The 115343-nt window shown below is 59.8% G+C and carries 109 protein-coding genes, 2 tRNA genes, 3 pseudogenes and 1 riboswitch (1 of these 115 running past the window's edge); of the genes and pseudogenes, 51 read left to right on the top strand and 63 right to left on the bottom strand.

The window, feature by feature from the left end:
* Positions 1-302: 302 nt before the first annotated feature.
* The 19 genes and pseudogenes from ASD32_RS00840 to ASD32_RS00925 all read right to left on the bottom strand — a co-directional run bounded on the left by ASD32_RS00840 (position 303) and on the right by ASD32_RS00925 (position 14101).
* Positions 303-1283 carry a flagellin gene (locus ASD32_RS00840; RefSeq protein ID WP_060636015.1) on the bottom strand — a complete coding sequence of 327 codons (981 nt, stop codon included), beginning with the start codon at positions 1281-1283 and terminating at the stop codon, positions 303-305.
* A 338-nt stretch (positions 1284-1621) separates the two neighbouring features.
* A pseudogene (locus tag ASD32_RS30510) lies at positions 1622-1718 on the bottom strand (flagellin); the annotation flags it as partial.
* A gap of 1 nt (position 1719) precedes the next feature.
* A pseudogene (locus ASD32_RS00845) lies at positions 1720-2586 on the bottom strand (flagellin); the annotation flags it as partial.
* A gap of 271 nt (positions 2587-2857) precedes the next feature.
* On the bottom strand, positions 2858-2954 hold a 97-nt coding region (locus ASD32_RS30515; RefSeq protein WP_280139397.1), incomplete at its 5' end, for a flagellin.
* Positions 2955-2957: 3 nt separating this feature from the next.
* Positions 2958-3818, bottom strand: a pseudogene (locus tag ASD32_RS00850) (flagellin); the annotation flags it as partial.
* 320 nt (positions 3819-4138) lie between these two features.
* Positions 4139-4876, bottom strand: coding sequence for a flagellar type III secretion system pore protein FliP (gene fliP, locus ASD32_RS00855; protein ID WP_060636016.1), 738 nt, complete (start codon positions 4874-4876; stop codon positions 4139-4141).
* Positions 4877-4883: 7 nt separating this feature from the next.
* Positions 4884-5429: a flagellar basal body-associated FliL family protein gene (locus tag ASD32_RS00860; RefSeq protein WP_060636017.1), complete on the bottom strand. Its 546-nt coding sequence runs from the start codon at positions 5427-5429 to the stop codon at positions 4884-4886.
* A 105-nt stretch (positions 5430-5534) separates the two neighbouring features.
* Positions 5535-6245, bottom strand: coding sequence for a flagellar basal body L-ring protein FlgH (gene flgH / locus ASD32_RS00865; protein ID WP_060636018.1), 711 nt, complete (start codon positions 6243-6245; stop codon positions 5535-5537).
* On the bottom strand, positions 6242-6736 hold the full coding sequence (locus ASD32_RS00870) for a MotE family protein (RefSeq protein ID WP_244490070.1): 495 nt from the start codon (positions 6734-6736) through the stop codon (positions 6242-6244). The genes flgH and ASD32_RS00870 overlap by 4 nt, the downstream gene beginning before the upstream one ends.
* A gap of 47 nt (positions 6737-6783) precedes the next feature.
* Positions 6784-7848, bottom strand: coding sequence for a flagellar basal body P-ring protein FlgI (locus tag ASD32_RS00875; RefSeq protein ID WP_244490071.1), 1065 nt, complete (start codon positions 7846-7848; stop codon positions 6784-6786).
* 47 nt (positions 7849-7895) lie between these two features.
* On the bottom strand, positions 7896-8417 hold the full coding sequence (flgA, locus tag ASD32_RS00880) for a flagellar basal body P-ring formation chaperone FlgA (protein WP_060636241.1): 522 nt from the start codon (positions 8415-8417) through the stop codon (positions 7896-7898).
* A 17-nt stretch (positions 8418-8434) separates the two neighbouring features.
* Entirely contained in the window at positions 8435-9223 is a 789-nt protein-coding gene (gene flgG, locus ASD32_RS00885; protein ID WP_060636020.1) for a flagellar basal-body rod protein FlgG, read from the bottom strand.
* Between the two features lie 12 nt (positions 9224-9235).
* A complete protein-coding gene (locus tag ASD32_RS00890; protein WP_060636021.1) occupies positions 9236-9571 on the bottom strand; it encodes a flagellar hook-basal body complex protein FliE in 336 nt (111 codons plus the stop codon).
* A complete protein-coding gene (gene flgC / locus ASD32_RS00895) occupies positions 9571-9990 on the bottom strand; it encodes a flagellar basal body rod protein FlgC (protein WP_060636022.1) in 420 nt (139 codons plus the stop codon). The genes ASD32_RS00890 and flgC overlap by 1 nt, the downstream gene beginning before the upstream one ends.
* A gap of 5 nt (positions 9991-9995) precedes the next feature.
* Positions 9996-10376 carry a flagellar basal body rod protein FlgB gene (flgB, locus tag ASD32_RS00900; RefSeq protein ID WP_060636242.1) on the bottom strand — a complete coding sequence of 127 codons (381 nt, stop codon included), beginning with the start codon at positions 10374-10376 and terminating at the stop codon, positions 9996-9998.
* Positions 10377-10578: 202 nt separating this feature from the next.
* A complete protein-coding gene (locus ASD32_RS00910; RefSeq protein ID WP_060636024.1) occupies positions 10579-11118 on the bottom strand; it encodes a hypothetical protein in 540 nt (179 codons plus the stop codon).
* Between the two features lie 3 nt (positions 11119-11121).
* Entirely contained in the window at positions 11122-12516 is a 1395-nt protein-coding gene (fliI, locus tag ASD32_RS00915; protein WP_060636025.1) for a flagellar protein export ATPase FliI, read from the bottom strand.
* A 78-nt stretch (positions 12517-12594) separates the two neighbouring features.
* Positions 12595-13320, bottom strand: a complete 726-nt coding sequence (flgF, locus tag ASD32_RS00920) for a flagellar basal-body rod protein FlgF (protein ID WP_060636026.1) — start codon at positions 13318-13320, stop codon at positions 12595-12597.
* 1 nt (position 13321) lies between these two features.
* On the bottom strand, positions 13322-14101 hold the full coding sequence (locus tag ASD32_RS00925) for a DUF1217 domain-containing protein (RefSeq protein WP_060636243.1): 780 nt from the start codon (positions 14099-14101) through the stop codon (positions 13322-13324).
* A gap of 184 nt (positions 14102-14285) precedes the next feature.
* On the opposite strand from ASD32_RS00925, the gene motA reads away from it, so the two are divergent.
* The 6 genes from motA to ASD32_RS00955 all read left to right on the top strand — a co-directional run bounded on the left by motA (position 14286) and on the right by ASD32_RS00955 (position 19595).
* Entirely contained in the window at positions 14286-15164 is an 879-nt protein-coding gene (gene motA / locus ASD32_RS00930) for a flagellar motor stator protein MotA (protein ID WP_060636027.1), read from the top strand.
* A gap of 4 nt (positions 15165-15168) precedes the next feature.
* On the top strand, positions 15169-16116 hold the full coding sequence (locus tag ASD32_RS00935) for a FliM/FliN family flagellar motor switch protein (protein WP_060636244.1): 948 nt from the start codon (positions 15169-15171) through the stop codon (positions 16114-16116).
* 60 nt (positions 16117-16176) lie between these two features.
* The gene (fliN, locus tag ASD32_RS00940) at positions 16177-16797 is read left to right on the top strand and encodes a flagellar motor switch protein FliN (protein WP_060636028.1); all 621 of its coding nucleotides are present in this window, start codon (positions 16177-16179) and stop codon (positions 16795-16797) included.
* A gap of 28 nt (positions 16798-16825) precedes the next feature.
* On the top strand, positions 16826-17857 hold the full coding sequence (gene fliG / locus ASD32_RS00945) for a flagellar motor switch protein FliG (RefSeq protein ID WP_060636029.1): 1032 nt from the start codon (positions 16826-16828) through the stop codon (positions 17855-17857).
* Between the two features lie 215 nt (positions 17858-18072).
* Positions 18073-19149: a flagellar biosynthesis protein FlhB gene (flhB, locus tag ASD32_RS00950; protein WP_060636030.1), complete on the top strand. Its 1077-nt coding sequence runs from the start codon at positions 18073-18075 to the stop codon at positions 19147-19149.
* 5 nt (positions 19150-19154) lie between these two features.
* Complete coding sequence (locus tag ASD32_RS00955; RefSeq protein WP_060636031.1) at positions 19155-19595, top strand: hypothetical protein; 441 nt, start codon at positions 19155-19157, stop codon at positions 19593-19595.
* A 48-nt stretch (positions 19596-19643) separates the two neighbouring features.
* On the opposite strand, the gene ASD32_RS00960 is transcribed toward ASD32_RS00955, so the two are convergent.
* The 22 genes from ASD32_RS00960 to ASD32_RS01065 all read right to left on the bottom strand — a co-directional run bounded on the left by ASD32_RS00960 (position 19644) and on the right by ASD32_RS01065 (position 42238).
* Positions 19644-20390, bottom strand: a complete 747-nt coding sequence (locus ASD32_RS00960) for a helix-turn-helix transcriptional regulator (protein WP_060636032.1) — start codon at positions 20388-20390, stop codon at positions 19644-19646.
* A gap of 10 nt (positions 20391-20400) precedes the next feature.
* The gene (locus tag ASD32_RS00965; protein ID WP_156382991.1) at positions 20401-21090 is read right to left on the bottom strand and encodes a helix-turn-helix transcriptional regulator; all 690 of its coding nucleotides are present in this window, start codon (positions 21088-21090) and stop codon (positions 20401-20403) included.
* A 965-nt stretch (positions 21091-22055) separates the two neighbouring features.
* Entirely contained in the window at positions 22056-23744 is a 1689-nt protein-coding gene (gene fliF / locus ASD32_RS00970; protein ID WP_060636034.1) for a flagellar basal-body MS-ring/collar protein FliF, read from the bottom strand.
* 290 nt (positions 23745-24034) lie between these two features.
* Complete coding sequence (locus tag ASD32_RS00975; RefSeq protein WP_060636035.1) at positions 24035-24640, bottom strand: general stress protein; 606 nt, start codon at positions 24638-24640, stop codon at positions 24035-24037.
* Positions 24641-24686: 46 nt separating this feature from the next.
* Complete coding sequence (locus ASD32_RS00980; RefSeq protein ID WP_060636036.1) at positions 24687-25007, bottom strand: PepSY domain-containing protein; 321 nt, start codon at positions 25005-25007, stop codon at positions 24687-24689.
* Between the two features lie 378 nt (positions 25008-25385).
* Entirely contained in the window at positions 25386-25754 is a 369-nt protein-coding gene (locus tag ASD32_RS00985; RefSeq protein WP_244490058.1) for a hypothetical protein, read from the bottom strand.
* 130 nt (positions 25755-25884) lie between these two features.
* On the bottom strand, positions 25885-26439 hold the full coding sequence (gene cheD, locus ASD32_RS00990) for a chemoreceptor glutamine deamidase CheD (RefSeq protein ID WP_060636037.1): 555 nt from the start codon (positions 26437-26439) through the stop codon (positions 25885-25887).
* Positions 26436-26825, bottom strand: a complete 390-nt coding sequence (locus ASD32_RS00995) for a response regulator (protein WP_037105534.1) — start codon at positions 26823-26825, stop codon at positions 26436-26438. The genes cheD and ASD32_RS00995 overlap by 4 nt, the downstream gene beginning before the upstream one ends.
* Positions 26826-27881: a protein-glutamate O-methylesterase CheB gene (gene cheB / locus ASD32_RS01000; RefSeq protein WP_082546578.1), complete on the bottom strand. Its 1056-nt coding sequence runs from the start codon at positions 27879-27881 to the stop codon at positions 26826-26828.
* A complete protein-coding gene (gene cheR / locus ASD32_RS01005) occupies positions 27878-28786 on the bottom strand; it encodes a protein-glutamate O-methyltransferase CheR (RefSeq protein ID WP_060636038.1) in 909 nt (302 codons plus the stop codon). The genes cheB and cheR overlap by 4 nt, the downstream gene beginning before the upstream one ends.
* The gene (locus tag ASD32_RS01010; RefSeq protein ID WP_060636039.1) at positions 28783-29250 is read right to left on the bottom strand and encodes a chemotaxis protein CheW; all 468 of its coding nucleotides are present in this window, start codon (positions 29248-29250) and stop codon (positions 28783-28785) included. The genes cheR and ASD32_RS01010 overlap by 4 nt, the downstream gene beginning before the upstream one ends.
* Positions 29251-29254: 4 nt before the next feature.
* Positions 29255-31528, bottom strand: a complete 2274-nt coding sequence (locus ASD32_RS01015; protein ID WP_060636040.1) for a chemotaxis protein CheA — start codon at positions 31526-31528, stop codon at positions 29255-29257.
* A 16-nt stretch (positions 31529-31544) separates the two neighbouring features.
* The gene (gene cheY1, locus ASD32_RS01020; protein ID WP_056329642.1) at positions 31545-31910 is read right to left on the bottom strand and encodes a chemotaxis response regulator CheY1; all 366 of its coding nucleotides are present in this window, start codon (positions 31908-31910) and stop codon (positions 31545-31547) included.
* A gap of 3 nt (positions 31911-31913) precedes the next feature.
* The gene (locus tag ASD32_RS01025; protein ID WP_060636041.1) at positions 31914-32207 is read right to left on the bottom strand and encodes an STAS domain-containing protein; all 294 of its coding nucleotides are present in this window, start codon (positions 32205-32207) and stop codon (positions 31914-31916) included.
* A gap of 163 nt (positions 32208-32370) precedes the next feature.
* Positions 32371-34005 carry a globin-coupled sensor protein gene (locus ASD32_RS01030; RefSeq protein ID WP_060636042.1) on the bottom strand — a complete coding sequence of 545 codons (1635 nt, stop codon included), beginning with the start codon at positions 34003-34005 and terminating at the stop codon, positions 32371-32373.
* 889 nt (positions 34006-34894) lie between these two features.
* Positions 34895-36292, bottom strand: a complete 1398-nt coding sequence (locus ASD32_RS01035; RefSeq protein WP_060636043.1) for an FGGY-family carbohydrate kinase — start codon at positions 36290-36292, stop codon at positions 34895-34897.
* 4 nt (positions 36293-36296) lie between these two features.
* Entirely contained in the window at positions 36297-36611 is a 315-nt protein-coding gene (locus ASD32_RS01040) for an L-rhamnose mutarotase (RefSeq protein WP_060636044.1), read from the bottom strand.
* 8 nt (positions 36612-36619) lie between these two features.
* Positions 36620-37621 (bottom strand): ABC transporter permease, encoded by a 1002-nt coding sequence (locus ASD32_RS01045; protein WP_060636045.1) that lies wholly within the window; start codon positions 37619-37621, stop codon positions 36620-36622.
* Entirely contained in the window at positions 37621-38601 is a 981-nt protein-coding gene (locus tag ASD32_RS01050; RefSeq protein WP_060636046.1) for an ABC transporter permease, read from the bottom strand. The genes ASD32_RS01045 and ASD32_RS01050 overlap by 1 nt, the downstream gene beginning before the upstream one ends.
* Positions 38598-40094 carry a sugar ABC transporter ATP-binding protein gene (locus ASD32_RS01055; protein ID WP_060636047.1) on the bottom strand — a complete coding sequence of 499 codons (1497 nt, stop codon included), beginning with the start codon at positions 40092-40094 and terminating at the stop codon, positions 38598-38600. The genes ASD32_RS01050 and ASD32_RS01055 overlap by 4 nt, the downstream gene beginning before the upstream one ends.
* 220 nt (positions 40095-40314) lie before the next feature.
* On the bottom strand, positions 40315-41304 hold the full coding sequence (rhaS, locus tag ASD32_RS01060) for a rhamnose ABC transporter substrate-binding protein (protein ID WP_060636048.1): 990 nt from the start codon (positions 41302-41304) through the stop codon (positions 40315-40317).
* A gap of 121 nt (positions 41305-41425) precedes the next feature.
* Positions 41426-42238, bottom strand: a complete 813-nt coding sequence (locus tag ASD32_RS01065; protein ID WP_060636049.1) for a DeoR/GlpR family DNA-binding transcription regulator — start codon at positions 42236-42238, stop codon at positions 41426-41428.
* Positions 42239-42451: 213 nt separating this feature from the next.
* On the opposite strand from ASD32_RS01065, the gene ASD32_RS01070 reads away from it, so the two are divergent.
* A complete protein-coding gene (locus ASD32_RS01070; RefSeq protein WP_060636050.1) occupies positions 42452-44551 on the top strand; it encodes a bifunctional rhamnulose-1-phosphate aldolase/short-chain dehydrogenase in 2100 nt (699 codons plus the stop codon).
* Between the two features lie 17 nt (positions 44552-44568).
* Here the strand turns inward: ASD32_RS01070 and ASD32_RS28790 are convergent, their stop codons facing one another.
* On the bottom strand, positions 44569-44727 hold the full coding sequence (locus ASD32_RS28790) for a YqaE/Pmp3 family membrane protein (protein WP_082546579.1): 159 nt from the start codon (positions 44725-44727) through the stop codon (positions 44569-44571).
* A 77-nt stretch (positions 44728-44804) separates the two neighbouring features.
* Between ASD32_RS28790 and rhaI the strand changes: the two genes are divergently transcribed.
* The 5 genes from rhaI (at position 44805) to ASD32_RS01095 (ending at position 47897) form a co-directional block, all read left to right on the top strand.
* Positions 44805-46100: an L-rhamnose catabolism isomerase gene (gene rhaI, locus ASD32_RS01075; RefSeq protein WP_060636051.1), complete on the top strand. Its 1296-nt coding sequence runs from the start codon at positions 44805-44807 to the stop codon at positions 46098-46100.
* 198 nt (positions 46101-46298) lie between these two features.
* The gene (locus ASD32_RS01080; protein WP_060636052.1) at positions 46299-46553 is read left to right on the top strand and encodes a GlsB/YeaQ/YmgE family stress response membrane protein; all 255 of its coding nucleotides are present in this window, start codon (positions 46299-46301) and stop codon (positions 46551-46553) included.
* Between the two features lie 95 nt (positions 46554-46648).
* Complete coding sequence (locus ASD32_RS01085) at positions 46649-46837, top strand: hypothetical protein (RefSeq protein WP_060636053.1); 189 nt, start codon at positions 46649-46651, stop codon at positions 46835-46837.
* Between the two features lie 72 nt (positions 46838-46909).
* Positions 46910-47371, top strand: coding sequence for a YbaK/EbsC family protein (locus ASD32_RS01090; protein ID WP_060636054.1), 462 nt, complete (start codon positions 46910-46912; stop codon positions 47369-47371).
* A gap of 136 nt (positions 47372-47507) precedes the next feature.
* Positions 47508-47897 (top strand): DUF930 domain-containing protein, encoded by a 390-nt coding sequence (locus ASD32_RS01095; protein ID WP_060636055.1) that lies wholly within the window; start codon positions 47508-47510, stop codon positions 47895-47897.
* A gap of 1126 nt (positions 47898-49023) precedes the next feature.
* On the opposite strand, the gene ASD32_RS01100 is transcribed toward ASD32_RS01095, so the two are convergent.
* A complete protein-coding gene (locus ASD32_RS01100) occupies positions 49024-49215 on the bottom strand; it encodes a DUF2735 domain-containing protein (protein WP_060636056.1) in 192 nt (63 codons plus the stop codon).
* A 238-nt stretch (positions 49216-49453) separates the two neighbouring features.
* A complete protein-coding gene (locus tag ASD32_RS29330) occupies positions 49454-49597 on the bottom strand; it encodes a hypothetical protein (protein ID WP_156382993.1) in 144 nt (47 codons plus the stop codon).
* Positions 49598-49711: 114 nt separating this feature from the next.
* On the opposite strand from ASD32_RS29330, the gene ASD32_RS01105 reads away from it, so the two are divergent.
* Both ASD32_RS01105 and ASD32_RS01110 read left to right on the top strand, forming a co-directional pair.
* Positions 49712-50752 carry a glutamine synthetase beta-grasp domain-containing protein gene (locus ASD32_RS01105; protein WP_060636057.1) on the top strand — a complete coding sequence of 347 codons (1041 nt, stop codon included), beginning with the start codon at positions 49712-49714 and terminating at the stop codon, positions 50750-50752.
* A gap of 322 nt (positions 50753-51074) precedes the next feature.
* The gene (locus ASD32_RS01110; RefSeq protein WP_244490072.1) at positions 51075-52205 is read left to right on the top strand and encodes an adenylate/guanylate cyclase domain-containing protein; all 1131 of its coding nucleotides are present in this window, start codon (positions 51075-51077) and stop codon (positions 52203-52205) included.
* A gap of 3 nt (positions 52206-52208) precedes the next feature.
* Here the strand turns inward: ASD32_RS01110 and ASD32_RS01115 are convergent, their stop codons facing one another.
* From ASD32_RS01115 to ASD32_RS01125, 3 genes are all read right to left on the bottom strand, one after another.
* Positions 52209-53513 (bottom strand): O-antigen ligase, encoded by a 1305-nt coding sequence (locus tag ASD32_RS01115; RefSeq protein ID WP_060636059.1) that lies wholly within the window; start codon positions 53511-53513, stop codon positions 52209-52211.
* A 10-nt stretch (positions 53514-53523) separates the two neighbouring features.
* Complete coding sequence (locus tag ASD32_RS01120; RefSeq protein WP_082546580.1) at positions 53524-54798, bottom strand: polysaccharide biosynthesis/export family protein; 1275 nt, start codon at positions 54796-54798, stop codon at positions 53524-53526.
* Between the two features lie 73 nt (positions 54799-54871).
* Positions 54872-55552, bottom strand: coding sequence for a sugar transferase (locus ASD32_RS01125; RefSeq protein WP_060636060.1), 681 nt, complete (start codon positions 55550-55552; stop codon positions 54872-54874).
* A gap of 804 nt (positions 55553-56356) precedes the next feature.
* Here ASD32_RS01125 and ASD32_RS01130 point away from each other — a divergent pair.
* Complete coding sequence (locus ASD32_RS01130; protein ID WP_060636061.1) at positions 56357-56644, top strand: exopolysaccharide production repressor protein; 288 nt, start codon at positions 56357-56359, stop codon at positions 56642-56644.
* Positions 56645-56793: 149 nt separating this feature from the next.
* Positions 56794-57807, top strand: coding sequence for a glycosyltransferase (locus ASD32_RS01135; protein ID WP_060636062.1), 1014 nt, complete (start codon positions 56794-56796; stop codon positions 57805-57807).
* Positions 57808-57846: 39 nt separating this feature from the next.
* Here the strand turns inward: ASD32_RS01135 and ASD32_RS01140 are convergent, their stop codons facing one another.
* Together ASD32_RS01140 and ASD32_RS01145 are read right to left on the bottom strand one after the other, a co-directional pair.
* Positions 57847-58797: a polysaccharide pyruvyl transferase family protein gene (locus ASD32_RS01140; RefSeq protein ID WP_060636063.1), complete on the bottom strand. Its 951-nt coding sequence runs from the start codon at positions 58795-58797 to the stop codon at positions 57847-57849.
* A 100-nt stretch (positions 58798-58897) separates the two neighbouring features.
* Complete coding sequence (locus tag ASD32_RS01145; RefSeq protein ID WP_060636064.1) at positions 58898-59857, bottom strand: glycosyltransferase family 2 protein; 960 nt, start codon at positions 59855-59857, stop codon at positions 58898-58900.
* 121 nt (positions 59858-59978) lie between these two features.
* On the opposite strand from ASD32_RS01145, the gene ASD32_RS01150 reads away from it, so the two are divergent.
* The 9 genes from ASD32_RS01150 to ASD32_RS01190 all read left to right on the top strand — a co-directional run bounded on the left by ASD32_RS01150 (position 59979) and on the right by ASD32_RS01190 (position 71383).
* Positions 59979-61436 (top strand): lipopolysaccharide biosynthesis protein, encoded by a 1458-nt coding sequence (locus ASD32_RS01150; protein WP_060636065.1) that lies wholly within the window; start codon positions 59979-59981, stop codon positions 61434-61436.
* Positions 61437-61901: 465 nt separating this feature from the next.
* The gene (locus tag ASD32_RS01155; RefSeq protein ID WP_156382994.1) at positions 61902-63014 is read left to right on the top strand and encodes an acyltransferase; all 1113 of its coding nucleotides are present in this window, start codon (positions 61902-61904) and stop codon (positions 63012-63014) included.
* On the top strand, positions 63011-63793 hold the full coding sequence (locus ASD32_RS01160) for a glycoside hydrolase family 16 protein (RefSeq protein WP_060636067.1): 783 nt from the start codon (positions 63011-63013) through the stop codon (positions 63791-63793). The genes ASD32_RS01155 and ASD32_RS01160 overlap by 4 nt, the downstream gene beginning before the upstream one ends.
* Positions 63794-63881: 88 nt before the next feature.
* A complete protein-coding gene (locus tag ASD32_RS01165) occupies positions 63882-65081 on the top strand; it encodes a hypothetical protein (protein ID WP_060636068.1) in 1200 nt (399 codons plus the stop codon).
* Complete coding sequence (locus ASD32_RS01170; protein ID WP_060636069.1) at positions 65078-66076, top strand: glycosyltransferase family 2 protein; 999 nt, start codon at positions 65078-65080, stop codon at positions 66074-66076. Before ASD32_RS01165 ends, ASD32_RS01170 begins: the two co-directional genes overlap by 4 nt.
* An 8-nt stretch (positions 66077-66084) precedes the next feature.
* The gene (locus tag ASD32_RS01175; RefSeq protein WP_156382995.1) at positions 66085-67008 is read left to right on the top strand and encodes a glycosyltransferase family 2 protein; all 924 of its coding nucleotides are present in this window, start codon (positions 66085-66087) and stop codon (positions 67006-67008) included.
* Positions 67008-68027, top strand: a complete 1020-nt coding sequence (locus tag ASD32_RS01180) for a glycosyltransferase family 2 protein (protein ID WP_060636071.1) — start codon at positions 67008-67010, stop codon at positions 68025-68027. The genes ASD32_RS01175 and ASD32_RS01180 overlap by 1 nt, the downstream gene beginning before the upstream one ends.
* 4 nt (positions 68028-68031) lie before the next feature.
* Positions 68032-68937 carry a UTP--glucose-1-phosphate uridylyltransferase gene (locus ASD32_RS01185; RefSeq protein WP_060636072.1) on the top strand — a complete coding sequence of 302 codons (906 nt, stop codon included), beginning with the start codon at positions 68032-68034 and terminating at the stop codon, positions 68935-68937.
* Positions 68938-69046: 109 nt separating this feature from the next.
* Positions 69047-71383, top strand: a complete 2337-nt coding sequence (locus ASD32_RS01190) for a polysaccharide biosynthesis tyrosine autokinase (protein WP_060636073.1) — start codon at positions 69047-69049, stop codon at positions 71381-71383.
* Between the two features lie 53 nt (positions 71384-71436).
* Here ASD32_RS01190 and ASD32_RS01195 read toward each other — a convergent pair whose 3' ends face one another.
* The 7 genes from ASD32_RS01195 to ASD32_RS01225 form a co-directional block, all read right to left on the bottom strand.
* A complete protein-coding gene (locus ASD32_RS01195; RefSeq protein WP_156382996.1) occupies positions 71437-71661 on the bottom strand; it encodes a hypothetical protein in 225 nt (74 codons plus the stop codon).
* A 114-nt stretch (positions 71662-71775) separates the two neighbouring features.
* Complete coding sequence (locus ASD32_RS01200; RefSeq protein ID WP_082546581.1) at positions 71776-72765, bottom strand: beta-ketoacyl-ACP synthase III; 990 nt, start codon at positions 72763-72765, stop codon at positions 71776-71778.
* Positions 72762-74027 (bottom strand): adenosylmethionine--8-amino-7-oxononanoate transaminase, encoded by a 1266-nt coding sequence (locus tag ASD32_RS01205; RefSeq protein WP_060636076.1) that lies wholly within the window; start codon positions 74025-74027, stop codon positions 72762-72764. The genes ASD32_RS01200 and ASD32_RS01205 overlap by 4 nt, the downstream gene beginning before the upstream one ends.
* On the bottom strand, positions 74024-74659 hold the full coding sequence (bioD, locus tag ASD32_RS01210; protein ID WP_060636077.1) for a dethiobiotin synthase: 636 nt from the start codon (positions 74657-74659) through the stop codon (positions 74024-74026). Before bioD ends, ASD32_RS01205 begins: the two co-directional genes overlap by 4 nt.
* Positions 74656-75801: an 8-amino-7-oxononanoate synthase gene (locus tag ASD32_RS01215; RefSeq protein WP_060636078.1), complete on the bottom strand. Its 1146-nt coding sequence runs from the start codon at positions 75799-75801 to the stop codon at positions 74656-74658. Before ASD32_RS01215 ends, bioD begins: the two co-directional genes overlap by 4 nt.
* Complete coding sequence (bioB, locus tag ASD32_RS01220) at positions 75798-76766, bottom strand: biotin synthase BioB (protein ID WP_060636247.1); 969 nt, start codon at positions 76764-76766, stop codon at positions 75798-75800. The genes ASD32_RS01215 and bioB overlap by 4 nt, the downstream gene beginning before the upstream one ends.
* A 223-nt stretch (positions 76767-76989) precedes the next feature.
* Positions 76990-77658 carry a GntR family transcriptional regulator gene (locus ASD32_RS01225; protein ID WP_060636079.1) on the bottom strand — a complete coding sequence of 223 codons (669 nt, stop codon included), beginning with the start codon at positions 77656-77658 and terminating at the stop codon, positions 76990-76992.
* Between the two features lie 152 nt (positions 77659-77810).
* Positions 77811-77949: riboswitch (TPP riboswitch) on the top strand.
* 87 nt (positions 77950-78036) lie between these two features.
* On the opposite strand from ASD32_RS01225, the gene thiC reads away from it, so the two are divergent.
* The 7 genes from thiC (at position 78037) to ASD32_RS01260 (ending at position 85194) form a co-directional block, all read left to right on the top strand.
* Positions 78037-79872 (top strand): phosphomethylpyrimidine synthase ThiC, encoded by a 1836-nt coding sequence (thiC, locus tag ASD32_RS01230; protein ID WP_060636080.1) that lies wholly within the window; start codon positions 78037-78039, stop codon positions 79870-79872.
* Positions 79873-79874: 2 nt separating this feature from the next.
* Positions 79875-80924 carry a glycine oxidase ThiO gene (thiO, locus tag ASD32_RS01235; protein WP_082546583.1) on the top strand — a complete coding sequence of 350 codons (1050 nt, stop codon included), beginning with the start codon at positions 79875-79877 and terminating at the stop codon, positions 80922-80924.
* The gene (gene thiS, locus ASD32_RS01240) at positions 80921-81118 is read left to right on the top strand and encodes a sulfur carrier protein ThiS (protein ID WP_060636081.1); all 198 of its coding nucleotides are present in this window, start codon (positions 80921-80923) and stop codon (positions 81116-81118) included. Before thiO ends, thiS begins: the two co-directional genes overlap by 4 nt.
* 1 nt (position 81119) lies before the next feature.
* Complete coding sequence (locus ASD32_RS01245) at positions 81120-81893, top strand: thiazole synthase (protein WP_060636082.1); 774 nt, start codon at positions 81120-81122, stop codon at positions 81891-81893.
* The gene (locus tag ASD32_RS01250) at positions 81890-82495 is read left to right on the top strand and encodes a thiamine phosphate synthase (RefSeq protein ID WP_060636083.1); all 606 of its coding nucleotides are present in this window, start codon (positions 81890-81892) and stop codon (positions 82493-82495) included. The genes ASD32_RS01245 and ASD32_RS01250 overlap by 4 nt, the downstream gene beginning before the upstream one ends.
* 10 nt (positions 82496-82505) lie before the next feature.
* Positions 82506-83234: a hydroxymethylpyrimidine/phosphomethylpyrimidine kinase gene (locus ASD32_RS01255; RefSeq protein ID WP_060636084.1), complete on the top strand. Its 729-nt coding sequence runs from the start codon at positions 82506-82508 to the stop codon at positions 83232-83234.
* Positions 83235-83364: 130 nt separating this feature from the next.
* A complete protein-coding gene (locus ASD32_RS01260; RefSeq protein ID WP_244490059.1) occupies positions 83365-85194 on the top strand; it encodes an ABC transporter ATP-binding protein/permease in 1830 nt (609 codons plus the stop codon).
* 66 nt (positions 85195-85260) lie between these two features.
* On the opposite strand, the gene ASD32_RS01265 is transcribed toward ASD32_RS01260, so the two are convergent.
* The 3 genes from ASD32_RS01265 to ASD32_RS01275 form a co-directional block, all read right to left on the bottom strand.
* Entirely contained in the window at positions 85261-85794 is a 534-nt protein-coding gene (locus ASD32_RS01265) for a DUF992 domain-containing protein (protein WP_060636249.1), read from the bottom strand.
* A 302-nt stretch (positions 85795-86096) separates the two neighbouring features.
* On the bottom strand, positions 86097-87197 hold the full coding sequence (locus ASD32_RS01270; protein ID WP_244490060.1) for a polysaccharide pyruvyl transferase family protein: 1101 nt from the start codon (positions 87195-87197) through the stop codon (positions 86097-86099).
* Between the two features lie 143 nt (positions 87198-87340).
* Positions 87341-87415: transfer RNA gene (locus ASD32_RS01275), tRNA-Thr, on the bottom strand.
* A 263-nt stretch (positions 87416-87678) separates the two neighbouring features.
* Between ASD32_RS01275 and ASD32_RS01280 the strand changes: the two genes are divergently transcribed.
* The 18 genes from ASD32_RS01280 to ASD32_RS01370 all read left to right on the top strand — a co-directional run bounded on the left by ASD32_RS01280 (position 87679) and on the right by ASD32_RS01370 (position 108904).
* Positions 87679-87867 (top strand): hypothetical protein, encoded by a 189-nt coding sequence (locus tag ASD32_RS01280; RefSeq protein ID WP_060636251.1) that lies wholly within the window; start codon positions 87679-87681, stop codon positions 87865-87867.
* Between the two features lie 262 nt (positions 87868-88129).
* On the top strand, positions 88130-89422 hold the full coding sequence (murA, locus tag ASD32_RS01285; protein ID WP_060636085.1) for a UDP-N-acetylglucosamine 1-carboxyvinyltransferase: 1293 nt from the start codon (positions 88130-88132) through the stop codon (positions 89420-89422).
* 106 nt (positions 89423-89528) lie between these two features.
* Positions 89529-89969: a DUF2948 family protein gene (locus tag ASD32_RS01290; protein WP_060636252.1), complete on the top strand. Its 441-nt coding sequence runs from the start codon at positions 89529-89531 to the stop codon at positions 89967-89969.
* A 66-nt stretch (positions 89970-90035) separates the two neighbouring features.
* The gene (hisD, locus tag ASD32_RS01295) at positions 90036-91340 is read left to right on the top strand and encodes a histidinol dehydrogenase (protein ID WP_060636086.1); all 1305 of its coding nucleotides are present in this window, start codon (positions 90036-90038) and stop codon (positions 91338-91340) included.
* Positions 91337-91807: a UPF0262 family protein gene (locus ASD32_RS01300; RefSeq protein ID WP_060636087.1), complete on the top strand. Its 471-nt coding sequence runs from the start codon at positions 91337-91339 to the stop codon at positions 91805-91807. The genes hisD and ASD32_RS01300 overlap by 4 nt, the downstream gene beginning before the upstream one ends.
* 68 nt (positions 91808-91875) lie before the next feature.
* The gene (locus ASD32_RS01305; RefSeq protein WP_244490073.1) at positions 91876-92292 is read left to right on the top strand and encodes a low molecular weight phosphatase family protein; all 417 of its coding nucleotides are present in this window, start codon (positions 91876-91878) and stop codon (positions 92290-92292) included.
* A gap of 144 nt (positions 92293-92436) precedes the next feature.
* Positions 92437-92655 (top strand): translation initiation factor IF-1, encoded by a 219-nt coding sequence (infA, locus tag ASD32_RS01310; protein ID WP_037105236.1) that lies wholly within the window; start codon positions 92437-92439, stop codon positions 92653-92655.
* 47 nt (positions 92656-92702) lie between these two features.
* On the top strand, positions 92703-93323 hold the full coding sequence (locus tag ASD32_RS01315; RefSeq protein ID WP_060636089.1) for a Maf-like protein: 621 nt from the start codon (positions 92703-92705) through the stop codon (positions 93321-93323).
* Positions 93324-93328: 5 nt separating this feature from the next.
* The gene (gene yacG / locus ASD32_RS01320; RefSeq protein WP_060636090.1) at positions 93329-93535 is read left to right on the top strand and encodes a DNA gyrase inhibitor YacG; all 207 of its coding nucleotides are present in this window, start codon (positions 93329-93331) and stop codon (positions 93533-93535) included.
* Between the two features lie 188 nt (positions 93536-93723).
* Positions 93724-93799: transfer RNA gene (locus tag ASD32_RS01325), tRNA-Phe, on the top strand.
* 259 nt (positions 93800-94058) lie between these two features.
* The gene (locus ASD32_RS01330) at positions 94059-94646 is read left to right on the top strand and encodes an alpha-ketoglutarate-dependent dioxygenase AlkB (RefSeq protein ID WP_060636091.1); all 588 of its coding nucleotides are present in this window, start codon (positions 94059-94061) and stop codon (positions 94644-94646) included.
* 193 nt (positions 94647-94839) lie between these two features.
* On the top strand, positions 94840-95022 hold the full coding sequence (locus ASD32_RS01335; RefSeq protein ID WP_060636092.1) for a hypothetical protein: 183 nt from the start codon (positions 94840-94842) through the stop codon (positions 95020-95022).
* A 168-nt stretch (positions 95023-95190) separates the two neighbouring features.
* Entirely contained in the window at positions 95191-95451 is a 261-nt protein-coding gene (locus tag ASD32_RS01340; RefSeq protein WP_060636093.1) for a hypothetical protein, read from the top strand.
* 568 nt (positions 95452-96019) lie between these two features.
* On the top strand, positions 96020-103603 hold the full coding sequence (locus ASD32_RS01350) for a type I polyketide synthase (protein WP_060636095.1): 7584 nt from the start codon (positions 96020-96022) through the stop codon (positions 103601-103603).
* The gene (locus tag ASD32_RS01355) at positions 103600-105015 is read left to right on the top strand and encodes an aminotransferase class I/II-fold pyridoxal phosphate-dependent enzyme (RefSeq protein WP_060636096.1); all 1416 of its coding nucleotides are present in this window, start codon (positions 103600-103602) and stop codon (positions 105013-105015) included. Before ASD32_RS01350 ends, ASD32_RS01355 begins: the two co-directional genes overlap by 4 nt.
* A 53-nt stretch (positions 105016-105068) precedes the next feature.
* A complete protein-coding gene (locus ASD32_RS01360; RefSeq protein ID WP_060636097.1) occupies positions 105069-105869 on the top strand; it encodes an SDR family oxidoreductase in 801 nt (266 codons plus the stop codon).
* A 124-nt stretch (positions 105870-105993) separates the two neighbouring features.
* Positions 105994-107574: an LTA synthase family protein gene (locus ASD32_RS01365; protein WP_060636253.1), complete on the top strand. Its 1581-nt coding sequence runs from the start codon at positions 105994-105996 to the stop codon at positions 107572-107574.
* A gap of 31 nt (positions 107575-107605) precedes the next feature.
* Entirely contained in the window at positions 107606-108904 is a 1299-nt protein-coding gene (locus ASD32_RS01370; protein ID WP_082546601.1) for a capsular biosynthesis protein, read from the top strand.
* Between the two features lie 37 nt (positions 108905-108941).
* Here ASD32_RS01370 and ASD32_RS01375 read toward each other — a convergent pair whose 3' ends face one another.
* Positions 108942-109616 carry a hypothetical protein gene (locus ASD32_RS01375; protein WP_060636099.1) on the bottom strand — a complete coding sequence of 225 codons (675 nt, stop codon included), beginning with the start codon at positions 109614-109616 and terminating at the stop codon, positions 108942-108944.
* Positions 109617-109667: 51 nt separating this feature from the next.
* Positions 109668-110996: a glycosyltransferase family 1 protein gene (locus tag ASD32_RS01380; protein ID WP_244490061.1), complete on the bottom strand. Its 1329-nt coding sequence runs from the start codon at positions 110994-110996 to the stop codon at positions 109668-109670.
* A 1474-nt stretch (positions 110997-112470) separates the two neighbouring features.
* On the opposite strand from ASD32_RS01380, the gene ASD32_RS01385 reads away from it, so the two are divergent.
* Positions 112471-113475, top strand: a complete 1005-nt coding sequence (locus ASD32_RS01385; protein WP_060636100.1) for a porin — start codon at positions 112471-112473, stop codon at positions 113473-113475.
* Positions 113476-113632: 157 nt separating this feature from the next.
* On the opposite strand, the gene ASD32_RS01390 is transcribed toward ASD32_RS01385, so the two are convergent.
* Entirely contained in the window at positions 113633-114349 is a 717-nt protein-coding gene (locus tag ASD32_RS01390) for a hypothetical protein (RefSeq protein ID WP_060636101.1), read from the bottom strand.
* 13 nt (positions 114350-114362) lie between these two features.
* Positions 114363-115343: the 3' portion of a glycosyltransferase family 1 protein gene (locus tag ASD32_RS01395; RefSeq protein ID WP_060636102.1), read on the bottom strand. It continues 189 nt past the right edge of the window; 981 of the gene's 1170 nt are visible here — the last part of the coding sequence; the start codon falls outside the window, past its right edge — the gene reads right to left on this strand; the stop codon is at positions 114363-114365.

Here is a 115343-nt window from a genome sequence, read left to right on the forward strand (position 1 = left end):
GGCTGGCAACCCGGATGAGGATGGTTGCGATTGAAGACTATCCGGTCAAACTTGTGCGAAAATGTAGGTCACGGGATATATCCGGGTCTGGCGGGAAAGTCCGCCGTGATATCGGCCTTAAGGACAAGACCGGTCAACCGGAATAAGGTGTTGGACCGCGCCTGGGCAATGAGCGCGGTCCAACCGTTTCCACCTGCCGATGACCGCGGCTTGGCGGAAAAGTCTTCGCGGCCCCGAAAAAGGGAGCAGCGATGGGACATGCGCGAACCGGTTTCGTGCCCGCCGGTCCGGCGCATCTGCGCTTACTGCTGGAACAGGCGCAGGATGTTTTCAGAGTTGGTATTGGCGATCGACAGGGCCTGGACGCCGAGCTGCTGCTGCGTCTGAAGCGCCTTGAGGCGGGTCGATTCCTCGTTCATGTCCGCATCCACCAGGCGGCCGACGCCCTTGTCGATCACGTCCATCAGATTGGCGACGAAGTTTTCCTGCATGTCGATGCGGCTGGTGATGGCGCCGAGCGTTGAGGCGGCATCGGTCAGGCTGCTCAGCATGGCGTCAACGGCGCTGATCATGCCGTCAATGTCATTGTCGCTCGTGGCTGTGGTCAGGGTCACCAGCTTCGAGTTCGTTGGCGCGGTGCCGCCTTCAGCGAGGAGGAGATGGTAGGTCGCGTTTGCAGTGCCGGTGGCGGATGCCGTGCCGACCGGCTGGGACACCTTGACGGCCTTGGTCAACTGGCCGAGCGAGGCGTTCTTGGTATCGATCAGGATCGATGCAGCCGTGTTGTAGTCCAGGGTCGAAACGGACACGTTGCCGCTGGTCGAACGGTTAAAGGAGGCCACGACCGATTTGGTGCCGGCCGGCGTGGTGCTGTCATTGTAGAGCCAGTTCTCGCCCGAGAAGGAGGCGGATTCTGCGGCGGATGCCAGCTGGTTCTTCAGCTCGCTCAGTTCCTTGTTGATCTTGGTCTTGTCGACACCCGGTTCGCGCGCGGCGACCAGCTTGGCCTTGATCTCGGAGACGACATCGATGGCCGAGCTCATACCGGCATAGGACGTATCGATCTTTGCCGCACCCAGTCCGAGTGCATCCTGCACCGTTGAAAGGGCCGCATTGTCCGAACGCATGGTGGTCGCGATAGACCAGTAGGCGGCGTTGTCCGCTGCCGTTTCGACGCGGTAGCCGGAGGAAATGCGGTTTTGCACTTCTTCCATATTTGAATTGATGGAACGCAAAGTTTGAAGGGCGGCCATAGCCGCCGAATTGGTCAAAATGCTGGTCATTTGGTCATTGCCCCAGTTTGATTTTAAACGGAACATTCCGGGTGATGACCGGCAGCGACGGGACCAGCGTCATGCAAACTGCCCTATGTTTAGCCCAAGGACAGCCTATCGCTCTTAACGAACACTTAACAACGGTATGGTTAACAAATCCTTAAGTGCGTTAGCAAGTGCGTAATAAAAATGAACGAAAATAAATCTTCGTTGCGCGATCGTTAATGGCGGCTGGACCAGACCTGCGCACATGAAAAAACCGCGCCCTTTGCGGGGCGCGGTCCTTGGAATAAACGGCTGACTGATGAAGAAACCGGCCAGCCGCGAACGCGTCCTGCCTGTTCCGATTAACGGAAGAGCGAGAGGATGGTTTCCGAGTTGGAGTTGGCGATCGAGAGCGCCTGGATGCCGAGCTGCTGCTGTGTCTGCAGAGCCTTGAGGCGGNTTCTTCGTTCATGTCGGCATCAACGAGGCGGCCGACACCCTTGTCGATCACGTCCATCAGGTCGGCCATGAAGTCGTCCTGCATCGAGATGCGCTTGTTGGTCGCACCGAGTGTTGCTGCAGCGTCCGTGGCATCGCCCAGGATCTTGTCAACAACGCTGATCATGGCTTCGACGTCAGCGTCGCTGGTATCTGCGGCCAGCTTGATTTCCGAGCCAACATTGCTGACCGTCGAATCGGCATCGATCAGGTAGAAGTTCTGAGCAGCGGACGACGGAGGCGACTTCTGCAGCAGGGTCGCATCGAAGGTTTTGGTCAAAAGGCCGTTTGCTGCGGTTTTGGTGTCGATCAGAACCGATGTCGCAGCATCGAACTTCAGAACGCCGACTGCAACGTTGCCAGAAGAGTCACGCGTGAACGAGCCGACCATTTCCTTGGTGCCAATAGCAGTCGCTGAGTCGTTATAGAGCCAGTTTTCACCGGAGAAGGAAGCCGACTGAGCTGTCGAGGACAGCTGGTTCTTCAGTTCCGTCAGTTCCTTGTTGATCTTCAGCTTGTCAACGCCCGGCTCGCGCGAAGCAACCAGCTTGGCCTTGATTTCGGAGATGACTTCGATCGCTGAATTCAAACCGGTGTAAGCCGTGTCCGTCTTGGCGGCACCGAGACCGAGAGCGTCCTGAACGGTGGAGAGAGCCTTGTTGTCCGACTTCATGGTCGTTGCGATCGACCAGTAGGCGGCGTTGTCGGCAGCGGTTTCGACGCGCAGGCCGGAAGAGACGCGGCCCTGGGTCATTTCCATGCCGGAATTGATCGAACGCAGGGTCGAGAGTGCTGCCATTGCAGCCGAATTGGTGAGAATGCTCGTCATAGGAATACTGCCCCTTTTGAACAGATGAAATGGAAGGGACATTCCGGTCGGTACCGGGAAACAGCGGCCAGCTTCATGCCTGTTAACCTGTTAATTTCCTTGGTTAACCCGCCGTTTCGATGGGCATAGAAAACACCAACATAGTTAAGGAAAAACTAAAGGCCGCAAAGTTTTTCAAACATAAAAAAACCGCACCTCTTTCGAGATGCGGTTTCGATAGGTCGCGGTACCCGCCGTTTGGGGGGGATGGCGGGCCCGCGCCGTTTTTCGATTAACGGAACAGCGACAGGATGTTCTGCGAGTCCGAGTTGGCGATCGAGAGCGCCTGGATGCCGAGCTGCTGCTGTGTCTGCAGAGCCTTGAGGCGGNNNCTCTTCGTTCATGTCGGCATCGACGAGGCGGCCGACACCCTTGTCGATCACGTCCATGAGGTCGGCCATGAAGTCGTCCTGCATCGAGATGCGCTTGTTGGTCGCGCCTAGCGTTGCGGCCGAGTCTGTCAGGTTCGTCAACATCTTGTCGACGGCACTGATCATGCCTTCGATGTTGTCATCGGAGGTGGATGCCGTCAATTCGATGACCGAACCCGTAGCACCCGATGCGCCAGCAGTGCTGACCAGGCGGTAAGTCGCGGAGGCAGTCGATGCACCGCTCGGCTGGGTGACGGTGATGTCCTTCGTCAGCTGACCCTTGGAAGCGTCCTTGGTGTCAATCAGAACCGATGTCGAAGCATCGAACTTCAGGACGCCGACGGCAACGTTGCCTGCTGCGTCACGTGTGAACGAACCGACCATTTCCTTGGTGCCAACGGCAGTCGCTGTGTCGTTGTAGAGCCAGTTTTCACCGGAGAAGGATGCAGACGTCGCCGTCGAAACCAGCTGGTTCTTGAGTTCTGTCAGTTCCTTGTTGATCTTCAGCTTGTCAACGCCCGGCTCGCGGGCAGCAACCAGCTTGGACTTGATTTCAGAAACGACGTCGATCGCTGCGTTCAAACCGGTGTAAGCCGTGTCCGTCTTGGCAGCGCCGAGACCGAGAGCGTCCTGAACCGTGGAAAGCGCCTTGTTGTCGGACTTCATGGTCGTTGCGATCGACCAGTAAGCAGCATTGTCAGAGGCGTCGCCAACCTTCAGGCCGGACGAAATGCGGCCCTGGGTCGTTTCCATGTCCGAGCTGATGGAGCGCAGCGTGGAGAGTGCTGCCATTGCAGAAGAGTTTGTCAGGATGCTTGTCATTGGGGTTGTCCCTCTAGATACAAAATACAAGATTGGGGACATACCGGACTAAAATACTTACCGGTGATAACGGCTCGGCATCATGCCACTCGGCTCCTGTTGGTCAGGAAGTCCAAATCCGTTATGTGAGGGTAATGTCGCAGGCAAACATTGCGATATGTTTAAATGGCCCGCAGACAGACGTGCGAAGTCCCATGCCGGCACTAACGGCACGGATCGTGCGCAAATTTAAATTAAATATACAAATCAATGACTTATGAGTTTTTGGCCGTACGCATTCCGCTCTAAAAAGAGACGGAACGTTAACCATGCCAACCGGTTCAGTTGAACGATCGTACCAGGCTGCCGACCAGGAGGTTCCAGCCGTCGATGAGGACGAAGAACAGGATCTTGAACGGCAGCGAGATCGAGGTGGGCGGCAGCATCATCATCCCCATCGCCATGGTGATGGTGGCGACGATCAGGTCGATCACCAGGAACGGCAGCATGATCAAAAAGCCGATCTCGAACCCGCGCCTGATCTCCGAAATCATGAACGCCGGCACGACGGCGCGCAGATCGACCCTGTCGCCAACGACGACCGTCTGTCCCTTTTCCTGGGCGATATCGATGAACAGCTGCAGATCCTTGTCGCGCGTGTTGGCGAGCATGAATTCGCGGAACGGCTCGGCGATACGCGTCATCGCCTCGGTTTCGTTGATCTGGTTCTGCAGGAGAGGATTGACGCCATTCTGCCAGGCACGGTCAAACGTCGGAGCCATGACGTAGAAGGTCATGAACAGCGCAAGGCTGACCATGATCATGTTGGAGGGTGTCGTCGCCAGCCCCATGCCGGTGCGCAGGATCGCAAACGCGATGACGAAGCGTGGAAAGCTCGTCACCATGATGAGAATGCCGGGAGCGACCGACAGGACGGTCAGAAGCCCGAAGGTGCGGATGATCCAGGATGCCACCGAGCCGTCGATAGGCGTGTTGAGGATATCGGCGGGAAAGCCTTGCGCTCCCGCGATACCCGACATCGCCAGCATGGCGGCTATGAATGCGATAGTCCGGATCATGAGCGAATCATTGAATTACAAATGTCCTGAAGATGACATTGGTTACGCGCCCTTCCGAGCGAAGGTCAACCCGTTCTTCGATGTCATCCTTGAGATACTGAAATCCGCGCGGTCCCTGGATCTGCTGCAGCGACACCGTTTTGAGATAGGCGGCAATGTCCTGATGGATCTGCTCGGCCATTGCAACATCGGGCGCGCCCTTGAAAAGCAGAGCAACTTCAAGCCGGATCCAGTTTTCGGTGGGATAGGCAAGATTGGTGGTGATCGCATCCAGCTGGACGACGCCATTGGCTTCGGTTGCGATTTTCGGCAGTCCTTCGTCTTTTTTGCTGGCTTCGCCCTCCGGTTTCTCCCCGGCTTTCTTCAAAGCGATCGCGGCCTTGGCGTCGTCGACGAGCTTGGCTTCCTCGGTGCTGAGCGGCTTGGGCGCCAGCATGCCGCCGATCAGCCAACCGCCGCCGCCGGCGATCAATGTCAGGACCGCGAGCGCCGCGATCAGGATGACCGGCGATGACTTCTTCGGGCCGGCATGGGCGAGATCGGCATCTTCCATCGTCAAAATCCATCAAGAGTGGGCGGCAAGCCGCGCCGCGCGTCCTGCATGACGCGCTGTGGCCGCCGGGATAATTTACATTTGCCGCACAGCGTTGCCGGGCCGTCAGATCGGCGAAACGATGTCCATGACCTGCTGACCCCATGGCGGCTGCTGGACTTCGGTCAACCGGCCGCGTCCGCCGTAGGAAATACGAGCTTCGGCGATCTTCTCGTAGGAGATCATGTTCTTCGCATCGACGTCGTAGGGCCGGACGATGCCGGCGACGTTGAGAATGCGGATTTCGTGGTTGACCCGCACTTCCTGGGACCCGCTGATCAGCAAGTTGCCGTTTTCGAGCACGCCGGTGACGACGGCCGCGACAAGCAGGACAAGCTTTTCGGAGCGCTCCGTCGTGCCCTCACCCTTGGATTTGGTGTTGGAACCATAGTCCAGCCCGCCATTCCAGCCGAAGTCGCTCGTCTGGGATTTACCATTGGCACCGATTTTGAAACCACTGTCATTGGTGCGGCTTCGATCCGTCTTGTTGTCGAAGGATGCCTTGTCGTCGATCCGGATATCGACCGTCAGGATATCGCCGACCTTCAATGCACGCGCGTCCTTGAACAGGGCGGACTGGTTGTCGCTCCAGAGCGAATAGCCGTTCATGACCTGGCGCGGCTCTTTCGGATACATCGCCATCTGCGGCGTCTGGGCATATTGCAGGCCGCTGCCGATCGGGCTCATGGCCGGAGCGCGGCCAATTTCGCTGATGGCCTGGTTCTGGCATCCCGACAGCAGGCTTACGGCGAGAAGAACCGGAATTGGATATCTCATGACGGTTCCTTCGATGTGTCCGGGTCTGTGGCGCTGGAAATGACGTTGGTGACGACCGCCGCCTTCTCATTGCTCATTTCACTGAGGATAAGGCTCGACTGGCGTGGCGGAAGCTGCATGAGGATGGCGGCTGCGACGCCGGGATTGACAAGCTCGAGCTTGCTCGCCGCCGCATCCGCCTTCATGGTCTTGTAGATGCCCACAAGCCCGATCTGGGCCTGCTTGAGAAAATCGTTACGGCGTTTCAGCCAGTCTTCGTATTCGGAGCGGCGCTTTTCAAGCGTCGCAATGCGTTCGTCGATATCGAACTGCAGCTTCTCGAGGTCCTTCTTCTGCAACAGATAGCGCTGGTCGCGCGCGGCATCGGCAATATTGGTGCAGAACTGCTGGATCTCGTCGCCATTGGCCGGGATGCCAACGGCCGGGGCGGCAACTTCCTGCGCAAAGGCGCCGGGAATGACCAGCATCGTGCAGCCGGCGGCGATCAGCATCAGACGGCGGCGAAGGCCACTCGAAGGGGAGGAAAGACGATATGTCATCATTGCAGGACAAGCTCCGCCTGAAGGGCACCGGCTGTCTTGATGCCCTGGAGAATGGAAATGATGCCGTCCGGTTTTACCCCGATACTGTTGAGGCCGGCCACGAGCGAACGCAGATTGGAACCGTTAAGGATTGCGACAGTGCCGCCATCCTCTGAGGCCTGGATGGTCGTATTCGGTTCGATCTCGGTGCGGCCGCGCGAAAACGGCTCAGGCTGCACCACGGTCGGCGTTTCCGTCACCTGGACCGTCAACGTCCCGTAACTGACGGCGACCTGATTGATCCGCACGTCCTGACCGATAACGATCGTGCCGGTTCGCTCGTTGATGACGACGCGCGCCGGCACATCGGTCTCGACGACGAGGTTTTCGATATCGGCCATCAGCCGGGAAAGATCGGCCATCTTCGGCTTGTCGATCACCACCGCTTGGGAATCACGGGCCTCGGCGATATTGCCGCCGAACTGGGTCTTGCCGTATCGGTTGATGGCCGCAGCCATGCCGACCGCCGTCGAAAAGTCCGGATTTCGCAGCTGCAGAACCAGATTGAACCCGTCCTTGAACTTGGCCGGCAGTTCGCGCTCGATGATCGCGCCATTGGGAACGCGGCCGGATGTGGTGATCCCTTGCGTGACGGAGGCGGCGTCGCCCTGTGCGCTGAAACCGGTAACGACGACCGACCCCTGCGCTACCGCATAGATCTGCCCGTCGGCTCCTGAAAGCGACGTCATGACCAGCGTACCGCCGCGCAGAGAGGTGGAATCGCCCAGCGAGCCGACGGTAACGTCGATGCGGCTGCCGGGGCTGGCAAACGGCGGCAGGTTGGCCGTCACGAGGACAGCGGCGATATTCTTCGAGCGGGATTCGTTATCCTGCGTCGAGATGCCGAGATTCTGCAGCATGGCGCGCAGCGACTGCGCGGTAAACGGCGCGGAGCGCAGGCTATCGCCGGTGCCCTGCAGGCCGACCACCAGACCGTAGCCGATCAGCTGGTTTTCGCGGCCCGACTGCAGCGAGGCGATGTCCTTGATGCGCGAGGCGGCCTGCGCCGGCGCGATCGTCATCGAAAGAACGGCTGCAACTGCCAGGCACCATTTGCCGAAACGAAAGATCATTTTGCCACCACGTGAATTGTACCGTCGTCCATCACCGTTCCGGAGACGATGATGCCGGAATCGGTGTTGCGCACCCGGATCAAGTCGCCGACTGCGGCATTCTCCAGCGGGGCGCCGCCGGCAGTGATCGTCAGGGGGCCGTTGGAAAAGACAATCCGGACGGCCTTGCCGCGTTCCACCGCATAGGGTTCGCGCAGGGCCGAGACCAGAATGACGCGCCCCTGAAGCAGGGTCCGGCTCGTTACCTTGCCGGTGACCTGGTCGGTCGAGACGGCATAATCGCCGGTCAGAGCGGGATTGGTCACCTCGACCTCTTCCAGCCTGTGGGCATCGATGATTTCGCCCGGATAGATCGTCTGGGTCGGAATGACGGCCATGCGTTTTTCGGCCAGAGCAGGATGCGAAGACAGCAGCCCGGCAGAGATTACCCCGGTCACGGCCAGCGCCCGCAGCAGGCGGTCTGCGCGGGTCGTGGCGGCTTTGAGAAGCGGCACATTGGCAGTCCGGCGAAACGTCATGTTTGCCATTCCCTCTTTTATCTCAGGTTCTTGCTGACCGTCGCAGCCATTTCGTCGGCGGCCTGGATGATCTTGGAGTTCATTTCATAGGCGCGCTGGGCCGAGATCAGATCGGTGATTTCCTTGACCGGATCGACATTCGACGCTTCGAGATATTTCTGCTTGATCTGGGCGTAGCCCGGGTCGGCCGGCGTCCCGATGACGGGCTCGCCGGATGCCGGCGTCTGCTTGAAGAGATTGTCGCCCTGCGGCTCAAGGCCCGCCTCGTTGACGAAGTTGGCGATCGTCAGCTGGCCAAGCACGGTCGGAATGGTGTCATTGCCGACGCGGACCGAGACCTCGCCGGATGCGCTGACAGTAATTTCGCTGGCATTCGGCGGTACGGTAATCTCCGGCACGACCGTATATCCGTCGATGGTTACGATCTGGCCGTCGGCATTGGTGTTGAACGCACCGGCGCGGGTATAGGCCGTTTCGCCATCCGGGGTCTCGATCTGGAACCAGCCGCGTCCGACCAGCGCCATGTCCAGATTGTTGCCGGTGCTGATCAGGCTGCCTTGCAGATGCAGATTGCGCACGGCGGAGGTCTGAACGCCGAGGCCGATAATGGCGCCTTCGGGAACAATCGCCTGGTTGGCGCGATTTGGTACGCCCTGGGCGCGCTCGGTCTGGTAGAGAAGGTCGGAGAATTCCGCCCGCGCGCGCTTGTAGCCGGTGGTATTGATGTTCGCGATATTGTTCGCGATCACTTCCAGGTTCAACTGCTGGGCGTTCATGCCTGTCGCGGCGATCGAAAGAGCCTTCATTGTATTTTTCCTTTAGATCGGCATGCGTGCGATTTCGAGATAGGCGCTGACGACCTTGTCCCGGATGGCGATGGCGGTTTGCAGCGACTGTTCGGCATTCATGACGGAATCGATGACTTCGCGGGTATTGGCCTCGCCGCGGATACCCTGGATCGAATTGACTTCGGACTGTCTCAGGCCGTTGGTCATCTCTGTCGCCATATTGCCCATGACTTCGGCAAAGCTCTGCGTCTTGCCCGCCGTGGCAGCGCCGCCGAGAATGCTCTGCGCCGACGAGGCGCCGGATGTCGAGGTCACATCCTTGACGGTCGAGATGGCTGCGCTGATGGTTTTGATTGCGTCGATCATTATTGCGATGCCCTGAGAAGGTCGATTGTTGCGGAGATCAGGTCGCGTGCCTGCTTCGTGGTCTGGAGATTGGCCTCATAGGAACGGTTTGCTTCCCGCATGTCGGCCATTTCGATCAGCACGTTGACGTTCGGCATCTTGACCATGCCCTTGTCATCGGCGGCCGGATTGCCCGGATCGAATTCGACGGAGAAGTCGGAATCGTCGGTCCCCAGACGCTGAACCTCAACGGTGGAGGCACCGCTGGCGCGGTCGATTTCCGCAGCGAAACTGACCGTCTTGCGGCGGTATGGGTCGAGGCCTGGCGCATCGCCCGACGAGCGCGCATTGGCGATGTTTTCCGAAACGATGCGCAGGCGCGTCGATTCCGCTTCGAGGCCGGATGCCGAGACTTTGAGAGCTGAGACCAGAGGATCCATTGAGATTATTTCCGTACCGTCATGAGCATCATCCGGTGAAACGCCTTGACGAGCCCCGTATTGAGCTCGTAGTCGCGCTTGACTTCACCGGTCTTCATCAATTCCTTTTCCAGCCGGACGCTGTTGCCCGATTGCTGGACCTCGACATCATCCAGCATGCTGGTTTCCGTCACCTGCGCGGCACTGCTGCCATCGGTAAAATGCGCCGGGTTGGTGGAGGCCATCTGGAAGCCGGTTTGCTGCAGCACGCTTTCGAACGGCTTGACGTCCTTGGCGGCATAATGCGGCGTGTTGGCATTGGCGATGTTGCCGGCGACGACGTTCTGGCGGACTGCCAGCCATTGCGCCTGCCGGGACGCGAGATCGAAAAGCTGTATAGGTTGCATCATGCGACTCCATGCTTGTTGCTGGAGAACCTATGGACGCAATCTTGCGTGGGACTGAATTGGATGGCGTATCGGAAGCGCTGGAAATGCAGGCCTTGCGCGGTGATGCTTTTTGGCACCGCCATTGGCGGGAGGCCGCAAACGGCGGCGAGTGCCGTCATTTGCGCGGGTTCTTGCCCGCGACGGATCAAAGGCCGCCCGATCAGTCAGCCTGATAGATGTCGCCCTTGGAGGTGATCATCACCCAGCGTCCGTCGCGCTGTTCCAATGTCGCGAGGCGGCTGTTGTCCGGCAAGGTCGAGCCGATGCGGACAATATACATGCCGCTGCTGTCTTCGATCAGCGCGCGGCCATTGGCGACATGCATCAGCCTGAAAGCACTGGAAGAGGGAAAAGGCTGCTCCAGATCGTCCTGGACGCCAGGCTTCTTGGCGGCATCGGCATTGGGAACCGTGGCTGTGGTCAACTGATCGACGGCCGATTGCGTCGCTTCGTCGCGCTCCATCATCGCCGTCGGCGATGCGGAACCGCCGGGGCCTTCACGGCCTGGAATGTCGCGGGTATTGCCCTGCCAGAGCGTCGGCATCGAGAATTTGTCCTGGTGCAGGAAGGCATACCAGGGGAAAAATGTTGCGATCGCGGCCAGGGCCACGCCGGTTGCACCCAGCGCCTTGTCGATCAGGGGCGTACGCTCGCCGCGCTTGCGCTGCGGGACGATTTCATCGGCGTCATAATCGGTCATGGCTCATCCCCTCCGCATGTTTGCGGCCTGACCGGCGTTGGCTGCCGCCTTCAGCGCATTGGCAAGGTCGGTGAACGCATCGAAGGCCGGGCGTTCGCCGGGTGTCTGTTTCAAGATGTCGTAGATGACGGGAACCTGCTTGATCGCCATGTCGAGATCCGGATCGCTGCCGGGCCTGTAACCGCCGATCAGCCGGAGATCGCGGGTTTCCTCAAAGCGGTGGATCAGCGATTTCAGGCGGCCGACCAGCTTTTCCTGATCCGGCGTCCAGGCTTTTCGCGCCAGACGCGATACCGAGGCCAAGGGATTGACCGGCGGATAACGGCCTTCCTCGGCAAGGCTGCGGTCCATGACGATGTGGCCATCGAGAATACCGCGCGTGGAGTCGGCGATCGGATCGTTGTGATTGTCGCCATCGACGAGAATGGAGATGATCGCGGTGATCGTCCCTGCCCCTTCGGCACCAGGGCCTGCGCGTTCCAACAGTCGTGGAAGCTCTGTAAAGACCGAAGCGGGATAGCCGCGCGCGATCGGCGGCTCGCCCGAGGCGGTTGCGACCTCACGGATGGCGTGGGCGAACCGGGTGACGCTGTCGACGATCAAAAGCACGTTGTCGCCCTGATCGCGGTAATGTTCTGCAATCGTGACGGCGGTCAGCGGCGCCATCTTGCGCAGCATCGGGCTTTCATCGCTGGTCGCGACCACGGCAACCGACTTGGACAGGTTTTCCCCCAGCGTGTCTTCGATGAATTCGCGCACTTCACGGCCACGTTCGCCGACCAGCGCGATGACGACCTTGTCGAAGGCATCGGCGCTCGCAAGCATGGACAGCAAGGTGGATTTGCCGACGCCGGAGCCGGCGAAGACGCCGAGACGCTGGCCAAGGCAGAGCGGCGAAAAGATGTCGATGGCCCGCACCCCGGTGCGAAAGCCGTGCTCGACGCGCTTGCGGGTCATCGAGGGCGGTGCAGTGTTGGAGATCGGCCGGCGGATATCGCCCTGCAGCAGCGGACCGCGTCCATCGATCGGCTCGCCCAGCGAATTGATGGTGCGGCCGCACCAGCTTTCGGTCGGCGCGATCCGGAAAGCGCCCTTGCGGATGACCGTGTCGTGAATGCCGATCGGATCGCCCGGTTCGATCGGGCAGACGACGACGATGTCCTGCTCGACCTTGACGACTTCTCCGAGATGAACGCCGGTCGAACTCTTATGCGCCACGAACTCGCCCAGGCGGACATGCCGGGAAAGGCCGGTGACCGTGTAATATCCCGCCGAAATCGACTGGACATGGCCGCCGGGTGCGATCGAGAATTCCGGATTGGAATATCGCCCGACGAGGCCGCCAAGAGCGGCCAGCGACGTCGAGGAATTGCTGATCTGGAGTTTATCGTTCTGCATGCCGGTTCCTGCCGTCTGCCCGCGAAACCGGTAAAATGCGCCGGGGCGTGGCCTTGGTCCTGTCGAAAATCAAGTGGGTTATTTGCTGCCGCCGAGCGTCTTGATCGCTTCGCTCATCGACGTTTCGCTATCGCGCATCAGGGCCGAGATATTCTCGAAGGCGCGCGACACCATGATCAGCTGCGACATTTCCTGAACCGGGTTGACGTTGGATTCCTCGACATAGCCCTGCATCACGCCGACATCGAAGCGATCGATGACTGGTTCCGGCTCTCGGCTGGGAATGACGGCGCTGTTGTCGTAGCGCGAAAAGCCGTTGCTGAAATTGGCCTCGTAGAGGCCGAGCACGGCAACCTGGGTTCCAACCTGCTGGATGGCACCATCGGCGCCGACCTTGATCTCGGAGGCTTGCGAATTGAGCTGGATCGGCGCACCGCCCGCATCCAGCACCGGATATCCACGCAGCGTAACGAGATCGCCGGTTTCCGTCAGGGTGAAGCGCCCGTCACGGGTGAGCGCCTGGCCGCCGGGTGTCTCGATCTGGAACCAGGCGTCGCCCTTGATGGCGAAATCCAGCTGGTTGCCGGTCTGGCTGAGACCGCCATTGTTGGTATTGAGAAATTCCTTGCCCTCCGACACGAACGAAACCTTGGTCGGCCGCGTATCGCCCAGCACCTGGTTGAATTTCACTTCCGTCGAGCGGAAACCGACGGTGCTGGAATTGGCGACATTGTCGGCCAGCGTGTTCATGCGTTTTTCAAGCGCCATCTGCGAGGAGACGGCCACGTACATACCGGTTTGCATTTCAGCGTCCCCCGAGTTTCAGTGTGTTGATGGACAGGAGGAGATCGGAGGAAATGCCGTAGCCGCTGGATGAGCCGAAGACGGCCAGAGGGTCGTAAGGGTCTGACGAATTGTTGAGTTCCCAAAGCGCGGTAAAGCGCTCGAGAAGCTTCGACAGCTTGGCCGGATCCTTGAAATCCTTGATGTCGATTGCCTTTTCGATTGCCGCTGCCTGCTTGTCGATATCGGCTGCGGCGAATTCGTCCGGCATCTGCAAAAGCGTGCGGGTGACCTGCGCCAGCGCATCGTCGGCCAGCAAGCCGAAGGCGCCGGTGATCGAGGGCGCCGTGCGTTCGAAATAGAGCGCCAGGCGCACGCCGGCATTGTCCTCGCCGGCGGTCTGCTCCAGCGTCTGGCGGGCATACTTGTCGGCGACGCCTTTCTGGGCCTTGTCGAAAGATGTGGCGGCCGTGCCGTTACGGGCAAAATTCAGCGATTCCACCAGGTCCGAATAGCGGCTGTCGGTCAGCTGCTTGGCAAAGGAATCGTCCTTGTCGATGCCTTCGGTCAGGACCTTGCGCATGAAGGCCTTGGCATAGCCCATGTCTTCGAGGCCATGTGCCTTGATGGCGTAGTTATAAAGCCGCGTATCGGAAAAGAAGTCGTCGACCGTTTTGACGTTGCCGATATTGGCGAGATAATATTCGGTTTCGCGCGCCACATCCGGCTGCTTAGACACCCGCTCCAGCGACTTTGTCAGGTTGCCTGCGATCATCTGGTAGCTGGTGTAAGTCGTCGTCACGACGTTTCCCCGTTCATCCAATGGAAATGACGCATCGCGCGCCGATTGAACGGAAACCTGACGGCTGTTGCTTGCGCGAACCTGTTTGCCTGCAAGACCGGCGAATGTGGCCAACAGCCAGCCTCACGCAAGGCTGGCGGCCTAACGATACCCTCGAAAATCCACCATTGCGGCAGGTATCGAAATGAACATCATCATCGGGCTCCTCTTGACATTGGGCTGTATCCTTGGCGGCTTCATTGCCATGGGCGGCCACATGGAGGTCCTGAACCAGCCCTTCGAGCTTGTCATCATCGGCGGCGCGGGGATCGGCGGCTATATCATGGCCAATTCGATGAAGGTTCTGAAGGATACCGGCAAGGCGCTCGGCGAGGCCTTCACCCATAAGATTCCGAAGGAGCGCAATTATCTCGACACGCTGGGCGTTCTCTACAGCCTGATGCGCGACCTGCGCACCAAGTCGCGCAACGAGATCGAAAGCCATATCGACAATCCCGATGAATCCTCGATCTTCCAGTCGGCCCCGACGGTCCTGAAGAACAAGGAACTGACAGCGTTCATCTGCGATTACGTCCGCCTCATCATCATCGGCAATGCCCGTTCCCACGAGATCGAGGCGCTGATGGACGAGGAGATCAACACGATCACCCACGACAAGATGAAGCCCTATCATGCGCTGACGACCATGAGCGACGCCTTCCCGGCCATCGGTATCGTCGCCGCCGTTCTCGGCGTCATCAAGGCCATGGGCGCCATCTCGGAATCGCCGGAAGTGCTCGGTGGCAAGATCGCCGCCGCCCTTGTCGGCACCATGCTCGGCATCTTCCTCTCCTACTGTATCGCCAGCCCGGTGATCGCCAATATTAAGGCCGTCCGCGACAAGCAGAACCGCCTCTACATCATCGTCAAGCAGACGCTGCTTGCCTATATGAACGGCTCGGTTCCCCAGGTTGCGCTCGAATACGGCCGCAAGACTATCTCGGCCTATGAGCGTCCGTCGATCGACGCGGTCGAGCAGGAAATGATGAACCCCGGTGGCGGCGGCGAAAGCAAGGCGGCCTGATCCGATGACCTCACCGACCAACAACAACGTCTACACGTTCGACCGCAAGCTTCTCGCTCGCATGACCGGAGCGCTTGGCGACAACAAGACGATCGGCAAGCTGTGCAGCGATCTTGGCCATGTGTTTGCCGAATTCCTGCCCGACATCTTCCAGAACGAGACCGGGCTGGATATCGACATCGGCTATGCCGGCTTCGATACCGGCCTGAAGAGCGAATTGATCGCCAATCTCGGCAATGGTGTTGCGCTGTGCGATACGTCGCTGCGCAACTGGTGCCCCGATTTCGTCATCAGCTGCGACAGCCCTGTCATCATCACGCTGATGGAAATCCTTTTGGGTGCGCCGTCCAATGCCATCGAGGAGCCGAAGCCGCGGTCGCTGTCGAATATCGAGCTCGACGTGGCCACGATGATCTTCGAAAAGATCGCCGATGTGTTGAAATCCGCAGTGAGCGTGGCCGGCAGTTTCGAGCCTGTCGTCGGGCGTCCCTACAATGCCAGCCAGCGCCCGGCGCCGGACCCGGATGTGGCCGATGTCTACGCCGCCTGCATCAATGTGACGATGGGTCTGGGCCCGGTGCTCTCGACCTTCTCGATCATCGTGCCGCAGCAGACGCTTTTGAAGACCGCCGTCGTGTTTCCGAAGGGCATGGGCCAGGGCCGCAAGGCCAAGGGGGCCTGGGGCGAACAGCTTGAGCAGCAGGTCCGCCGCTCGACGGTCAGCCTTGAAGCGCGCATCAAGCTGCAGAGCCTGACGCTGGACAGCATCAGCCGCCTTCAGCCCGGCGATGTCATTCCGTTTCTCGATACCAAGGATGTGCGCGTCGAGATCAACGCCAACGGCCGCGACCTCTATATCTGCGAATTCGGGCGGTCCGGCGCAAAATACACCGTGCGGGTCAAGGATACGCACGGTTCGGAGAGCGACATTCTCCACCACCTGATGAGTTAAAAAGTCCCTGCCTTACCCGGCAACATGGTTGGGGCAAGTTTCAACTGGAATAGTTTGCACATGGCACCGAAGAAAGCACCAATAGAAGACCAGGCGATCTTGAGCGGCGGCGATGCCGAGCTTGATCAGGCCATCGACGATCTGCGTGGCGTCCTGCAAAGCGATGCCACGGGGACAGTGCCAGCAACCGATTTCGGCATGGATTTTGCGGCAACCTCGGCAGCCGGGGAGATTTCGGATTTCGGCAGCTCCTTTTCAGCCGAAAACGATCTGAGCAGCTTCGGCGGCGACTTTAGCGCCAGTAGCTTTGCCGACCTTGACCAGGCGTCTGCGGCACCTGCCTTCGACGCCGGTTCGTTCGGGGCAAAAGCATTCGGCGGCGACGCGTTCGAGGACCAGCCCGCCGGTGAACCCGGCAGCGGCATGACGGCCAATCTCGATCTGATCATGGATATCCCGATCGATGTCCAGATCGTTCTCGGCACCAGCCGCATGCAGGTCTCCGGCCTGATGAACTTGACGGAAGGTGCAACGATCGCGCTCGACCGCCGGATCGGCGAGCCGGTGGAGATCGTCGTCAACGGCCGGGTGATCGGCCGTGGCGAAATCACCGTTCTCGACGAAGATGAAACGCGTTTCGGTGTGAAACTCATCGAAATCAAGGGTACCAGTAAAGTTTGAACCCGGTTAGGGTCATAAGGATCAATCCATGATGGATTTCGACAATTTCGAGGCTTCGGCGCCCACAAGGCCCCTCACCCAAATGGACAAGGCGGCTGCGGTTCTCCTTGCGATGGGCAAGCCGATTGCCGGCAAGTTGTTGAAATTCTTCACGCAGAGCGAATTGCAGGGCATTATCGCCTCGGCTCAGTCGCTCCGCTCCATTCCCCCGCACGAGCTGGAAATCCTGGTGAACGAGTTCGAGGACCTGTTCACCGAAGGTGCCGGCCTGATGGACAATGCCAAGGCTATCGAAGGCATTCTCGAAGAGGGCCTGACGCCGGACGAGGTTGACGGCCTGCTTGGCCGCCGCACCGCCTTTGCCGCCTATGAGGCCAATATCTGGGACCGGCTGCAGGATTCCGACCCGATTTTCGTCGCCCAGAGCCTGGGCAAGGAACATGCGCAGACGATCGCCTATGTGCTGTCGATGATGCCATCGACCTTTGGCGCCAAGGTCCTGCTGCAGTTACCGGAAAGCAACCGCGCCGACATCATCAACCGCGCCGTCAACATGAAAAGCGTCAGCCCCAAGGCCGCGCAGATCATCGAGGCCCGCGTGGTCGAGATGATGCGCGAGATGGATGCGGAGAAGAACTCGGTCGGCTCGATCAAGATCGCCGAGGTCATGAACGAACTGGAAAAGACCCAGGTCGAGACGCTGCTTGCCTCGCTGGAATCGATCAGCACCGAATCGGTCAAGAAGGTCCGCCCGAAGATCTTCCTGTTCGACGACGTTCTCTACATGCCGCAGCGCAGCCGCGTTCAGCTGTTCAACGACGTCTCGGGCGACATCATCACCATGGCGCTGCGCGGGTCCGGCATGGAACTGCGCGAATCGGTTCTTGCCTCGATCGGCGCGCGTCAGCGCCGCATGATCGAATCGGATCTTGCTGCCGGCGATGTCGGCATCAATCCGCGCGATATTGCCATTGCCCGCCGCTCGATCACCCAGGAAGCCATCCGGCTTGCCGCAAGCGGCCAGATCGAACTGAAAGAAAAAGAAGCCGTAGCCGCCTGACGGCGCACTCTCCTCTCTTCACCGCCAAAGTCTATGTGAAGCCCTTCAATCCATCCCGGTTGAGGGGCTTTTTGGCATGGGCTCTGCTTCAACGCCCTAGTTTCTGTGAAGCGTTGTGTTCCCGCGCATATCTTCCTTGCATGCCCTCCTGCCCCGGCTCACAACAGGTCTGACAGCAATCATTGCTGCCGCCAGATGCAAGAGGCCTTCATCCGATGTCGGACGATCAGGACAAAGACAGCAAAACCGAATCGCCGACCGAGAAGAAAATGACCGACGCCATGGAGAAGGGCAACACGCCCTTTTCGCGCGAGGTCACCATGTTCGCCTCGGTCGTCGCCATCTATATTTTTGTGGTTTTCTTCCTGCCGACTGGCTTTGCCACGGTTGCTGAATCGCTGAAGGATATTTTCGAACAACCGGAGGCCTGGCGCATCAACACATCGACCGATGTGGTCGCGCTGATATCGCACCTCTTCTGGAAGGCCGGCACGCTGCTCATTCCGTTTTTCGTGCTGCTGATCGTCTTCGGGATCGGATCGTCCATCCTGCAGAACCTGCCAAGCCCGGTGCTGGACCGGGTCGCGCCGAAAATGAACCGGATTTCGCCGGTCGGCGGGTTCAAGCGCATCTACGGCATCCAGGGCATCGTCGAGTTCGCCAAGGCCTTTGCCAAGGTGGCCGTCGTGTCGCTGATCATCGTGCTGGTGCTCTGGAACGATTATTACGCCACGCTTGATTCGATGTTTTCAGACCCTTTGACGATCTTTGCGACGATGTCGAAGGACTTCAACCAGATCATGATCGTCATCCTGATCGCGACGGCCGTCATTGCCATCGCCGATTTTTTCTGGACGCGGCACCATTGGTATACCGAGCTGATGATGACGAAGCAGGAGGTCAAGGAAGAACTCAAACAGTCCCAGGGCGACCCGATCATTCGCGCAAGATTGCGTTCCATTGCCCGTGACAGGGCCCGCAGGCGCATGATTACTGCGGTTCCGCGCGCCACGCTCGTGATTGCGAACCCGACGCACTATGCCGTTGCGCTGCGTTATGTGCGCGAAGAAGGCGATGCGCCGGTGGTCGTTGCCAAGGGGCAGGACCTTGTCGCGCTGAAGATTCGCGAGATGGCGGAGCAAAACGGCATTCCCGTTTTCGAAGACCCGCCGCTTGCACGCTCAATGTTTGCGCAAGTCTCGGTGGATAGTGTGATTCCACCGGTGTTTTACAAGGCAGTCGCCGAACTCATTCACCGGATCTATGCAACGCAGCCGAAACGGATGACGTGATCCCAATGAAAAAATGCGAATATTCGGACCAACGCGAAAAAATAGTAGCTGATGCGATCCGCCCTGTTGCGACGGAATTGCGGCTGATCGATGCCGCCGACTTTATCGCAATGCTGCGCTTTGAATCGCATGGGAGCCTCGCGGACCTGGTATCGTCGGCCGCAGAACTCTATTTTCTTCCCGGTACGGTGAATTTCGGCATCGGTGGCAACTATTCCCTGGACTGGGGGACGGAGCCGGAAATCACGCTCGATCTCGAATTGAAGCCTGATGGCGTTACCGTCTATGCGCAGCTGGCACTCGGCAAGGACTCAGCTGGCCTTGAGATCAACCATATCGCGTTTCAAAGCCCGTCCAGCGATCCCGACGAGAATACGGCGTTCCTGGCGGAAAGCCTCAACGCAGCGAAATTTGTCAAATCCTACCCGGCAAGCCTTGCAGGTTAATCCTGCGGCCATTTGCCGATCCGGGCCATGACGGCCCAACACTCCCAATCAGCTGATATAACCGAGACGAATGGCCTTGGCGATCGCCTGGATTCTGTTGACCGAATCCAGCTTGGTTGTCGCGGCCCCGAGATAGGCGTTGACCGTATGAACCGACAGCCCCATCTTCTCGGCGATTTCCTCGCTGATGTAGCCGTCGCCGGCCATCTGCAGGCAGCCGATCTCGCGGTCGCTCAAGGATTCCGACGGCAGCATGCGCCGTTCGTCGGCGGCCAGAAGATCGGTCATGACCTGGCAGCTGCGCCCATGCAGATCGATGATCACCTCGCTCGCCACATCGATATAGCTGCCCATGAAGACAACGTAGCCATTGCCCTGGGCACCGAGCCGGACCGGCAGGGCCATGCCGGAATAGGGCAGGATGCGGGCGGAAAGTCGCTGGGTGAAGCGGGCAAAATCCGGCGTTTCCGCCGCCTGGTGCTCGCCGGTGCCGTTCCACAGAAGCGGAAGCAGGGACGCATCGAGATGCGCCAGCATCTCGCCACCATAGGCCGACACCAGCTCATGGGCCGCAGCCTCGCTGCCCGCACCCCAATTGTCGAGGACGCAGCTGAGCTTGCGGGTTGCCGGAAGGCCGTTTCCGTTCAGCCGCAGCACGGCGAAATTCTTGGCGTTGACCTGCTTTTGCATCGTCTGCAACCGCGCCACGAGCGTTGCTGCCTTTGACGCCCGCGCCTGCAGCCTGCCGGTCTTTGGATCGTCGCCTGGGCGCGGATGCGGGAGGAAATAGGTCATGACCGGCCTCCTAGACGAGATTGTTGCGAACGGCGTAGGCAATGGCTTCGGAGCGTGTCTTCGTCGCCGTCTTGCGCATCACGCTGGTGATGTAATTGTTGATCGTGTTGCGCGAGATCCCGAGGATGACGGCGATTTCGTCGCTGGTCTTGCCTTCGGCGATCCAGAACAGGCATTCGAGCTCGCGTTCCGTCAGCTCGAAATCACGATCGGTGCGCGCGCCGCGTTCGGTGGTGAAGCTGGCAAAATAACCGGTGAGCAGGCCGACATCCCGCAGGCTTTCCTGCGACAGGATCACATCCTGCGGGAAGAGCAGCATCAAGGACAGCCGGGCACGCCCGACATTGAAGGTGATGGCGCAATATTCGCGGCTGATGCCACGGCTGATGTCGATATCGTCGGGCAGGCTCATGAACACCGGCTGCATCACCGACAGGCACTTCTCCATCTCGTTGGTCTTGGAGTGGAGCTGCGACATCACCTTGCCGAGCCGCTTGACGACATCGAACGGCCAGTCCGAACATACGACGAAATCCAGACCTTCATCCTGGGAGAGATCATAACGCGCCAGCAGATAGTGGGTGGCTCCGACATAATCCGTCAGGGCCGCAAGCCCCTTGCTCAGATTGCCGCGCTCGGCAAATTCGCCCAGCCTGCGAATGAGCTGCTCCTTGGAAGGAGCCCGCCCGGCGCCGCGCATAACCGATCCTGGCAATGACCAAGCCGTAACGTCTTTCTGTAGAGCATCCATGACATTACCCCCGTGATGGATTCGTCCGTGCTCATCAAGCGCTTTCACCGCCGCCGGCAACCGTGTCGAAGCGTCCGCATTCTTCAACACACGCGAATCAGTACGCGAATCACTACATAAAATGTACATCGCCCCCTACAAAAAACTACTGCCCCCTTATCGGGATTTACTTTTTCGAGTTTCCGTGAATCGATTCGTTCGCAAACAGGCGAAAAACGGGATACTTGTGACCATACAGAAAATTCTGTTCAATTATATTATTGTTATTGCTTATTTTTCTTTGATTTTATGGAGCGGGAAAGGACCTTTTCTCCGGAAACAAACAGCATAAGGTGTTCAATAATGTGCTAAAATAGCCAAACAAATCACCGCCGATTGAATCGGTGCCTTTTGTCAAGTTTTTCCTTTTGTTATTTGTTTCAGGCGCTGTTGCGAAAATACACCAACGAAATGCACCGTTTAAATTTGAGAACAAAACATAAACTAAAGCAATGCCGAAAATAAATGCCTTATAATATTTTAATCAAACTGAATTACTACTAACGCAGGGAATCAATACCTGAGCAGGTGCACGCAAAACGCCAGACAAGCGCGCTTTTCCCCAGAGAAAAATTAACGGTTTGTTAAATATAACGAATCGCGAAGCGCCGGGTTACATCGCCGGAGCCGCACCCGATTCTTGCAACCTTGCACACGCGGGATGGCAATACAGCAAAAGACGCTGCCTCTAGCTTTTTGGGAAGGAATGCTCTTGCGGGCTGCCGAGGGTGTGCAGAGAGGCGAAAGACACCCGTTTGTTCCCCGTCCCGATAAAATTTTCTCGGTGAACCGACGAAATACGTTTGGCCGCCGATCGTCTCAACGGAAAAACCCGCCGGGTGGGCGGGTTTTGCTGTCGTGGCTGGGATGCATTCTCAGGCTGCTTTGTCGGCGACCCATTTGCGCAGGATCTTGGCAGCGCGCTCTTCGCTGATTTCGACCATGCGGGCGAGCCTGCGTTCAGGGCCTTCCTTGACGCGCCGGTTGAAGCCGCCCTCGCTGTCGTCGCCGAGGCTGAGCAGGTCGTCGGTGCTGTCGAAGCCGAAGTCGGAACCGAAGCCTTCCATCAAGGCGCCGCCAGCACCGCCATTTGCGGCAGGCGAGAAGTCGGGCAGTTCAAGGCCGACCGGTTCATTGTCATTGAGCGCCACACCCGGGCCGCCGAGGCCGAGCGACCGGGCCAGAGGACGCATGCCCATCCACACCACCAGGAAGGCAACCACGATGAAAGCGAGCGCATTGATGATGCCGCCGAGATTGCGCGTGAGCGTTTCCATGATGCCGGGGCCAGCGACCGCTTCATCGAGGAGCTGCGTGTTGACGAAATCCATGGCCGTCAGCGTGATCATGTCGCCGCGTGCAGGATCAAGCCCAACGGCCGAGGCGACGATCTTTTGCATTTCCTGGATATAGGCGTCGATCTTTGGCTGGTCGGCGCCTTCGCCGATCATGGCGGCGATGCGGCCGCGATTGACCACGACGGCGACCGAGAGTTTTTCGAGCGTATAGCTGTTCTTGACGGTGGCGACGGTCTTCGAGTTGATCTCGTAGTTGGTCTGCTCTTCCTTCTTTTCGGTCTGGTCGTTTGACTGAGGGCCTGCAGCCCCGCCTGTTGGCGCTGCCTGCGGCACATTCTGCTGGACCGTGGCCGCATTATCGGCCTGCTGCTGGCTGGATTTCTGCTCTTCCTTGGTCACGCGGGTCGAGCGCTCGACGCGCGATTCCGGATCGAAGACTGTTTCCTGGATCTGCTGGGTATCGGTGTTCAGCTTGGCGGTGACGCTGGAGCGGAAATTGTCGATGCCGAGGAAAGGTGTCAGGGCCTTGTCGATATTGTTTTCGACTTCCTTCTGGACGTTCTGGATGATGCCGAGCGACTGGTTCATGGCGCTGTTGGCGGGGTCGTCGCCGGAGGCCAGGAGCTGGCCGGTGGAATCGAGGATCGTCACGTCGTCGATGCCAAGCCCCGGAACGGACGACGCCACCAGATGGCGGATCGAGGCTGCGGCATTGCGGCCGATATTGGCGCTGGCGCGGATCATCACCGATGCCGTTGGGTTCTGCTCGGCTTTTCTGAAGCTGCCGCGATCGGCCATGACGATGTGGACGCGGGCAGCGGAAATTCCGGAAATCTGCTGGATGGTGCGGGCGATCTCGCCTTCAAGAGCACGGACGCGGGTGACTTCCTGCATGAAGGAGGTGAGGCCGAGCGAACCGACATTGTCGAACAGTTCGTAGCCGGCATTGGCACTGTTGGGCAGGCCGCGCTCGGCGAGATAGAGCCTTGCCTTGCCGGTCATTCCAACGGGAACCTGGATGCTTGCGCCGTCGGTGCCGGTTTCAAAGTTGATGTTGGCTTCGGCAAGAGCAACACTGACCTGATTGAGGTCGTTGCTTTCAAGGCCGACATAGAGCGTTTCAAAGGAGGGCTTGTTGACGTAGAGCCCGGCAGCGAGAACGATCGCAACCGCAACGACACCGGCTGAGATCAGCGCGATAATCTTGCCTTGCCCCAGACCGGCCAGGTTCTTCGTGACCGATGAAAGTTGATCCAACAGATTCATTCTGTTTCCGCACCCAGTGGCGCATGTTCCGTTCAGACAACATCGCCTGGGGAGTGAACATGAGCAGATCCAAACATTCGGGTTTCTGACGGATTTGACACATGCGCTTCGTCACATCACGCGCAAATCGACCAGTCCCGATTGGCACACTAGAAAACGAAACTTGCGCGAACTTGTCTTGAAGCTGTCCTCCCTTGACCTGCTGGCCCTGTTTCCGGCTTTACGGACCACGCAAAAAACGGGGCCATCTTTCGACGGCCCCGTTGGATATTCCGGTATTTATCAGCGAATTAGAGAGTGCGGTCCGTATAACGGGCGCGGTCCGCATCGATTTCAGCCTGGGAATAGGGCTTGGACGTGTCATCGAAGCTCGTCCAGCCCTGACCTTCATAGGCAGTGCGGCGCGCGGGAACATCCACCCAGTTCGAGCGCTTCAGGATCGCTTCCGCTTCTGCAGCGCGCGATTCGTCCACCTTGGCCGTCACCAGCGTGCCGCCACGGCGCACACCTTCTGCATAGACATGCGCATCGCGCTCATCGACGCCGGAATCCGTCAGCGCACCGATGATGCCGCCAGCGGCACCACCGACCACGGCACCGGCAACTGCGCCAGCTGCCGTTGCAGCAAGCCAGCCTGCGGCGACGACGGGGCCAACGCCCGGGATCGCCATGATGCCAAGGCCGGTCAAGAGGCCACCGACACCACCGACGGCGGCACCAATGCCGGCGCCTGTGCCTGCGTCTTCGGCGACATCATTGTCACCCTTGTGGCGGCCATCGGCGTTGTTGGAAACAATGCTGATATCGCTATCGGAAATGCCGGCAGCCTTCAGCTGATCAACAGCGGCAGTGGCATCGGAATAATCATCGAACAGTCCGGTTACGGTCTTTGTCATGGTGTTTCTCCGTGTGTTTATATGTGGTTTTTATGGGTTGCGGCGCTTACTTGGCGACGATATTGCCCTGGTAATCCAGGGAGACCATCACTGGCTTGCCGTCCTTGGTGGCCTTCGCCTGCCAGACGCCCTTGTCATCAAGCTTCAGCTCGGTAACGTCTGCATAACCGCCTTCAACGATACGGTCCTTGGCCTGGCCTTCGGTAAAGCTGTTGGCGCCTTCAACCGGTGCCGTCGTGTTCTGCTCGGAAGGCGTTGCAACTGCCGGCGTATCGCCATCGGGATTGGCTGGCGGTGTTGCTGTCTGAGCGAAAACAGACGATGCAGACAGAGCGACGATCGCCGATGCGATGATAAACTTGTTCATTTGGTTCTCCTTGGGATGCTGAAGTGATCCTCGGCCAGACAACCATCCAAGGACCATTAAGTTCCCTCGTCTTTTGACAATTTGGCAGAAAAAACTCTAATGATTCCGCTACATTAGTGATCTGCGGCGCAAATCTTCCTGACGAATTCTACGCCCGTCCGGGACCTCGGAAACCGGCCGCGATTGCCTGAAATGCCGGGCCAGGCGCTACGATGGACGCCGCTGTAAGGCTTGGAAGATCGGGGGTTTGGAGCGTAGCGAGCACAGAGTGCCGGTGGCGCAAAAACGGCCGGAGTTGAGACCGGCTAAAAAACAAAACCGCCGCTCACGACGTCTGTCGAGGCGGCGGTCACATGCAGCAGAGAAATTATTCTCTCTCTAAAAAGCCTCGAAATCTCCGGCGGCTTCGGTCAGCGGCTGGGAGTGGCCATGACGGAGCATGCCGTTGCCGAGCGATTTCTGCATATCGGCAAGCTTGACCAGATTGAGCGCCGTCGTCACATCGACCAGCCAGGATTGCGGGATGGCCGCCGTGACCGTGTCGATAAACTCCGCCAGGCCGCGTGTCTTCTGGACGGCCAGGTCGATGCCCTGCAGGACCTTGATCCGGTCCGGCGATTCCAGCACGGCCTCGCCATGGATATCGCTGAGCATCGGTTCGATCCGCTCGATGAGGTAAGCCACATCATAGAGTTCCGAGACGATGCGCATCATCACATCCGGAAGCGCCTCATCGACGTGAGGCATATGGCTCTTCATTTCAGTCAGCATTACACGCCCTCACGCTGGCAACAAACTCCGTCCGGGCCCACCGGACAGCACCGCTCAACACCTCGCCAAAGCCCATTCCGGTCTCTTCCGGAAGGCGGCTGAGGCGCTAGAAAAACTCGATCGCATTATCCACCGGCTTCGGCACCGGTCTTGGACGCTGTTCCTGAGCCACGGCCTTCTGCGCTTCCACGCCCGTCAGCGCATATTGCCGGGCACGGCCGCTCAGCGGCCAATATTCGAGCTTGCGCCCATGATCGCCGCCGGTGCTTTCGCCAACCACCTGGATGCCCTCGTCCATCAGGAACTGGCGGGCAAACAGCGCATTCTGCTCGCCGACATTGGAAAAACGCGCGATCGTCTTGGCACCGCCAAAGATTTTCGCCTCCAGCCGATCGCGGCGGGCCCCCTTCTTCAGGAGCCCGTTGATCAACAATTCCATCAGATGCACGCCATAGCGCGTCGCATCGCCGCCAGACGAAATCGCATCCGCCGAACCCGGCAGGAGGAAATGGTTCATGCCACCGACGCCCGCGACCGGATCGCGCATGCAGGCAGCCACGCAGGAACCGAGGATGGTTGAAAGCACCACATCGGGATCGCTGACCACCTTCCATTCGCCCTGGATGACATGCACACGCCTGGTCGCAGCCTCGTTGATCATTTCAATGCCCCAAATACGGCTTCGATTGCAGCTTTCATCTTTTCGATGGTGAAAGGCTTGGCGAGCACGTTGTTGGCTCCGAGCGCCGCAGCCTTGGTCACCAATGCACGGTCGCCCTGGGCCGTCAGCATGATGAAGGCGGCTTTCTTGGTGGCCGGATTGTTGCGCACGGCAGCAAGCAGGCCAAGGCCATCCATCTTGGGCATGTTGAAATCGGAAATCACCAGGTGATGCGGCTGCGCCGCCATGATCTTGGCCCCCTGCTCGCCATCACCGGCAACGGTAATCTGCTTGAAACCAAGCTGTTGCAGGGCATCGCCCAGCAAGAGGCGGCTGGTGACCTGATCATCGACGATCAGAACTTTGATTTTTTCCGCTAGGGACATTTATTCGCTTCCTTCTCTTCGGGCGGCAGTGCTTTTCAGGACTTCTTCCCCGATTGAGCCGAGGGGGAGTTGTGTTTCGACGGCACCCAGTTCGTAGGCAACCCTCGGCATTCCATAGACGACGCAGGTCTTTTCATTCTGACCGAATGTGCGGGCACCTGCGTGGCGCATTTTCAAGAGACCGGATGCGCCATCGCGGCCCATCCCGGTGAGGATCACACCGACGGCATTGCGGCCGGCAAGTTCGGCCACGGAATCAAACAGCACATCGACGGACGGGCGATGGCCGTTGACCGGTTCGCGGTCGAGCAGGCGGCAGCTGGGCGACGCCGGGTTCACCACCTGCAGATGGCGCTCGCCCCCTGGCGCCAGATAGATCTTGCCGATCTCCAGCCGCGCCCCATCCGTTGCTTCCGCGACCGTTGGCGCGCAGATGCGGTTGAGGCGCTCGGCAAAGCTCTTGGTGAAAGTGTGCGGCATATGCTGCGTGATCACCGTCGGCGGGCAATTGGCCGGGAATTTCTGCAAGACAGCGATCAGGGCCTCGACGCCGCCGGTGGACGATCCGATCGCGATGATCTTGCGGCCTGCCCGGTAATCGGAAGCCGTATTGGCATTGGCAGCGCTGGGGGCCGCGACCTTGTTGCTGGAGATAATGAACTTGCGCTGCGAGCGGGCGGCCGCCTTCACCTTTTCGGCGAGATCGCGGAACGGATGGGGATCTCCGGGCAGCGGCTTGCCGACGCAATCGAAAGCACCGATTTCCAGCGCCGCCAGCGAGGCTTCCGCGCCCTTGTGCGTCAGCGTCGAAACCATGATCACCGGCATGGGGCGCAGGCGCATGATCTTTTCGAGGAAATCCAGCCCGTTCATGTTGGGCATCTCGATATCGAGCGTGATGACGTCGGGATCGAGATCCTTGATCGCCTGGCGCGCCTGCATGGCGTCGGCCGCCTGGCCGATAACCTTGACTTCGGGGTCGCTGCTCAAAATGGCCGTGATCAGCCCGCGCATCGTGGCTGAATCGTCAACGACAAGAACGCGCGCAACACTCACGAGCGGCCTCCCTGTGGCTTGCCGGTATAGCGATAGGTGGTGATGCCGATATTGTCGAAGACCGTTTTGGCATCGCCCGAGACGCGTTCGGAATGGCCGATATAGAGATGGCCCTTGGGGTTGAGCATGCCGGCAAAGCGCGACCAGATCTTCATCTGGGTCGGCTCGTCGAAATAGATGACGACGTTGCGGCAGAAGATCACGTCGAACTGGCCCTTGAACGGCCACTGCGCCATCAGGTTGAGTTCATTGAAAGTGATGAGCCGCTTCACCCGGTCGTCGACCTGCCATTTCTGGCGGCCGTTGACGGCGGATTCGATGAACCATTGCTTGCGCATCGCCGGGCTGACGGTTTCAAGCGCAGTCGCGTCATAGGAGCCGGCCCTTGCCAGCGCCAGGATCTTCGGGTCGATATCGGTGGCAAGGATGCGGAAATCGTAATCGGCCGCATTCGGCAGCATCGACAGGACCGTGAGCGCGATCGAATAGGGCTCCTGACCGTCCGAGCAGGCCGCAGACCAGATGCGCACCCGGCCGCCATTTTTGGCGCGCGCGATAAGTTCCGGCAGGACGTCGGTTTTCAGGTGTTCGAAATGATGGTTCTCGCGGAAGAAGCGGGTGAAATTCGTCGTCAGATGCGAGAGCATATCGCGGCGTTCGGCGGCACCGGCCGGCGAGGAGACCAGCTGGCAATATTCGCGAAAGCCCTTCAGGCCGATGTTGCGGATATGCTTGGAAAGCCTGGAGTAGACGAGCGAAGCCTTGGATTCGTTGAGATAGATGCCGGCATCTGCATAAATCATGGCAGCGATCTCCACGAGGTCGCGGCGGGTCAGCGGATATTCTCCGCTTGCCAGGCACTCGTCCGGAGGCAGCTTGCTGTCAAAGGCGGCTGGCATGCTCATGCAGCTTCACTTTCGGTATGAGGAAACACGGCTTCCAGTTCGATCAGGCAGATCATCCGCCCTTCGATCGCCAGGATGCCGCGGGCAAATGTCCGCTCGAATTCGGACGTCATATCCGGCGTCGGCTGGATATCCTCGTCCTTGATCGTCAGGATGTCGGAGACCGCCTCGACGAGGAGGCCGACGACCCTGTTCTTGACCTGCGTCACGATAATGACATGGCGCACCGTTGGCTCGGCCGGCTTCATGCCGAGGCGCGCTGACAGATCGATGATCGGCAGCACCGCGCCGCGCAGGTTGATGACGCCTAAAACATATTGTGGCGCATGCGGCATCGGCGTCGCCGGCGTCCAGCCGCGGATTTCCCGCACGGACATGACGTTGACGCAGAATTCCTGGTTTCCGATACGGAACGCGATCAGCTCGCGCCTGCCATTGGAAAGATTTGTGGCCAGATACGTCATAGTCCTACCCTGCGGCGGCCAGCGATGATTCGAGTTGCAGGGACTGGCCGCGCGAGGCTGCAACGACAGCATCGACATCCAGGATGAGAGCGACGCGGCCATCACCGAGAATGGTGGCAGCGGCAATGCCCGGCACGTGGGTATAGTTGGCCTCCAGGCTCTTGATGACGACCTGACGCTGGCCCTGGATGGCATCGACCATCAGGGCACGCTGGCCGCCGCCTTCGGATTCCACCAGAAGCGCCACGCCTTCGACCGGATTGGCCTGGGTTGCGCGGAAATTGAGGATGCGGCCGACATCGACCAGCGGGCAGAACGAGTTGCGGATCGAGATCAGCCGCTGCGTCGCACCGAAGGAATGGATCGCTGCCGCATCCGGCTGCAGGGTTTCGACGATAGCCGTCAACGGCACGACCAGCGTCTGGCCGGCCACGGTGACGACCATGCCGTCAAGGACGGCCAGTGTCAGCGGCAGGCTCATGGTGAAGACGGAACCATGGCCGGGCTTCGACGAGATGTTGATGCGGCCGCCGAGCGCCTGGATCGAGCGCTTGACCACGTCCATGCCGACGCCGCGTCCGGAAAGGTCAGAGACCTTGTCGGCGGTGGAGAAGCCGGCGTGGAAGATCAGGTTGTCGATTTCCTCGTCCGACAGGTTGGCATCGGCGGCGATCAGGTCGTTGTCGATCGCCTTCTGGCGGACCTTCTCGCGGTTGATGCCGGCGCCGTCGTCGGACAGTTCGATGACGATGCGGCCCGAGCGATGCTTGGCGGTGAGCTTGACCGTGCCTTCGGCATTCTTGCCGGCGGCAATGCGCTTTTCCGGCATTTCGAGGCCATGATCGACCGCGTTGCGGATCATGTGGGTCAAAGGCTCGGCCAGCTTGTCGATGACCGTCTTGTCGACTTCGGTGTTTTCACCTTCAGTGACGAGGCGGACAGACTTGCCGGTAATATCTGCGATTTCGCGGACCGTTCGGGCCATGCGCTGGAACACCGGCTTGACCGGCTGCGCGCGGATCGCCATGACCGAATCCTGGATCTCGCGGGTCAGCTGCTGCAGCTCTTCCAGACCCATGTTGATCGAGGAGACGCCATTCGAATCGTTCTCGATGACGCTCTGCGACAGCATGGCCTGGTTGATGACGAGCTCGCCGACGAGATTGATCAGCCGGTCCACACGATCGAGATCGACGCGAATGGTCGGGGCGGCGGCGGATGCGGCCTGCTGGGCATTGTTCTGGGCAGCCGCTGCGGCGGCACCCTTGTCACCGGCTGCAGTGCGCGACGCGGTCGCGGCCATCTGGACGACGTTGGATGCGGCTTCGGCGGCGGCGACAGCCTGCTGCACGGCGGCGATCTGCTCTTCTTCCTCGACCACGCCAAGCGGCGCATCAGGCTCGTCATCGAGCGCGGAGAGATCGAACGGAACCGGCTGCATCGGCAGTTCGTCACCGCTATCGTCTGCGGCGGCGCCGGTGTCGAGCGCAGTGACCTCGAGGTCGCAGTCCCATTCGGCAAATTCGAACACCGAACGCACGGCGTCTTCGCCCTTGTCGGTCTTGATCGACGCCTTCCAGGAGAAATAGGCGGTTTCCGGATCCATCTGGTCGAGCGATGGCAGGCTGTCCATGTTGCAATGGATGCTCATTTCGCCCAGGCGCGAGAGATCGCGCAGGAGCAGCGTCGCCTCATTGCCCTTGGTATAGAGTTCCGACTTCGGCTTGAAGACGATCTCATAGGACGGAAGATCGGCCGGTTCCTCGTCGTCACCGAAATCATCGAAGGAGAAGGCGACGGGAACGAAACCTTCGTCATTGACGGCTGGTGCGGCGGCGGCGGCAACCGGAGCTGCCTTCGGGACCGCTGCAACCGGAACGGCGGCAGGCGGCGCCTCGCCCTTGGCCAAAGCTTCCAGCTCGCGGATCAGCTGCGCCGAGCGTGCCTGATCGACACTGCCGCCGTCGCGCGCGACATTGGTCAGGTCGGCCAGCACATCGGCCGATTTCAGCATGACCTTCAGAACATCCTGGTTGGGTTCCAGCTTGTTGGAACGAACGCAATCAAGCGTGGTCTCGAACACGTGCGCGAAAGAGACCAGATCATCCAGCCCGAACGCTCCGGCACCACCCTTGATGGAGTGGACCGCACGGAAAACCGCATTCACCGTTTCCGGATCGCGGTCGCCGTCATTGAGCCTCAGGAGACCGGATTCCAGTTCAGCGAGCTGCTCCTCGCATTCCTGAAAGAAAATCTCTTTGATTTCGTTCATATCCATGGGGGAAATCCTGGCGTTAGGCGGTTACGCGCTCGATGGCATCGATCAGCTTGGTCGGATCGAACGGCTTGACGATCCAGCCGGTTGCGCCTGCCTGGCGTGCACGGTTCTTCTTTTCCGCGTCGCTTTCGGTCGTCAGGACCAGGATCGGGATTGCCCGGAATTTCTCGTTTCTGCGCACTCCCTCGATGAAGCCGAAGCCATCGAGACGCGGCATATTGATGTCGGTGACGATGACATCCGGATTGGCATCTTCCAGAACTTCCAGCCCCTCGATGCCGTCTTCCGCCTGGATCGTTTCGAAACCGGCATTGTTCAGCGTCACGAGAAGCATGTTCCGGATGGTTCTGGAATCATCGACGGTGAGAACTTTCTTTTTCATGTCTCAAATCTCCTTTGCCATCAGGTGGTCGATATTGACCCCGATGAGCTGTGTCGTTTTCGTAAATGCGTCCGACACCTTGGCGAAGGTGAAAGACTGATTATCCTCTTCCCAGCTTTTTGCCCCGGCCATCAGGACCTGAACGCAGAGCGCGCCGACACGCTCGACCGCAGATGCGTCGATCGCGACCGGGTTGCCGCGCAGAGCCATCAGCTTGCCGTGCAGAGCGCTGGCCTCGTTCAGATCGAGAACCGGCGCGAGGCTCAAACTTTTCCGGGCGGCTTTCTTGGCTGCCATCTCTACTTTCCTTGTCTGGCTGAGAGTAATTTACACGGATGGTTCGGCTGGCTTTCGGCGCGGCGATGCAATCGCATGCGCTGCCCCTCGAGGCCCGTCTGCCCTGGCCCCGCCTGCCCTTGCCCTACCTGCCCTGGCAATATGTGTTTATGCCGGCTCTGCATCAGCGCGCCCACCCGGCAAGGCGGCCCTGAAGGCCGTGGATGTCATCGGCGCCGTCGCTGCTCTCATCCACAGCGCTACCCGGCCGGCCGGCTGGCGCCGGAATGGCGGGTGCCTGATAGGAGGGTGCGAAAGCGGTCTTGGGCGCCTGGCGCTGGACATGGAACTGCCGGATCGTCTGGCCGAGTTCGAGAATGACGCTGTGCAGGTCGGCGCAAGTTTCCCTGGCACCGGCGGCCTGATCGGCACTGTCGCCGATTTCAGCGCCGATCCGGCCGAGACCGGCGGTCGCGGACTGCAGACCTGTGACCTGTCCGGCCGTTTCCTCGGCAATGCCGGCGATGGCATCGTTGATGCCGCGCACCTGCTCGACAATATTGCTGATGGCATCCTGCGTGCGGCCAACGCGTTCGACGCCCGCCTCGACCTGGGATTTGGTGCTGGAGACCAGCTGCTTGATTTCCCGCGCGGCGTCGCCCGAGCGCTGCGCCAAAGCGCGGACTTCCTGGGCGACGACGGCGAAGCCGCGGCCGCTTTCGCCGGCGCGCGCCGCCTCGATGCCGGCATTCAGCGCGAGAAGATTGGTCTGGAAGGCAATTTCATCGATAACGCCGATGATCTGGCCAATTTTTTCGGCGGACGCTTCGATATCGGCCATGGCGGATATGGCTTGTCCCGCAATCTCGCCGCTCTTTTCGGCCGACTGGCGGGTCGCAGCGACGCTCTTTTCGGCGGCCCGCGTCTGGCCAGCATTGTGCCGGACCCGGTCGACGATGGCACCGAGCGACATGACAGTCTCGCCAAGCACTTCGGACTGGTCCTTGGCGCGCTGGGCAAACTGTGCGGTCTGGCCGGTAAGATCGCGCGAGGAGGTTTCCATCGCCGTGGCGCGGTCGGAAAGGCCGATGAACTCGTTCTGGATGACATCGAGTGCGCCGTTCAATTCCATGGCCAGCGGCTGATAGGCCGCAGGCACGTCGCTGGCGGTACGGACGGAGAGATCACCCCGGCCAAGCGCCTGGGTGACGCCGCCAAACAGGGCAAGCGCCTCGGCCTCGCCCGCCTTGCGCTGTTCGGCAAGCTGGCGCTGGTGGCTGTGGCGCTGTTCGTTGAAGCGCAGGGAAACGGAAATTTCGGTATCGACAAAAACAGTGCGAACCAGAGCGGCGACGAGGTCGGTCAGCTCCTTCCTGTTTGCCTTGCCGAGCGACAGCATCGCTTTCGGCCAGAACTGCTCGATCATCGCACCAATCAGGCGCTCAAGCACCACGGCATGACCGGCGATCTGCCAGCGCGGGTCGAGACCCATCTTGCTCTCGGTATCCGACAGAACCTTGACACGCTCGGCGTAGAGACTGTCGAACCGGGCGTCGGTCAGCACGCTCCAATGCGAGGCCTGCAGGTCGTGCAGCCGGTCGATCTGGCGGTCACTGGTGAAATGGCGGGCGGCGTCGGGGAAGGTCTGCAGGCGCTGGAACAGGTCGCGCAATGCCAGCTCGACCTCTGCACCCAACGACTGGCGATGCTTGCGCAGAACTGCGGTCTGGTCTTCATCGAGCCCGGCAAAACGCAAGCGCTCCAGCAGACTGCCTGCCTGAGCCCTTCTCGTCTGATCTGGCGATGTTTCCTGCCTCACGCTTTTCCCCGGTCCGGTATTCGCTTCTGGAAACCCCATGGCTCTCAGAAATATTCTGTAGAAAATCAAACTCTTGCAGCATGTCCGCGCACCGATAAGCGCACGGCGCATCCACTCGCCAACGGATGGTTTCCCAACGGATGGTTTCAAGGGGCGTTGCCCAAGCGTGCCGCCTTGCAAGACACACATGGCAAAGGCCGCAATGCCGCCTCGCCACGGCGATCGGCCGCTACGTTCCCAAGAAATATCCGGTGAAAGTGCATACCGGATCAGAACCGGTTCGTCGGTACGGCGTCATGCCTTGCGGGGAAGTAGATTTTCCCACTCCAACGTGTACGACCATGTTTATGGTTAATTCCTTGCTTGAAGGTTAACGGTTGATCGTCCGTATCTTCTTTCAATAAGATTGCGCGCATATTGCCTCGACCCGGCGCAACCTCCTATAAAATGGGGGTTTGCGGCGGATCGAGAAACAACAGGTTTTCAATGGTAAAACTTGAGAGTTGATCTTGGCAGACCCCGCCATTAACTACTGCCTATTCTGACCGGCGTAAGCCATGCGCAAGCATAGCCGGACTAAGTGAAGCGGCATCATGATGATGACGTAGAAGGAACGGGCAATGATTGTTCTGGGACTAAGCGCTACGCTTATCGCCACCCTTACACTGGCAGCGGTCTCCATCCTCCTCAATATCGAGCATGACCGTAAGTCATTGAACGCCCGGATTTTCTAGGAAATAGTTGAACCGCACTTGCGCTGGCAAGCATTGACGCCTGCAAGCGGCGCATGTTTGCGAGATCCGGCAGCGGCGGGAAAGCCAGGTATTTATATGCCACTGCGGCAAGATGATCCGGAGGCGCGGTTTACGGAGACTGTTGCCGGCGATCTTCAATGCGGAACGGACGGCGCAAGCTTGGACGACAAAGCGTGAACGAGCTCTGCCCAGCGGGCCGCATAGGCCGCATAAGCTTGCGAAACCTCACCCTCGAATTCCACCGTATGCGCCTGCGCCCGGCTGCCGTCGGCAAGGCATGCGGCGCCCAGGCTGGTGCCGGTGGCGCTCTGGCTGCCGATCAGCACCGGACGCCTAGTTGCGGCTTTCAGCATGCGCAGATAGCTTGAATTGACCGCAAACGGCCCCTCGACGACGATCTCGCCTTCGGCGCCGATCAGGTCCAGTGAACTCGCCGTCATCATCGCCAGGTGGAAGGAGACGACGGCAAGCCGTTGCGGGCCCGTGAGGGAGGCCTCGTCACAGGTCCAGCGCGCGCCTGCATGCGGGAATGGCCCGGAGCCTTCCGGCACCGAGGGCAACAGCATCCACTGCGCGGCGGCAACCTGCGCCTCCATCTCTTCGGATACCTCGACCGTTGCATCGGGGATAAGGGTCGAGAATGCCCGTCCGCCCATGAAACGGGCGGAGGGAACGGGATCGCCGAGCGCATTGACATTGATCAGCGTGTCGCGCGCCTCGTCGAGCGCCACCTTGCGCGCGCCCATCGCCATCATCACCACCCAGGTGCCGGTGGACACGACCGAGAAGGGTGCCGCCCGCGTCAGCACATGCGGCAAAAGCGAGGAGTTGGAATCGTGGATACCGCAATAGACCGGCAGCCCCTCCGGCAGGCTGGCATCCCGTGCGGCCTGCGGCGTCAAGCCGCCGAGAATATCGCTGGCGCGGCGCACCGGCGCAAACAGCGGACGCCAGCCACGGGCATCGACCATGGTAGAAAAATCTGCGGTATAGGGGTTCCACAGATCGGTATGGCAGCCGAGCGAGGTCAGTTCCGTCGAGCGAACCCCGGTCAGGCGGTAGGACCAGTATTGCGCATAGGTGAGGATACTGGCGACCTTAGCGAAACGGTCGGGATAGGTCTGTTCCTGCCAGTAGATCTGGGCGCCGATATTCAACCCCATCGGCAATCTGGCGGCACCGGTTTCGGCAAAGGGCGGACGCACCTTTTCATAAGCGTCCGCCAGCGTGTCGGGGCCGGTGAATTCATAGTCGAGCAGCGGCAGGGCAAGATCGCCGTTCTTGTCGAGCAGGACGGCGGTTGCCCCATGGGTGGTGACCGAGATCGCATCGAACGGTGTCTCTTCGTACAGCGCAGCGAGGCTCTGAGTGATGAAGCGGTACAGACGCTCGACGTCGAAATGCGGGTAGAGGCCTTCGGAGACGACGCTGTTTGCGGTCTTGCGCACGGCCGTTTCCTCGAACCGGTCGAGATCGACCAAAGCGACCTTGGCATTCGTCTTGCCGATATCGATGACAGCGATGGTTTTCATGGCATTACTTCATGTGAAAGACGGTTGTCAGCGGCACGGCGACAGGCTCGTTACCGGCCTTCACCTCCATGATATCAGCCATATGGGCCCACCATTTCTGCATCACCGGATGGTTCGGCAGATCGGCCATGGTGTGGTCATCGCGCCGCCAGAGAACGCCGAACAGAAGGCCGGTTTCCTCGTCGAGATGGATTGAATAATCGGAAACACCGGCATCGGTCAGAAGTGCTGCCAGTTCCGGCCAGATCGCATCATGGCGGGCCTTGTATTCCCCGGCCATGCCCGGATTGAGCCGCATGCGGAACGCATATTTTTCCATGGGTATCCTCAATGCGCCCGGCGGCGGGCGCGCGACCACAGAATCGGCAATGCGATGACGGAAATCAACAGCACGCCGATGAAGATTGACATGACGATACCCGGCACGTTCAGGAGCCCGAAGCCGAAGGTGACCATGCCCATGATGAAGGCGGCCAGCACCACGCCCGGAATGGTGCCGGAGCCGCCAAGGATGCTGACGCCGCCAAGCACCACCATCGTCACCACTTCCAGCTCGACGCCGAGCGCAATCGACGGGCGGGTGGAGCCGAGGCGCGAGGTCAGGCAGATCGAGGCGATGCCCGCCATCAGGCCCGTGAGCAAAAACAGGATGAACTTGACCCGGCCGACCCGGACGCCGGAAAACAGCGCTGCCGTCTGGTTGTTGCCGATGGCATAGACGGCGCGGCCGAAATTGGTCTTGTGCAGCAGTACGCTGTAGATGATGGCGAAGAACACGAACAGCGCGAATTCGAACGAGAACACCCACCAGACATAGCCCTGGCCGAAATAGGCAAAGCTCGCCGGATAGCCCGTATAGGCCTTATCCCCGAGGATGATGAAGGACAGGCCGCGAAACAGGCTCATCGTGCCAATCGTGACGACGATCGAGGGCAGGCCAAGCCCCGTGATCAAAAGGCCGTTGACCGCGCCGCAGACGAGACCGGTGCCAAGGCCGACGACGACCAGCATCGGCGTATCGGCGCCCATGGTGACGGCAAGCCCCATGGCTGTCGACGACAGGGCGATGATCGAGGCAACGGAAAGGTCGATCTCGCCGGAAATGATCACCAGCGCCATGGCAAAGGCGATCAGCGCCTTTTCAGTGAAATTGAACGTCGCGTCGGAGAGGTTCCAAGGATCGAGGAAATAAGGCGAGGCAAACGAGTTGATGGCAAAGATCAGGATCGCCACGACCAGCAGCAGGCTTTCCCAGCTTTTCAGCGCACGGCTGCCCCGGCTCTGCAGCCGGTCCGGAATGATCCTCGGTGAAAGATGCGTTTCCGCCATCAGACCGCCTCCGCTTTCTTCAAAATGACACGGCCCTTGCGCTTCTCGGTCCGGGCATTGACCGCGACCGCGATGATGATCACCGTTCCGGAAATCGCCAGCTGGGCAAAGGGCGAGATATTGATGACCGGCAGCGCATTCTTGATAACGCCGAGAAACAGGCTGCCGAGCACGGCACCGCCGACGGAACCGATGCCACCGGCAATCGAAATGCCGCCGATGACGCAGGCCGCGATGATATCGAGTTCGAAGCCGGCGGCGATATCGACATAGGCGACCGCATAGCGCGACACCCAGAGATAGCCGGAAAGCCCGGCAAGACCGCCCGACAGGCAATAGGCGAGGAACCGAGTGCGGCCGACATCGATGCCGGTATAGACGGCGGCATGCGGATTGCCACCGACGGCAAAGAAGGCACGGCCGACCGGCGTGCGCGTCATCAGGATATAGACGGCGGCGATGGCCAGAACCGAGAGCCAGGACAGGACCGGAAAGCCGATGAGCGGCGCGCGCGGCAGGGCCTTGAACGCATCGCTCATCTGATGGGCGTTGATCCAGGCGCCTTTGCTCAAGAGAAAGATCGTGCCCCGGAAAATGGTCAGCGTGCCGAGCGTCACGACGATCGGCGGAATGTCGAGCTTCCAGACCAGCAGGCCGTTGATCGAGCCGAGTGCGGCGCCGAGCGCCACCACGGCGAGGATGACCAGCGGGATCGGGATGCCCGGAAAGGCGGCATTGACCATTGCGGCGACCATGCCTGACAACGCCAGATTGGCGGCCATCGACAGATCGATGCAGCGCGTCAGGATGACCGCCATCTGGCCGAGCGCCAGGATGATGAGGATCGAGGTGTCATTATAGACGCGCGCCAGATTGGCGGGGGCCACGAAACCCGGGAAGCGCAGCGCGATCAGGAAGACCAGAGCGATGATAGCGATGACCAGAAGGATTTCACGGTTCTTCAGCAGCTTTGCCATTATGCGGCCTCCCCGATGCCGGCGGCGGCCCGGACCAGCTTTTCCGCCGTCAGCTCGGTGCGTTCGAAACGCCCGGCGATGCGGCCTTCGCGCATGACGATGACGCGGTCGGCCATGCCCATGATTTCGGGAATTTCGGAGGAGACCATTATGACGCTCAACCCCTGCCCTGCCAGTTCGCTCATGAAGGCATGCACCGCAGCCTTGGAGCCGATATCGATGCCCTTGGTCGGCTCATCCAGAATGATCACCTTCGGCTGCGTCGCCAGCCATTTGGCGATGACCACCTTCTGCTGGTTGCCGCCCGACAGCGTGCCGACATCCTGATCGAGCGAGGCGGCGCGCAGGTCGAGGCGCTGCGTATATTCGCGCGCCAGGGCAAATTCATTGGCAAGCTTGAGGAAGCCGGAGCGGGATGTTTTCTGCAGCGAGGGCAGCGTGACGTTCTGGAAGATCGGCAGGCCGATAATGGCGCCCTGACGGCCGCGCTCTTCCGGCACATAGACGATACCGGCCTCGATCGCTTCGGCGGGAGAGCGGATGACGAGGACGTCGCCATTCAACTTGATCGCCCCGGCTGATGGCCTTGTGATGCCGATCAGCGACTGCATGAATTCGGAACGGCCGGCACCGATCAGGCCGTAGAAGCCGAGGATTTCGCCGCGCCGCAGTTCGAAATTGATGTCTTCAAATTCGGTCGGATGGCGATAGCCCGAAACCGTCAGGACCGGCTCGCCGATGGCAACATCGACCTTGGGGAAGACCTGGCCGACATCGCGGCCGATCATCATCTTCACCAGTTGATCCTGGTTCACATCGGCAATCAGGCCCTCGCCAACCATGCCGCCATCGCGAAACACGGTATAGCGGTCGGCGATGCGGAAGATCTCATCGAACTTGTGGCTGATGAACAGGATCGCCTTGCCATCCGCCTTCAGCCGGTCGATCAGCTCATAGAGCTCGTGGATTTCCTTGTGCGACAGGGCCGCCGTCGGCTCATCCATGATGACAACGCTGGCATCGATCGACAGGGCGCGGGCAATCGCCACCATATGCTTGTTGGCGATGCCCAAATCGCGCAACCGGATGGTCGGATCGATGTTTGCGCCGACGCGGGCGAGCAGGTCGCGGGCATTATTGTTGAGTTTCGTCCAGTCGATCAGGCCGAAACGGCCGCGTGGTGCGTGGCCGAGAAAGATGTTTTCAGCGACCGACAATTCGTCAAACAGCACCGTTTCCTGATGGATGGCGGTGACCCCGGCATGGGCCGCAGACAGGGCGGTGGGAAAATGGGTTTCCGTGCCAGCGACACGGATCGTGCCGCCGTCCGGCTGGTAGATGCCGGTGAGGATCTTGACGAGGGTCGATTTGCCCGCACCATTTTCGCCGATCAGCGCCGTGACCGAACCGGGATACAGAGCGAGCGAGACCCCAGACAGCGCTTTCACGCCCGGAAAGGACTTGGATATGCCCTCAAGAGCAACGGCGGGCTTCATCCGCGATGTGGTCGTTTCCTGCAGCAAGAGGCAATCCACCGTTTGGGTTTGATTGGAATAGCGGGGGCTCGGCGACCTCCCTCTTCTCCCCAGCGGGGAGAAGGTGACCCGAAGGGTCGGATGAGGGGGCCAGCGGCATCGTCAGCATATGCCGCACCACCCCCTCATCGCCTCGTTTCACTCGGCACTTCTCCCCGCTGGGGAGAAGAGAACCTTCAACTCAGAAGATCTTTGCGAACTCTTCGACGTTCTTGGCGTCATAGACGAACGGGTCGGCCATGGCGCCTTCGTTGTTGTCGTCGAGCTTGACGGTGCCCATGCGGCCCATCTTCAGTTCGGCGCCCGGCTTGGCTTCAGCGCCGCCGATCAGGTCATAGGCAATCATGGTGGCGGAATAGCCGAGGTCGATCGGGTTCCAGATGGCGAAGGACTTCGACGAGCCGGCCTTGACGTGACCGGCCATTTCCGAGGGAAGGCCGAGACCGGTGACGTTGATCTGGCCGACCTTGCCGGCGTCTTCGACAGCTTGCGCTGCGGCAACGATGCCCACGGAAGTCGGCGCGATGATCGCCTTCAGGTTCGGGTAGGACTGGATCAGGCCCTGCGTCTCGCGGTAGGACTTGTCGGCAAGGTCGTCGCCATAGACGGTGGCTACGACGTTGATGCCCTTGTAGTTGCCCTGGACCTTCTTCATTTCCTCGATCCAGACATTCTGGTTGGTCGAGGTGGCGGTTGCCGAGAGAACGGCGACATCGCCGCCATCCGGCAGCTGGTCGGCGGCAAGCTTGATGATCATGTTGCCGATCAGCGGGCTGGACGACGGGTTGAGATGCATCAGGCGGCCGTCCTTGGCGACGCCCGAATCCCAGGAAATCACCTTGATGCCGCGGTCCATCGCCTTTTTCAGGGCCGGAACCAGCGCGTCCGTATCGTTGGCGGAGACAGCGATCGCATCGACCTTCTGGGCGATCAGCGAATTGATGACTTCGATCTGGCCTTCGGCCGTCGTCGTCGTCGGGCCGGTGTAGATCACCTCGACATCGCCGAGTTCCTTGGCGGCTTCCTGCGCGCCCTTGTTGGCGGCTTCAAAGAAGCCGATGCCGAGCGCCTTGACAACCAGCGCAATCTTCTTGTTTTCCGCATGCGCGGCGTTTGCCATCAGTGCCAGCGAAACCGCTGTCGTGACCATCAATGCCTTCAGAATTTTCATGACGTTCTCCTCCCAGAAGCCGCGCGGTCACAATGATCGCGTTCGTTCGGCTGTATGCTCTCAAACTCTGCCTATGGGCGTGGAGCCATAGGCGCTTCCCACTCCCCTCCTCCCGCCGGCCTCACGCCGACGAGGAAGCATTCTCTTCAACGATGCCTGACCGCGTATTGGCGATCACCAGACCAACGCCGGCATCTTCGAGCATCTGGACATGCCGGTCCTCGATGCCCTGATCCGTGATCACCGTGGTGATGCGCTTCAGCCCGCACAGAATGAGGCTGGAGCGTTTGTGAAACTTCGACGAGTCGATCAAAACGACGAGTTCATCAGCCTGGTCGATCAGCTTCTGTTCGGCCTGGATCAGCAATGGATCGCCCTCCATCAGCCCGAGCGGACCCAGCCCCTGCGCGCCCATGAACATGCGGCGCGCATAGAAATTGCGGGTCACGTCATTGTCGAAGGGGCTGAGGATGATGTTCTGTTCGCGGTAGATCGTGCCGCCGGATAGCATCACGGTGTTCTTCGAGTGCTTGAGCAGATGCTCGGCGATCGGGAACGAATTGGTGAACACCTGCATGCGGCGATTGGCGAGAAAATGCACCATCTGGAATGTCGTGGTGCCGCCATTGATGATGATCGGCTCGCCATCCTGGCAGAGCGCCACCGCCTCCTTTGCGATCGCCTGCTTCTGGCGGGCATGCAAGCCTTCATTGACGCTGAACGGACGCCCGGCAAGACCGACGAACTGCGGGGGATTGATGGCTTCCGCGCCGCCGCGCACCCGGCGCAGGCGCTTTTGCACATGCAGCGCCGCGATATCCCTGCGGATCGTCGCTTCAGAACTATCGGTCAGATCGACCAGTTCAGGCACGGTGATGACCGGCTTGTCCTGGACCGCTGACAGAATGATCCTGTGTCGCTCTTTCTCGTGCATCCGGCTCCTCCAATCGTTTCCATGCTTCCATCACGACCGCGCAATGTCAATCACAAACAATCATATTTTTTCATTGTGCAGTGCAATATGACTGGTTTTGATCGTTTCTGATTGACATCTCGCCGATCTTTGTGTGATCTGATCGCAACGAATGCGCTCTTTGTCCCGAAAAATCGACCGGGCCGGCGCAGAATTGACCGGGAGGAATGATCGATGCTCGACAAGCAACAAGGCTCGCGCCTTGCCAATCTGTGGGACGACGCCAAGGCAGACGCGATGAGCGAAGCCGAGCGGCTGCTCTACCGCTCCAACCTGCTCGGTTCCGACAAGCGCATCACCAATTACGGCGGCGGCAATACGTCCGCCAAGGTCATGGAAAAGGATCCGCTCGGCGGCGGCATGGTCGAGGTGCTCTGGGTCAAGGGTTCCGGCGGCGACGTCGGCACGATCAAGATGGACGGCTTTTCGACACTCTATATGGAGAAGCTCGAAGCGCTGAAGGGCCTTTATCGTGGGCTCGAACATGAAGACGAAATGGTCGGCTACCTCCCCCATTGCACCTTCAACCTCAATCCGCGCGCAGCTTCGATCGATACGCCCTTACATGCCTATGTGCCGCGCAAGCATGTCGATCACATGCATCCGGACGCGATCATCGCCATTGCCGCCTCCAGCAATAGCCGCGAACTGACGCAGACAATCTTCGGCGGCGATATCGGCTGGCTGCCCTGGAAGCGTCCCGGCTTCGAGCTCGGCCTCTGGCTGTCGAAATTCTGCGCGGAAAATCCGAACGCACGCGGACTGATCCTGGAAAGCCACGGTCTCTTCACCTGGGGCGATACGGCGAAGGAAGCCTACGAGACCACGGTCGAGATCATCAACAAGGCGATTGCCTGGTTTGAAACGGAAAACGCCGCTCCGGCCTTTGGCGGTGCGGTCAAGCCGGTTCTGCCTGCCGCTGAGCGCCACGCCGTTGCGCAAAAGCTGATGCCGGTCATTCGCGGCATGATTAGCGCGGACGAGCGCAAGCTCGGGCATTTCGACGACAGCGCGGCCGTCCTCGATTTCGTCACGTCAAAGAACCTCGAACCGCTGGCGGCACTCGGCACATCCTGCCCCGACCATTTCCTGCGCACCAAGATCCGCCCGCTGGTGATCGATTTCGATCCGGCCAACCCGGATATCGACACGACACTCGCCGGCCTTGAGGCCGCAATCGCCGAATACCGCGCCGGTTATGCCGCCTATTACGAGCGCTGCAAGCGCGCCAACAGCCCGGCGATGCGCGACCCCAACGCGGTCGTCTATCTGATCCCCGGCGTCGGCATGATCACCTTTGCCAAGGACAAGGCAACGGCGCGCATTTCCGGCGAATTCTACGTCAACGCCATCAATGTCATGCGCGGCGCCTCCGGCGTCTCGACCTATGTTGGGCTTCCGGAACAGGAAGCCTTCGACATCGAATACTGGCTGCTTGAGGAAGCCAAGCTGCAGCGCATGCCGAAGCCGAAAATGCTGGCCGGCAAGATCGCGCTCGTCACGGGCGGCGCCGGCGGCATCGGCAAGGCGACGGCCCACCGCCTGATGCAGGAGGGCGCCTGCGTGGTGCTTGCCGATATCGACGAAACGGCCCTTGCCTCGGCCTTGAGCGAACTCGGCGGCCGCTACGGCAAGGATTTCGTCCGCGCCGTCACCATGAACGTCACCGATGAGGCTGCCGTCGAGAAGAGCTTTGCCGATACACTGCTGGAATTTGGCGGTCTCGACATTCTGGTTTCCAATGCCGGATTAGCGTCCTCGGCGCCGATCGAGGACACGACGCTGTCGCTCTGGAACAAGAACATGGATATCCTGGCGACCGGATATTTCCTGGTGTCGCGCGAAGCCTTCCGCATCTTCCGCAACCAGAAAGCCGGCGGCAATGTCGTCTTCGTCGCCTCCAAGAACGGCCTTGCCGCCTCGCCCGGCGCATCGGCCTATTGCACGGCGAAGGCCGCCGAAATCCACCTTGCCCGCTGCCTGGCGCTCGAAGGCGCATCCGCGCAGATCCGCGTCAACGTCGTCAACCCGGATGCGGTTTTGCGCGGCTCGAAGATCTGGTCGGGCGAGTGGAAGGAACAGCGCGCCGCCGTCTACAAGACGGATATGGAAGGGCTGGAAGCGATGTACCGCGAGCGCTCGATGCTGAAACTGAGCGTCTTCCCGGAGGATATCGCCGAGGCCATCTACTTCCTCGCCTCCGACATGTCGGCCAAATCCACCGGCAACATCATCAATGTCGATGCGGGCAATGCCCAGTCTTTCACACGCTGATGTCATTCACACGCTGATTATCGGCGCAAAATAATCCAGATGGCATGGATGATGCCGGGGATATAGCCGCACAGCGTCAGGAGGATGTTCAGCCAAAACTGCAGGCCGATGCCGACCTGCAGGAAGACGCCGACGGGCGGCAGAAGAATGGAAAGAAGAATACGGACGATGTCCAAAATGGCCTCCGAGGGGTTCAACGATCGAGACGCCGTAACGCGGACAGCGCAGAAAAGTTCAAATGCTGGGAGAAAACATGAGCGAATTCATCATCGGGCCTGACATCGTCGCTGGGGATAACGAGGCGCGCATCGCCGATATCAAGGCGGATTACGACCATCTCGGCGCGCAGCTGGCCCGGCGCGGCATCGATATCGAAGCCGTCAAAGCGAAAGTATCCGCTTACGGAGTTGCCGTCCCGTCCTGGGGCGTCGGCACCGGCGGAACCCGCTTTGCCCGCTTTCCCGGCACCGGCGAGCCACGGCATATCTTCGACAAGATCGAGGATTGTTCGGTCATCCAGCAATTGACCAAGGCGACGCCCACCGTGTCGCTGCATATCCCTTGGGACAAGGTGGACGATCTTGCGGAACTGAAGGAAAAGGGCAACGCGCTGGGGCTCGGCTTCGATGCGATGAACTCCAACACCTTCTCCGATGCGGCCGATCAGGCGCATTCCTACAAGTTCGGCTCGCTCAGCCATGCGGATGCGGCAACGCGCCAGCAGGCTGTCGACCATAATCTCGAATGTATCGCCATCGGCACGGCGCTGGGGTCCAAGGCGCTCACCGTCTGGATCGGCGATGGCTCGAACTTTCCCGGACAGGTGAACTTCACCAGGAGTTTCGAGCGTTATCTCGATGCGATGAAGGCCATCTACAAAGGTCTGCCGGACGACTGGAAGATCTTTTCCGAGCATAAGATGTTCGAGCCGGCCTTCTATTCGACGGTTGTGCAGGACTGGGGCACCAACTATCTGATCACCCAGGAACTCGGGCCCAAGGCCCATTGCCTGGTCGATCTCGGCCACCATGCGCCGAACGTCAATATCGAGATGATCGTCGCCCGGTTGATCCAGTTCAAGAAACTCGGCGGTTTCCATTTCAACGATTCCAAATATGGCGACGACGATCTGGATACCGGCTCGATCGACCCTTACCGGCTGTTCCTCGTCTTTAACGAACTGGTGGACGCCGAGACGCGCAAAGCCGACGGTTTTGCGCCGATGCATATGCTCGACCAGAGCCACAATGTCACCGACCCGATCGAAAGCCTGATGAACTCGGCAACCGAGGTCAGCCGCGCCTATGCGCAGGCGCTGCTGGTCGATCGCCAGGCACTGGAAGGCTATCAGGATGGCAATGACGCGTTGATGGCGACCGAGACATTGAAGGCGGCCTTCCGCACCCATGTGGAACCGATCCTGGCCATGTCCCGCTACGAGGCCGGCGGCGCGATTTCACCGGTTTCCGCCTACCGCGCCAGCGGTTACCGCGCCAAGGTTTCCGGCGAACGCCCGGCGTCAAAGAGCGGCGGCGGCGGGATCGTCTAAGCCACTCTCCCCATTGAAATGGGGGGACTAACAAAGCGGCAAACTCATACATTGCCTTTTCCCGTTTGCGGGGAAAGGCACATTCCATGATTTTGCGCCCAGGCGTTGAAAACGCCGATATTTTTTACAATTCTCCCCTTATCGAAAACAGGTTCTTGCCCTAGTTTCTTTTGAAGATACAACGGAAAGGAACCATCCATGGGTATCGAGAGCATTATCGTCTTTTTGATCGTCGGCGCCATTGCCGGCTGGCTTGCAGGCTTGATCGTTTCCGGTTTCGGCTTTGGCCTCGTCGGGAATATCGTCATCGGCATTATCGGCGCCTTCATTGCCGGTTGGCTGTTTCCCTATCTGGGCGTCAGCATCGGCAGCGGCATCCTCGCCGCCATCATCCACTCGACCATCGGCGCGGTCATCCTCCTCGTGCTGATCCGTATCGTCAAGCAAGCCTGACACTGGTCTGGCAGGCCTGACCACAGGCTTGACGCATCCTGGTATCGTGCCGGTCCGCCATTTGCGGCCGGCACGGCATCCATTCTGGAGATATCATGTCCGACACTTATGATTCGCGGATCGAACAAGCGATCCAATCCTTCATTTCCGATCATCCCGGCATGCATACCCGCGAAGAGGCCGTGACCGCGATCCTGATCAACTGGTTCACCAGCCATGGCTACCTGCCGCACGACCAGGAAGGCACGCGCCCGGAAAATCTTGACGCATCCAACGACGACTGAAAAGATCGCGATCAGTCAGTCCACCGTCCGGGCCATCCGGACGGCACCTCTTCAGAAAAGCCGCGCAATCCGATGAGCATCGCTTCCGTCAAGACCTTCTTTGCCGAACACGCCCCCGATATCACCGTGATCGAACTCCCGCAAAGCACCGCGACCGTGGCGCTGGCGGCGCAGGGCCATGGGGTGGAGCCTGCTCAAATTGCCAAGACGCTGGCCCTGCGGGTAGCAGATGATGTCATCCTGATCGTCACGCGCGGCGATGCGCGGCTGGACAACAAGAAATACAAGGCGCGGTTTTCCACCAAGGCCCGCATGCTCGGGCTCGACGAGGTCGAGGAAGAAACCGGCCATCCCGTCGGCGGCGTCTGCCCGTTTGGGCTTGCCAAGCCGCACAAGGTCTATTGCGACATCTCGCTGAGGGCCTATGACGAAGTGGTGCCCGCAGCAGGCGCTCCGCATGCGGCGGTGCGGATCAGCCCCGAACGGATGGCCGAACTTGCTTGCGCCGAATGGATCGACGTATCCGACGTTTGACCTTTCGTGCCTTCGAATGGACACAAAGGTTTCCTTGAAGTTAAGAGGATATGGCGGCGCTTCGCACGGAAGCGCCTTTTGCCATTTTTACCGTCTGAAATGACAGTTTCTAAAATGACGAGGAGTTGACGGCGCAATGAACAGGCTTGTTTGCCCGCTCTTGCTGGCAGTTGCCATTGCGGCACCAGCGGCAGCCATGGATCAGTCACTGGTCAAGCAATTTGAAAAACTCGACCCGCAGACCCGGCTGGAGCAACGCTGCGATACGGAAGCGATGTGGAAGATCAATTCCGATGGAACGTCGTTCAAACCGGACAAGGTCATTGCCTATACATTTGCCGATCCGATCGTCGAAGATAACGATATGCGGGCGCCAGGCGCGGTGTTTCGCAGCAAAGGCGAATGGTACAAGCTTAAATTCAAATGCAGCACGGGGCCAGACCATATCGAGGTCCTGTCATTCAACTATAAGATCGGCGACCTCATTCCGCGCGACGAATGGGACGCCCATTATCTCTATCCTTGAGCCCTGATAGACTTCAGTCGCGGCTGAATTCTTTGCAATCTGAAATGGAGTGAGGGCATCTCAACGATCTCCCCTTCTCCCCAGCGGGGAGAAGAGGGAGAACGCCGACGGCCTGTGTGCGATTTTTCTGCCCGGTGAGGTAGGAGATGCCTGAGTGATCAACAGACGGGCTAAACCACAACAGTTCTTGATCTGCAAAGGCGAGGCGGCACGTTCACCTCATTCTCTCGGTCGCTCTCTGATCGCGGGACTATCGCTTACAGAATGCAGGCTTTGCCGCGATCTCTTCCTTCTCCCCGGCGGGGAGAAGTGCCGAGCGCACGCGAGGCGATGAGGGGGTCTTTCCGCAAGTTCTGAGCGTGCGGCCCCCTCATCCGCCCTTCGGGCACCTTCTCCCCGCTGGGGAGAAGAGGGAGGACGCCGAAATCCCATTCACGATTGCCTTGCCCCGCTTTCGGGAATATGGCGTCAGTCACGCTGCAGCCTCGCCACCTGCACTTTATCGTCCAGCACGAACTCGCCGACACCGGATTTTGCAGCATGTAGGTGAGTATATTACCCCAGCAGCGGTTCTACTGCCACAGGACGAGGTAGAGGATCATGATGGCGGCGAATGATAGCGCAGCCATGATGTTCAAGAGCGTCTTCATGATATGATCCGTCATGCCGCGCCTCCCTTAATCCGCAGGAAATGCTGGGGCCTCATGGTCCCCGCCTGCGGTGATCTTCGCCCGCTTCAGCAGAACCACTCCGCCGATTGCGCCAATCTCTCATCGAGTAACGCACCAGCAAGCGATTTGGGTGCACTCAAAAAAGCGATTATGCTCATATTTGCGCCGCAAAGGTTAAAATAACGTCATATCCTGTTTCGGAAATGGTGGAATTCGTTAACCATTGGTGTGGCAGCCGAATCCTGCGCTTGGCGCGAAACCCGATGCTTCTTCGGAAAAGGGAATACCGGAGACGGAGCGATGCGCATCAGGACAAAGTGCGAGAAAGCGTATTGGGAGCTGGCGGACAGCCAGTCACTTGGAATGTGCGGACAATGTCAACGCACCGTATCAGCGCCACATAGGCGCGGGATATCCGCGCAACGCGGTTATCGGGTTGTCAGCCAGTGGCCAATTCAGGATTTCGGCTTCTGGTCTTCGCGCATGGCTTCGTCATGATACCAGCCGCTGTAATCGACCGTGAGGACCTGTTTGGGCCGGATATCGGCGACTGTGGCGGACTGCTCGAAGCGGCGGCCACCCAATTTCCGCCCACCGGCGGGGAACTCGTAGATTGTGGCCGTACCGGCCGGAGACATCATTGCCATAGCGTCTTTTTCCTTTTCAGCGGCCCTCCACAGGACTGCTTGGCGTCATCATAGCAGACTTGCGCGCGATTTGCGCGGATTGATTAAAAAAAAATCAATAAGCCTAAAAAATAGGCTATTTTTTAGGCATGGTGTTTTTCGGGGATTTTTCGAGATAAATTTTGTGCGTGTGCACTCAAGTCAAATTGTCGCAAGTTCTGCGCGTTTTTTGGACAAAACCGGCCACTACCGTCCGAAATTAGGCCGAAAACACTGCGAGAATGTTGATATCAGGGTCGAAAAGATCAATCGCGCCAGTCACTTCAGCTTTTCCGGGTATCAGCGGCCTCGCATGCCGTCTAATCTTCGCAGAGGCACTTTTCTCAAGAAAATCGGCTGTCATGTCTGCATCCGTCTCAAACTGGCATGCCCCATGCATAGAAGATGGCAGCCGTTGGCGGCATGGCGCGGTTGGATTTCAACAGGCTGTGCATCATCAACCCATGAGAGGTTAGAAATGACGAAATTTAAGCTCGAGTATATCTGGCTCGACGGATATACCCCGGTCCCGAACCTTCGCGGTAAGACACAGGTCAAGGAATTTGACGCATTTCCGGCGCTCGAGCAGCTGCCGCTCTGGGGTTTTGACGGCTCCTCGACGCTGCAGGCCGAAGGCCGCAGCTCCGATTGCGTGCTGAAGCCCGTTGCGATCTATCCCGATCCGGCCCGCACCAACGGCGCGCTCGTCATGTGCGAAGTGATGATGCCCGATGGCGTCACCCCGCACTCCTCTAACAGCCGCGCGACCATCCTCGACGACGAAGGCACATGGTTCGGCTTCGAGCAGGAATATTTCTTCTACAAGAACGGCCGTCCGCTCGGCTTCCCGGAAACCGGTTATCCGGCTCCGCAGGGTCCGTATTACACCGGCGTCGGCTATTCGAGCGTTGGCGATATCGCCCGCAAGATCGTCGAAGAGCATCTCGATCTCTGCCTTGCCGCCGGCATCAACCATGAAGGCATCAATGCCGAAGTGGCCAAGGGCCAGTGGGAATTCCAGATTTTCGGCAAGGGCTCCAAGCGCGCCGCCGACGAAATCTGGATGGCCCGCTATCTCCTGCAGCGCCTGACGGAAAAATACGGCATCGACATCGAATTCCATTGCAAGCCGCTTGGCGATACCGACTGGAACGGCTCGGGCATGCATGCCAACTTCTCGACCAAGTACATGCGCGAAGTCGGCGGCAAGGAATATTTTGAGGCGCTGATGGCTGCTTTCGAAAAGAACCTTCTCGACCATATCGCCGTTTACGGCCCGGACAACGACAAGCGCCTCACCGGCAAGCACGAAACTGCACCGTGGAACAAGTTCTCCTACGGCGTTGCTGACCGTGGCGCTTCGATCCGCGTTCCGCATTCCTTCGTCAACAACGGCTACAAGGGCTACCTGGAAGACCGCCGCCCGAACAGCCAGGGCTGCCCCTACCAGATCGCTTCGCAGATCCTGAAGACAATTGCCGAAGTTCCGGCCGCAGGCAGCGTTTCCGCCGCCGCTTAAGATCGATATCTTTACCGAGATGCACAGTCATGGCGCCGCCCCAACCGGGACGGCGCCATGATCGTATCTGGCGGCGGGTTTTCCGGCTATCCCCAGCCGGATGAGAGCTGTCGCCGCGCCCCTTGGTGCCGTCTGCCGTAGATGCAATAGGCCAATTCCCGCACTGGTATTCCCGCCGGGCCGTGACTAAGTGTACGGCTGAGAGCGCCGAAGATCCTGACGGGGTGTATTCATGCAAGTTCCATCCAGCGCCACTGCCGGCCTGCACCAAGAAGCCGCCGATGCGCCACCGGGCGATAGCAGCGGCGTCATCGAATGGCTGATGACAGAGACGCGCGACGATCGTTTCATCGACAACATCTTCGTGGAAATGTGCGAAAGGCTCAACCGGGCCGGCATCCCGGTCTCGCGGGGCACGCTGCATTTCCGCATCCTTCACCCGCAATGGCTGGGTGCCCGCATCCTTTGGCAGCGGGGCATGAAGGAAGGGGATATCCAGACCTTCGGCTTTGCCATTGAAGACAGCGACCGTTACCGCAACAGTCCGGTCAACGAGATCCATTCCGGCGCGCAGATCGTTCGCCAGCGGCTGGAGCCCGCATTCTCCGTCAACGCCCCGCCCTATACGCTCTATGACGAGTTGCGCGCGCAGGGCCATACGGATTACATCGCCTGGCCGCTCAAGCACACGCTGGGCAAGCAGCATATCATCACCTTTGGCAGCGACAGGCCCGGCGGGTTCAGCGATGACGACATTGCCGCGCTGTCCGATCTTTTGCCCGCCTTCGCGCTGGTCAGCGAAATCCGCCTGAAGAACCGGCTTGCTCGCACGCTGCTTGAAACCTATGTCGGCCCGCACGCCAGCGAACAGATTCTGGCCGGCGCCACCACCCGCGGCAGCGGCGTGACGGTGGGTGCGGCAATTCTGATCTGCGATCTTCGCGACTTCACCGGCATTTCCGACATGTGGCCGCGCGACGATGTCATCGAACTGCTCAACGGCTATTTCGATGCGATGGCCGAGCCGATCGAGCGGCATGGTGGCGAAATCCTGAAATTCATGGGCGACGGCCTGCTGGCGATCTTCCCGCTCAGCAACACGAACGCCAGCCGCGATCTGCTTGCGGCAATCCGCGAGGCGCAGACCGCGATGGCGGCGCTGAACGAAGAGAACGTCAAGAAAGGCCACGAGCCGTTGGGTTACGGCATCGGCGTGCATGTGGGCGATGTCATGTATGGCAATATCGGGTCGCGCAGCCGCCTCGATTTCACGGTCATCGGCCCGACGGTCAACGTCGCCTCACGGCTTGAAAGCCTCACCAAGGAGATCAAGCGGCCGGTCCTCTTGTCGCGGGCCTTCGTTGAAATCGCCGGATGCGAAGCCAAGATGGAAAATGTCGGCTCCCACCTTCTGCGGGGTCTCAGCGAACCGATCGACGTCTTCGCCTTCTGAATTCTATCGGTAAGGATAGACGGAACCGGCAGCCAGCGGATGCGCCAATGGCTGCATGGCATCCCCTGAAAACATCGGGGTTGGTGTTGACGCGCTCTGCGGCGCCGGCAAGGTCAGCTTTCCAGCAGTGATATAGAGCAGGAACGAGCCGATCTGATAGGGAAAGATGACGTCGATTTCGGCAAAGGACCGCACGAACAGAAGCGCGGAAATACCGAACAGGACGAGGGATTCAAAACCGTGTTGTTGGGTCAAGACCCTTTTCAAATGACCGAACAGGCCGGAGAGAAACAGGCCGGTCAACAGAAGCAGGCCGACCGCGCCCAATTCCACCATGGTTTCGATGTAGGTGTTGTGGAAATGAAAGCCGCCGCGCGAGCCGATGAAAAACTCTTCCCATAGCCGTTCGGCCTCAGAAAAACCCCGTACCCAATAGGCCTGATAGCCGATACCGATCACCGGCGAGGCACGCGCGGCCTCGATCCCCTGCTGCCAGAGATAGGTCCGGCCGGTCAGCGTCGAATCCTTGCCGAATGCACCGAGAACGCTGTCGATCGCGCCGCCATAGACAGCTGCGATTACGGTGATGGTCCCGAATATGGTGGCAGCGATGAACAGCAGCTTGCGGCTTTTGGGCGGCAGCAGCGAAAATACCTGCATACCGACGGTCAACCCCAGGACTGCGGCCGTCGTGAGAACCGAAGTGGCCGACTGGGACGCATAGAGACAATAGGCGGCCAGCAGGCCGACGACGCCGCAGACCGGGAGCCAGACCCTCCGCTGCTTGAGCAGGATGACGGCGGAAAAACAGAAGAACACCGCGAGCGACGCATAAAAACCCAGCTGGTTCTTGGAATCAAACGCCCCGACGAAACTGACGGTCCCATCCAGCGGATCGAAATGATAAACGCCAAACAGCATGGAATAGGCAAGCACCACCCCGGCACCCGTAACCGAGCCAAGCGTCAAAGTTTTCACATCCAGCGCCCGCATGGCAATCAGCGCGCAGATCACATGGGTGAGATATTGCACCCCCGCTCTTGCCGTGGTGCCTGGCGCTGCCGACCAGAAGACCGAGAGCAGGGCAAAAATCGCAAAGGCGAAAATCCAGACATATTTGACGTAATTTCCGAGTGCACGCCGGTAATCGACCAGCACCAGGGGCAGCCAGACGGCATAATAGAGCAGGATCGAGACCTGGCCGAAACGCCCGGAATAGGCGAAGACGAAATAGGAAACGGTCAGGGCGAAAACCCCATAGAGGAGGTTTTCGCCCGGTTTCACCAGACTGGCCTTGGCAATCTTCATCCCGATCGCCCTATTGCGTATTGAGGGACGGTTCGACCTTCACCACATCACCGGGCTGCACGGGCGTGCCTTCGTCGGCCGCAATCCTATTGGACTTGCCGTCCTTCTGGCGGATGATGGAATAATTGATATCGACGGCGCTGCCCGGCTTGGGCGTCAGGGATGCATCTGCCGACTGCACCAGCGCTTCCGTCATCAGGTCGCGGCTGGTCACCAGCTTCAGCGCCAGCGTGTCCAGTTCCGCTTCGGTGTTCTGCAGTTCCTGGGCGAGCTGTGCGTCCCAGTCGTTGCGCAGATTGGTTTCGTCCTGGCTCGCCTTGCTGACATCCTGCTTCGCTTTCAGCGACGCGGTATCGATATCGAGCAGGGCTGCCTGCAGGTCCGCGATCCGCTGCTCGACGGCAAGCTTGCGGGCGCTGAGCGCCAGGCCCTTTTCCGCCAGCACATCGACACGGCCTTTGTCCTCGACGACGAGGTCCAGCTGCCGGGTCTGCGTGACCGACTTCTTGCCGAGCGCGTCGATTTCATTCTGCAGCAGGGATTTCAGTTCGGCGAGCGCCGTGAGCTGCAGCTTCTGGCGCTTGTCGCGCGATACCATCAATGCCTTTTCGCTTTCCAGCAGCGCGGCGGCTTCGGTGACGCCCTTCAACTCGGCGGGCATGGCGATGTCACTCTTTTCGGCAATCTCGGCCTGCAAACGGGCGCGGCGCACAAGAAGCCGGTTCCGTTCGGTGATCCGCACCGAGGAGTCACCCTGCGCATTGATGAAATCGCGCGCAAACCGCTGGCCATTTTCGGCCCGGCGCAGGCCGCCACCCAGGCTGACGGCCTTGAGAACCGTCATATCGGGCGCGAACGGATATTCACCCGGCGTTTGGACCTCACCTGCAAGATAGATCGGCCGGTACTGCGCAAGCTCGACGGAAGCGGACGGGCGATCGGGCAGGCCGAACAGCTTTTGCAACTGCAATCCGACTTCGTCGGCAATCTCCGATGTGGTCTTGCCGGACGCGGGCATCGTGCCGAGGAACGGCAACGAGATGCCGCCGGATGCGCCGACCGTATAGTCGCCGCTGATCGCCGACCAATCCCGAACGGTTCCTTCCGCCGTTTGCCATTCCGCAACGCGGATTCTGAGCTTATCCATGGCACCAAGCGTATAATCGCCAGCGATGGCTGCATGGATGCCTGAAACGCCGATGGCGATGACGAGCGCGGAAAGACGCACAGCACCCCGGGCTTTTCGGCCGAGGGCGGGAAGTCCCTTGCAAAGACTTCTGTTCATGAAATTTCCTCACTTAACAACAAGGCCGATCCCGGCATGACGACGGAAGCGGCATTCACGCTGATGACTGTGATCAGTAACTGCCCTTTGACAGGCAGACAGCAGGAATTGTCTTGGCAACGATGACGACATCGTTGAGCAGCGACCAGTTGGTCACATAATGCGTATCGAAGGCGATACGGGCGGCATAGGACACGTCATTGCGGCCGCTGACCTGCCACAGCCCCGTCAGGCCGGGGCGCGACTTCAGATAGAAGACGGCGGAGTGTTCGTAAAGCTCGAGCTCGTCTTCAACGACCGGACGCGGACCGACAACGCTCATTTCACCGCGAATGATATTGAGGAGCTGCGGCAGCTCATCAAGGCTCAGCTTGCGCAGGACGCTGCCCACGACTGTGACGCGGGGATCGTCCTGGAGTTTGCGCGTTGCCTGCCATTCCTCGTAGGCCTTGGGATTCTTGTGCAGATGGTCCTGCAGGATCTTGTCGGCATCCGGCGCCATCGTCCGGAACTTGAGGCAATGGAAGAAACGGCCGTTATGGCCGACGCGGCGATGTCCGTAAAACACCTTGCCGCCATCGGAAAACTTCACCAGCGCCATCAAAAGCAGAAAGAGCGGGCTGAAGATGATGAGCGCCATGGATGCGGCGAAGATGTCGAAACCTCTTTTGGATATTCCCCCTATCGGCCGGTGTCCCCCGGATTGGATAGTCGTAAAATACGGCGAGCTTGCCGATCTGGTCGCAGACTTCATGGGAGAAAACTCCATTCGGGTTGGCGATTGGTCGGGTTCCCAGTGCGAACCGGGATCAATTTCATGTGAGAGTGTAGAGGGAGAATGAGATTTTTAAAGGCAACTTTCGCCCCGGCCGGGCGGTGCAAGGCAACTGCGGCCAAGATCAACGCCAAGGACACATTTTCGGTTACTGAAGAACCCGCTAATGTATAAAATCTCGAAACAAAAAAATGGGAATAAATCGATTTACACTGAAAATCTTCAGTTCATCGGCGGCATCCGGCGATTTATAGACATAAGGCTGACGGCCCCGATATTTGAAAAAGCTTATCAAGAGGAAAAAATGCGGATTTTATTTTCCCCGTGGTAAAAATATTGCAGCGCAGCATTAATTTTGCACTGCACCTCATTTCATTCGAAATCGCTAATTTTGTAACAAAAGTTGATTGCGAAGCGGAGCTTATCCACCACCAGCGGATAGGCTCATGGCGAAATACATCCCATGAGCGCAATCATATGGCAATGCATCTCCAAATGTGGCCGAACCCCGGCACCTGCCTTTGTCGCATCAAAAATGCCGGGTACCTACGGCCAAATTAGGCTCTATCTCCCCAAAAATGTTCAGGTTGCTCAGCAATCGATAGATGATTTTAAATGCGGGCTAAGAATTCCCGCGTTAAATGACGTAATTGTAATGAAATAAGGTGCCGTTGCACGATTGAACCGGCAATGCATGTTCGATATGTTAATAAATGCCTATGAGGATAAGGTGAATTTTTCAATGACATCCGCAAATCAAGACAGAATATTGAGGGTAATCTGATGTTTGCACCGCGGGTGTTCGTCAGCATGATCGGGGCGTTGGCCGTTTTTGCCATCGTGACCTTCATCCTGACCGGTTCCGCCTGGACGACAGCCTGGCAAACGCTGGTCTGTGCGGTGCTTGTGCAAACCGGATATTTCATTGCCGTCCTGTTTCTGGTGTCCAAGGAAGCCCGCGACCGCCGCAACGCGGCGCAGCGCCCGTCGCCTGCTTCTGCGTTGCCTGTCGAAGACAAGGAACCGAAGACCATTCGCGTCACCAACAATCACGGCCATTTCAATTCCTGATTGGCGCCTCGACGGAGCGTTTTTCCTCGGTTCCACTGGTCCCGATTTCTTTCCGCAAGCCCTCCCTTCTTCGCACCTGCAATATCGCGCCTTGCCGCCTGTGCTCTCCCGAACTAGGTTCGGCGCCACAGCGATGAAGGAATGCGATCATGAAACCGAATGCAGATGTCTGCGTCATCATCGCCGCGAAGAACGCGGCCGCAACGATCGGGCGGGCCATCATCTCGGCGCTTGCAGAGCCGGAAACCGCCGAGGTCATCGTCGTTGATGATGGGTCCAGCGACGGCACTGCCGACGTCTCCAGGGCTGCCAGCGATGGCAGCGGCCGGCTGACAGTCGCCAAGTTCGAGGCCAACAAAGGGCCGGCTGCGGCGCGCAACCATGCCATTGCGATCTCCAAGGCCCCGGTACTGGCTATTCTCGATGCGGATGATTTCTTCTTTCCCGGGCGGCTGAGCCAGCTTCTGGCGCAGACGGATTGGGATTTCGTTGCCGACAATATTGCTTTTGTCGATGAGGAGACGGCGCGGGATGCGCATCTGCGGCTGGAAAGCTTTCCTGCGGCACCGCGTATCCTGACGCTTGGCGAATTCATCGAAGGCAATATCTCCAGGCGCGGTGTGCGACGCGGGGAGATCGGATTTCTGAAACCGCTGATGCGGCGCGAATTTCTCGATACACATCAGCTCCGCTATCAGGAAAGCCTCAGGCTGGGCGAGGATTACGATCTCTATGCCCGCGCACTGACCAAAGGCGCGCGCTACAAGATCATCCACAGCGTCGGGTACGGCGCCATCGTGCGCGGCGATTCTCTGAGCGGCAGTCACCGCACGATCGACCTGAAGCGGTTGTATGAGGCCGACCGGGCGATTCTTGCCGAGGCGGACCTCCTCCCACAGGCAAGGGCGCTGATTGCCCAGCACGAACAGCATATTCGCGGGCGCTACGAACTGAGGGAATTTCTCGACATCAAGCGGCAGTCCGGCGCGAAAGCGGCGCTTCTCCATGCGCTTGGCCGTCCCGCCGCCATTGCGGCAATCGCCGGCGGGATCTTTGCCGACAAGACAGAGCGCTTCCGGCAGAAACCAGATGCAGCGCCAGTTGCGCTGGGCGGCTCAGGGGGTCTTCGCTATCTGCTGCAACCGCCATCAGACGCCCGTTAGGGCAGGCCTGATGGCGCGGTATGGGGCGCGATCAAAACCCTAGAAATAATCGCGGCGCACCCCATCAAGAACCTCGACAAAGCGTTCCTTGCGCTCCGACAGAGCGTGATCGGCGCTCAGCTGCGGGGTGGCGCGTGCCGCCTGCCAGAGAGACAGGGTCGAGGGCGCGGCCAAAACCTGTTTGGCGGCAACGCGCAGCGAGGTCTGCTTGGGATCGCGCACGGCGACCATGACGCTTTCGTCGATCTCACGCTTGTTGGGATCATCAAGCGCCGGCTGGTGCGCGTCGAAATCGACACCCCAGAATTTTGCGCCCTTGATGATGGCTTCGGCCCGGCTGGACACAGGAACATGGCGCGGACGGTAGACGACGCCGACGGTGTGCGCCCAATCGTTCCATTTGAAGCTGTTGATGCTGCTGGAGGTGGTGACTGCCACCCACGGAACGCGAAAAGCATCGGCCAGGATTGCGCCGTGCATCGATTCCGCCACGATCATCTCAGACTGGGCAATCTGGCGGATGACATCCTTCGCCTCGCCGCGCGGATCGATGTAATGCAGGCCGACCGTCTGGCAGATGGAGGGCCACATGCCGGCAATCGCCGATTCCCAATGGGGCACGAAGCTTTTCTTGTAGAGCTTCGGCAAGCCTTTGAACTCGGGCATCTCGGCGACCATGACGGCCGGATCGACAATGCCGAGCTTGGGATCAACACCGACTTTTTGCGCCGTCAACGGTCCACGGACGCAGCGGATGTCCCATTCGCTGCTGTCGGTCATATCAGGCAGGGAGCCGTAGCCAAAGCCGCTGCCGAGCACAAGCTTGTGCCGCCCCTTTGGCAAAAGCGCGCGGTTCAGGACCGTGCCGACCCCGACGAGAAGGGTTTCTGGACGAACATCGCGAAATCCCGGAATGAGAAAATCCCAGAGCCAGAGGTTGAGATCATCGCCGAAATTTCCGTGAGCGGATTCCCAATAATACGGGTCCATGACTGTCTCCTACATGCGTTTGCAAGGAATTGCGGATGCGTGGCGGGCCGGCCGCCAAGCGCGTCAATGGGCGCGGCAAAAAATGCTGCACCTGCGAGGGCTAGCGTGATAACTTGCCCACGGCAAGCTGAAGCGCGCTTTGCAGAAGCTTCGGATCACGCCAGGCCCAGCGGGCAAGCAGATTGAACTGCGGCATCTTGCGCCGCTTGATCAGCCGGGCCTGGCTCCAGAGAGCCTGCCGGCGCGCAGTATGCTTATAGGAATGGATGGACGCGATTTCTGCGGGCTTGCGCAAAAAACGTCCTTCCAGCGTGTCCAGCGCAACCCAGGTGTTGAACTGCTGCGACAGGAACTGCGGAGAATCGCTATCGATGCTGTGGAAGATGTTGACACCTTCACCGCGCACCGCACCCGGCTCGTTGCAAAGCACGATGCGGTCTGCCGCAATCGCGCAATCGCAAAAGAACAGCACATCTTCGGCCGCCAGGCGCAGCTCGGCCTCGAAGCGCACGGTTTCAAACAGCTTGCGCCCGATCACCATGCACGACAGGTGCAGGAAGCTCCAGTTGCGCAGCATCACCTGCGAAAACTCGGGCACTTCCAGAACCAGAGGCTTTTCGGAAAGCCGGGTAACTGTTTCGGTCTTTTCCAGCTCGGCCATGTCGAAATGATAGTAGAAGGCATCGCCGCCGGTGATCGACGCCCAGTAGCAACCGGCCGAAAAGCGCGTCATCGTCATCTGCGCATGCTGCAGGTGGTCCGGTGTCCACAGGTCGTCGGAATCGAGAAAGGCAACAAAATCGGTCTGCGCCGTGACGTTGTCGAGACCGGTGTTGCGCGCGCCGCCTGGGCCGGCATTGTCCTGCTTGATGACGCGGATGCGCGCCCGCTGTTCTTCGCTCAAGGTTGCAAGATCGGTTTCGATCGGGAAAGGCGACTGGTCGTCAACGATGACGATATCGAAATCCTGGTAGGTCTGAGCAAAGACGGAGCCCAAGGCCCGGCTCAGAATTCCTGCCTGTTTCTGGTAGTACGGAATAACAACTTTAAACTTCGCCATCTTTTTGCCCCTGCGGTTTTCCTAGAAGGTGCTTCCTGGTTCCTCCCATCAGGTTGCGGCTGCGTGTCGAGCGCGTCTCCTCTGCCCTTGATCTCCCCCATTGCCACACAGGATTTACGCCATGCCCCCTACAGTTAACGTCAAATCCGTCACGAGCAATGTCGGTTGGAGCGTTTTATCCAAGACAAGCACATTCGGGCTTAAGTTTGTCACGGTGCCGATTTTGGCCCGTATCCTCACCCCGGAAGAGTTCGGCGCCGTCGCCGTGGCGCTGACCGTTGTCCAGTTTCTGGCGATGATCGGCGGAGCCGGATTGACCTCGGCGCTGGTGATCCAGCGCGAGGAAGAGATGGAAACCGTCCATTCCGTGTTCTGGGCCAATCTTGCGATTTCCTGTCTGATGGCGCTCGGCCTTTTCATCTGGGCGGACTTTTTCGCGGCGCTGCTCGGGGCTCCGGAAGCCGCCTATCTGTTGAAAATCATGAGCTTTCTCATTCCCCTCCAGCTGGGCGGCGATGTTGCCTATTCGCTGCTCGCGCGGCGGATGAACTTCAGCAAGGATGCCGTCTGGAGCATGATTTCCGAATCGCTCGGGGCGATCGTCGCCGTGGTGCTGGCGTTGTTCGGATGGGGGGTGTGGGCGTTGATGGCGCAGCTTTTCGTCTCGGCGTTGGTGCGGCTCTGCGGTCTTTACGCCGTCTCGCATTATACGCCGCGCTTCGTCTTCCACCCCCGGCGCGTCATCGGGCTCAGCCGGTTCAGCCTGGGCATGATGGGCTCGGAAGTCGCCAACTTCATCACCTTCCAGTCGCCGATGGTGATCATCTCGCGCTATCTCGGCCTTGCCGATGCGGGTGCCTATTCGGCCGCCAACCGTTTTGCCAGCATTCCCAATCAGGTGGTGCTATCGGCCGTCATGGGCGTGCTCTTTCCGGCTTTTAGCGGCATGATGGACGACAAGGAGCGCCGCTCGCAGGCGCTGATGTTCAGCACGCAGGTGACGACTGTGCTGCTTGCGCCGATGATGTTCGGGCTCTGGGCGCTGGCGGAACCGGCCATGCGCGTGCTTTTCGGTTCGCAATGGGCCTATGCCTGGCCGGTTCTTGGACTTTTGGCGCTGTCGAAAGGTATTCTCACGCCCTGTAGCACCTTCATTCCCTATCTCAAGGGTGTCGGCCATGGCCGGGCGCTGTTCTGGTCGGCGATCATCCGCGCCATCGTCACCTGCGCCGCCGTCGCCTATGGCGCAAGCACGGGTTCGCTGATCGAGGCGATGATCTGGCTGTGCATCGTCAACACAGTGACGCTGATCGGCTATTCCTGGGCCGTCTTCAAGGCGGATGGCACGCCGTTCTTCAAGGGATTGTATGTCAGCAGCCGGCCGATGCTGATGGCTTTGGTGATGGCGCTCGCCGTTCGCTATCTGCTGGAAACGTTCGGTTCGGTAATGCCGAACCCGGTCCTGCAGATCCTTGCCGGTGCTGCAATCGGCGGCGTGATCTATGGTCTGCTCGTGCTTATCTCCGAGCGCCCGCTTCTGGCGAAAATCTACCAGCTCGTTAAAAACCGGCGGGGATAAGGCACGGCCGAAACACTCCGGCGCGAACATTGGAACATCATGCCGGATTGGTTGCACCTGCGCCTTATTTCGGAACAGGCACCTCTGGATGACGAGGATTTTGCAAACCTTGGCGTGTGGATTTGCCCATTTTCAAATCTAATTTTCAGGCTCCGCAAGCGCCAGCGCGGAATGTATATGAAGATATACTGATATTAGCCAACACCCTACCCTCGCGTCTTTTTACGGGCCCGCAGAGAAAAGCCGGACAGTTTTTACGGCCGGTTTTTCCTCTCCCAAAACGCGTGCATTGCAGCATTGCGATCAAATTTTCTGCTGCAGCGCCATATTTTTCGAGAGACACTGCCTTATCTTCGAGATGCAGGTTCAAGTCTGCTCTGGTTGAAACGCCGCTTCGGGGGGAGTGGCCCAACAGGGGATGTCGTCTTGGTTATCGACGCGAATATATCATCGCGGATCAATCTGATGCGCATCGTGCTCATCTCGGGAATTGTCTTCGTACACGTTCCTTTTGATCCGCAGACCAGCCCTTTTCTCGGTGCCAATGGCTTTATCGATTGGGTCAGGGTCTTTCTCGGCGACAGCCTTTTCAGGGTTGGCGTGCCGTGCCTCAGCGCGATTTCCGGCTATCTGATGTTCCGCCGCGGGCTCGACGCCTTCGACTACGGCAAGACCCTGCGCTCCAAGGCCCGCACCGTGCTGTTGCCTTTCCTGATCTGGAACCTGTCCTTTCTGGCACTGGTTCTTGTAGCCCAGAAAGGCGGCATCGGCTTTGGCTATCTCCCCGATGCGCTGAATGCGAGCCCACGCGACCTTGCAACGCTGGCCTTCGCCATCGAGGGCCTGCCGATCAATGTTCCACTCTATTTCCTGCGCGATCTTCTCCTGTGCATCCTGCTGGCGCCGGTTCTCGGCATCCTGATCAAGCGATATCCGCTGGTCGTCCTGGCGCTCTTTTTCGCCTATGCGGTTCTGCCGGTGCCCAGCGGCATCTTCCTGAAGAAATCGATCCTGTTCGGCTTCAGCTTCGGCATCTATGTCAGCCTCCACCAGATCGATATCCGCGCGCTCGACCGGCATGCTGTCTTGATATCCGCGCTGTTTCTGGCGGTGACCATCCTTTTGGCGACAGCGCTCTACTATACCGGACCGGACTATCCCGTCTGGATCGACATGCTACGCAGCTTGACGGCGATTGGCGGCATTATTGGCTCCTGGGCGCTTTCAGCGATCCTGATCCGATCGCGGCTCGCCGAGCGGCTCTCCCGGTCGGAGGGCCTGAGCTTCTTCATATTCTGCGCCCATTATCCACTGCTGATCGCGTTCTGGATGATCTGGAACCGCAGCGCCCATCCCGGCCTTTATCCGCTGTTCTACTTCGCGACGCCGGTTCTCGCCCTTCTCATCCTGGTCGCCTTGCACAAGGGCGCCAAGCACCTGGTGCCCGGGCTGCATGCGGTTTTGACCGGCAGCCGGGCGGGCCGTTCGCGCGCCGCAGAAAAGCATGCGCCGGACAAATGCGCTCAACAAAAGGGCTGGTCAGACACCTATTCCCCAAAGGAAAAAGCGACACGATGACCCAATCGATCTCAAAAACCCTCCTCGTCCTTTCGGCCGTTTCCGCAGCGTTCTGCGCACCGGCTTTGGCGCAAGGCGCCAAGAACGGCACATCCTTCGTCGATAACTTCGACACGATCGATCGCAAGACCTGGTATATTTCCGACGGCTGGGACAATGGCGCGCATCAGAACTGCACCTGGTCGAAAGACCAGGTCAAGGTTGAAAACGGCGTGCTCGAACTGACCTTCGAACAGCGCAAGGCGGGCAAAAAAGATTACGCCTGCGGCGAGATCCAGACCCGCAAACGCTTCAGCTACGGCACCTATGAGGCCCGCATCAAGACGGCGGATGGCTCCGGGCTGAACTCGGCCTTCTTCACCTATATCGGCCCGACCGACAAGAAACCGCATGACGAAATCGATTTCGAAGTGCTGGGCAAGGATTCCGGCAAAGTTCAGGTCAACCAGTATATTTCCGCCAAGGGTGGAAACGAAAAGCTCGTAGATGTCGAAGGCGGCGCCAATACCGATTTCAACGACTACGCCTTCGTCTGGGAAAAGGACCGGCTGCGCTACTACCTGAACGGAACGCTCGTGCAGGAGGTGACCGATCCCTCGAAAATCCCGGCCAACGACCAGAAAATCTTCTTCAGCCTCTGGGGAACCGACACTTTGAGCAGCTGGATGGGCAAGTTCGACTACCAGGCTCCGGCAAAAATGCAGATCGATCGCGTCGCCTACACCGCGCCCGGCGATAAATGCCAGTTTCCGGACTCCATTACCTGCACGCTCAACTGAAGTTGTTCGCATATGCAGCAAGTATGTTGCGGTGCACAAAAAACTAAATTAGGCTTGGCGAAAGCTGGGCGGGAAACGGGAAGTTTTCATGCTGGACGTCTTATACCTGGCCCATGATGTGGCAGACCCTGCCATCAGGCGTAGAACCCTGATGCTGGAAGCGGGCGGCGCCAATGTCACGGTCGCAGGCTTCCGGCGTGGCGCTGATACGCCCCTTACCGAAGGCGTTCTGGAGCTTGGCGTGACCAGCGATGGCCGTTTCGGCCAGCGGATTGCTGCGGTCGGCAAGGCGGCAATGGCGCTTGGAGCCAAGCTTCGCGATGTCCGGAAACCCGGCATCATCATGGCCCGGAACCTCGAAATGCTGGCGCTGGCAAACAGGGCCAATGCGATTTTCGGCGGCGACGTGCCGATCGTCTATGAATGCCTCGATATCCACCGGCTTCTGCTGCGTCAGGATATCGCCGGACGGGCGCTGCGGGCTGCCGAGCACTATCTCGGACGCAATGTCAGCCTTCTGATCACCAGCTCGCCCGCCTTCATCGACAATTATTTCCGGCCGCTGTCGCGCCTGAAAGCCCCGGTCATGCTGCTCGAAAACCAGGTGATCGACCTGGAAGATGCCGCCGCCATGCAGACTGCGCGGCCCCGCCCGCCGCAGCCCGGCGAGCCATGGAAGATCGGCTGGTTCGGTGCCCTGCGCTGCCGCAAATCCTTAAAACTGCTGTCAGACTTCACACGCGCCATGGATGGAACGTTCGAAGTGGTGCTGCGTGGCCGCCCGGCCTATTCGGAATTCGACGATTTCGACGGGTTTGTGGAAAACGAGCCGTTCATGCGCTTTCACGGCGCCTACAAAAATCCCGAGGACCTTGCCCGGATTTACGACGATGTCCAGTTTTCCTGGGGCATCGACTTTTTCGAGGAAGGCTTGAACTCCAGCTGGCTGCTGCCGAACCGGCTGTATGAGGGATGCCGTTACAATGCCGTCCCGATTGCCATGCAGGGCACGGAAACGGCGCGATTCATCAATGCAAAGAACATCGGTCTCGTGCTCGAGCGGGCAGACAGTGGTGCTCTTGCCGATCTGTTTTCCGGCATGACGCGGGAACGCTATTTTGCCGAATTCGGCAAGGTCGCAGCTACGGGCACGTCCACCTGGGTCTTCGACCGGGCCGATTGCCAGCGGCTGGTGAACCGGCTTGCGGCGTTGCGCGCCAGCGATGCCCATGCCGCGCCTATCCCCGAACTTTCCCAAACGCACAGCAACAAGGGTGGACTGCTATGAACCCCGATGATTTGAAGCATGCCCGCAGCCTGATCGTCATTCCCTGCCTGAACGAGGCCAAATATATCGAAGCCCTGATCATCAAGCTGGGCGGCGCGATGCGCGATCTCAGTGCCGATCTGGTCGTGGTCGATGGCGGCAGCACCGACGGCACGCGCGAGATCGTCGAGCGGATCGCCACCGTCAACCCGAAAGTGCGGTTGCTCGGCAATCCGAAGAGGATTCAGAGCGCTGCCGTCAATCTGGCGGTCGGAACGCTCGGCGCTGACTATGAATACATGATCCGCATCGATGCGCACGGCGAATATCCCGACGACTATTGCCAACGCCTGATGGAAGACGCCATCGCGACCGGCGCGGATTCGATTGTGGTTGCCATGCAGACCGTCGGTTTCAGCACGTTCCAGAAAGCCACGGCCTATGCGCAGAATTCCAAGCTCGGCAATGGCGGCTCCAAGCATCGCACCGGCTCCGCCGGCCATTGGGCCGATCACGGCCATCATGCGCTGATGCGGATTGCCGCGTTTCAGGCGGTTGGCGGCTACGACGAGATGTTCAGCCATAACGAGGACGCCGAGTTTGACTACCGTCTCAACAAGGCCGGCTACCGGATCTGGATGACCGACAAGACCAGCATGATCTACTATCCGCGCAGCACCGCGCGCACGCTGTTCCGCCAATATTTCGGCTATGGCCGCGGCCGGGCGAAAAACTTTCTGAAACATCGCGCCATGCCGAGCATCCGCCAGATGCTGCCGCTTGCCGTCGTTCCGGTCGCCGTGGGGGCGCTGCTTGCCATCGTCAGCTGGGCCGCAGTCATCCCGTTTGGCGTTTGGGCCATCGCCTGCCTTGGCTACGGCGTGTGGATGGCGGTGGGGGAAAAGAACCCCTACGGACCGCTGGCTGCCGTCTCTGCCATGGTGATGCATTTTGCCTGGTCGGCCGGCTTCTGGCGCGAACTGCTCGATTTCCGTAACCGCCGGGCTGCCTCATGAGGACTGGCATGGATCGCACCCGTATCGATATCGGCGTCTGCACCTACCGGCGCCCGGAGCTGGAACAGACGCTGCGCTCGCTGGCAAAGCTGAACGTTCCCGGTAATGTGGATATCCGCATCATCGTTGCCGATAATGACGACACCCCGAGCGCCAAAGGCTGCGTGGACAGTTTGCGCGCTTTCGTGCCGCACGGCATCGTCTACGTGCATTGCCCGTCGTCCAATATCTCGATTGCCCGCAATGCCTGCCTCGACAATGCCACGGGAGATTTCCTGGCCTTTATCGACGACGACGAGACGGCGAGCAAGGACTGGATCACTGAGCTGATCGGGACGGCACAGGCAACCGCTGCCGATGCGGTGCTCGGCCCGGTCAAGGCGATCTATGCACGCGAGGCGCCGGGCTGGATGCAGCGTGGTGACTTTCACTCGACATTCCCGGTCTGGGTCGGCGAGCGGATCATCACCGGCTATACCTGCAATGTGCTTCTGCGGCTGGCCGCTCCTTCGCTGGCCGGGCGGCGCTTCAGTCTGGCGCTTGGCCGCAGCGGGGGCGAGGACACCGAGTTCTTTACCCATATGCACCGGATGGGTGGACAGATTGCCTATGCGCCGCAGGCCTGGGTCGAAGAGCCTGTGCCGGCCACACGCGCCGCCTTTTCCTGGCTTGCCAAACGCAAGTTCCGGTTCGGCCAGACCCATGGCCGGTTGCTCGATGCCGGGACGGGTATTCCCGGCAAGATCCGCCCGCTCACGCTCGCTGCGGCCAAATGTGGCGTCTGTGCGCTGGCCGCCGCCCTCTTCTTTTTTTCGCCCGTTCGCCGCAACCGCTATTTCCTGCGCGCGTGCCTGCATGCCGGCGCCGTCGTCGGGCTCCTCGGCATCCGCGAGATCGAGCAGTATGGCGCAGCTAAAGCAAGGACGTCCTGATGCAACAGCAGCAACCACAGGCAACGTTCATCATCGCCGCATTCAAGGCGCAGGACACGATCGAGCGCGCCATTGACAGCGCGCTTGCCCAGACCGGCGTCAATGTCGAGATTATCGTCATCGACGACTGCTCGCCGGATGACACCGCCTCGATCGTCGATGCCTATACCGATCCACGCGTCAGGCTGATCCGGCTCGACAAGAACCGTGGCCCCGGTGGGGCGCGCAATGCCGGGCTTGCGGCTGCGCGCGGCGACTGGATCGTCATTCTGGATTCCGACGATGCGGTATCACCGGATCGCACGGCGCGGATGATCGCGCGGGCGAAAGCCTCGAACGCTCAGATCGTCGTCGATAATGTCGATGTCGTGCCGCTGGACGGGCCGGTCAGGCGGATGTTCGACGCGGCGCATCTGGCAGCGCTTGAAACCTTGACGCTTCCAGCCTTCATCGGCTCAAACGTGCTGTTCAAGTCCGAGCATAATTATGGCTATATGAAGCCGGTCTTCGAGCGCCGCCTGCTTGAGGAGCACGGGTTGAGCTTTGACGAAAGCCTGCCGATCGGCGAGGACTACCTGCTTTTGGCTTCGGCCCTGGCGAAGGGCGGACGCTGCGCCGTCGATCCTGCCGCCGGTTATACCTATTACATCCGCAGCGGATCGATCTCGCGCGTGCTGAAGCTGCATCAGGTCGATGCGATGCTGGCTGCGGACGCCGCATTCCTGAAGAACCACCGGTTGGATGCGGCATCGATCGCGGCACAGAGCGAGCGTCACCGCAGCATGGAAGATGCGCGCGCCTTCATCATCCTGGTCGATCAGATCAAGGCAGGCTCCCTGTCCGGCGCGGTGAAGACCGCGTGGAAAAATCCGGCGGCAGTCCGGCATCTGCGCATGCCCATTGCCGTCAGACTGCGGCGCCTGATCGCGCCGTTCACTGTTCTTCAGCCGTTCGGTTCCCCGCCGAAAAGGATGAATGGAACCACCCTGGGCAACCGCCCGCACAAGAGCAAAGGATAGTTCTATGGCTCCTATCAGACCCGTTCGCAAAGCCGTTATTCCCGTTGCCGGCAACGGCACGCGGTTTTTGCCCGCGACCAAGGCCATGCCGAAGGAAATGCTGACCATCGTCGATAGACCGGTCGTGCAATATGCCGTCGAGGAAGCCATGCAGGCCGGCATCGAGCATATCGTCTTCGTCACCGGCCGCAACAAGCAGGCGATCGAAGACCACTTCGACGATGTGCCGGAGCTGATCTCGTCCTTGACGCGCTCGGGCAAGGATGCCCAGCTTTCGGAACTGGCGCGCATGCTGCCGACCGCAGGCTCCGTCAGCTTCACCCGCCAGCAGGCGCCGCTTGGCCTTGGCCACGCGGTCTGGTGCGCCCGCGACCTGATCGGCGACGAGCCGTTTGCGCTGCTTTTGCCCGACATGATCTCCTACGGCGCGCGCGGCTGCATGGCAGGTTTGATGGACCTCTACAACGATGTCGGCGGCAATGTCGTCGCCGTCGAACAATGCGCCATCGAGGACACGCCGAAATACGGCATCGTCGGCATGGGCGAGAAAACCCGGCACGGGTTCGAGGTGACCGCGATGGTGGAAAAGCCGCCGGTTGCCGAGGCACCGTCCACCTATTATCTCAACGGCCGCTATATCCTGCAGCCGGAAATCTTCTCGATTTTGGCGCATCAGCAGCGCGGCGCCGGCAACGAGATCCAGCTGACCGACGGCATGCTGCGCCTGTCGGCCGACCAGCCGTTCCACGCGCATCCCTATGAAGGCCGGACCTTTGATTGCGGCTCCAAGCAGGGCTTCATCGAGGCTAACGTCGCTTTCGCGCTGGCGCGGGCCGATATCGGCAATCTCGTGTTCGAATCCGTTCGCGAGATGATTCTGTCGCACGAGCAGGCCATGCGGGCTGCCTGAAAAGCCTAGCTTCTCAACGGCTTGATGCCGTCAAAAAATCTGGTCTCACCCCTGCCGCCTTTTGGGGTGAGAACCGGCCACACACATAGACCTGGAGACCAGACGGCCCATGAATCAGAGACCTCTTCCGTTGAACACAGTCCCATCGCTGAAAAGCGATGAGTCCGACACGTTCATCGATCTGAACCGGCTGACCGCAATCGCGCTTCGCCGTTCAAGGGTCGTGGCCGTCTGCGTTCTCCTCTGCTTCCTGCTCGGCGGGCTCTATCTCCTGTTTGCAACGCCGGTCTATACCTCGCAAACGCAGATCCTGCTTGACGAAAACCTGTCCAAATATGCGGAGGAAGCCCCCTCGCCGCAGAGCGCCCAGCAGGCCGACACCCAGCTTTCCAGCGCGGTCGAAATCCTGAAATCCGGCGAATTGGCGCTGCGCGTCACCGATGCGGAAAATCTCGGTGATAACGAGACCGTTCTCAATCCGCCGCAATCCTTGATGTCGATGGTGAAAGGGGCGGTCAAATCCGTGACCGGCCTCTTTGGTTCCCGGCCGGAAATTTCGGAAGCGGCAGCACGCAACGGCAAGCGGGAAACGGCCGCCGCCTATATCCAGCAAGGCCTGACGGTCGAGCGGGTGGCACGCAGCTCGGTCGTTGCCGTTTCCTACAAATCGACCGATCCGAAATTGGCCGCGACCATTACCCGCGCCTATGCCAATGCCTATCTGACCGACCAGCTGAACGCCAATTTCGATGCCACCGAGCGCGCTTCGGTCTGGCTGCAGGAACGCCTGACCGACCTTGGCCAGCGCGCCCAGGCGGCCTCGCTTGAGGCGGAGAAATTCAAGGCGGAAAACGGGCTCACGTCGACGCGCGGCGAGTTGATGTCGGAACAGCAGCTCTCCGACCTCAACAGCCAGCTGATCGTGGCGCAGGCCGATAGCGCCAGCGCGTCGGCACGCTACAACCAGTTTCAATCGATCATCGACCAGGGCGCTGAAAACGCCGTCAACAATGCAACGATTTCGTCCAACCAGACCGACAATTCGGTCATCCAGGATTTGCGCACGCGCTACCTTGCCGTCAGCAAGCGCGAACAGGCCGTGACCCAGAATTTCAGCGCCGAGCACCCCCAGGCCGTGAGTCTAAGAGCGGAAAAGACGGAACTGGCCGGCCAGATCTTCAGGGAGCTGCAGCAGATCACCGGCAGCTACCGCAACGAAATGGAAGTCGCCAAATCGCGCGAGGCATCGCTGCGCAAGAGCATCGAGGGCGTGGTCGGCAACAATTCGCAGGCCAACCGGTCGCTGGTCCAGCTGCGCGGGCTGGAACAGCGGGCGACGGCGCTAAAGACGCTCTACGAATCCTATCTCGGACGCTTCGAAGAGGCCGCCCAGCAGCGCTCGTTCCCGATCGCAAAGGCCCGCATCATTTCGGATGCCGGCGTTCCCGTGTCGCCCTCCAGCCCGAAGCGGACGATGGTGCTGGCGCTGTCCATCGTGCTCGGCTTCATGCTGGGTGCCGTCATTGCCGGCCTGCAGGAGTTTCGCGAGCGATTCTTCCGGCTGGAAGAAGATATCCGTTCCGTCCTTGGCCATAAATCGCTGGGCTACCTGCCGCTGATCGGCAAGAAGACGGTGAGCATGTGGAGCAAGACGCGCGAGCGCCTTTCCAAACCGGAAGCGGACAAGGCCGGGCAGCCGCCGGAAGCCGACATGCCGCTGACGCGCATGACCCGGATTGCCGTCGATGCGCCGCGATCGGCATTTGCCGAAACGCTGCGCAATGCCAAGCTGGCCAGCGACGTCATCCTGCAAGGCCGCCCCAACCGGGTGATCGGCGTCGTCTCGGCGCTGCCGGGCGAGGGCAAATCGACCATTGCCGCGAATTTTGCCGGGCTTCTGGCCGCCAGCGGCAAGCGGACATTGCTGATCGACGCCGATATCCGCAACCCGGCCATCAGCCGGATGATTTCGCCGGCGCCGAAAACCGGGCTGGTGGAAGCCGTTCTGGGTGAAGAGGACTGGACCGCCGGCTTGAGGGTCGATCCGCAGACGCGGCTGGCAATCCTGCCGATCGCGCCGCGCGAACATCTCTACCACACCAACGAGCTGCTGGCCTCGCAGGGCATGGAAACCCTGATCGCCAATGCCCGCAAGAATTTCGATTATGTCATCGTCGATCTGGCACCGCTGGCGCCTGTCATCGACGCCAAGGCGTTTTCGCCCTTTGCCGACGGGTTCCTGATGGTGATCGAATGGGGCAAGACCCCTGCCCGCCTGGTCCGCGACGTGTTGAATTCCGATCCGCAATTCAACGCCAAGATCCTCGGCGTGATGCTCAACAAGACTGATATGGACGAGCTTGGAAAATACAGCGATTTCGGCGCGGCGGAAAAATACCGCAAGAGCTATGAAAGCTACTATATCGAGAAGCCGTTGAAGGCCTAGATGTCGAAGGCCCAGATATGGGAGCTTCAACGCCTGCGCTGACGATTTTTTCCTCAGCGCAGGCCGGGCTGGCGCTCCGCGTCCAGCCGGAAGATGGCCACAAGCGCCATGAGTAGAACCACGGCCACGATGGCAAGGGCCGTGAGCGCATAGATCAACAGATATTCCACAAGGCACGGCAGGAACAGCAGCGCCCGGATCATAACCGGCTGAGACCGCGCCCAGCCACCCATGCCGTTTCTCATGTAGTTTTCGAAACGCTGCGTTATGCCCGACATGGGATGATGGCTCCATCAATCTTTACGCAAAATTTACCAAAGATGATGGTGCGGTGCAACCGATACAGGTGAGCGAAATCGCCTGATCACGGATGATATAACGTAAGTTTATACTTACATACCGATGACGCAGGCGCCGCCCGTCAATCCGGCACCTGCAGCCGTCAGCAGCAATTTCTCCCCGGATACGAATGGAGAGGCCTGATGGGCAAGCGAGAGCGACAGCGGAATCGTTGCTGCAGAGGAGTTTCCATAGGTTTCGATCGTGCGGACGGTTCGTTCAGGCGTAATGCCCAGATCGCTGCAGACGGTAACGAATATCCGGGCGTTGGCCTGATGCGGAATGAACCGGTCGATCTCCATGGCGCCGATCTCTGCATGGTCCAGAGCCCGGCGGGCGCAATCGCTCATCATCCGGACAGCCTGGGTGAACATGCCGCGCCCGTCGCGCATCGTCATCAGGCAATCTTCGGCCGCCATACCGGCAGCAAAGGGACGACTGCTGCCGCCGGCGGGGATTGAAATCAGGTCATAGCGGCTGCCGTCCGAGGCGAGATCGACGCCCAGCAATCCGGTATCCTCGTCTTCGGACGGCATGAGCACGACCGCGCCGGCCGCGTCGGCGAACAGGACCGAGCTTGCCCGCTCGGCGGGGTTGATGCGGCGGCTCAGAATATTGGCGGCAACCACCAGCACCGGCCGCCCTTGCGTGCGCACGAAACCATCGGCGAGCGTCAGGGCATAGAGAAAGCCGGAACAGGCCCCGGCGAGATCGACGGCACCGGAATTGGCCAATCCGAGATGATGGGCGAGCAGCGGCGCAGACGGCGGAAGCAGATGATCCGGTGTCGAGGTGGCAAGCAGCGTCAGCGCGATGTCCGCACGATCGACGCCCGCATTGCCGATCGCCGCCTCCCCCGCCCGTGCCGCAAGCGCAGACAACGTATCGCAAGGCCCAGCCCAGTAGCGGCTCCGGATGCCGGTCCGGCGTTCGATCCAGCCCGCCTCAAGACCGAGCCTCGCCTCGATCTCAGCATTTTCGACACAGCGCCCCGGCACGCTATGGCCAAAACCGGCAAGGCGGGAGGAACGCACGCGCCTCACAGGCGTCCCCCCGTAAACCAGTCCGCTGCCTCGTCGATCGCATCATAGGCGCGGTCGAGGTCCCCTGCCGTCACGCAATAGGGCGGCATCAGATAGATGATATTGCCGAGCGGCCGGATCAGCAGTTTTCTCTCGCGGAAGAACGCCCGGAGCTTTGGCCCGACATCCGCCAGATAGCCCGAGCTCTGCACCGTGAGATCCAGGGCGGTGATCGTGCCGATCCGTCGGACATTGCCAAAGCGGGGATCCGCCTCAAAGCGCGACAAACGTTCCGCCTGCATCGCCTCCAATGCGCCGATGCGTTCGCGCACCGGTTCGTTTTCCCAGACGGCCAGATTGGCGACGGCGGCGGCGCAGGCAATCGGATTGGCGGTATAGGAACTGGAATGAAAAAACGTCTTGCGGCGGTCGCCCGACAGATGCGCCTGGAAGATTTCGGCCGTGCAGAGGGTGGCGGCAAGCGGCAGGGCACCGCCGGTCAAGCCTTTGGATGTGCACAGAATATCGGGCGCCACCCCGGCCTGTTCGCAGGCAAAGACGCTGCCGGTGCGGCCCCAGCCGGTCATCACCTCATCGGCGATCAGCAGCGTGCCATGCCGTTCGGCGATGCGTTTCAGCACGGCGAGGACGTCTGGTGAATAGATGAGCATGCCGCCCGCCCCAAGGATGAGCGGCTCGATCAGCAGGGCCGCGACATCGCCGGATGCGCAGAACCGCTCGAAAGCATCCAGCGTCTCCTGCTCATGGCCAGCATGCGGAAACGGCAGCCGGTCGACGCCAAAGAGCATCGGCTCATAGGCCGCGTTGAAGACGCCGCGTTGCCCGGCCGACATCGTTCCGATCGTGTCGCCGTGATAACCGTGTTCCAGAACGCAGATGCGCCGGCGCGGGGTGCCGGAATTGTGGAAGAAGCCGAACGCCATTTTCAGCGCGACCTCGACGCAGGTCGAGCCGCTGTCGGAATAAAACACATGCGCAAGCCCCGGCGGAGCGATCCGCAACAGGCCGTGCGCCAGCTCCTCGGCCGGTTCATGGGTATATTCGGCAAAAATGATCTGGTCGTAGCGGTCGCATGCGGCCTGGATGGCCGTCATGATCGCTGGATGCCGGTGGCCATGCGTGATCACCCACCAGGAGGAGATGGCATCGAGAATGCGCGATCCGCCGTCATCGATCAGGCAGGCGCCGCCGGTCTCGACGATCCGCCGCATCGCCGGTTCGAGTGCATGCTGGGTGAAGGGGTGCCAGACGGGCGAGTTCATGGCGTGCTCCCGGTGAACGAGGACAGCGGGAAGTTTTCCCGAAAGGCCTGACTGAGGTTTTCCGGCGTCAACGGATCGAGACGTGGCAGGCGGCCGAGAATGCGCACCTGCCCCATCGCCGCGATGATCCGTTGGGTTTCCGTCTGTTCATCGCCGATGAAGGCAATGCCGAAAACCGGAATGGCGCGGTGGCGCAGTGCTTCGAGCGACAGCAGCGTGTGGTTGATCGTGCCGAGCCCGGTGCGGGCGCAAAGGATGACCGGGATCTGCCAGCGCGCGAAGACATCGGCAAAGACCTCCGTTTCCGTGAGCGGCACCAGCAAGCCGCCGGCACCCTCGATGACGAGCGGCGCGTCCGTCAAAGGTGGGGTCAATTTTGAGATGTCGATCGCCACATGATCGATCCGCGCGGCGAGATGCGGCGAAGCCGGCGTGCGCAAACGATAGGTTTCCGGGAAGATACGCTCTGGCGGCAGGCGGCCGAGCCGATGGACGGTCTGGCTGTCGGTCTCCTCGTCCAACCCTGATTGAACCGGTTTCCAGTAGGAACCGCCAAGTGCTGCCGCCAGGGCAGCCGAAAAGATCGTCTTGCCGATGCCGGTATCGGTGCCCGTCACCACGAAGCGCATCATGGTTTTTCCTCATTGATAATGGCTGCCAGCCTGGTGAACATGCGGGATATCGTTGCCCGATCGACATTCAGCGTGATGGCGATCCGCAGCCTTGCGGTGCCCTCCGGCACCGTCGGCGGCCGAATGGCGCGGATATCGAAGCCTTCAGCCCGCATGCGCGCGGCAATCCGCACGGCCCGGCCGTTATCGCCGATCAGCACCGGCAGGATCTGCGATCCGCTGCCGGCGTCGCCGAGTTTTTCTGTCAGTTCACTATTGGCAAAACGGCGCAACGCGTCGAAATCGGCACGGCGCTGCGGCTCGTCCACCAGTATAGCCAAGGCTTGGCGAACCGCTGCCGCCATCAGTGGCGATGGTGCGGTGGAATAGATGAAACCGCGTGCCCGGTTGACGAGATAATCGCAAAGCACCGCACTGGCGCCCAGCAACGCGCCGGACACGCCGAGCGCCTTGCCGCAGGTATGCAGCACGATGACGTTGGCGCGGTTTTTCAAGTCCGCTGCAAAACCGCGGCCATCCCGGCCTAAAACGCCGGTTGCATGCGCCTCGTCGATCACCAGGAAACCGTCATGCCTTTCGGCGACTGCGGCAAGCTCCGTCAATGGTGCGCGGTCGCCATCCATCGAATAGAGGCTTTCAACGGCGATCCAGGGATGGCCCGTTCCGCCGTCGGCCCGCCAGCGCTTAATCGCCTGCTCGAAGGATGCGGCATCGTTATGGGCGGCGGCCACCGCCTGCGCCTTGCCGGCCTGAATGCCCTCATGCGCACTGGCATGCACCAGCGCATCATGGACGACGAGATCTCCCCGTTGCGGCAGGGTGGAGAACAGGGCGGTGTTGGCGGCATAACCGCTGCCGAAATAAAGCACACGCTCGGCTGCAAAGAACGCGGCGGCCTCCGCCTCCAGCGCCTCATGCTCCGGATGATTGCCGCGCAGAAGCCTCGATCCACCGGCACCGGCCGGCACGCCGCGCTGAACGGCGGATGCAATCGCTGCAGCCAGACGCTCCGATCCGGCCAGCGCCAGATAATCGTTGGAACTGAAATCGGCCCCTGACCGGTCGATCAGGACACGCCGCCTGCCCTTGCGCTCCAGGCCCGCCAGCGTGGTCTCGTAGCGGGTAAGCCCCGAAGACATCATTGCGGCAGGTCCATCGGCTTCAGACCAAGACGGCGAAACAGGGCGGTGTCGTGATCCTCGCCCGGATTGTCCGCCGTCAGCAACGTATCGCCGGAAAAGATCGAATTGGCCCCGGCGAAGAAACAGAGTGCCTGCATCTCGTCGCTCATCTGCGTGCGTCCGGCCGAAAGGCGCACATGCGCGCGCGGCATCAGGATGCGGGCAAGCGCGATGGTCCGGACGAATTCGATCGGATCGACCGGTTCGGCATTGGCAAGCCGCGATCCGGGGATCGGGATCAGCATATTGACCGGCACGCTTTCGGGCGGCTCCGGCAAGTTAGCAAGCGTGACCAGCATCGAGATGCGATCATCCGTGGTTTCGCCCATGCCGAGAATGCCGCCGGCGCAGACCTTCATGCCGGCATCGCGGACATTGGCCAGCGTTTCCAGCCGGTCGGCAAAGGTGCGGGTGGTGATGACCTGCGGATAGAATTCTTCCGACGTATCGATGTTGTGATTGTAATAATCGAGCCCGGCGCCGGCCAACGTTCCGGCCTGCTGCGGCGTCAGCATGCCGAGCGTCATGCAGGTTTCCAGCCCGAGCGCCTTCACGCCTGCCACCATATCCACCAGCGTGTCCATGTCGCGGTCCTTGGGGCTGCGCCAGGCGGCCCCCATGCAATAGCGGCTGGCCCCTTCGGCCTTCGCCTTGCGGGCCTCCGCCAGCACCTTCTCGACCATCATCAACCTGGAGGCCTTCAGCCCTGTGGGCGAGCGCGCCGACTGGCTGCAATAGCCGCAATCCTCGGCACATCCGCCGGTCTTGATCGACAAAAGCCGGCTGATCTGGACCGCATTGGGATCGAAATTTTGCCGGTGAACGGACTGCGCCTGAAAGAGCAGATCGTTGAATGGTAAATTATAGATAATTCTTGCGTCATCGAGGGAAAAACGCGGAGGAACGGCCTCACTTTCGCAGTGAATTCCGGCCTCAACAGTCGTTTCCGCCGTGAAATCGGTCGGATCTTCGTCTCTCAGCATTCAACGCATCCTTCGATAGATTAAAAATAATAATTATCTATAATTTCTCGAAGAGTGGAAAATCGCAAGAGCCTTTTTGATTGCGGGCGGATAAAGTCGCGCATCGCGCACCGTCGAGCGGCCGCAAGCTGGTTCAATCAGCGAGAAAGAAAATTGGAAAAAATCGTCAGCCGACGATCGCAAAGGCGTCGCGCGTGGCGCCAGACGCGTTGCGGACGGGTTTCTGGCCGATCCACTGCACATGACGTTCGAGAACAGGTGCGGCGTTTTCGATATTGCCCTGGCGCAGACATGTCAGGATGGCGCGGTGATCGTGATCGGTGCGCACTTCCCATTCGGACCGCCAGCTGGCGAACAGGAAACGGGCGCTGGCCGCATGCAGATCGCTGATGGCGGCCAACAGGCGCGGCATGCCGCAGGGGGTGAGAATCAGCGTGTGGAAGCGCCGGTTGGCCTCCTCCCAGGAGCGGACATCATGGGAATTGTCGCCGGCAACGGTCGCCTCTTCGGCCTGGTCGAGGATTGCGGCCGTCAGATGTGGGGCCGCATGGCGAAGCGCCAGAACTTCAAGGGCTGCGCGCATCTGCGCCACTTCGCGCACTTCCTTCAGGTCGAAGGAGGCGACACGCACGCCACGGCGCGGCTCGCTGACCGCCAGACCCTGCGCTTCCAGGCGGCGGAAAGCCTCGCGTACGGGCACATGGCTAGTGCCGAACTCCTCGGCAATATGGTCCTGGCGCAGCTTCGTGCCCGGGTCCAACTGTCCGGTCACGATCCTGTCGGCAAGGATGCGGCTGATGCGGCTGGCAATCGTGTCTTCGCTCGCTGAGGTCATGTTTTATAGATAATTTGCCGGGGCGGCGCTGTCGAGGGCGCGATTGTAATCATTGGATATCTTCACAGTGTTGCGGCCGTTCAAGCGGGTCGCGTGGCGGCTACAGCGCCAAACGGCCCTTGACGCTTCGTCCAAAACTGTGCCTAGATTGGCGTATTCACCAGGGGGGTCCCGACAAGGGGCTGAGATTCTGCTGGCATGACAGGTGGCTTTGCCACCCTCAAGCAGCGCAGTGACCCGTTGAACCTGATCCAGTTCATACTGGCGTAGGGACGGTGCAAGCGCTGCTGAGATTCGGATTCCGTTCGCGGATTCGCGTCGGCGTCTTTTCATCATTCCGGCTCTGATGACTGGGTCTCCAACTTTGGAGCCTCAACCATGACTATTGCCGCACAGAACATTACCCCCACAGTCACCACCGGCCCGCTGCCGGCATCGCGCAAGGTGCATATTCCGGGCGAACTCTATCCGGATATCCGCGTTCCCATGCGCGAAATTGCCGTGCACCCGACCTCGGGCGAACCGCCCGTCTCCGTCTACGATCCCTCCGGCCCCTATACGGATCCGGCGCATCTCGTCTCGATCGATGCCGGCCTGCCCCGGCAGCGCCAAACCTGGGTCACCGCACGCGGCGACGTCGAGGCCTATGACGGCCGCCATGTCAAACCGGAGGATAACGGCTTTGCCACCGGCGAGCGGCTGACGCCGGAATTTCCGATCCGCAATCAGCCTCTGCGCGCCAGAAACGGCAAGGCCGTAACCCAGATCGCCTATGCCCGCGCCGGTATCATCACACCGGAAATGGAATATATCGCTATCCGCGAAAATCTCGGCCGCAGGCCGCCGAATGGTGCATTGATCCGCGACGGCGAGAATTTCGGCGCCTGCATTCCCGATCACGTGACGCCGGAATTCGTCCGCCAGGAAATTGCCCGCGGCCGCGCCGTCATTCCCGCCAATATCAACCATCCCGAATCCGAGCCGATGATCATCGGCCGAAACTTTCTGGTGAAGATCAACGCCAATATCGGCAATTCCGCCGTCACCTCGTCGATGGCGGAAGAGGTCGAGAAGATGGTCTGGGCGACGCGCTGGGGTGCGGATACCGTCATGGACCTGTCGACCGGCCGTAACATTCACAATATCCGCGAGTGGATCATCCGCAATTCGCCGGTTCCGATCGGCACCGTGCCGCTCTATCAGGCGCTGGAAAAGGTCAATGGCATCGCCGAGGATCTCAATTGGGAGGTCTATCGCGATACGCTGATCGAGCAGGCCGAACAGGGCGTCGATTATTTCACCATCCATGCCGGCGTGCGGCTCGCCTATATCCCGCTCACCGTCAACCGCGTCACCGGCATCGTCTCGCGCGGCGGCTCGATCATGGCCAAGTGGTGTCTTCATCACCACAAGGAGAGCTTCCTCTACGAGCATTTCGACGAGATCTGCGACATCGCCCGCGCCTATGACGTGACGTTCTCGCTCGGGGACGGGCTGCGGCCCGGCTCGATCGCCGATGCCAATGATGCCGCGCAGTTTGCGGAACTGGAAACGCTGGGCGAACTCACCCAGATCGCCTGGGCGAAGGATTGCCAGGTGATGATCGAAGGCCCCGGCCATGTGCCGATGCACAAGATCAAGGAGAACATGGACAAGCAGCTGGAAGTCTGCGGCGAGGCCCCCTTTTATACGCTCGGGCCGCTGACGACCGATATCGCGCCCGGCTATGACCATATCACCTCGGGCATCGGCGCGGCGATGATCGGCTGGTTCGGCACGGCGATGCTTTGCTATGTCACGCCGAAGGAGCATCTCGGCTTGCCCGATCGCAACGATGTCAAGGTCGGGGTCATCACCTACAAGATCGCCGCCCACGCTGCCGATCTGGCCAAGGGGCACCCGGCCGCCCAGCTGCGCGACGACGCGCTGTCGCGGGCCCGTTTCGAGTTTCGCTGGGAGGACCAGTTCAACCTGTCGCTCGATCCGGAAACCGCCCGTTCCTTCCATGACGAGACCCTGCCGAAGGAAGCCCACAAAGTGGCGCATTTCTGCTCGATGTGCGGGCCGAAATTCTGCTCCATGCGGATTTCCCACGACATCCGCGCCGAGGCGCAGAAGGAGGGGCTGGAGGCAATGGCCGCGAAATTCCAGGCGGGCGGCGCGCTCTACATGCCGCTCGATCCGGATGGAAATATCGTAACGGCCGGAGAGTAACAATGCGCGTGCTGATCAGGGGGGCCGGCGTCGCCGGCCTCACGGTGGCCCATGAACTTGCCATTGCCGGTATCGACGTCACCGTGGCCGAGATTGCAGCCAAACCCGGCGGCGGCGCCTCCTGGTTTGCCGGCGGCATGCTGGCACCCTGGTGCGAGCGCGAAAGCGCGCCGGAAACGGTGGTGACGCTGGGGTGCCGATCGGCAGACTGGTGGGACGCGGCACTGCCCGGCCATGTCGTCCGCAAGGGCACATTGGTCGTTGCGCCACCGCGCGATACGGCGGAACTTACACGCTTTGCGGCCCGCACATCGGAATTCGGCTGGCTGGACGGCGAAGAGATCGAAACGCTGGAGCCGGACCTTGCCGGACGGTTCCGGACGGCGCTTATCTTCAAGCAGGAAGCCCATCTGGATCCGAGACGCGCGATAACAGCGCTCTCCGGCAAACTGGCGGCAATGGGTGTGATCTTCCATTTCGGCACCGCGCCGGATTTTCCCGGCGATGGCTTCGACCACATAATCGATTGCACAGGCGCCAGCGCCATCGGGACATCGGCGGGCCTGCGCGGCGTGCGGGGCGAAATGCTGGTGCTGGAGACACCGGACGTGACGCTGTCACGCCCAGTCCGCCTGCTGCATCCCCGCATTCCGCTCTATATCGTGCCGCGCGGCGATGGCCGCTTCATGGTCGGCGCGACGATGATCGAAAGCGACGACTGCGGACCGGTCAGCGCCCGCTCGCTGATGGAACTGCTCAATGCCGCCTATGCGCTGCACCCGGCTTTTGGCGAGGCGCGTGTCATCGAGACCGGCGCCGGGGTCCGTCCGAGCTATCCCGACAACCTGCCGAGGTTTTCGGCGAAGGACGGCATGATAACGGTCAACGGATTGTACCGGCATGGCTTTCTGCTTGCGCCATCCCTCGCACAGGAGGTTGCGGCGCACATTCTCTCCACCTCGAAAACCAACGCGATCCGGCCGGTCAAGCCGTTCGATCCCGCCGCGATCATCCATCGCCGACACGAAAATCCCATGGGAGCAAGCCGATGAAACTGACGATCAACGGTGAAGACCATCAAACCGACATTTCCGATCTGTCCCAGCTTCTGACGTCGCTGGACTACGAGGGCGACTGGCTGGCAACGGCCGTCAATGGCGAACTGGTGCACCGCGACGAGCGGACAGGGTTCGTGCTCAGCGACCGCGACCGCGTCGAGATCCTGTCGCCGATGCAGGGAGGCTGATATGCTTGAGCTCTACGGGACCACCGTATCCTCCCGCCTGCTGCTCGGCACGGCGCGCTATCCCTCGCCCGCTATTCTGGCCGAGGCCGTCCGCGCCTCGAAAACCGATATTGTCACCGTCTCGTTGCGCCGGGAAAGCGCAGGCAGCCGCACCGGCGGCGCCTTTTTCGAGCTGATCCTGGCACTTGGCGTCCGGGTCCTGCCCAACACCGCTGGCTGCCACACGGTTTCCGAAGCGGTGCTGACTGCGAAAATGGCGCGCGACGTCTTTGCCACCGACTGGATCAAACTCGAGGTGATCGGTCATCACGACACGCTACAGCCCGATGTCTTTGCGCTGGTGGAGGCGGCGCGCATTTTGAGCGGCGACGGTTTCAAGGTTTTTCCCTATACGACAGATGATCTTGTGGTGGCGGAGCGATTGCTGGAGGCGGGCTGCCAGGTACTGATGCCGTGGTGCGCGCCGATCGGCTCGGCCATGGGGCCGGTCAATCTGCCGGCGCTGCGCAGCCTGCGGGCAAGCTTTCCCGATGTGCCTCTCATCGTCGATGCCGGTATCGGCCGCCCCTCGCATGCCGCCACCGTGATGGAACTCGGTTTCGACGCCGTTCTGCTCAACACAGCCGTCGCCGGTGCGGCAGACCCCGTCGCCATGGCTGCGGCTTTCACCGGCGCGATCGATGCGGGGCGCTCGGCCTTTCACGCCGGAATGCTGGAGCCACGCGACATGGCGGTTCCATCCACCCCGGTCATCGGCAAGGCGGTGTTTTCATGAAGCTCGACCCGTTCTACCTGATCGTCGACAGCGCCGTATGGATCGAGCGCCTCGTGCCGCTCGGCGTCAAGCTGGTGCAGTTGCGGATGAAGGACTGCGGCGATGCGGACTTGCGCGATGCCATTCGCCGCGCGAAAACGGTCTGCGCGGCGCATGATTGCCAGCTGATCGTCAACGATTTTTGGCGCGTGGCGATCGAGGAGGGGTGTGATTTCGTCCATCTCGGCCAGGAGGATCTGGCAGAGGCCGACATAGCCGCCATCCGGGCCGCCGGGCTGAAGCTCGGGCTTTCGACGCATGACGAGGCGGAACTGGAGACGGCATTGAAGGCCGAGCCGGATTACGTGGCGCTCGGGCCGGTCTGGCCAACCATCCTGAAGACAATGAAATGGGCGCCGCAGGGGCTGGAAAAGCTGCGCGACTGGAAGACGCGGATCGGATCGCTGCCGCTGGTGGCTATCGGCGGCCTCAATATCGAGCGGATCGGCAGCGTCTTTGCCCATGGCGCCGACAGTGCCGCTGTTGTCACCGACATCATCCTCAATGCCGATCCGGACACCCGCGTGCGGGAATGGATAGAGCATACCCGGCGCTTTCGATGAGCAGACCGAGATGACCGCCATGCCGCACGTGCTTGTCGTTGCAGGCTCCGATTCCTCAGGCGGCGCCGGGATCGTGCGCGATATCGAGACGCTGGCTGCTTTCGGCGTCAAGGCCTCGGTGGCAATCACCGCCATCACCGTGCAGACCCATCATGGCGTCGAGCATGCCGATCCCGTGGCTCCGGAGCGCGTGGCGCAACAGATGCGCGCGGCGCTGTCGGCCAATCCAATTGCCGCAATCAAGATCGGCATGCTGGCGACATCGGCGACGATTTGTGCCGTTGCCCGGGTGCTTGCCGATCATCCCGGTATCGCCGTGGTGCTCGATCCCGTTCTCGTCTCCACTTCCGGCCGCGCTCTGCTGGATCCGGACGCGACGGAAGCTCTGCCCGGTCTGTTTTCGGCGTGCACGCTCGTCACCCCCAATCTGCCGGAGCTTTCGGTGCTGGTCGCCATGCCGGGCAACACATCCGATCAGGCAAGATACCTTTTGGCGGCGGGAGCCGAGGCGGTTCTGGTCAAGGGCGGGCACGCTGACGGCCGGCAGGCGATCGATATCCTCTTCCGGGCCGGACATGAGGAGCAACCCTTTGCCTCCCCGCGCCTGGCGGCGGCGATACGCGGCACCGGCTGCATGCTGGCCAGCGCGATCTCAGCGCGCCTTGCCCATGGCGACGCGCTTCCAGCCGCCATCGCGATCGCGAAGGCCTTTGTGCACCGCAAGCTCCGCGAAACGTGAACAGCCATCTCCCTGCCAATTTGCGATAATGGCCGGCAACAGATGATCTGAACTGCCTCGCTCCATGCTGCTCTGCTAATCTTTCTTAGGGGGAGCGCGTCGGACGCGCTATATTTCGCAGGTGAAGACCGTGGTGGAGAGATTCGCGCCAATGCCGCATGACATGAACGGGAAGAGCAAGCAGCCCTTAGAGACAGACGACGAGCAGCCCTTCTTCGACCAGCTCCGCATGATGCAACGGGCTTTTGTCGCCTCGCCTGTCCGCAAGACCATCATCTGGCTTTCAATCGGGATCATCACCGTCATCCTGGCGACCGCCTTCGGGCAGATCCTACTGAACCGATGGTACAAACCCTTCTACGACACGCTGGAGCGGCGCGATCTCTCGGCATTCCTGCGGCAATTCATCACGTTCGGCCAGATCGCCGGAACGCTTCTGGTTCTCAACGTGCTGCAAACCTGGCTCAACCAATGGATCCGGATCAAACTGCGGGAAGGCCTGACCCTCGATCTGATCGGCGAATGGATGAAGCCGGCACGCGCCTTTCGCCTTGCCAATGCCGGTTCCATCGGCATCAATCCCGACCAGCGCGTGCATGAGGACGCACGCCATCTCGCCGATCTGACGGCGGGCCTCACCATCGGCCTGTTCCAGTCGGGCATTCTGCTCGCCAGTTTCGTCGGCGTTTTGTGGTCGCTCTCGGCCGGCTTCATCTTTCACGTCGGTGGCTACGATCTCAACATTCCCGGCTATATGGTTTGGGCCGCCTTCCTTTACGCCGGGACTGCGGCGGCCGTCAGCTGGTTCGTTGGCCGCCCGCTCGTCAAGATCAATGGCGACCATTATGCGCGGGAAGCCGCCCTGCGCTTCTCGCTGATGCGGGTCAATGAGCATATCGAGGCGGTGTCTTTGTCTTCCGGAGAAGGCAATGAAAAGCGACGACTCCAGCGCGATCTCGCCTCGGTTCTGGAAATCAGCAACAGGCTGATGATGGCGCTGACGCGGCTGACATGGGTCACCTCCGGCTATGGGTGGCTGACGGTCGTTGCCCCCATCGTCATTGCAGCCCCGGTCTATTTCAACGGCGATCTGAGCTTTGGCGGCCTGATGATGGCGGTTGGTGCCTTCAACCAGGTGAACACGTCCCTGCGCTGGTTCGTCGATAATATTGACGGCATCGCCGACTGGCGCGCGACGCTGCTTCGCGTCGCCGCCTTCCGGTCCGCGATCCTGATGACCGACGAGCGCCACGAAAACGATAAGCGCATCGATTTTGCCAAGGCCGACGGCGATCGCCTGACCATCGACCGGCTGGAAATCGCCCTGCCGTCCGGCTGCATCAAGCTTGCCGAGCAGCATGTGGAAATCCGGCCGGGCGACTGGGTTCTGGTGACCAGCGAATCGGATGTGGAAAAGGCGCCCTTCTTCCGCTCCCTGGCCGGTCTCTGGCCCTGGGGACAGGGGCGCATTGCGCTGCCCGACGGCGCGGACATCGCCTTTGTGCCGCGAACGCCCTATTTCCCGCCGGGAACGCTGGAAGAAGTGCTCAGCTATCCCGAAAATCCCGGCAGTTTCAGCAAAAGCGATTTGGTCTCGGTTTTGTCGAGGGTGGGGCTGAGCAAGCTGCAAAACAGCTTCGATCAGGATATGCGGACGAAATTGAAGCTGAACGAGGTCGAAATCAGGCTGCTCGCCATTGCGCGGCTGGGGTTGCACAAACCGCGTTGGGTGATCATCGACGAAACGCTCGATACGCTTGACCGCGACGCCTACCAGCAGGTGCTGACCTTCATGGAACAGGCCTTAAGCCATGCGGCCGTGGTGAATATCGGCAGGGTCGCGTCCGGCAACCGCTATTTTACACGCGTGCTGCAGCTGCAAAGCAGCCCGGCGGGAAAAACCATCCGCCTGCTCAGGCCGAAAAGCCTGCGCACGGACAATCCCGAACCGGCAGAATAAGAAAAGAGATAAAAGGGTTGCTGCCTCTCCCCTCCGCAGACACGCGAAGGGGAGAAGCCAAGCTGTTTAGTTGACAGCTGTCAGCGTTACCGAGGTGCCACCGGCAGCCAGATTGAGGCCGAGCTGGCCGGTTACGCTGATCGTCTGCAAGTGGATCGAGCCCGAGGTGCCGCCGACGAGCACGTTGGCACCGACGCCCGCACCGACCGTGGCTTCAACGCTGGCGCCCTGATAGAGACCGCTGAGCGAGCCCTGATGGTAGCCGGCTGTCGGCGCAAGCACTGCCCAAACCAGCTTGCTGCGCGTGGTGAAGCCGAGATCGACGCCCATCTTGCGGATTGCGCCGCTGTAGTGATCCGTCCGTTCCCGGCCGACCGAGGAATGGAACGTGCAATCAATTTCCTTGGCCGAGCCCAGAACGTAGCCGGCACCGCCGCCGACTTCGCATTCGAGGTAGCCGATTTTCACGCCGCCGCGCACATCGCTCTCTTCATAGCTGGGAGCCGGCGCACCATTGGCCAGATCGGCAGCCTGAGCGGCAAACGTGCCGGTCAGAGCCAGGGTCGCGGTGGTCAGCGCCAAAGCAAGGGTTCTCTTCATCATTTTTCCTTCTCAAACCGGGGCCGTCATAATGCACGCGGCCATTCAGTCGATAGATTCACAACAGTCACCGAATGCTGCAGCGATCCCAACCCGGTATAATGAACGCAAGACGGGCCGGATCGTTGCAAATGACGGACACTGCATCTGTTCACTTCTTATTAGGACATTTCGAAGGCAGCCCTTATCGCGTGGCCGATGCCTCTTCGACATAGAATCCAGCCGTCACCAAAATCACACAGAAGGGCGAGGGTTCACCTGAGGGCGGGCGGGCTGGGCCGCGCAATTGACAGCACGATTATCTAACCGGCGCGAAGCTTGTCGAGCCGTCTCAATTCATTGACATCATGCTGAAGCACCAGCGCCTGGAGCACGGGATGATCCCAGATGGTTTTGCCCTGCGGGGCCTGCAGCGGCTCCAGATCGAGTGGAAAGGCGTTGATGAGTTTCTCAGCATCGAAGGCTTTTTCCACCCAGGCGCGGTCGATCGCGGCCATCAGGTCTTCCCAGTTCGTCGGCTCCCGGTGGGCCTGCGTATATACCGGCAATTTTGAAAGACCGAGCCCCCGGTAGAGATCGATCACGCGCGTATCCAGATCGCAGCCTTCGCCGAGATCGCGGCTATGCAGTCCGTTTTGCGGCCCATGTACCGGGAAATGCAGGCACGGGATGCCATAGCTTTCGGCAAAGACCATGCCATGCAGGCTTGTCGAGACGATCCGCTCGCAGGCAAGGATCTCGTCGATCTTGCCCTTGATGGGGTCCATTCCGATCGGCGTTACGGTGTTGATGAGATGGATATCGCCGCGCAGGTGCTCGGGAATACCGTAGCGCAAAAGCTCCGGCCGGATATGAGGCTCCGGATCGCGGTCGGAAAGCTCCGAGAGATGGACGATGACGCCGAGCTTCCATTTCTTCACGGGCGCCGGGTTGTAAAAACGCGGAAGCAGCCAGACGGGATCGCCATAGACCCCGACCGATCCTCCCGGCCGCCCCGTCAGAAGCTGTTCCGAATAGGGGCCTCGCGTTGCTGCAACGTGAAAGCCTTTCTCGCCGGCAACGCTGAAGAGGCGGCGATCCTCGACTGGAGCGCTCGGATTTTCCCACAGCGACGCGCCTGTCCCCCAAAACCAGACCTCGCCACCGGCAAAGCCATGGCCGATCGTGCCGACGCAGGCCATGCGCAGCGATTGCGATTGGGATGGAATACGCTCGATATCGCGCCCCGACAGAAGCGCCACCATGACAGCACTCAGCGCATCGCCCACATTCAGATAATCCATCGTGGACGTGGACCCGGCCCAGGACAAGGGAACCTTGCCATGACGGCGGGCATAGCGCGCCAGAGGATTGGACTTCTTGCCGGATGCACGATCCATCAGCGCATTAAAAATCGATCTCACCGGAAAGTCCTTTGCACAATGATCCGCAACTGCCAGCCAATATACAAAAGCGGGACGCCTGAACAGTTCATTCGCACATACGCATAAACGTCGGACGAGCTGACCCTCTTGCGGAAAATCCTGATGATTTGAGCGGGAGGAAATGGTGCTGCTAGAGAGATTTGAACTCTCGGCCTCTCCCTTACCAAGGGAGTGCTCTACCCCTGAGCTATAGCAGCATCGTGCGGTCGGATCAGTGTTTGTCCGGCGCGAGCGAGGGCCTATTGCCATAGCTTGTTGCGGAGCGCAAGCCGCAAAGCGAAGTTTTCATGGGATGACACGGCCGAAAACCGTGGCACCCTTCCGGAGCGCTTGGTTTTGCGGTATTTGAGCGGTCATGCAAGATAACAACGATCAGACACGCAAGGGCGCTGCGGCAAATGCTGGCTCTCGCCAGCATGAACAGGGCCCACACGAACAGGGAAAGCCGGAGCCTGCTAGGCTGGAGCCGGGCAAGCTCGAACCTGGGCACGAAGCGGAGCGGCAGGCGGAGGCGCGGCGCGAGCGGGCGGCCAAGACCCTGCGCGATAATCTCATGCGCCGAAAGCAGCAGGGACGGGCGCGCCGCGCCGGGGCGGCGGATGAAACATCCGGCCTGCCTGCCGCAAAAACGGACGAATCTGCGGACTAGACTGCGCCAACACCATCGAGCGGATCCGGGGTCGGGTCGCGATGGTCAGCCATGTCCTTCCCGCAACCCCGATGCGTCATCCAACCCGATGAACCATCACCACGAAGACCAGTCATGACGGGTATTACCGCTGCCTCCCTTAGGATGCGCTTTAATATCAGCTCAATTTGCTTCTCATTTCACGGGGCTTCCTTTATGGAGGCGCCAATCTCTTTATGTTCGGACTATCAGGAAAGGCGGGCAGCGCCCCGTAAGGTACCCTATGGATCGCATCAGAATCACCGGCGGCAACGAGCTGCGCGGCATCATCCCGATTTCCGGCGCCAAGAATGCAGCGCTTCCGCTGATGATCGCCTCGCTTTTGACCGATGACACGCTGACGCTCGAAAACGTGCCGCATCTGGCCGATGTCGAGCAGCTGATCCGCATCCTGGGCAATCATGGCGCCGACATTTCCGTTAATGGCCGCCGCGAGCGCCAGGGCGAAGGCTATTCCCGCACCATTCATTTTACCTCGCGCAATATTGTCGATACGACCGCCCCTTACGAGCTCGTCTCCAAGATGCGCGCCAGCTTCTGGGTCATCGGCCCGCTTCTTGCCCGCGAAGGCAAGGCCCGCGTCTCGCTTCCGGGCGGCTGCGCCATCGGCACGCGGCCAGTCGATCTGTTCATCGAGGGCCTGACGGCGCTCGGCGCCAACATCGAAATCGATAGCGGCTATATCAATGCCACGGCGCCGAAGGGCGGCCTCGTCGGCGCGCGCTACGTCTTCCCGAAGGTTTCGGTCGGCGCCACCCATGTGATGATGATGGCGGCAACGCTGGCCAATGGTACGACGGTGATCGGCAATGCCGCACGCGAGCCGGAAGTGGTCGATCTCGCCAATTGCCTGAACGCCATGGGCGCCAAGGTCACCGGTGCCGGCACCTCGACGATCACCATCGAGGGCGTCACCTCGCTGTCGGGTGCGCGCCACCGCGTTCTGCCCGACCGGATCGAGACCGGCACCTATGCCATGGCCGTTGCCATGACCGGCGGCGACGTCGTGCTCGAAGGCACCAATGCCAAGCTGCTCGACACAGCAATCGAAGCCATCCGCCGTGCAGGCGCTGAGATCACCGAAACCGAGAGCGGCCTTCGGGTCGTGCGCAATGGCGGCGGCATCAAGCCGGTGGATGTGGTGACCGACCCCTTCCCCGGCTTCCCGACCGACCTGCAGGCACAGTTCATGGGCCTGATGACAAAGGCAGGCGGCACCTCGCATATTACCGAGACGATCTTTGAAAACCGCTTCATGCACGTCCAGGAACTGGCTCGTCTTGGCGCCAAGATCACGCTGTCTGGGCAGACGGCGAAGATCGAGGGCGTCGATCGCCTGAAGGGCGCGCCTGTGATGGCAACGGACCTGCGCGCTTCCGTATCGCTGGTGATTGCGGGCCTTGCGGCCGAAGGCGAAACCATGGTGTCGCGCGTCTATCATCTCGATCGCGGTTTCGAGCGGCTTGAAGAAAAGCTCAACAATTGCGGCGCCCAGGTGGAGCGCGTCAGCGACTGATGCCAATCAGCGCATCCGCGCATGCTGTTGCGGATTCGATGCCGGCGTCCTATGTCCTGTGTCATGATGATGGCAGCTTGCGCTGCGCAGGCAAGGGATGAATGGCATGGATGTTTTGAAGCTGATGGCGCTGGATCAGGAAGACCTGGAGATCGTATCCGCTCATGTGCAGGATGCGGTCTTCAAGGTTTCCGGGCTGGATTACGCGCCGCGCTCCAAGCAGCTGTCGCTGGTGATCAACCGCTTCGTCTGGGAAACTGCGGAGGGCCGCGGCAAGTCGTTCGAGCGCCGCCGCAGCCTTCTCGCCTTCAAGCGGGTGACCGCCGTCCGCTCCATCGGCTTCGACCGCAAGGACGATGACAAGGTCCTGTCGCTGCTTGCCGTCCAGTTCGAGCAGAATGGCGAAGGGCCGGATGGGACCGTCGAGTTCATCCTGTCGGGCGAAGCCTCGATCATGCTCGATGTGGAATGTATCGAGGTTCAGCTTGCAGATACCGGCGGCGCATGGGAAACCGGTTTCAAGCCGCGCCATCCAGCCGGCGCCTGATATCCTGACCCCTCGCGGCCTCAACAGGCCGAGCATCGTTGCCGACCATCCATAAGGACGTTTTCATTGGCTATCCGTCTCGACTATCTGAACCCCGGCTTTGAAGCCGAGTTTGCAGCCTTTCTGACGACCAAGCGGGAAGTGTCCGAGGACGTCAATACCGTCGTCAAGGCGATCATCGATGATGTGCGCCTGCGCGGCGATGCGGCACTTGCCGATTATACCCGAAAGTTCGACGGCCTTGATTTTTCCGTGACCGGCATGGCCGTGACGGCAGACGAGATCGACGCGGCCATCAACGCCGTGCCATCCGAAGTGCTGGGCGCGCTGAAAGTCGCTGCCGTGCGCATCGAGGCGCATCACGCCCGCCAGCGGCCGAAGGACGATATCTACGAGGACTCGATGGGGGTCGGTCTCGGATCGCGCTGGACGGCGATCGATGCCGTCGGCCTCTATGTGCCTGGAGGCACGGCGAGCTATCCGAGCTCGGTTTTGATGAATGCGCTTCCGGCCAAGGTTGCCGGTGTCGAGCGCATCGTCATGGTGGTTCCTGCCAATGGCGGCGTGATCAATCCGGCGGTTCTCGCGGCCGCGCGCATGGCCGGCGTCGAGGAAATCTACCGCATCGGCGGCGCCCAGGCGATCGCAGCCCTTGCCTATGGCACCGCCTCGATCGCGCCGGTCGCCAAGATCATGGGTCCCGGCAATGCCTATGTCGCTGCGGCCAAGCGCCAGGTGTTCGGCACCGTCGGCATCGACATGATCGCCGGACCTTCGGAAGTGCTCGTCATTGCCGACAGCGACAACAATCCGGACTGGATCGCCGCCGATCTTTTGGCGCAGGCCGAGCATGATGTCGGCGCGCAATCGATCCTGATTACCGACGACACGCTGTTTGCGGCTGAGGTCGAGGCGGCGGTGGAGCGGCAGCTGCGCACCCTGCCCCGGGCAGAAACGGCGAGCGCCAGCTGGCGCGATTTTGGCGCCATCATCCTGGTGCCCGATTTCGACGTAGCCGTACCGCTGGCCAACCGGATTGCGGCCGAGCATCTCGAGCTTGCCCTTGCCGATGCGGATGCGCTGATCCCGAAGATCCGCAATGCCGGCGCCATCTTCGTCGGGCGCCACACGCCGGAAGTCATCGGCGATTATGTCGGCGGCTCCAACCATGTGCTGCCGACGGCGCGGTCTGCCCGGTTTTCCTCCGGTCTCGGCGTGCTTGATTACATGAAGCGCACCTCGATCCTGCGGCTTGGCGCCGACCAACTGCGCGATCTTGGACCCGCAGCCATTGCCCTTGCCCGCTCGGAAGGACTGGAAGCGCATGCGCGCTCGGTCGCCATCAGGCTCAATCTCGGGGGCGAGGGATGACATCCAGCCACCGTCTCTGCGATGTCGTGCTGGATGAGACCATCGGCCGTTCGACGCCCGATGTCGAGCATGAGCGGGCGGTTGCGATCTTCGATCTGATCGAGGAGAATGTCTTCGAGCCGGCCGGCCATGCCGGCGGCCCCTACCGGCTCAAGCTGTCGCTGGTGGATTCCAAGCTGGTCTTTGCGATCACCACCGAAACCGACGCCGGGGTTGCCACCCATATCCTGTCGCTGACGCCGTTCCGTCGGATCGTGAAGGATTATTTCATGATCTGCGAAAGCTATTACGAGGCCATCCGGTCCTCGACGCCCAGCCAGATCGAAGCCATCGACATGGGCCGGCGCGGCATCCACAACGAGGGCTCGCAGACCCTGATGGACCGGCTGTCGGGCAAGATCAAACTCGATTTCGATACGGCGCGGCGTCTGTTCACGCTGGTCTGTGTGCTCTACTGGCGGGGATGAGCGTGACGGTCGCTGCTTCCCCCAACGAGCCGCAGCGCAGCGCGAAATCGCCGGGATCGGTGCTGTTCATGTGCGGGATGAACGCGATCCGTTCGCCAATGGCCGAGGTGCTGGCAAAAGCCATGCTGCCACCGGGCACCTATATTGCCTCGGCCGGCGTGCGGCCGGGAGAGCGCGATCCCTTCGTCGATGTGGTTCTGGAGGAGATCGGACTGACGGCCGGACGCCACCAGCCGCATACGCTGGACGAGCTGGAAGACGACTATTTCGACCTGATCGTGACGCTGGCGCCTGAAGCGCATCATGCGGCACTGGAGCTGACGCGATCGATGGCGATCGATGTGGTTTACTGGCCGACACCGGACCCGACAGTTGCGACCGGCACGCGTGAACAGATCGTTTCGGCCTATCGCGAGGTTCGAAATCACATTGCAACCCTTCTCAAGCATCGTTTGCTTGGACAAATGCCGGATAAGATGGCATAGGGCGCTGACAAAACCGGAAAATGTGGCAAAACCGGAAAATGAAGTCGCTGCTGTTCACAAAACCGCGGCGATTGTGTAGTTTCCGCCAAATTTTTAAAAGGCGCGGCACGCGCCTCTATCGAAGCACAGAAAGAAATATCCTACATGGCGAAAGAAGAAGTCCTCGAATTCCCGGGCGTCGTTACCGAATTGCTTCCCAATGCAACGTTTCGCGTCCAGCTCGAAAACCAGCATGAAATCATTGCCCATACGGCCGGCCGCATGCGCAAGAACCGCATCCGGGTTCTGGCCGGCGACAAGGTGCTTGTCGAAATGACGCCTTACGACCTGACCAAGGGCCGTATCACCTATCGCTTCAAGTAAGCGCGGCGCGGCCTGGCCGCAAACTCGAGATCGATGGCCCTGTTGCGATGGCATTGACACATAAGCTGATCCTGGCCTCCGGCTCGCCGCGGCGTGTCGAACTGCTCGCGCAGGCGGGCATCGAGCCCGCGCGCCTCATGCCGATGGATCTCGACGAGACGCCCAAGCGCACCGAACATCCGCGTTCGCTCGCCTGGCGGCTGTCTGCCGAAAAGGCAAGGGCGGCGCTGTCAGCCATCAAGGGCGAACCGGGCTGGGAGGGAAGCTATATCCTTGCCGCCGATACCGTCGTCTCCGTTGGCCGCCGCATCCTGCCAAAGCCGGAACTGGTCAGCGAAGCCTCGAGCGCGCTGCATCTTCTTTCCGGCCGCAGCCACCGCGTCTATACCGGCGTCTGCCTGATCACGCCGGACAAGACCGTGCGCCAGAAGGTCATCGACACCAAGGTCCGTTTCAAGCGTCTTTCCAGCCACGATATCGACAGCTATCTGGCCTCGGGACAATGGCGCGGCAAGGCAGGCGCCTATGGCATCCAGGGCATTGCAGGCAGCTTCGTCGTCAAACTGGTGGGCTCCTACACCAATGTCGTCGGCTTGCCGCTCTACGAGACCGTGAGCCTGCTTTCCGGCGAAGGCTATGACGTGCATGACAGCTGGATGAAGGGCTGACAGCCATGAGCTCAGACGAAACCAAGGGTGCCTCCAACGTGGCGCCGCTGCGCAAGACCGTGCCGTGCCCGGAGTGCAAACGCCCCTCGCACCGCGAACATTATCCCTTCTGTTCGGACCGCTGCCGCAATGTCGATCTCAACAGATGGCTGACCGGTTCCTACGCCATTCCCGTAGCCGACGACGAGGCAAAAGCCGACGGCGAGGAATGACCGCACCCTGATTTTCGCGGGATATCCGTTGTTTTTCAGGCATTTGCACCAAATGACATTTTCCTGTCGAAAAAACGTCATTTGGTGCTGGACACCGCCGAACAAGATGTTATAACCCCGCTCGCTTCCGGGGCGCAACCAACGCCCCACGGTTCTTCAAAACGAACCATTGCCCGCAAGGCAAGGATGCCCGGATAGCTCAGTTGGTAGAGCAGCGGATTGAAAATCCGCGTGTCGGTGGTTCAAATCCGCCTCCGGGCACCATTTTTAGTTCTTCCTTCTTCCGCGTTTTTGATTTCCAGTAGCTTGACCGACTTATTTGATTTGCAGATTTGTTCTCTGGTTTGGCAGGTTTCATATGTTCGATTTGGCTTCGAAGAAGCTCGGCGATGCGGCTCTCTGCCGAATGCCGGCGATGCGCATTTCACCGACAATATAGCCCGCCCGTGATGCGTTTTTGATATGGGCCGACGGCCCGTTGAAATGAGGATGTGTTTCGGTTTGATTGGAGAGCTGACCGCAAATGGACGCCATCTTGAGAGCGCCGCACCTGCCCCCAGGCGTCCTATATTTTAGCGATTTTCTGTCCTGCGCAGAAGAGGAAACGATTAGGTTTCGGCTCGACGCTGGCGAATGGAGCAATATTCTGAAACGCCGCGTCCAGCATTTCGGATATCTTTATGACTACAAGGCGCGCGCAGTGGCCGCAGACGCTTATCTCGGCCAATTGCCGGAATGGCTTCAAACATTGGCCAAGCGCTTGGTGGCGAGCGGATATTGCGCCGATCAACCGGACCAGGTGATCGCGAATGAGTATCTTCCCGGCCAAGGCATCAGCGCGCATGTCGATTGCGTACCGTGTTTCAGCGACACGATCATTTCGATCAGCCTGTTGTCGCAATGTGAAATGGTGTTCCGGGAGCGGTCGAGCTCCAGGTCGCTCCCTGTGCTGCTCCAGCCACGCTCAGGAATAGCGCTGACAAGGACAGGCCGCTATGACTGGACACACGAAATTCCAGCGCGGAAGTCGGATATCGTGCTCGGAGCAAAAGTCGAACGCGGCAGGCGGATCTCCCTCACGTTCCGGAAAATCGTTCACGACGCCGGGTAATTTGTTCGGGGCCGCCAACACTCTCTTCGGCCACCAATTCTTGAGCACAATCACCGCAGTGCACCTTGAAGGCTGCACCTTGACTTGTTGCGAAAAATAGAACATATAGTGAACAAATGAATTGGGATCCATTTGGCAGACGGTCAAACCGTCTCCAGGGCTGCTCCATCGGATAACCGTCGAGAGGTATGATATGAGCCATGTTGACGAGATTACGGCACGCACGCAGGCGGTTCTGGCGCGATCGAGGGCGTTCAGGGAGCGGTCTAAGGCGATGCGGGAAGAGCACAAGGCTTTGATCGAGCGTGCCTCGATCAAGTCGGGGCAATTGCATTTCGTGTTCCCGGTTTCGAACACGGACAGGCCAAAGCATTAGATAAGGTTGAGGGCTGTAACGGCCCTCAAAGGAAGGGAACTGCCGGGCGACGGGTCCACCCACGGATCAGATCGGCAAGGTGCTAGAGCTTGAATGCAGGAACGATCGCGGTACATGCTTTCCATCCGGGCACTTGTTTTCGGTAAGTGCTCTTGTGGAGTAGGTCCGATGAAATCTTTCGTTTTACTCGGTATAGCGGCGCTGATGCTGGCTTCATGCACGACACCGGATGTCGAGCCGATCCCTGGTAGCATTACCTATGGCGGCCAGCCACGCACCAAGCTGACGAAGGCGCCCATTGGCAGCGTCGTGCACAATTCCTTCCGGGTCCTGGGCGGTGTTGCCGACGAGACTTATATGCTGCAACCGGACCGATCGCTGAAGCTGGTCCGGCGCGATGTTCGCAGTGAGAATCTCTATACGGACTAAATTTTCTTATGCCGCAAAAGCAACTTTTTGCGAACGGGCACCAGATGCGCGTCAATGCTCTGATGCAGCGTCGTGACATGACTGGCCCAGCCTCTCCGGCGATGTCGAAAGACATGCCAGAACCGACTTTTAGTGTCATCCACCGGCGTGCGGAAAGAGCGAGTTATCGTAGCCTTGAAACTGTCAGTCGTGGCCATCTCAGTTATCCACAGCGCCGCTGCACGATTGCAACAGTCGCTGAATTGCGTGCTAAAAAATACAATCATTGCGTTATAATTTACCATAATTTATACTAAAAGCTGCGCAGTGCGCCTTTCCGGCAACAGGTCGCTCACAACGGTTACGTGTTGAATTGATAATTGTCTTGGAGTGGGCGAGACCGTGTGTATGTTCCCGCGAGAGGGGTTGAAACCTCGTGACCATAATTTAAAAAAGATGCTAATATAGATCACAGCAAAGACAACGATCCGGCCACCTGCGAACCTGATGAAGAAGTTCCAATTGCTTTTTCGCGTATCAAGTGCAATCAGCAAGGCAACTTACAGCCAGCTAAAACGTTCGAGACAATATGACAGTTGAAATCATAGGGCGCGCATGTCTCGCCCCTGGAGCGAATTCGCCGCAGGCGTTGTTTCGGGTTTTGCGGCAGGGCATATGCACGGTCACGCGCATTCCGTCCGACCGCTGGGATCTTGCGCGCTTCTGGCACCCTGTTTCCGGCAATCCGGGCAAGACCTATTCCTTTGCGGCCGGTGTTCTCGACAGCATCTATGCTTTCGATCCGGCAGCCTTCGGCATGTCGCAGCGCGAAGCCATGCATATGGACCCGCAGCAGCGGGTTTTGCTGCAATTGGCCTGGCGCGCGCTGGAAGACGCCAATATTTCCATTCCTTCGCTGCATGGCGAAAATGTCGGCGTCTATATCGGGGCGTCCAGCCTTGACCATGCCAATCTGACGGTCGAGGACCCGGCGGCGGCCGGTCCTTATTTTATGACCGGCAATACGCTTTCGATTGTTTCCAACCGTATTTCCCACATTTTTGGTCTCAGCGGCCCGAGCATGACGGTTGATACTGCCTGTTCGTCGTCGCTGGTTGCGCTCGATCAGGCGATGCGGGCGTTGAATGCCGGCGAAATCGATACGGCGATCGTCGGCGGCGTCAATGTTCTTGCCCACCCGCTGCCGTTTGTCGGCTTTGCGCAGGCGCGCATGCTGTCGCCGGAAGGGCTCTGCCGCGCCTATGATAATGACGGTGCAGGCTATGTGCGCGCCGAGGGCGGCGTCGTGTTCGTTCTGCGTCGTTCCGATCGGGCCCGGCAGGAAAAGGACCGCAGCTACGCCAAGATCGTTGCCACCGGCGTCAACTCGGCCGGGCGCACCAACGGCATTTCCCTGCCGTCGCGCGAAGCGCAGGCCAATCTGTTGCGTTCGATCTATGAGGGCAACAATATCGATTCCAACCAGGTTGCCTTCGTCGAAGGGCATGGAACAGGGACCAAGGTCGGCGACCCCTCCGAAGTCTGGTCGATCGGCACGGTGATCGGCGCCAACCGGCGCGCGCCCGTTCCCATCGGCTCGATCAAATCGAATATTGGCCATACGGAGCCGGCATCCGGCCTGTTCGGCATGCTCAAGGCCGTGATGGCGCTTGAAAACAATTATCTGCCTGCATCGCTGCATTTCGAGACGCCGAACGAGAATATCGATTTCGACGGGCTGAACGTGCGCGTCACTGCCAACCCGATCGAACTTCTGCGCGGCAAGCGCGCGCGCCTCGCCGGTATCAACTCCTTCGGCTTCGGTGGCGCCAACGCCCATGTGGTCATCAGCGATCCCGATCCCGTCCAAGACGAACGCAGCCGCAATCATGCGACCGGCCATGTTTTCATGGCCAGTGCCCATACCGCCCACAGCCTCGACGAATTGCTGAAGTCGTACAAATCGACATTTGCCAAGACCTCCAAGGACGAAGCGCGGGCCGTTATTGCCGCGTCCGGAGCCAACCGCACGCAGATGCGCCACCGCTTTGCGGCGCGCAGCGACCACCCCGAAGACATTATTCGCGCCATTGCCAGCCATCTGGAAAAGCCGGCGTCGGATATCGGCGAAACTGGCGAAGTGGTGACGAAGGATGCGAAAGTCGCCTTCGTGTTTTCCGGAAACGGTTCGCAATGGGCCGGCATGGGGGTGGAGGCCTTCCGCGAAAACCTGCATTTCCGTCAGTGTTTCACCTCCGTGAGCGCGCTGTTCAAGTTCCACTCGGACATCGTGCTCACCGACCTCTTGACCGACCCAGACCTCGACAAGAAGCTTTCCGACACGAAATTTGCCCAGCCGCTCCTGTTTGCGGTCCAGGCGGCCCTGTCGGATTCCTTGGTTGCCATGGGCATCAAGCCGACGGCTGTCTTTGGCCATTCCGTCGGCGAAATCGCTGCAGCCTATGCGGCCGGCGCGCTGTCGCTGGTCGATGCGGTGTCGATCGTTGCCAAGCGCTCGCTGCACCAGGATCTGCTGGCTGGCCAGGGCACCATGGCCGCCGCCATGCTGGGCGAAGAGGCTGCCAACGCGTTTGCCAAGGCGCGCGGCCTCGACCAGATTTGTGTCGCTGCCATCAACGCGCATAATTCCGTGACGATGTCCGGCCCGGCGCATGAGGTCTCAGCGTTTCGCGACGCCGCCCGCAAGGCGAAAATCCCGGTCCAGATTCTCGATATCAACTACCCGTTCCATCACCCGATCATCGATCGCGCCAAGAAGGCTTTCCTCGCCGATATCCCGGATATTGCGCCGCGCAAGTCGGAGCTTGCTTACCTGTCCACCGTCACCGGCGAGCGCATGGACGGCACGCAGCTTGATCCGGATTACTGGTGGAAGAACGTGCGTGAGCCGGTCCGCTTCCAGGCCGCGACCGAAGCCGCCATCGACCTTGGCTGCAGCCTGTTCATCGAGATCTCACCACGGCCGATCCTTTCCTCCTATCTGAAGGAAACGGTGAAGCAATCGTCGATCCCGGGCACGGTCGTTGCGACGTTGCTGCGCGATACCGGCGAAAAGGGCCAGGATCCAATTTCGCGTGCCATGGCGCGTGCCATCGCCCATGGGGCGGCGTTCGACGAAGCGCGCCTGTTCGGCAAGCGCAATGCGTTCGTCCGGCTGCCCAACCTGCCCTTCGAGCAGATCGAACTACGGCCGGCCTCGACCAGCGACGCCAGCGATCTGTTCGGCCGCGGCTCCAAGACACCCTATACGCTGGCAGGCTGGCGGACTGATCTGAACAGCGGCAGCTGGAAGAACCATGTCGACGCACATCTGTTTCCCGATCTGGCGGAACATGTCGTCGATGGCAAACCCATCCTCCCCGGCAGCGGCTTTATCGAGATCGCCATTTCCGCCGCCCAGCAATATTACGGCACAACGCACGTCGATATTACCAATCTGGAGATCGTGCGGCCGCTGGAGCTGGCCGACAACCGGATGATGGAACTTTCGACCATCCTGTCTCCCGAAACCGGTGATATCGAAATCCGCTCGCGCGAGCGCCTTTCGGAAGACGACTGGGCCGTGAATGCGGTGGCCAGAAGCCGCAAACCCATCCCCACAGAGGCGATCACCTCCGCAAACGCCTTTGCCGGAATGGAAAAGACGGCCACCGTGACGCCGGTGAAAGCCTATGAAACCGCGCGCCAGTTCGGCCTGGATTACGGCCCGCGGTTCCAGCTGATGGCAAAGGCCGTCTGCTATGGCGACCGTTTCATCGATGTGGAGCTGAGGGAGCCTGAAAAGACCGGCAATCCGTTTGTCACCTACAGCCTCAATCCGATTTCCGTGGATGCGACATTCCATGGGATGGTGGCGCTGTTTGACCGGTTTACCGGTGACGCCGGCGGCGCGCCCTATATTCCGGTGCGTTTCGGCGCCGTGCGCCTGACGAATTCGGGCGTGACCATCAAACGCGCCGTGGTCGAGATCGAGCGCATCAGCGCAAATTCGATCAAGGCGAAATTCCGCTTCTTCGGCAAGAACGGCGAGGTCGTTGCGGCATTCGACGATTGCCGCTTCCGCCGGACCTATCTGCGCCAGCACAAGACGCTGGACATGCTGTCCTTCCACTATGAGGCCGTGCCGTCCGATCGGGCCACGCCGCTTGGCGTGCTGGGCCAGCCGAAGGTTCTGCCTCTGCCATTGCTTGCAGCCATGGATGAGAGCGGCATCGACAACACGACGCTGCTGTTCAACGCGGCAATCTATCGCGCCTGTCATGAGATTGCGCTCAAGCTCGGCAAGGGCACGGCCAAGGTCGATACGCGGTCCCTTCCCGGCGATTTTGCGTTCCGCAGTTTCCTGGCCAACTGCCTCTATGTCCTGGAAGACGCCGGTCTGTGCGAACACCGGGCGGGCAGCTGGAAGATCGCGACCGAATTTTCGCTTCCGCCCGTCGGCGACATACTCAAGGAAATCTATGGCGAGCGCTCCGAGCGCGCCGTGGAAGCGGTGCTGATCAACAATTCCTATGCCGAAGCGCTGGATCGCATCGACAGTCTGTTTGCGCTGGAAACAGCTGGCAGCGAGCCGGACGATGCGGCCAAGCCGCAGGGCTTCATCAGCGATGCAACGCTCGATCACCAGACCGTGCATTCCGAATCCACCCGTCAGCGGATGGATCTGGTGCTGGCTGCGGTCGAAAAGGCTCTGACCAAGGAAACAGGCAAGACCGGTCTGCGGATTGTCGAAGCAGGCACCGTCTCTGCCGGTTTCACCCGCAAGCTCGCGACGCTGGCGGCAAACCATGGCGCCAGCCTGATCGTCGTCGAACCCCGCGAAAATGCCCAGCGCAATCTGGAGATCGCGTTTGAGGAAGATGCGCATGTTCGCGTCCTGAAAAAGGATGCGTTCGCATCGCTTGCGGCTTTCGATCTCGTCGTCAGCGCCTCGGATACGGTCTTTACGCTGATCGACGAGGACGGCGCCATTCGCAACGCCCTGCGTGTCGGCCTGCAGGAAAACGGGGCTCTTGTCGCCGCGACCAATGCACCGACCGTATTCAGCGATTTCGCGTTCGGCCTGACCGAAAACTGGTTTGCCCGCACCCAGGCTGTCGAGTTTCCGATCGGCAAGCTGGCAACGGTCACACAATGGCAAAAGGATCTGACTGATCTGGGCCTGCGCAATATCACCGTCGAAGACCGCGAATTGTCGCATGGCAATATCATCACGGTCGAGGCGCAAGGCGGCCGGTTCGTTGATACCGCACAGGCGGCCGACGCGCAGCCTGCGCAGGTCGCCACGCCGGTGCTCGTGCTTCACGATGGCAGCGTTTCGAACCTGCAAAGCAAGCTCCCGGGCAAGGACGTCATTCAGGCGCCTCTTATCCAGGTCAAATTGACCGGCGATTTCGATAGCGACAGGGATAGGATTGCCGACGCGATCACAGGGCTGAACGAAAAGCCGGTTCGGGCCGTCTATCTTTCTTCGCCGACTGCGGCAGATCGCAAAGAGGATTCGGCTGCCCTGCAGGATCGCGTTCTCTCGCTCAGCGCCTTTGCGGAAGCACTTCGCCAGCATTATGCGCATGCAGAGCCTGCAGCCGATCAGCGCCCGCGCCTGGTTATTGCTGCCCCCGGCGGCGCGCCCGTCACACTGGCTGCGCGCGGCAAGCCCGTCTCCGGCTCCAGCGTCAATAGCGGCCTGTGGGCTTTTGCCCGCGTGCTTCAAAATGAATATGACATCCTGGATATCCATTCGCTCGATTTCACCGGTCCCAAGGTAGAAGCGGGCAATCAGCTTGCGGCAGCAATCTCGATGCTCGGTGATACCAGCGAAAACCGCGAATGGCTGCTGGATGGTCAAAGCGGCGTGCTCTCTGAAATCCGTGCCGTGCCCGGCCCGGTCGATCAGGGCTTGCGCAAGACGACCAGTTTCAAGGCGGCCACCATTCGCCAGCGTGTCAGCTCGCAGGTCGGCAGCATTGCCTGGGAACAGTCCGATATCCCGCAGGCAGGTCCGGACGATGTCGTCGTTGCGGTTGCCGCAACCGGCCTCAACTTCCGCGACGTCATGTGGGCGATGGGACTTCTGCCGGAAGAAGCACTCGAGGACGGCTTTGCCGGGGCAACGATCGGCATGGAGCTTTCCGGCCATGTCGTCGCCATCGGCAGCGGCGTCAAGGATCTTTCGGTCGGCGATGCCGTGATGGCGATCGCGCCTGCAGCCTTTTCCACCCATGTCGTCGTGTCGCGCTCGGGTGTCGCGAGGCTGCCGGAAACCGTCAGCCCCGTTGCGGCGGCCACCGTTCCGGTCGCCTTCCTCACGGCCTATTACGCCATGATCGAGCTTGGCCGCATCCGCGCCGGCGAAACGATCCTGATCCACGGCGCTGCCGGTGGGGTGGGTCTTGCCGCCCTGCAGGTTGCGAAGCTTGCCGGTGCCAAGGTCATCGCCACGGCGGGAACGCGTGAAAAGCGCCGTTTCCTGAAAATGCTCGGCGCTGACCACGTCTTTGATTCGCGCTCGCTCGCCTTCGTCAACGACATCCTCGGCGTTACCGGCGGCGAAGGCGTCGATCTGGTGCTGAACTCGCTGTTTGCCGAGGCCATGGAACAGAGCCTGTCGCTGGTAAAGCCGTTCGGCCGCTTCCTCGAACTCGGCAAGCGCGACTATTACGGCGACAGCAAGATCGGTCTTCGGCCTTTCCGCCGCAATATCAGCTATTTCGGCATCGATGCCGACCAGCTGCTGGTCAATGCTCCGGATCTCACCAAGCGGATCTTCACCGAAATCGGTGCGCTGTTCGAGGAGGGCAAGCTCGTGCCCCTGCCCTATCGCGCCTTCGGCTTCGACGAGATCGGCAACGCCTTCCGCCTGATGCAGAATGCCGGACATATCGGCAAGATCGTCGTCATACCGCCTGTTGCGGGGCGCGATGAGGTTGCCAATCTGCCGGCCGGCCGCATGTCTGTCGATAGCCTCGGCACGCATCTGGTCGTTGGCGGTATTGGCGGCTTCGGTCTTGCCGCTGCCAACTGGCTGGTGGAAAAGGGTGCGCGCAACGTCGCGCTTGCAACCCGCCGCGGCATTGCCGATATCGAGACGCTTGAGGCGATCAAGCGCTGGGAAAACATGGGCGTTTCGGCGACCGTGCATGCCTGCGATGTCACCGACGAGGCTGCAGCAGACGCGCTTTTGAACACGCTTCGCCAGATCGGCCCGCTGAAAACCGTTATTCACGCCGCCATGGTTCTCGATGACGCGTTGATCAACAATCTCAGCCGCGAGCGCAACCGGCCGGTTATCGACGTGAAGGCGCAAGGGGCTGCCGTTCTCGACCGGTTGACCCGCGCCGATACGCTCGATCATTTCATCATGTTCTCCTCGGCAACGACATTGGTCGGCAATCCAGGCCAGGCCAATTATGTGGCCGCCAATGGCTATCTCGAGGGCCTTGCGCGGGCGCGCCGGATCGACGGCCTGCCGGGGCTTGCCATCGGCTTCGGCGCCATCGCCGACAAGGGCTATCTGGCTGCGAATACCGACGTCAACGACCTGCTCTCCAAGCGCATCGGCAAGACGGCGCTGAAGGCGCAATCCGCCCTCTTCCAGGTCGAGAGCTATATCCGCTCCGATCCGGGCACTGTCGATGCGGCCGTTGCGATGGTTTCCGAGCTCGATTGGGCTGCGGCCCGTCACCTGCCGGTTGTTCGCAACGCCTTGTTCGAGGTGATCCTGCGGACGGCTGACCAGAACACGGCCGGCGGCGATGGCAAGACCATGGATCTCGTGGCGATGATCGATGGAAAATCGCCGCAGGAAGCCGAGGATATCCTCTATGATCTGGTCGCCAACGAGATTGCCGCGATCCTGCGCGTGTCGAAGGATACGATCTCGCGCAACAAGATCCTCAAGGAAATCGGCCTCGACAGCCTGATGGCTGTGGAACTGGGCATCAGCTTCCAGCAGAATACCGGCTTCGACATGCCGTTGAGCGGCGTTGCCGACAACACCACGGTCGGTGACGTCGCGCGCAAGCTTTACGACAAGGTGAGCAAGCGGGATCATGGCAGCGACGAAGACAGCGAGCCCGCTGACAACAAGATTGTCAACGAGCTTGCGCAGCGCCATACCGGCAACGGTACGGAAAAGGTAGCGAGCCAATGAGCGAGAACGAGGAACGCAACACCGCTTCGAAGATGAACAGCAGCCTGAAGGAGAACCTTCTGGACAAGATGCGCAATGCGCATCAGTCCTCGGAGCGTAACCGCATGGCCCGTTCGGAGCGCGACGTTCCTCCGCCCGTCAGGCGCAAGCAGACGCGGTTCGAGGACCTGCCTGAATATAAACAGGTCCAGACCCAAAAGATCGCCAGCGAACAGCTGGGTATCGACAACCCGTTCTACCGGGCGCACCAGACGGCGGCTGGCGCAACGACGGTGATCGATGGGCGCAAGCTGATCAATTTCGCGTCCTACGATTATCTCGGCCTCAACCGGCATCCGCATGTCTTGGCGCAGGCCCGCGACACGATCAATACGTTCGGCATCTCCGCATCCGCCAGCCGTCTTGTGGCGGGCGAACGTCCGGCCCATGCCGAGCTGGAAGAGCGCATCGCCGCTTTCTATGGTGTTGAAGCCTCCGTTTGCTTCGTCAGCGGCTACCTCACCAATGTCGCGGCGATCAGCTGCCTGATGGGTCCCAAAGACCTCGTTGTTCACGACGAGTTCATCCATAACAGCGCGCTTGCGGGCATCAAGCTCTCCGGCGCGACACGCCGGCTGTTCAAACACAATGATGCCAACGACCTGGAACATGTTCTGCGCACGGTCGCAGGCGATTATCGCCGTATCCTGGTGATCGTCGAAGGCGTCTATTCGATGGATGGCGACATCGCCAATCTACCGGCGATCATGAAGCTGAAAGCCGAATATGGTTTCTGGCTGATGGTCGATGAAGCTCATTCGCTCGGTATTCTCGGCAAGCGCGGCAAAGGCACGTCCGAACATTTCGGCATCGACCCACGCCAGGTCGATATCTGGATGGGGACGCTCTCCAAGACGACATCGAGCTGCGGTGGCTATATTGCCGGCAGCGCTGCTCTGGCCGCCGTGCTGAAGGCAACCGCCGGCGGCTTCGTCTATAGCGTTGGGCTTGCACCAGTTTTGACAGCGTCGGCGATTGCGAGCCTTGATATTCTCGAAGGCGAACCGGAACGTGTCGCAGCGCTGCGGCGCAACGGTTCGCTGTTCCTCAAGCTTGCCCAGGAAGCGGGCCTCGATACCGGCTTGAGCGCCGGTTTTTCCGTGGTTCCGGTTCTGGTCGGCGATTCCCTGCGTGCGGTGCAACTGTCGAATGATCTTCTTGCTGCGGGGATCAACGCCCTGCCGATCATTCACCCCGCCGTTCCCGAAGGCATGGCCCGGCTGCGGTTCTTCATCACCAGCGAGCATACCGAAGACCAGATCCGCCAGACCGTGGCCCTGACGGCGGAAAAGCTCAAGGATCTCACCGAGCGGAATTTCGGTCTCGCATCGATCGATGTGCAGCAGATGATGAAGATGCTCGCCGCCCGCTAACGCGCTGCGCAAACAGCCAGGCCAACCTCCATGAACCGAACCGGTGTTGCGGCATGACCCATGTGATCATTACCGGTGGTTCGAGCGGCATCGGTCTGGCGCTGGCCCGCATTTACGCCGAGCGCGGTGCACGCCTCTCTCTCCTGGCACGCTCCCTGCCCGCGCTTGAAGCCGCGAGGGCCGAACTTGCGCGGCGACACGGCGAAACATCGGTGCGTATCGAAAGTGCCGATGCCAGCGACGAAGATCAGGCATTGGCAGCGATACGAAAATGCGAGGCTGCGTTCGGCCCCTGTGACATCCTGATCACCTGCGCCGGAATTGTCGAACCCGGACGGTTCGAAACGCAGACACCTGCCGCCTTCCGTCAGCAGATCGAGACCAATCTTTTCGGCAGCGTCAACGCGGTACGCGCCGTCTATGCCGCGATGAAAGAGCGGCGCTCCGGAAAGATCATGCTGGTCTCGTCCGGCGCTGGCTTGATCGGCATCTACGGATATGCCGCCTATTGCGCCTCGAAATTCGCCCTGCATGGTTTCGCCGATGCTCTGCGCTCCGAAGCAAAGCCTCATGGGGTCACTATTTCCGTGTGTTTTCCGCCGGATACCGAAACGCCGCAGTTTGCGCGCGAACTGGAACACCGGCCGCTGGAAGCAACCGTGATCATGGGACGCGTTGCCCCCTGGCCCTCCTCTGCCGTTGCCCTGCGGATCGTGCGTGCAATAGACAAAGGCCAGTTCGAAGTGTTTTTCGGCTGGACGCTGTGGGCGCTCGGACGCTTTGGCGCGACGGTCAAGCCGGTTCTCAACTGGTGGTTCGACCGGGGCATTCGACGGATGATACCAAGGCGCTGAACATGAGAGCCTGCTTGTATCCGCCACCAATAGGTTTTAAGTGTCCCTTCGTCGCGGCGATGCATGACGCGTCCGTGACCGATGAAAGATCAAAGGTATCCGTTTGGCGTTGACGTCGCTCTACATGCACACCCATCCGCTTATGCTGACCTTTTTCTGCTTCGCGCTGGCCTGTGCTGTCATCCTCTATACCGACAAGTTTGCCTTGCCCGCGCGCGAGCGCCGGAGACACCGCCCGGCCGTCAGCCGCCGGCGTGGCCTCGTCGATACCATCTCGCGTCTGCCGATCATGGCGCTGGTCTTTGCAGGCTTCTTCGCGATCTCCTGGCGCCCGCTTTACGCAAGCGCCGGCACGATGAGCTTTTTCGTCATTTTCACCGGCATCTCCCGGGCGAAATACAGGTTCATCCGCGAGCCTCTGGTCTTTTCGGACATTGCCCTGGTGGCCGACGTCTTCAAATACAAGTCGATCTTCTACGCCAATTCGCTCAACATCGTCTTCTGGATCGTCGCGTTCCTCTATGTGTTCGGCGTGTCGGCGCTGTACATGTATTTCGAGCCCAGCGTCCTGCCCAACAGCCACAAGCTGCTCTGGATCATCCTGATGATCCTCGTTGCCGACGTGCCCTGGCTTCTTTTGTTCTACGGCCCGGTGAACCGGCCGGTCGCCGACTTCGTGCAGCATCTGGTCGGCAAGCCCAACGTCAAGGTCAGCACGATCCGTTTTGGAACCTTCGGCTCCGTCATCTTTCATTTCATCCTCTGGCTCGGCCGCCGCCGCGAAAAGATCGTTGCCGAACTGCAGGAACGCTTCTTTGCCGCCGTCAACGACCTCATTGGCCACGATGCCGATAACAAGGCGCCGCTGGTCATCGTCTGGCAGTCGGAATCCTTCATCGACATGCGCCACTGCGGCGTCAGCAGCGTCAAGCTGCCGGCCATCGACCGGCTGCAGAAAATGGCCGTGCAATGGGGGCGCCTGGCAACCGTGTTTGAAGGCGGCTACACGCTGCGCACGGAGTTTGCCGTCTTGAGCGGGCTTGTTCCCGACGATCTGCATATCGATGCGAGCTACCCCTATCTGCGGGCAAGCCACTATACCAATGTGGTCTGGCCGACGAAGCTGAAGAATGCGGGCTGGAGCACGCATTTCATGCATCCCTATGACCGGACCTTCTTCCTGCGCCACAAGGCCATGCCGCAGCTCGGCTTCGAGAAAATGACCATGCTCGATGAGTTCGACCATGATCCGGCCCGCGATGGCCCTTATGTGTCGGACAAGACCTTAACCCGCAAGGTGATTGCCGATGTGGAAAGCCAGACCGACAGCAAGGGCAGCTTTCTCTTCGTCGCATCGATGGCCAATCATGGCCCCTGGGAGCCAAACCGTGTCGAAGGCGTGACCGATCCGGTCAAGATCTATCTCGAGATCCTGCAGCAATCCGACAAGGCTCTGGGCGAACTCGTCGATCATCTCAACCGGCTCGACCGCCCCGTCTGGCTGGTTTTCTACGGCGACCACGCGCCGCTGTTGAAATCCTTTGCCGACCCCTTTCCCGATCCGCGTACCGATTATTTCATCGTGCCCCTGGCGGCCGCCCGCACGCTCCACAATGCGCCGACATTTCCCCGCAACGAGGAACCCTGGAAGCTGATGGAAGCCATGCTGAAACACGCCAATCTGCACAAGGACGACCTGCGATAGTGCCGGCGCTGGTTTCAAAGGGGCCGCGATGATGGGGACGCAAACTGGGCCGGAGCGGCGTGTCTTCCTCTTCCTGCAGGGGCCATCCTCACCGATCTTTGCCAAGATTGCCAACCGGCTGGAGGCCAAGGGCCATCTCTGCCTGCGAATCAATCTCAATCCGGGCGACCAGATCTTCTGGCGGCGCAAGGGTGGCTACCATTACCGCGGCCGCGGCGGACAGGACTGGCGCAGCTATATTGCCGCCTTTCTCGTCCAGCACGGCGTCACCGACCTCGTCCTCTTAGGTGAGGAGCGCCCCTATCATCTCATTGCGATCGAGGCTGCCAATCACCACGGCATCGCGGTAGCGGTCGTCGAAATGGGTTATCTCCGGCCGGATTGGCTGACGCTCGAGCGCGACGGCATGTCGTCCAACTCGCACTTTCCCAACGATCCGCAGGCGATCATCGATGCGGCCCATACCCTTCCCGAACCGGATTTCGCGAGACGTTACACGCAGAGCTTTGCCGCCGAAGCGGCTTATGATCTTCTCTACAATCTACCCAATGTGTTCCTGTGGTTTCTCTTCCCGCACTACCACCGCCACGCCCTGTTTCATCCCCTGGCTGAATATGCCGGCTGGGTGATGCGGCTGGCGGGGGGCAAGAAAAGAACATTGGCGGCAATGGCGCTCGTTGACACCCTTCTTTCCTCCGGCACCGCATTTTTCGTTTTTCCGCTACAATTGCAGACCGATTTCCAGCTGCGGGCCCATTCGCCCTATCATGATCAGCGGGACGCCATCACCGAGGTGATCACCTCCTTCGCCGCCCATGCACCGGAGACAGCCAGCCTGGTCGTCAAGATCCATCCGCTCGACAACGGGCTGATCGACTGGCGAGCCTATGTCGAAGCGCTGGCCACAAAACTTGGTATTGGCAGCCGGGTCAAATTTCTGGATGGCGGCGACCTGAATGCGCTCCTGATGAAAACCAGCGGTGTCGTGACGATCAATTCGACCGTTGGGTTTCATGCCCTGCAACTCGGCAAGCCCGTGAAGGTGCTTGGAACGGCCGTCTTCGACATTGCCGGTCTCAGCGATCAGTCGGACCTTGAGCAATTCTGGAAAGCTCCGGCAGGCCCGCAGGACGCCGTGCGATCAGCGTTTTTCCGCCTGCTGGCGGCGGCAATCCAGGTCCGGGGAAACTTCTACTCGGCCACTGGCACCGATGCCGGCGCAGATGCGATCGCCAACAGACTGCACGACAGGTCGCTCAACCAGCCCGGCGGCTTTACCGACCCGCCTCCCCGCCGCAAACCAGCCAAGAACAATCGCCGTCCTCGTTGACCGGTCCGGCGTTGCGCCATTTGGGCATGCGGCGTTTTTAGCGGGATTTGCTGCTTTCGATGAGTGCCAGCACCAGGGTCGATAGCAATGTCAGCGGCGGGGTTGCAGCACTTTGGGGCTTGGAGCTCTCGTTGGCGCTGAGGCCGACCTTGCCGACCGGCTTGTCATCCGCATCCACGCCGCTATTGCCAAGCGTCCACCATCCCTTGCGCAATATCTTTTCGATCACGAAGGTGGCGACATCCAGCGAGCGCGACGGCGAACCCGGCGGTAAGACGTCGGCGGATGTGGGATTGCGCTCGTTCATCACCGAGTAATATACCCGGCGGATATCGTCATCGATGTCGTCGGCGCCTTCGGCAGCGGAATTGATCTTCTGTCTCAGCTTGCGCAAGTCGGCAACGGTCACGGTCAGGTTATCCGCTATGCCGGTCAATTCGTCGGCAAACACATCCGGATTGCCGCCATCGCCGGTAAACAATTCGGAGAGTGCCGATCCCGGCGCTGCCTGGCGGTTGCGAATGACCTTTGCGGCCCCGCGGATGCCATCGCGAAACGCCTCTTTGCGGATTTCGTCCTGTTTGTCCATCAGGTCCGACGCGGCGGAACAGACTTCGAGAAGGAGCGCCGTTGTATTCTGGTCCGGCGCTGCCTGCGCTGCCTCTCTCGCTCTTGCGATGAGTTCATTCAGAGACGATTTGTGATCGGTCATCGACGGCCTGATTTCTGCGTCATAAAATTTCGCCTGACGATTTAAAATATCTTATTTGAACTTGGCATAAAGGTCTTGCAGGCGCTCGCGGTATTTCTCCGGAGAAAACAGCTTTGCCCGCTCCACGCCCAGCGTCTGATAGTGCTCAACCAGCCCATCGTCATTTGCCATGTCTCTGATCGCCTGCGAGATTGCATTAACATTGTAGGGATCGACGACCAACGCGCTCTCGCCCGCAACTTCCGGATTGGCGCCTTCGCTGCCCGTGATGACGGCGGTGCCCAATTGCATGGCCTCCAGGATCGGCAGCCCGAAGCCCTCATAGAGCGAGGGAAACACGACGGCCCGTGCACAGCGGATCAGCGATGTCAGCAGGTTGAGCGGAAGATATTCCAGCCGGACGACCGAGGACGTTTTCGACACGTGGCCGATCGTCGGATCGGCAGGCTGGCCCTTGCGCGATTTATCGGTATCGGTGGGAACACCGAGGAGACGCAACTCATTCGCATTCTTCCAGACCAGCTGGCCGACAATGACGAGCGGACGGTTCGTCTGGCTGGCCAGGTAGGCCTCGATGATACGGGCAACATTCTTTTTCGGTTCGATCGCACCGAAAAACAGGAAATATTCCTTGTGCTCGAGGCCGAAAATGGAGCGGACCTCCTGGCGCACTTCATCCTCTGGACGGTTGAGAATATAGCTCGGCAGACTGGCCGCCTGAAAGGTGTTGGTCACACGGCTCTCATCGACGCCGAGCAGATCGATAATGTCGCGCTTGGAAACTTCCGAAACGGTGACGATATGGTCTGCCTTCTCGGCGATGCGCCGGACCTTCTTCAAGAACTCTTTCTTGTTGTCGAGGGTCGTGTAAGGCAGCCTCAAGGGCACGAGATCATGGATCGTATAGAGATTGACCGCTTTCTTGAGCGTCACGGCCAGCGGGTATGTCCAATGCGCAATATCAGCAGCACCAGGATAATCGACATTCAAAAACTGACCGTAGGTTTTAAAATGCCAGCGCGACAGCGTGAAGAGGTCGCGCGAATTGACGATCCTGTCATGCGCCGGCAGTCCGCCGGTTGCGGTTTTTGCGATGACCTTGCCGGTGATCGGAACCTGTCTTGCGGTGGCCCCAAGCGGCGACGTGATCAGCCGCTGCACGACCTCATGGGTCTTCATCGATTTTATCGACGGATCAAAGAAGCTGATTTCTGCCAGAAGGTCATTTTTCCCGGCCGATGACCGGACCCCGTACATCAGGTCCACCTTGTGGCCGAGCGCGGACAGCTGTTCGCTCAGGTTCCGGGCATAGGTCGCCACCCCTGTCCCCTTCTCCAGGGCGAGATTGTAACCATCGACCATGATGCGGGCATTGGACATGAATTAAAAATCCTAATTGTTACCGGTCAAACCAGATCCGGATCCTGCATTTCGCCGGGCCTTGCGCCTGTGTGCAAGCGCCTGGCAAGAACGCTGCGCATGACCTGCGTTGACACAGTCGCTTGCTATCTAGGGGATTGCCATTTTGGACGCAACCTTTTGCGACCGGCAGGGGGTATTCCTCAAGCCAATTCAGGCCGAACGGTGTGACAACGCGTTGAAGCAGACATCGGTATGGTGTCGCGGCGGTTCTCTTGATGACTGTGCCCGTTGCCGGAATCTGTCTTACAAAGGGATGTCCGGACTGACTTACCACGCCCGCTCCAAAAGGTTTTCACACTATTATGCCCTTACTTCTCATGTCGTTTGGACGAGCGGATCCGGCGACATATGACCAGCAGCGGCTCTGAGCTATGGGATTGAACCGGTCATACCGGCAGGACGCTGTTGTTTTTAGACGAAAATTTGCATGAACTGTTTAGGATCAGTCTTGGAAAAGCGCCGCGGCCGGCAGTTTTAATCCAGCAAAATTCGAACAAATCACACGTTTTCCATTACAATTAGAGCTTGATTTTAGCCATCATGAATGGCATTTCACAACCAACTCTCAACCAATAGGAGTTTTTTCGCGCGTATTTATAAAAGAAATATTAAAACTTACTGCAGTTCTCATAGTCGTTCGCGCGGCTGCCGGCGCAGTCGCAATTTAGATAGGCCCAATTGCGGGAGGGGTGCAACGTTCAGTTTCGTAACTACGGGAACCACACAGGAATAACCGAAGTGGGTAACGAGGTTATTTCTGGATTTGTGAAGATAGTCACGGGCATCGAGCAATATCCAATGGGGATTCTACGCCGATCAGGCTTATGAAATCGTTGGAGGACATCGGAACACAAGCGTCTCTGCGGCGAGCAGCCCCCATTGGGAAACAGGGCACCTGCTGCCTTGCGGAGCCTCATAGTCAGTGGCCGGACAGGAGGAGAGGAGTCACATTTCTCTGTTCTTAGCCGTGGCATACGAATTTCCGGCGTTGAGTTGGCTCCATTGGATGTCAGGTGCTGACGCCGGAATGCCGAAGGACTTCTAGAGGAGAGGTCTTTGGGGGGAGATAGGGAGAGACAAACTGCAAGTAGCGCCTGCTTTGGGGACTTATACGGCGCATCCATGAAACTCTAGGTCATTACCCAGCGAGCCCGCACATTATTGCGCGCGAGGCTACAGAAGCTTGGCATTTGCAGACAGCAAATACGCCGGATTCTTCAGTGTGCCCTGAAAATAATAACACAAATTTCATAATACCCTTTGGCGAAAAAGCATTAATAAGTCGGAGAGCATTTAAATGACAAATGTATAGTTGAATTACCAAGGGAGGAGACGATGATAATAGGGAGGAGATACATGAGGAACACTGGATTTTCCTGCGAAATGTCGCGTCTGCACAAAAATTACAGTCAATCTGTCAATTGGAGGCGACATGACATTGGCAAAACTATTTCTCGCAACTGTTGCTGCCTCATCAGCAACGGTCAGCGCTGAAGCTGCAAACGTAGTCATTAATACACAAAGCGAAGAATCGGAATACCTGCGCGTTTGCGATGCTTTCGGGCAGGGTTATTTCTTCATTCCTGGCACTGAAACCTGCTTGAAGCTGGAGGGCTACTCGCGTTTTCAGGTTAATGCTGGACCTAACGCCGGCGGGTCGAAGGACTATGACCCGTTCGTGCGCGTTCATGTACAATTGACTGCGAACAGCGACACCGAACATGGTCCGCTCACAAGCGTGCTGACTTTAAGGGCATTGGGAGGCAGGTACCCGCAAACGAACAGTCCACGGGTGGAGGCTGCATATATTGACATCGCAGGATTCCGTGCAGGTGTTTTCTACGGATGGTGGGATTATAATCTGACCGGGGATACCGACGATCTTTTCAGCCCCTATAGTCCTTTGAACTCGGTGCGTTATCAATACGAAGCGTCAGGGTTCTACGCCGGGATAGCTGCCGATAGGCTCGACGCTTACGCAATAGACAGAGATGCCGTTGGTGTTGCTCTTGGTACCGGCGGCAGGGGTGACGGGTTCAGATATCACATTACCGGGGGATACGACACCGACTTTCAAGAGTGGGCGCTTCGCGCGTTGGGTAAGGTCGAGATCGGTGTCGGAACGCTGGGCTTTTCTGCTGTGTATTCCAGCAATCCGAACGGTTATTACGCAACCGCTGGATGGAGTACAGCCGCCGAATACTCTATTGCAGCAACAGAAAAGCTGCTGATCACCCCCGCAATCCAATACTTCGGCAATTACGGTGCAAATGTTGCTAAATCAGAATTTCGCCCCAATGACGCCTGGAAAACGGGTGTGACTGTAGACTATCAGATCATGGATAATTTCTTCGCAAAGCTATCGCTTGAGCATACCGAAATAAACAATGCCGATAACATTACCAGCGGGTTTATACGGTTTGAGCGCGCGTTTTAAGAACTGACACCACGCGGTTGCTGACAACCGGCTGAAAGGATGGCCGTGTTCAGCAGAGGCGTGGTGGCTTCTCAAATGTTAAATTTTTTGGCGATGAGCCAATACTGTATTCCGGATTGACATGGCCGGCTAAACGTCGCCGGCCAGTGAGGTCTGATTAGACCGGAATGATATCGTTCTCGTCACCATCCGCGACATGTTCGAGTTCTCCGACACCATCCTTGAGCTTGTCTTTTCCAAACCAGTTTTCCGCTTCTTCAGCGGAATTGACTTCCTGAATCTTGAACTCGTCGATGATGAAGAAGTCATTGCAGTATTTTCTCAACAGCGTCGGCGAGGAGGTCACGATGAGGAAACCGGCTGAGCGCATGCGTTCCGTCACCAGTTCTTCGCATCTGGTTCTGAAAGCACCGCGGCCGCCAATAAGGCTCTCGTCGATAATATAGGTCTCGAAAGGAATGGCATAGCAGGAGGTGAACAGAAGCTTGGTGCGCTCATCCCGGTTGAGGTGCCTGAAGGGCTTGTCGATCGACTTGCCGATTTCCGTGAAATCCAGCACGAAGCGGATGATCGGGACCGGATCGAAACCGAAGACCCGGCATAGGAATGCCAGATTCTCACGGCCGGTCAGCGCTCCGTTGAAAACGCCGCCGGAGGCCACCGGAAACGAGACGAGCGACGATCGCCGCACCCGGCCTATGTCGGGACGCAGTTTTCCCGTCGTCAAGTTGGCGACAACGGTCTTTCCACTGCGCGGCGGCGCCAGAATGCCGGTCAGGCGATCAGGGCCGAATTCGACATTGACGCCCTCCAGAACCTTGGTCCGGTGAGACTTCTGCCGGAGCGTCTTGTGGACATTGATAAATTCGATCATCGCGTTCAGCCTCTCACCTGCCGTCTGTAGGACCGCCTGCCCGTGCGGTAATCTCTGCAAGCCAGCCGATGCCGTCCAGTGGGTTTAAAAATATTGTACCGGGCGGGGCAATTTCTCGAAACACAGAAATATCGGAGACCATGCTGGGGACGCCAAGAGCTGCGGCTTCCAACAGGGGTATGCCGAGCCCTTCCGCAAAAGATGGAAATAAAAGTGCCTTTGCCTCTTGCAGCATTGTCTGAACATCAAAATCCGAAAGGCCGGAAAATACGAAGACGGAATCCTTGATCACCTCGCAGCGTTCCAACATATCCAGCACATTTTCATTTTCCCAGCCTTGCTTGCCAATGATGCAAAGACGCGGCGGGTTTGCCTGCTGCGCCAGTTCACGCCAGACCTGCAGCAGAAGAAGGTGGTTTTTTCTGGGTTCGATCGTACCAAGCACGACGAAAAATGGCCTCTTATCCTGCAAAAACGCTTTCACAGGCGGCGCAAGGGGTGTTTCGCGCGCAGGCTTGAAATCCAGCGTGGGCACGATGACATCCGTTGCCTTCAGTTGCCAGCCATTATCCGAGGCGAAGGATACAACGCGCTGGTGCGTGTCCCATGAATTGCCAACAGCGATCACCGGCGCATCCGTCAGCTCATCTAAGAAGCCAAGGAATTGCCGCTTCGTCTCGGGCCGCTGATATTCCGGGTAATCGAGTGGAATGAGATCGTGGATATAGATGAGGCGCTGCATCTTGCAGCCTGGGTCGAGACGACGCATCCCTCCCTTGACCTTGCCCACACCCGAATGCGACGCCACGACATAGGTCGTTTGTTCAGAGACGATCTGCCCGCTTGCGGCCAGAAAGCGCCGGATAAAGGGCTCGGTCCAAAGGCGAAGCCTCTTTGAGGGACTCGTCTTTATTTTAAGTTCCGCATCGTCATTCCACGCCTGCTGAAGATGCTCCAGAACATTCTGTCCAAGATCCTGCGGCAGAATACAAAT

Origin of the sequence: Rhizobium sp. Root483D2, assembly GCF_001426685.1 — a bacterium.
In the GTDB taxonomy this organism is placed as follows: Bacteria; Pseudomonadota; Alphaproteobacteria; order Rhizobiales; family Rhizobiaceae; genus Pararhizobium; species Pararhizobium qamdonense.

Bases quoted from the DNA above. Each gene is read 5' to 3' on its own strand.
- ASD32_RS01290 (WP_060636252.1), top strand. From the start codon at position 89,529: ATGGATGTTTTGAAGCTGATGGCGCTGGATCAGGAAGACCTGGAGATC.
- ASD32_RS01360 (WP_060636097.1), top strand. From the start codon at position 105,069: ATGACCCATGTGATCATTACCGGTGGTTCGAGCGGCATCGGTCTGGCG.
- ASD32_RS01065 (WP_060636049.1), bottom strand. From the start codon at position 42,238: ATGCACGAGAAAGAGCGACACAGGATCATTCTGTCAGCGGTCCAGGAC.
- ASD32_RS01040 (WP_060636044.1), bottom strand. From the start codon at position 36,611: ATGGAAAAATATGCGTTCCGCATGCGGCTCAATCCGGGCATGGCCGGG.
- ASD32_RS01055 (WP_060636047.1), bottom strand. From the start codon at position 40,094: ATGAAGCCCGCCGTTGCTCTTGAGGGCATATCCAAGTCCTTTCCGGGC.
- ASD32_RS01035 (WP_060636043.1), bottom strand. From the start codon at position 36,292: ATGAAAACCATCGCTGTCATCGATATCGGCAAGACGAATGCCAAGGTC.
- flgA (WP_060636241.1), bottom strand. From the start codon at position 8,417: ATGACGTTTCGCCGGACTGCCAATGTGCCGCTTCTCAAAGCCGCCACG.
- ASD32_RS01195 (WP_156382996.1), bottom strand. From the start codon at position 71,661: ATGTCGGGCATAACGCAGCGTTTCGAAAACTACATGAGAAACGGCATG.
- ASD32_RS01205 (WP_060636076.1), bottom strand. From the start codon at position 74,027: ATGAACTCGCCCGTCTGGCACCCCTTCACCCAGCATGCACTCGAACCG.
- ASD32_RS01070 (WP_060636050.1), top strand. From the start codon at position 42,452: ATGCTCGACAAGCAACAAGGCTCGCGCCTTGCCAATCTGTGGGACGAC.
- cheR (WP_060636038.1), bottom strand. From the start codon at position 28,786: ATGAGCATGCCAGCCGCCTTTGACAGCAAGCTGCCTCCGGACGAGTGC.
- flhB (WP_060636030.1), top strand. From the start codon at position 18,073: ATGTCGGACGATCAGGACAAAGACAGCAAAACCGAATCGCCGACCGAG.
- cheD (WP_060636037.1), bottom strand. From the start codon at position 26,439: ATGATCAACGAGGCTGCGACCAGGCGTGTGCATGTCATCCAGGGCGAA.
- ASD32_RS01110 (WP_244490072.1), top strand. From the start codon at position 51,075: ATGACAGAGACGCGCGACGATCGTTTCATCGACAACATCTTCGTGGAA.
- rhaS (WP_060636048.1), bottom strand. From the start codon at position 41,304: ATGAAAATTCTGAAGGCATTGATGGTCACGACAGCGGTTTCGCTGGCA.
- ASD32_RS01115 (WP_060636059.1), bottom strand. From the start codon at position 53,513: ATGAAGATTGCCAAGGCCAGTCTGGTGAAACCGGGCGAAAACCTCCTC.
- ASD32_RS01045 (WP_060636045.1), bottom strand. From the start codon at position 37,621: ATGGCGGAAACGCATCTTTCACCGAGGATCATTCCGGACCGGCTGCAG.
- ASD32_RS01150 (WP_060636065.1), top strand. From the start codon at position 59,979: ATGCCCCCTACAGTTAACGTCAAATCCGTCACGAGCAATGTCGGTTGG.
- ASD32_RS01140 (WP_060636063.1), bottom strand. From the start codon at position 58,797: ATGGACCCGTATTATTGGGAATCCGCTCACGGAAATTTCGGCGATGAT.
- ASD32_RS01245 (WP_060636082.1), top strand. From the start codon at position 81,120: ATGCTTGAGCTCTACGGGACCACCGTATCCTCCCGCCTGCTGCTCGGC.
- ASD32_RS01335 (WP_060636092.1), top strand. From the start codon at position 94,840: ATGAGCCATGTTGACGAGATTACGGCACGCACGCAGGCGGTTCTGGCG.
- flgC (WP_060636022.1), bottom strand. From the start codon at position 9,990: ATGGATCCTCTGGTCTCAGCTCTCAAAGTCTCGGCATCCGGCCTCGAA.
- motA (WP_060636027.1), top strand. From the start codon at position 14,286: ATGAACATCATCATCGGGCTCCTCTTGACATTGGGCTGTATCCTTGGC.
- ASD32_RS01380 (WP_244490061.1), bottom strand. From the start codon at position 110,996: ATGTCCAATGCCCGCATCATGGTCGATGGTTACAATCTCGCCCTGGAG.
- ASD32_RS01145 (WP_060636064.1), bottom strand. From the start codon at position 59,857: ATGGCGAAGTTTAAAGTTGTTATTCCGTACTACCAGAAACAGGCAGGA.
- ASD32_RS00890 (WP_060636021.1), bottom strand. From the start codon at position 9,571: ATGATCGACGCAATCAAAACCATCAGCGCAGCCATCTCGACCGTCAAG.
- ASD32_RS00840 (WP_060636015.1), bottom strand. From the start codon at position 1,283: ATGACCAGCATTTTGACCAATTCGGCGGCTATGGCCGCCCTTCAAACT.
- ASD32_RS01080 (WP_060636052.1), top strand. From the start codon at position 46,299: ATGGGTATCGAGAGCATTATCGTCTTTTTGATCGTCGGCGCCATTGCC.
- ASD32_RS01160 (WP_060636067.1), top strand. From the start codon at position 63,011: ATGACCCAATCGATCTCAAAAACCCTCCTCGTCCTTTCGGCCGTTTCC.
- bioD (WP_060636077.1), bottom strand. From the start codon at position 74,659: ATGATGCGCTTCGTGGTGACGGGCACCGATACCGGCATCGGCAAGACG.
- ASD32_RS01305 (WP_244490073.1), top strand. From the start codon at position 91,876: ATGTGCGGGATGAACGCGATCCGTTCGCCAATGGCCGAGGTGCTGGCA.
- ASD32_RS01330 (WP_060636091.1), top strand. From the start codon at position 94,059: ATGGACGCCATCTTGAGAGCGCCGCACCTGCCCCCAGGCGTCCTATAT.
- ASD32_RS00910 (WP_060636024.1), bottom strand. From the start codon at position 11,118: ATGACCGATTATGACGCCGATGAAATCGTCCCGCAGCGCAAGCGCGGC.
- ASD32_RS01155 (WP_156382994.1), top strand. From the start codon at position 61,902: ATGCGCATCGTGCTCATCTCGGGAATTGTCTTCGTACACGTTCCTTTT.
- ASD32_RS01390 (WP_060636101.1), bottom strand. From the start codon at position 114,349: ATGATCGAATTTATCAATGTCCACAAGACGCTCCGGCAGAAGTCTCAC.
- ASD32_RS01125 (WP_060636060.1), bottom strand. From the start codon at position 55,552: ATGAAGTCTGCGACCAGATCGGCAAGCTCGCCGTATTTTACGACTATC.
- ASD32_RS01250 (WP_060636083.1), top strand. From the start codon at position 81,890: ATGAAGCTCGACCCGTTCTACCTGATCGTCGACAGCGCCGTATGGATC.
- ASD32_RS00955 (WP_060636031.1), top strand. From the start codon at position 19,155: ATGAAAAAATGCGAATATTCGGACCAACGCGAAAAAATAGTAGCTGAT.
- ASD32_RS01090 (WP_060636054.1), top strand. From the start codon at position 46,910: ATGAGCATCGCTTCCGTCAAGACCTTCTTTGCCGAACACGCCCCCGAT.
- yacG (WP_060636090.1), top strand. From the start codon at position 93,329: ATGAGCTCAGACGAAACCAAGGGTGCCTCCAACGTGGCGCCGCTGCGC.
- ASD32_RS00935 (WP_060636244.1), top strand. From the start codon at position 15,169: ATGACCTCACCGACCAACAACAACGTCTACACGTTCGACCGCAAGCTT.
- ASD32_RS01130 (WP_060636061.1), top strand. From the start codon at position 56,357: ATGTTTGCACCGCGGGTGTTCGTCAGCATGATCGGGGCGTTGGCCGTT.
- ASD32_RS00960 (WP_060636032.1), bottom strand. From the start codon at position 20,390: ATGACCTATTTCCTCCCGCATCCGCGCCCAGGCGACGATCCAAAGACC.
- ASD32_RS01355 (WP_060636096.1), top strand. From the start codon at position 103,600: ATGAGCGAGAACGAGGAACGCAACACCGCTTCGAAGATGAACAGCAGC.
- ASD32_RS01300 (WP_060636087.1), top strand. From the start codon at position 91,337: ATGACATCCAGCCACCGTCTCTGCGATGTCGTGCTGGATGAGACCATC.
- ASD32_RS00975 (WP_060636035.1), bottom strand. From the start codon at position 24,640: ATGACAAAGACCGTAACCGGACTGTTCGATGATTATTCCGATGCCACT.
- ASD32_RS01190 (WP_060636073.1), top strand. From the start codon at position 69,047: ATGAATCAGAGACCTCTTCCGTTGAACACAGTCCCATCGCTGAAAAGC.
- fliI (WP_060636025.1), bottom strand. From the start codon at position 12,516: ATGCAGAACGATAAACTCCAGATCAGCAATTCCTCGACGTCGCTGGCC.
- cheY1 (WP_056329642.1), bottom strand. From the start codon at position 31,910: ATGAAAAAGAAAGTTCTCACCGTCGATGATTCCAGAACCATCCGGAAC.
- ASD32_RS01215 (WP_060636078.1), bottom strand. From the start codon at position 75,801: ATGATGTCTTCGGGGCTTACCCGCTACGAGACCACGCTGGCGGGCCTG.
- ASD32_RS00870 (WP_244490070.1), bottom strand. From the start codon at position 6,736: ATGCTGATCGCCGCCGGCTGCACGATGCTGGTCATTCCCGGCGCCTTT.
- ASD32_RS01175 (WP_156382995.1), top strand. From the start codon at position 66,085: ATGGATCGCACCCGTATCGATATCGGCGTCTGCACCTACCGGCGCCCG.
- fliF (WP_060636034.1), bottom strand. From the start codon at position 23,744: ATGAATCTGTTGGATCAACTTTCATCGGTCACGAAGAACCTGGCCGGT.
- infA (WP_037105236.1), top strand. From the start codon at position 92,437: ATGGCGAAAGAAGAAGTCCTCGAATTCCCGGGCGTCGTTACCGAATTG.
- ASD32_RS00875 (WP_244490071.1), bottom strand. From the start codon at position 7,848: ATGACGATCGCGCCGGCGCAGGCCGCCTCGCGCATCAAGGACATCGCC.
- thiO (WP_082546583.1), top strand. From the start codon at position 79,875: ATGCGCGTGCTGATCAGGGGGGCCGGCGTCGCCGGCCTCACGGTGGCC.
- ASD32_RS01105 (WP_060636057.1), top strand. From the start codon at position 49,712: ATGACGAAATTTAAGCTCGAGTATATCTGGCTCGACGGATATACCCCG.
- ASD32_RS29330 (WP_156382993.1), bottom strand. From the start codon at position 49,597: ATGACAGCCGATTTTCTTGAGAAAAGTGCCTCTGCGAAGATTAGACGG.
- flgG (WP_060636020.1), bottom strand. From the start codon at position 9,223: ATGAAGGCTCTTTCGATCGCCGCGACAGGCATGAACGCCCAGCAGTTG.
- ASD32_RS00980 (WP_060636036.1), bottom strand. From the start codon at position 25,007: ATGAACAAGTTTATCATCGCATCGGCGATCGTCGCTCTGTCTGCATCG.
- ASD32_RS01025 (WP_060636041.1), bottom strand. From the start codon at position 32,207: ATGGCAGCCAAGAAAGCCGCCCGGAAAAGTTTGAGCCTCGCGCCGGTT.
- ASD32_RS00965 (WP_156382991.1), bottom strand. From the start codon at position 21,090: ATGCGCGGCGCCGGGCGGGCTCCTTCCAAGGAGCAGCTCATTCGCAGG.
- ASD32_RS00985 (WP_244490058.1), bottom strand. From the start codon at position 25,754: ATGCCTCACGTCGATGAGGCGCTTCCGGATGTGATGATGCGCATCGTC.
- ASD32_RS01120 (WP_082546580.1), bottom strand. From the start codon at position 54,798: ATGAACAGAAGTCTTTGCAAGGGACTTCCCGCCCTCGGCCGAAAAGCC.
- ASD32_RS01340 (WP_060636093.1), top strand. From the start codon at position 95,191: ATGAAATCTTTCGTTTTACTCGGTATAGCGGCGCTGATGCTGGCTTCA.
- ASD32_RS01010 (WP_060636039.1), bottom strand. From the start codon at position 29,250: ATGACGTATCTGGCCACAAATCTTTCCAATGGCAGGCGCGAGCTGATC.
- murA (WP_060636085.1), top strand. From the start codon at position 88,130: ATGGATCGCATCAGAATCACCGGCGGCAACGAGCTGCGCGGCATCATC.
- ASD32_RS01375 (WP_060636099.1), bottom strand. From the start codon at position 109,616: ATGACCGATCACAAATCGTCTCTGAATGAACTCATCGCAAGAGCGAGA.
- ASD32_RS01135 (WP_060636062.1), top strand. From the start codon at position 56,794: ATGAAACCGAATGCAGATGTCTGCGTCATCATCGCCGCGAAGAACGCG.
- ASD32_RS01385 (WP_060636100.1), top strand. From the start codon at position 112,471: ATGACATTGGCAAAACTATTTCTCGCAACTGTTGCTGCCTCATCAGCA.
- rhaI (WP_060636051.1), top strand. From the start codon at position 44,805: ATGAGCGAATTCATCATCGGGCCTGACATCGTCGCTGGGGATAACGAG.
- ASD32_RS01180 (WP_060636071.1), top strand. From the start codon at position 67,008: ATGCAACAGCAGCAACCACAGGCAACGTTCATCATCGCCGCATTCAAG.
- ASD32_RS01100 (WP_060636056.1), bottom strand. From the start codon at position 49,215: ATGGCAATGATGTCTCCGGCCGGTACGGCCACAATCTACGAGTTCCCC.
- ASD32_RS01315 (WP_060636089.1), top strand. From the start codon at position 92,703: ATGGCATTGACACATAAGCTGATCCTGGCCTCCGGCTCGCCGCGGCGT.
- flgF (WP_060636026.1), bottom strand. From the start codon at position 13,320: ATGCAAACCGGTATGTACGTGGCCGTCTCCTCGCAGATGGCGCTTGAA.
- ASD32_RS01015 (WP_060636040.1), bottom strand. From the start codon at position 31,528: ATGGATATGAACGAAATCAAAGAGATTTTCTTTCAGGAATGCGAGGAG.
- ASD32_RS01170 (WP_060636069.1), top strand. From the start codon at position 65,078: ATGAACCCCGATGATTTGAAGCATGCCCGCAGCCTGATCGTCATTCCC.
- ASD32_RS01255 (WP_060636084.1), top strand. From the start codon at position 82,506: ATGACCGCCATGCCGCACGTGCTTGTCGTTGCAGGCTCCGATTCCTCA.
- thiC (WP_060636080.1), top strand. From the start codon at position 78,037: ATGACTATTGCCGCACAGAACATTACCCCCACAGTCACCACCGGCCCG.
- ASD32_RS01085 (WP_060636053.1), top strand. From the start codon at position 46,649: ATGTCCGACACTTATGATTCGCGGATCGAACAAGCGATCCAATCCTTC.
- fliN (WP_060636028.1), top strand. From the start codon at position 16,177: ATGGCACCGAAGAAAGCACCAATAGAAGACCAGGCGATCTTGAGCGGC.
- ASD32_RS01265 (WP_060636249.1), bottom strand. From the start codon at position 85,794: ATGAAGAGAACCCTTGCTTTGGCGCTGACCACCGCGACCCTGGCTCTG.
- fliP (WP_060636016.1), bottom strand. From the start codon at position 4,876: ATGATCCGGACTATCGCATTCATAGCCGCCATGCTGGCGATGTCGGGT.
- ASD32_RS01095 (WP_060636055.1), top strand. From the start codon at position 47,508: ATGAACAGGCTTGTTTGCCCGCTCTTGCTGGCAGTTGCCATTGCGGCA.
- ASD32_RS01225 (WP_060636079.1), bottom strand. From the start codon at position 77,658: ATGACCTCAGCGAGCGAAGACACGATTGCCAGCCGCATCAGCCGCATC.
- ASD32_RS00860 (WP_060636017.1), bottom strand. From the start codon at position 5,429: ATGGAAGATGCCGATCTCGCCCATGCCGGCCCGAAGAAGTCATCGCCG.
- ASD32_RS01165 (WP_060636068.1), top strand. From the start codon at position 63,882: ATGCTGGACGTCTTATACCTGGCCCATGATGTGGCAGACCCTGCCATC.
- ASD32_RS01350 (WP_060636095.1), top strand. From the start codon at position 96,020: ATGACAGTTGAAATCATAGGGCGCGCATGTCTCGCCCCTGGAGCGAAT.
- ASD32_RS00995 (WP_037105534.1), bottom strand. From the start codon at position 26,825: ATGTCCCTAGCGGAAAAAATCAAAGTTCTGATCGTCGATGATCAGGTC.
- ASD32_RS01365 (WP_060636253.1), top strand. From the start codon at position 105,994: ATGCACACCCATCCGCTTATGCTGACCTTTTTCTGCTTCGCGCTGGCC.
- ASD32_RS01370 (WP_082546601.1), top strand. From the start codon at position 107,606: ATGGGGACGCAAACTGGGCCGGAGCGGCGTGTCTTCCTCTTCCTGCAG.
- ASD32_RS01185 (WP_060636072.1), top strand. From the start codon at position 68,032: ATGGCTCCTATCAGACCCGTTCGCAAAGCCGTTATTCCCGTTGCCGGC.
- fliG (WP_060636029.1), top strand. From the start codon at position 16,826: ATGATGGATTTCGACAATTTCGAGGCTTCGGCGCCCACAAGGCCCCTC.
- thiS (WP_060636081.1), top strand. From the start codon at position 80,921: ATGAAACTGACGATCAACGGTGAAGACCATCAAACCGACATTTCCGAT.
- flgH (WP_060636018.1), bottom strand. From the start codon at position 6,245: ATGAGATATCCAATTCCGGTTCTTCTCGCCGTAAGCCTGCTGTCGGGA.
- flgB (WP_060636242.1), bottom strand. From the start codon at position 10,376: ATGCAACCTATACAGCTTTTCGATCTCGCGTCCCGGCAGGCGCAATGG.